100 protein-coding genes, 1 tRNA gene, 1 pseudogene and 1 riboswitch (2 of these 103 only partly in view) are annotated in these 115,343 nt (G+C 72.1%); of the genes and pseudogenes, 41 read left to right on the forward strand and 61 right to left on the reverse strand.

The window, feature by feature from the left end; translation table 11 throughout:
- Window positions 1-723, reverse strand: the 5' portion of a protein-coding gene (locus C892_RS0111705; protein ID WP_239647355.1) for a hypothetical protein. Its footprint begins 165 nt before the window's first position; the window shows 723 of its 888 coding nt (coding positions 1-723); the start codon lies at window positions 721-723; the stop codon falls past the left edge of the window.
- 177 nt (window positions 724-900) lie between these two features.
- Between C892_RS0111705 and C892_RS0111710 the strand changes: the two genes are divergently transcribed.
- The 6 genes from C892_RS0111710 to C892_RS0111735 all read left to right on the forward strand — a co-directional run bounded on the left by C892_RS0111710 (window position 901) and on the right by C892_RS0111735 (window position 7,249).
- Window positions 901-1,653: a hypothetical protein gene (locus C892_RS0111710; protein ID WP_017557347.1), complete on the forward strand. Its 753-nt coding sequence runs from the start codon at window positions 901-903 to the stop codon at window positions 1,651-1,653.
- A gap of 202 nt (window positions 1,654-1,855) precedes the next feature.
- A complete protein-coding gene (locus C892_RS0111715) occupies window positions 1,856-3,442 on the forward strand; it encodes a hypothetical protein (RefSeq protein WP_239647356.1) in 1,587 nt (528 codons plus the stop codon).
- The gene (locus C892_RS0111720; protein ID WP_017557349.1) at window positions 3,439-3,834 is read left to right on the forward strand and encodes a hypothetical protein; all 396 of its coding nucleotides are present in this window, start codon (window positions 3,439-3,441) and stop codon (window positions 3,832-3,834) included. The genes C892_RS0111715 and C892_RS0111720 overlap by 4 nt, the downstream gene beginning before the upstream one ends.
- A gap of 809 nt (window positions 3,835-4,643) precedes the next feature.
- Complete coding sequence (locus tag C892_RS0111725) at window positions 4,644-6,095, forward strand: hypothetical protein (RefSeq protein WP_017557350.1); 1,452 nt, start codon at window positions 4,644-4,646, stop codon at window positions 6,093-6,095.
- Between the two features lie 107 nt (window positions 6,096-6,202).
- Window positions 6,203-6,712, forward strand: coding sequence for a hypothetical protein (locus C892_RS0111730; protein ID WP_239647357.1), 510 nt, complete (start codon window positions 6,203-6,205; stop codon window positions 6,710-6,712).
- Between the two features lie 150 nt (window positions 6,713-6,862).
- Window positions 6,863-7,249, forward strand: a complete 387-nt coding sequence (locus C892_RS0111735) for a hypothetical protein (RefSeq protein ID WP_239647358.1) — start codon at window positions 6,863-6,865, stop codon at window positions 7,247-7,249.
- Window positions 7,250-7,308: 59 nt separating this feature from the next.
- Here C892_RS0111735 and C892_RS0111740 read toward each other — a convergent pair whose 3' ends face one another.
- The 6 genes from C892_RS0111740 to C892_RS0111765 form a co-directional block, all read right to left on the reverse strand.
- Entirely contained in the window at window positions 7,309-7,992 is a 684-nt protein-coding gene (locus C892_RS0111740; protein WP_017557353.1) for a hypothetical protein, read from the reverse strand.
- A 23-nt stretch (window positions 7,993-8,015) separates the two neighbouring features.
- Window positions 8,016-9,437, reverse strand: a complete 1,422-nt coding sequence (locus C892_RS0111745; RefSeq protein WP_017557354.1) for a C2 family cysteine protease — start codon at window positions 9,435-9,437, stop codon at window positions 8,016-8,018.
- Window positions 9,438-9,705: 268 nt separating this feature from the next.
- A complete protein-coding gene (locus C892_RS0111750) occupies window positions 9,706-10,257 on the reverse strand; it encodes a hypothetical protein (RefSeq protein WP_017557355.1) in 552 nt (183 codons plus the stop codon).
- A gap of 613 nt (window positions 10,258-10,870) precedes the next feature.
- Window positions 10,871-11,329: a hypothetical protein gene (locus tag C892_RS0111755; RefSeq protein WP_017557356.1), complete on the reverse strand. Its 459-nt coding sequence runs from the start codon at window positions 11,327-11,329 to the stop codon at window positions 10,871-10,873.
- 151 nt (window positions 11,330-11,480) lie between these two features.
- Window positions 11,481-11,933, reverse strand: coding sequence for a hypothetical protein (locus C892_RS0111760; RefSeq protein ID WP_017557357.1), 453 nt, complete (start codon window positions 11,931-11,933; stop codon window positions 11,481-11,483).
- A gap of 43 nt (window positions 11,934-11,976) precedes the next feature.
- Complete coding sequence (locus C892_RS0111765; RefSeq protein ID WP_017557358.1) at window positions 11,977-13,296, reverse strand: C2 family cysteine protease; 1,320 nt, start codon at window positions 13,294-13,296, stop codon at window positions 11,977-11,979.
- 207 nt (window positions 13,297-13,503) lie between these two features.
- Here C892_RS0111765 and C892_RS0111770 point away from each other — a divergent pair, with 207 nt between their 5' ends.
- Window positions 13,504-13,893 (forward strand): hypothetical protein, encoded by a 390-nt coding sequence (locus tag C892_RS0111770; RefSeq protein ID WP_017557359.1) that lies wholly within the window; start codon window positions 13,504-13,506, stop codon window positions 13,891-13,893.
- 42 nt (window positions 13,894-13,935) lie between these two features.
- Here C892_RS0111770 and C892_RS0111775 read toward each other — a convergent pair whose 3' ends face one another.
- Together C892_RS0111775 and C892_RS0111780 are read right to left on the reverse strand one after the other, a co-directional pair.
- Window positions 13,936-14,424, reverse strand: a complete 489-nt coding sequence (locus C892_RS0111775) for a hypothetical protein (RefSeq protein ID WP_152513381.1) — start codon at window positions 14,422-14,424, stop codon at window positions 13,936-13,938.
- A 31-nt stretch (window positions 14,425-14,455) separates the two neighbouring features.
- Window positions 14,456-15,583: an ICP22 family protein gene (locus tag C892_RS0111780; protein ID WP_017557361.1), complete on the reverse strand. Its 1,128-nt coding sequence runs from the start codon at window positions 15,581-15,583 to the stop codon at window positions 14,456-14,458.
- A 621-nt stretch (window positions 15,584-16,204) separates the two neighbouring features.
- On the opposite strand from C892_RS0111780, the gene C892_RS0111785 reads away from it, so the two are divergent.
- The gene (locus C892_RS0111785; RefSeq protein WP_239647359.1) at window positions 16,205-17,587 is read left to right on the forward strand and encodes an alpha/beta hydrolase; all 1,383 of its coding nucleotides are present in this window, start codon (window positions 16,205-16,207) and stop codon (window positions 17,585-17,587) included.
- A gap of 70 nt (window positions 17,588-17,657) precedes the next feature.
- Window positions 17,658-18,083, forward strand: coding sequence for a hypothetical protein (locus C892_RS0111790; protein WP_017557363.1), 426 nt, complete (start codon window positions 17,658-17,660; stop codon window positions 18,081-18,083).
- 37 nt (window positions 18,084-18,120) lie between these two features.
- Here the strand turns inward: C892_RS0111790 and C892_RS0111795 are convergent, their stop codons facing one another.
- The 24 genes from C892_RS0111795 to C892_RS0111910 form a co-directional block, all read right to left on the reverse strand.
- On the reverse strand, window positions 18,121-18,636 hold the full coding sequence (locus C892_RS0111795; protein ID WP_017557364.1) for a hypothetical protein: 516 nt from the start codon (window positions 18,634-18,636) through the stop codon (window positions 18,121-18,123).
- Window positions 18,633-20,138, reverse strand: a complete 1,506-nt coding sequence (locus tag C892_RS28805) for a Hint domain-containing protein (protein WP_017557365.1) — start codon at window positions 20,136-20,138, stop codon at window positions 18,633-18,635. Before C892_RS28805 ends, C892_RS0111795 begins: the two co-directional genes overlap by 4 nt.
- 241 nt (window positions 20,139-20,379) lie before the next feature.
- Entirely contained in the window at window positions 20,380-21,027 is a 648-nt protein-coding gene (locus C892_RS0111805) for a hypothetical protein (RefSeq protein WP_017557366.1), read from the reverse strand.
- A 60-nt stretch (window positions 21,028-21,087) separates the two neighbouring features.
- Window positions 21,088-22,629: a polymorphic toxin-type HINT domain-containing protein gene (locus C892_RS0111810; RefSeq protein ID WP_152513382.1), complete on the reverse strand. Its 1,542-nt coding sequence runs from the start codon at window positions 22,627-22,629 to the stop codon at window positions 21,088-21,090.
- 855 nt (window positions 22,630-23,484) lie between these two features.
- Window positions 23,485-23,796: a hypothetical protein gene (locus C892_RS0111815; protein ID WP_017557368.1), complete on the reverse strand. Its 312-nt coding sequence runs from the start codon at window positions 23,794-23,796 to the stop codon at window positions 23,485-23,487.
- The gene (locus C892_RS0111820) at window positions 23,796-25,442 is read right to left on the reverse strand and encodes a polymorphic toxin-type HINT domain-containing protein (RefSeq protein WP_017557369.1); all 1,647 of its coding nucleotides are present in this window, start codon (window positions 25,440-25,442) and stop codon (window positions 23,796-23,798) included. Before C892_RS0111820 ends, C892_RS0111815 begins: the two co-directional genes overlap by 1 nt.
- Before the next feature lie 42 nt (window positions 25,443-25,484).
- A complete protein-coding gene (locus tag C892_RS0111825; RefSeq protein ID WP_017557370.1) occupies window positions 25,485-25,844 on the reverse strand; it encodes a hypothetical protein in 360 nt (119 codons plus the stop codon).
- A 389-nt stretch (window positions 25,845-26,233) separates the two neighbouring features.
- The gene (locus C892_RS28810; RefSeq protein ID WP_239647360.1) at window positions 26,234-26,674 is read right to left on the reverse strand and encodes an aggregation-promoting factor C-terminal-like domain-containing protein; all 441 of its coding nucleotides are present in this window, start codon (window positions 26,672-26,674) and stop codon (window positions 26,234-26,236) included.
- Between the two features lie 187 nt (window positions 26,675-26,861).
- Window positions 26,862-27,392, reverse strand: a complete 531-nt coding sequence (locus tag C892_RS0111835) for a hypothetical protein (protein WP_017557372.1) — start codon at window positions 27,390-27,392, stop codon at window positions 26,862-26,864.
- A 9-nt stretch (window positions 27,393-27,401) separates the two neighbouring features.
- Entirely contained in the window at window positions 27,402-28,466 is a 1,065-nt protein-coding gene (locus tag C892_RS32195) for an OmpA family protein (protein WP_239647361.1), read from the reverse strand.
- A 94-nt stretch (window positions 28,467-28,560) separates the two neighbouring features.
- Window positions 28,561-29,700, reverse strand: coding sequence for a VldE C-terminal domain-containing protein (locus tag C892_RS0111845; protein ID WP_017557375.1), 1,140 nt, complete (start codon window positions 29,698-29,700; stop codon window positions 28,561-28,563).
- A 112-nt stretch (window positions 29,701-29,812) separates the two neighbouring features.
- A complete protein-coding gene (locus C892_RS0111850) occupies window positions 29,813-30,106 on the reverse strand; it encodes a hypothetical protein (protein WP_239647362.1) in 294 nt (97 codons plus the stop codon).
- Between the two features lie 170 nt (window positions 30,107-30,276).
- Window positions 30,277-30,978, reverse strand: coding sequence for a response regulator (locus C892_RS0111855; protein ID WP_017557377.1), 702 nt, complete (start codon window positions 30,976-30,978; stop codon window positions 30,277-30,279).
- Between the two features lie 89 nt (window positions 30,979-31,067).
- Entirely contained in the window at window positions 31,068-32,315 is a 1,248-nt protein-coding gene (locus C892_RS0111860) for a sensor histidine kinase (protein ID WP_239647363.1), read from the reverse strand.
- A gap of 17 nt (window positions 32,316-32,332) precedes the next feature.
- Window positions 32,333-33,241: a type II secretion system F family protein gene (locus tag C892_RS0111865; protein WP_017557379.1), complete on the reverse strand. Its 909-nt coding sequence runs from the start codon at window positions 33,239-33,241 to the stop codon at window positions 32,333-32,335.
- A gap of 14 nt (window positions 33,242-33,255) precedes the next feature.
- Entirely contained in the window at window positions 33,256-34,188 is a 933-nt protein-coding gene (locus C892_RS0111870; protein ID WP_017557380.1) for a type II secretion system F family protein, read from the reverse strand.
- Window positions 34,185-35,516 (reverse strand): TadA family conjugal transfer-associated ATPase, encoded by a 1,332-nt coding sequence (locus C892_RS0111875; RefSeq protein WP_017557381.1) that lies wholly within the window; start codon window positions 35,514-35,516, stop codon window positions 34,185-34,187. The genes C892_RS0111870 and C892_RS0111875 overlap by 4 nt, the downstream gene beginning before the upstream one ends.
- 38 nt (window positions 35,517-35,554) lie before the next feature.
- Entirely contained in the window at window positions 35,555-35,947 is a 393-nt protein-coding gene (locus C892_RS0111880; protein ID WP_017557382.1) for a TadE/TadG family type IV pilus assembly protein, read from the reverse strand.
- 57 nt (window positions 35,948-36,004) lie between these two features.
- The gene (locus tag C892_RS0111885) at window positions 36,005-37,675 is read right to left on the reverse strand and encodes a CpaE/TadZ family protein (protein ID WP_017557383.1); all 1,671 of its coding nucleotides are present in this window, start codon (window positions 37,673-37,675) and stop codon (window positions 36,005-36,007) included.
- 2 nt (window positions 37,676-37,677) lie between these two features.
- Window positions 37,678-38,445 (reverse strand): Flp pilus assembly protein CpaB, encoded by a 768-nt coding sequence (gene cpaB / locus C892_RS0111890; protein WP_026124305.1) that lies wholly within the window; start codon window positions 38,443-38,445, stop codon window positions 37,678-37,680.
- A gap of 65 nt (window positions 38,446-38,510) precedes the next feature.
- The gene (locus C892_RS0111895; protein ID WP_017557385.1) at window positions 38,511-39,551 is read right to left on the reverse strand and encodes a hypothetical protein; all 1,041 of its coding nucleotides are present in this window, start codon (window positions 39,549-39,551) and stop codon (window positions 38,511-38,513) included.
- Between the two features lie 718 nt (window positions 39,552-40,269).
- Window positions 40,270-40,866: a Uma2 family endonuclease gene (locus C892_RS0111900; protein ID WP_026124306.1), complete on the reverse strand. Its 597-nt coding sequence runs from the start codon at window positions 40,864-40,866 to the stop codon at window positions 40,270-40,272.
- Window positions 40,867-40,926: 60 nt separating this feature from the next.
- The gene (locus C892_RS0111905) at window positions 40,927-41,727 is read right to left on the reverse strand and encodes a DedA family protein (protein WP_017557388.1); all 801 of its coding nucleotides are present in this window, start codon (window positions 41,725-41,727) and stop codon (window positions 40,927-40,929) included.
- A gap of 181 nt (window positions 41,728-41,908) precedes the next feature.
- Entirely contained in the window at window positions 41,909-43,630 is a 1,722-nt protein-coding gene (locus C892_RS0111910) for a hydrogenase maturation protein (RefSeq protein ID WP_017557389.1), read from the reverse strand.
- 226 nt (window positions 43,631-43,856) lie between these two features.
- On the opposite strand from C892_RS0111910, the gene C892_RS0111915 reads away from it, so the two are divergent.
- Entirely contained in the window at window positions 43,857-44,084 is a 228-nt protein-coding gene (locus C892_RS0111915; protein ID WP_017536875.1) for a hypothetical protein, read from the forward strand.
- A gap of 174 nt (window positions 44,085-44,258) precedes the next feature.
- Here C892_RS0111915 and C892_RS0111920 read toward each other — a convergent pair whose 3' ends face one another.
- The 8 genes from C892_RS0111920 to C892_RS0111955 form a co-directional block, all read right to left on the reverse strand.
- Window positions 44,259-44,576, reverse strand: a complete 318-nt coding sequence (locus C892_RS0111920; RefSeq protein WP_017536874.1) for an Rdx family protein — start codon at window positions 44,574-44,576, stop codon at window positions 44,259-44,261.
- 32 nt (window positions 44,577-44,608) lie between these two features.
- Window positions 44,609-45,700, reverse strand: a complete 1,092-nt coding sequence (locus tag C892_RS0111925; RefSeq protein ID WP_017557390.1) for a hypothetical protein — start codon at window positions 45,698-45,700, stop codon at window positions 44,609-44,611.
- Between the two features lie 587 nt (window positions 45,701-46,287).
- Window positions 46,288-46,363, reverse strand: a tRNA-His gene (locus C892_RS0111930).
- An 85-nt stretch (window positions 46,364-46,448) separates the two neighbouring features.
- The gene (gene orn / locus C892_RS0111935; protein WP_040685371.1) at window positions 46,449-47,093 is read right to left on the reverse strand and encodes an oligoribonuclease; all 645 of its coding nucleotides are present in this window, start codon (window positions 47,091-47,093) and stop codon (window positions 46,449-46,451) included.
- 158 nt (window positions 47,094-47,251) lie between these two features.
- Complete coding sequence (locus C892_RS32580; RefSeq protein ID WP_026124308.1) at window positions 47,252-49,336, reverse strand: DUF2510 domain-containing protein; 2,085 nt, start codon at window positions 49,334-49,336, stop codon at window positions 47,252-47,254.
- Between the two features lie 60 nt (window positions 49,337-49,396).
- Entirely contained in the window at window positions 49,397-50,080 is a 684-nt protein-coding gene (locus tag C892_RS0111945; protein ID WP_017557392.1) for a hypothetical protein, read from the reverse strand.
- Between the two features lie 174 nt (window positions 50,081-50,254).
- Window positions 50,255-52,048, reverse strand: a complete 1,794-nt coding sequence (locus C892_RS0111950; protein WP_017557393.1) for a substrate-binding and VWA domain-containing protein — start codon at window positions 52,046-52,048, stop codon at window positions 50,255-50,257.
- Between the two features lie 169 nt (window positions 52,049-52,217).
- Entirely contained in the window at window positions 52,218-53,939 is a 1,722-nt protein-coding gene (locus C892_RS0111955; RefSeq protein WP_017557394.1) for a substrate-binding domain-containing protein, read from the reverse strand.
- Between the two features lie 270 nt (window positions 53,940-54,209).
- On the opposite strand from C892_RS0111955, the gene C892_RS0111960 reads away from it, so the two are divergent.
- Complete coding sequence (locus C892_RS0111960; RefSeq protein ID WP_017557395.1) at window positions 54,210-54,752, forward strand: hypothetical protein; 543 nt, start codon at window positions 54,210-54,212, stop codon at window positions 54,750-54,752.
- A 77-nt stretch (window positions 54,753-54,829) separates the two neighbouring features.
- The gene (locus C892_RS0111965; RefSeq protein ID WP_017557396.1) at window positions 54,830-55,675 is read left to right on the forward strand and encodes a TrmH family RNA methyltransferase; all 846 of its coding nucleotides are present in this window, start codon (window positions 54,830-54,832) and stop codon (window positions 55,673-55,675) included.
- Here C892_RS0111965 and C892_RS0111970 read toward each other — a convergent pair.
- Window positions 55,618-56,289 (reverse strand): PadR family transcriptional regulator, encoded by a 672-nt coding sequence (locus tag C892_RS0111970; RefSeq protein WP_017536866.1) that lies wholly within the window; start codon window positions 56,287-56,289, stop codon window positions 55,618-55,620. The two genes, C892_RS0111965 and C892_RS0111970, sit on opposite strands and share 58 nt — an antisense overlap.
- Window positions 56,290-56,515: 226 nt before the next feature.
- Between C892_RS0111970 and C892_RS0111975 the strand changes: the two genes are divergently transcribed.
- The 7 genes from C892_RS0111975 to C892_RS0112010 all read left to right on the forward strand — a co-directional run bounded on the left by C892_RS0111975 (window position 56,516) and on the right by C892_RS0112010 (window position 64,407).
- Window positions 56,516-57,415 (forward strand): 2-hydroxyacid dehydrogenase, encoded by a 900-nt coding sequence (locus tag C892_RS0111975; protein ID WP_017557398.1) that lies wholly within the window; start codon window positions 56,516-56,518, stop codon window positions 57,413-57,415.
- Between the two features lie 468 nt (window positions 57,416-57,883).
- Window positions 57,884-58,222 (forward strand): Uma2 family endonuclease, encoded by a 339-nt coding sequence (locus C892_RS28825; protein WP_083934359.1) that lies wholly within the window; start codon window positions 57,884-57,886, stop codon window positions 58,220-58,222.
- Window positions 58,223-58,381: 159 nt separating this feature from the next.
- Window positions 58,382-59,557 carry a C40 family peptidase gene (locus tag C892_RS0111990; RefSeq protein ID WP_026124309.1) on the forward strand — a complete coding sequence of 392 codons (1,176 nt, stop codon included), beginning with the start codon at window positions 58,382-58,384 and terminating at the stop codon, window positions 59,555-59,557.
- Window positions 59,558-60,024: 467 nt separating this feature from the next.
- Entirely contained in the window at window positions 60,025-61,725 is a 1,701-nt protein-coding gene (locus tag C892_RS0111995; protein WP_083934360.1) for an FAD-dependent oxidoreductase, read from the forward strand.
- Between the two features lie 122 nt (window positions 61,726-61,847).
- Window positions 61,848-62,075, forward strand: a complete 228-nt coding sequence (locus tag C892_RS0112000) for a hypothetical protein (RefSeq protein ID WP_017557402.1) — start codon at window positions 61,848-61,850, stop codon at window positions 62,073-62,075.
- Window positions 62,075-63,103 (forward strand): hypothetical protein, encoded by a 1,029-nt coding sequence (locus C892_RS0112005; RefSeq protein WP_017557403.1) that lies wholly within the window; start codon window positions 62,075-62,077, stop codon window positions 63,101-63,103. Before C892_RS0112000 ends, C892_RS0112005 begins: the two co-directional genes overlap by 1 nt.
- Before the next feature lie 17 nt (window positions 63,104-63,120).
- Entirely contained in the window at window positions 63,121-64,407 is a 1,287-nt protein-coding gene (locus C892_RS0112010) for a fumarylacetoacetate hydrolase family protein (protein WP_017557404.1), read from the forward strand.
- A gap of 359 nt (window positions 64,408-64,766) precedes the next feature.
- On the opposite strand, the gene C892_RS0112015 is transcribed toward C892_RS0112010, so the two are convergent.
- Window positions 64,767-66,185, reverse strand: a complete 1,419-nt coding sequence (locus tag C892_RS0112015; protein WP_239647365.1) for a KxYKxGKxW signal peptide domain-containing protein — start codon at window positions 66,183-66,185, stop codon at window positions 64,767-64,769.
- A 257-nt stretch (window positions 66,186-66,442) separates the two neighbouring features.
- Here C892_RS0112015 and C892_RS0112020 point away from each other — a divergent pair, with 257 nt between their 5' ends.
- Complete coding sequence (locus tag C892_RS0112020; RefSeq protein ID WP_017557406.1) at window positions 66,443-67,363, forward strand: glycerophosphodiester phosphodiesterase; 921 nt, start codon at window positions 66,443-66,445, stop codon at window positions 67,361-67,363.
- A gap of 66 nt (window positions 67,364-67,429) precedes the next feature.
- Here C892_RS0112020 and C892_RS0112025 read toward each other — a convergent pair whose 3' ends face one another.
- Both C892_RS0112025 and C892_RS0112030 read right to left on the reverse strand, forming a co-directional pair.
- On the reverse strand, window positions 67,430-69,019 hold the full coding sequence (locus C892_RS0112025) for a beta-N-acetylhexosaminidase (protein ID WP_017557407.1): 1,590 nt from the start codon (window positions 69,017-69,019) through the stop codon (window positions 67,430-67,432).
- A gap of 742 nt (window positions 69,020-69,761) precedes the next feature.
- A complete protein-coding gene (locus tag C892_RS0112030; protein ID WP_017557408.1) occupies window positions 69,762-70,658 on the reverse strand; it encodes an Lrp/AsnC family transcriptional regulator in 897 nt (298 codons plus the stop codon).
- 757 nt (window positions 70,659-71,415) lie between these two features.
- Here C892_RS0112030 and C892_RS0112035 point away from each other — a divergent pair.
- The 3 genes from C892_RS0112035 to C892_RS31775 all read left to right on the forward strand — a co-directional run bounded on the left by C892_RS0112035 (window position 71,416) and on the right by C892_RS31775 (window position 74,382).
- Window positions 71,416-72,432: a DMT family transporter gene (locus tag C892_RS0112035; RefSeq protein ID WP_017557409.1), complete on the forward strand. Its 1,017-nt coding sequence runs from the start codon at window positions 71,416-71,418 to the stop codon at window positions 72,430-72,432.
- Window positions 72,374-73,684, forward strand: a complete 1,311-nt coding sequence (locus tag C892_RS0112040) for a glycosyltransferase (protein WP_017536854.1) — start codon at window positions 72,374-72,376, stop codon at window positions 73,682-73,684. Before C892_RS0112035 ends, C892_RS0112040 begins: the two co-directional genes overlap by 59 nt.
- 65 nt (window positions 73,685-73,749) lie before the next feature.
- On the forward strand, window positions 73,750-74,382 hold the full coding sequence (locus C892_RS31775) for a hypothetical protein (RefSeq protein ID WP_193374769.1): 633 nt from the start codon (window positions 73,750-73,752) through the stop codon (window positions 74,380-74,382).
- A 741-nt stretch (window positions 74,383-75,123) separates the two neighbouring features.
- Here the strand turns inward: C892_RS31775 and C892_RS0112050 are convergent.
- Window positions 75,124-76,077 (reverse strand): LysR family transcriptional regulator, encoded by a 954-nt coding sequence (locus C892_RS0112050; RefSeq protein WP_026124311.1) that lies wholly within the window; start codon window positions 76,075-76,077, stop codon window positions 75,124-75,126.
- 140 nt (window positions 76,078-76,217) lie between these two features.
- Here C892_RS0112050 and C892_RS0112055 point away from each other — a divergent pair, with 140 nt between their 5' ends.
- From C892_RS0112055 to C892_RS0112065, 3 genes are all read left to right on the forward strand, one after another.
- The gene (locus C892_RS0112055) at window positions 76,218-77,492 is read left to right on the forward strand and encodes a pyridoxal phosphate-dependent aminotransferase (protein ID WP_040685373.1); all 1,275 of its coding nucleotides are present in this window, start codon (window positions 76,218-76,220) and stop codon (window positions 77,490-77,492) included.
- Between the two features lie 298 nt (window positions 77,493-77,790).
- The gene (locus C892_RS0112060; RefSeq protein WP_017536851.1) at window positions 77,791-78,075 is read left to right on the forward strand and encodes a DUF6457 domain-containing protein; all 285 of its coding nucleotides are present in this window, start codon (window positions 77,791-77,793) and stop codon (window positions 78,073-78,075) included.
- Between the two features lie 213 nt (window positions 78,076-78,288).
- Window positions 78,289-79,698 carry an alanine/glycine:cation symporter family protein gene (locus C892_RS0112065; RefSeq protein ID WP_026124312.1) on the forward strand — a complete coding sequence of 470 codons (1,410 nt, stop codon included), beginning with the start codon at window positions 78,289-78,291 and terminating at the stop codon, window positions 79,696-79,698.
- An 84-nt stretch (window positions 79,699-79,782) separates the two neighbouring features.
- Here the strand turns inward: C892_RS0112065 and thiD are convergent, their stop codons facing one another.
- The 3 genes from thiD to C892_RS29975 form a co-directional block, all read right to left on the reverse strand.
- Window positions 79,783-80,586, reverse strand: a complete 804-nt coding sequence (thiD, locus tag C892_RS0112070) for a bifunctional hydroxymethylpyrimidine kinase/phosphomethylpyrimidine kinase (RefSeq protein WP_017557413.1) — start codon at window positions 80,584-80,586, stop codon at window positions 79,783-79,785.
- A riboswitch (TPP riboswitch) is annotated at window positions 80,575-80,683 on the reverse strand. Its footprint overlaps the gene before it by 12 nt.
- Window positions 80,684-80,735: 52 nt before the next feature.
- Window positions 80,736-81,737, reverse strand: coding sequence for a DUF368 domain-containing protein (locus C892_RS0112075; protein ID WP_017557414.1), 1,002 nt, complete (start codon window positions 81,735-81,737; stop codon window positions 80,736-80,738).
- A gap of 263 nt (window positions 81,738-82,000) precedes the next feature.
- Entirely contained in the window at window positions 82,001-83,482 is a 1,482-nt protein-coding gene (locus C892_RS29975; RefSeq protein ID WP_051060525.1) for a serine/threonine-protein kinase, read from the reverse strand.
- A 192-nt stretch (window positions 83,483-83,674) separates the two neighbouring features.
- On the opposite strand from C892_RS29975, the gene rocD reads away from it, so the two are divergent.
- On the forward strand, window positions 83,675-84,952 hold the full coding sequence (gene rocD / locus C892_RS0112085; protein WP_017536847.1) for an ornithine--oxo-acid transaminase: 1,278 nt from the start codon (window positions 83,675-83,677) through the stop codon (window positions 84,950-84,952).
- A 76-nt stretch (window positions 84,953-85,028) separates the two neighbouring features.
- Here the strand turns inward: rocD and C892_RS0112090 are convergent, their stop codons facing one another.
- Both C892_RS0112090 and C892_RS0112095 read right to left on the reverse strand, forming a co-directional pair.
- Window positions 85,029-86,141 (reverse strand): SGNH/GDSL hydrolase family protein, encoded by a 1,113-nt coding sequence (locus C892_RS0112090; protein ID WP_017557415.1) that lies wholly within the window; start codon window positions 86,139-86,141, stop codon window positions 85,029-85,031.
- A gap of 360 nt (window positions 86,142-86,501) precedes the next feature.
- Window positions 86,502-87,803, reverse strand: a complete 1,302-nt coding sequence (locus C892_RS0112095; protein ID WP_017557416.1) for an 8-amino-7-oxononanoate synthase — start codon at window positions 87,801-87,803, stop codon at window positions 86,502-86,504.
- A 351-nt stretch (window positions 87,804-88,154) separates the two neighbouring features.
- Between C892_RS0112095 and C892_RS0112100 the strand changes: the two genes are divergently transcribed.
- The 5 genes from C892_RS0112100 to C892_RS0112120 all read left to right on the forward strand — a co-directional run bounded on the left by C892_RS0112100 (window position 88,155) and on the right by C892_RS0112120 (window position 94,449).
- Window positions 88,155-89,525: an adenosylmethionine--8-amino-7-oxononanoate transaminase gene (locus C892_RS0112100; RefSeq protein WP_017557417.1), complete on the forward strand. Its 1,371-nt coding sequence runs from the start codon at window positions 88,155-88,157 to the stop codon at window positions 89,523-89,525.
- On the forward strand, window positions 89,522-90,241 hold the full coding sequence (bioD, locus tag C892_RS0112105) for a dethiobiotin synthase (RefSeq protein ID WP_017557418.1): 720 nt from the start codon (window positions 89,522-89,524) through the stop codon (window positions 90,239-90,241). Before C892_RS0112100 ends, bioD begins: the two co-directional genes overlap by 4 nt.
- A 4-nt stretch (window positions 90,242-90,245) precedes the next feature.
- Window positions 90,246-90,788 carry a Uma2 family endonuclease gene (locus C892_RS0112110; RefSeq protein ID WP_017557419.1) on the forward strand — a complete coding sequence of 181 codons (543 nt, stop codon included), beginning with the start codon at window positions 90,246-90,248 and terminating at the stop codon, window positions 90,786-90,788.
- A gap of 287 nt (window positions 90,789-91,075) precedes the next feature.
- On the forward strand, window positions 91,076-93,046 hold the full coding sequence (locus C892_RS0112115; RefSeq protein WP_026124313.1) for an acetoacetate--CoA ligase: 1,971 nt from the start codon (window positions 91,076-91,078) through the stop codon (window positions 93,044-93,046).
- 152 nt (window positions 93,047-93,198) lie between these two features.
- A complete protein-coding gene (locus C892_RS0112120; RefSeq protein WP_017557421.1) occupies window positions 93,199-94,449 on the forward strand; it encodes a heparan-alpha-glucosaminide N-acetyltransferase domain-containing protein in 1,251 nt (416 codons plus the stop codon).
- Window positions 94,450-94,914: 465 nt separating this feature from the next.
- On the opposite strand, the gene C892_RS28845 is transcribed toward C892_RS0112120, so the two are convergent.
- From C892_RS28845 to C892_RS0112145, 5 genes are all read right to left on the reverse strand, one after another.
- Window positions 94,915-96,537 (reverse strand): sensor histidine kinase, encoded by a 1,623-nt coding sequence (locus C892_RS28845; RefSeq protein ID WP_017557422.1) that lies wholly within the window; start codon window positions 96,535-96,537, stop codon window positions 94,915-94,917.
- Window position 96,538: 1 nt separating this feature from the next.
- Entirely contained in the window at window positions 96,539-97,264 is a 726-nt protein-coding gene (locus tag C892_RS0112130) for a response regulator transcription factor (RefSeq protein WP_017557423.1), read from the reverse strand.
- 106 nt (window positions 97,265-97,370) lie between these two features.
- Window positions 97,371-98,144, reverse strand: coding sequence for an enoyl-CoA hydratase-related protein (locus tag C892_RS0112135; protein WP_017557424.1), 774 nt, complete (start codon window positions 98,142-98,144; stop codon window positions 97,371-97,373).
- Between the two features lie 102 nt (window positions 98,145-98,246).
- Window positions 98,247-98,444 (reverse strand): ferredoxin, encoded by a 198-nt coding sequence (locus C892_RS0112140; RefSeq protein ID WP_017557425.1) that lies wholly within the window; start codon window positions 98,442-98,444, stop codon window positions 98,247-98,249.
- Window positions 98,441-99,655 carry a cytochrome P450 gene (locus C892_RS0112145; RefSeq protein WP_017557426.1) on the reverse strand — a complete coding sequence of 405 codons (1,215 nt, stop codon included), beginning with the start codon at window positions 99,653-99,655 and terminating at the stop codon, window positions 98,441-98,443. The genes C892_RS0112140 and C892_RS0112145 overlap by 4 nt, the downstream gene beginning before the upstream one ends.
- Window positions 99,656-99,902: 247 nt before the next feature.
- Here C892_RS0112145 and C892_RS28850 point away from each other — a divergent pair.
- Both C892_RS28850 and C892_RS0112155 read left to right on the forward strand, forming a co-directional pair.
- Window positions 99,903-100,583 (forward strand): annotated as a pseudogene (locus C892_RS28850) (helix-turn-helix domain-containing protein); the annotation flags it as partial.
- Window positions 100,584-100,800: 217 nt separating this feature from the next.
- Window positions 100,801-101,454: a hypothetical protein gene (locus C892_RS0112155; protein ID WP_017557428.1), complete on the forward strand. Its 654-nt coding sequence runs from the start codon at window positions 100,801-100,803 to the stop codon at window positions 101,452-101,454.
- Window positions 101,455-101,477: 23 nt separating this feature from the next.
- Here C892_RS0112155 and C892_RS0112160 read toward each other — a convergent pair whose 3' ends face one another.
- Window positions 101,478-102,266 carry a TetR/AcrR family transcriptional regulator gene (locus C892_RS0112160; RefSeq protein WP_017557429.1) on the reverse strand — a complete coding sequence of 263 codons (789 nt, stop codon included), beginning with the start codon at window positions 102,264-102,266 and terminating at the stop codon, window positions 101,478-101,480.
- A 208-nt stretch (window positions 102,267-102,474) separates the two neighbouring features.
- Between C892_RS0112160 and C892_RS0112165 the strand changes: the two genes are divergently transcribed.
- Window positions 102,475-104,085: an MFS transporter gene (locus C892_RS0112165; protein WP_017557430.1), complete on the forward strand. Its 1,611-nt coding sequence runs from the start codon at window positions 102,475-102,477 to the stop codon at window positions 104,083-104,085.
- 92 nt (window positions 104,086-104,177) lie between these two features.
- Here the strand turns inward: C892_RS0112165 and C892_RS0112170 are convergent, their stop codons facing one another.
- The 4 genes from C892_RS0112170 to C892_RS0112185 all read right to left on the reverse strand — a co-directional run bounded on the left by C892_RS0112170 (window position 104,178) and on the right by C892_RS0112185 (window position 107,758).
- Window positions 104,178-105,707, reverse strand: a complete 1,530-nt coding sequence (locus C892_RS0112170) for a PTS ascorbate transporter subunit IIC (RefSeq protein ID WP_017557431.1) — start codon at window positions 105,705-105,707, stop codon at window positions 104,178-104,180.
- Between the two features lie 292 nt (window positions 105,708-105,999).
- Window positions 106,000-106,272: a PTS sugar transporter subunit IIB gene (locus tag C892_RS0112175; protein ID WP_017557432.1), complete on the reverse strand. Its 273-nt coding sequence runs from the start codon at window positions 106,270-106,272 to the stop codon at window positions 106,000-106,002.
- 197 nt (window positions 106,273-106,469) lie between these two features.
- Entirely contained in the window at window positions 106,470-106,937 is a 468-nt protein-coding gene (locus tag C892_RS0112180) for a PTS sugar transporter subunit IIA (protein WP_017536816.1), read from the reverse strand.
- Window positions 106,938-107,056: 119 nt separating this feature from the next.
- A complete protein-coding gene (locus C892_RS0112185; protein WP_017536815.1) occupies window positions 107,057-107,758 on the reverse strand; it encodes a hypothetical protein in 702 nt (233 codons plus the stop codon).
- 172 nt (window positions 107,759-107,930) lie between these two features.
- On the opposite strand from C892_RS0112185, the gene deoC reads away from it, so the two are divergent.
- The 6 genes from deoC to C892_RS0112215 form a co-directional block, all read left to right on the forward strand.
- On the forward strand, window positions 107,931-108,875 hold the full coding sequence (deoC, locus tag C892_RS0112190) for a deoxyribose-phosphate aldolase (RefSeq protein ID WP_017557433.1): 945 nt from the start codon (window positions 107,931-107,933) through the stop codon (window positions 108,873-108,875).
- Between the two features lie 118 nt (window positions 108,876-108,993).
- On the forward strand, window positions 108,994-110,433 hold the full coding sequence (locus C892_RS0112195; protein ID WP_017557434.1) for an aldehyde dehydrogenase family protein: 1,440 nt from the start codon (window positions 108,994-108,996) through the stop codon (window positions 110,431-110,433).
- A complete protein-coding gene (locus tag C892_RS0112200; protein ID WP_026124314.1) occupies window positions 110,426-111,310 on the forward strand; it encodes an aldehyde dehydrogenase family protein in 885 nt (294 codons plus the stop codon). Before C892_RS0112195 ends, C892_RS0112200 begins: the two co-directional genes overlap by 8 nt.
- 91 nt (window positions 111,311-111,401) lie before the next feature.
- Entirely contained in the window at window positions 111,402-112,001 is a 600-nt protein-coding gene (locus C892_RS0112205; protein WP_017557436.1) for a GNAT family N-acetyltransferase, read from the forward strand.
- Window positions 112,002-112,346: 345 nt separating this feature from the next.
- Window positions 112,347-113,144 carry a purine-nucleoside phosphorylase gene (locus C892_RS0112210; RefSeq protein ID WP_017557437.1) on the forward strand — a complete coding sequence of 266 codons (798 nt, stop codon included), beginning with the start codon at window positions 112,347-112,349 and terminating at the stop codon, window positions 113,142-113,144.
- Between the two features lie 575 nt (window positions 113,145-113,719).
- On the forward strand, window positions 113,720-115,343 hold the 5' portion of the coding sequence (locus tag C892_RS0112215) for a phospho-sugar mutase (RefSeq protein ID WP_026124315.1). It continues 56 nt past the right edge of the window; 1,624 of the gene's 1,680 nt are visible here — the first part of the coding sequence; its start codon is at window positions 113,720-113,722; the stop codon falls past the right edge of the window.

The following is a 115,343-nucleotide window of genomic DNA, read 5'->3' on the forward strand; positions in this document are numbered from 1 at the left end:
CACAGCGAGTTCCCACTCCACTTCTTCAAGGCCGGCGTCGACGGCGTTCTTGAAGTCGTCGTTGCCCTTGTCCGCCAGGTCGCTCGTCTTCGTGGTCCCGGTGTACCTGGTGACCGGACCGTCCTCCCCGTCCTCTGCGGCCGGGTCCCCGTCCAGTTCGCCCAAGGCCACCACGTCCATGCTGGAGTTCCCGGCTGCCTGCTCCAGAGAGTCGTTGACCTCCTTGTGCATGACCCGGAAGATCTCCGCGAACGGGCCCAGCTCCTCCTCGGCGGTGTCGATCTCCTCGGTGGTGAGCCGCATCCAGTCCTTCTCCCCGACGAGCGGCTCCCCCTCCAGCATCATGTACGTCACGCCCTCGGACACCACGGTGTGGGCGGTCTCCGGTTCCTCGCCGCTCTTGTCCACGGTCGTCATCTGCGCCGACGGAGGATCGGTCAAGAGCATGGACATGGTGACGTCCTCGATGGAGGCGCCCTCCTCCTCGCCCTCCTCGGGTTCGACCGACATGGTCACCTCGACGGAGAGGGCCTCCTGCATCCGCTCCTCGACGAGCGCCGCGAGGTCCTCGGGGGCGTCCGGGAGTTCGACGTCGTCCATCGCCGCCGGCGCGACGGGAGAGGGGGCGGGCTCGGAGGGTTCCTCTTCGCCGCCGCTCTGGCAGGCGGTGGCGAGTAGTGCCGTCGCGAGGAGCACGGCGGTCCGGGGGACGGGAGTTCTCATAGTTCCTGGAGCCTAACCGAGCGATCCGAGCGGGGGGAATGCGGCCGTGTCCCATACCGGCCAGGGTCCGTCAGGTCACTCGGGAGCCCCGGACACTCGCCGCTTTCCGGACGGTGCCGTGCGTTAGACTGCGGTGCCCTTCCCCCCTGAGAGACCGTGAAAGCCGGAGTCCTGCCGATGAACGGAACCTTTCCCAAGGCCCTTCTGCTTCTGCCGGTCCTCCTGCTCACCGGCTGCGTCAGCCCGCCGGACGGCGACGAGGGGCAGGCCGCTCCCTCGTGGGACGGGACCGAGGACGGCCCCGGCCGGTTCGACGGCGTAGCGACGGACCGGGGCGAGCGGGGCGGGCCCGTCGGCGGAGACCTCGAGGTCGGCCTCGTACGTACGGAGGCCACCGCCAACGACACCATCGAGCTGCTGACGGGCGGCCGGCTCTCCGAGCCGGCCGGGGACAACGGGGCGGTCGCCGTCGACTGGACCTCGCGCCTGAGCATCACCTTCACCTCGGCGGAGCGCTCCGGAGACGACGTCGTATTCGACGGAACGGCCGCCTATCTGTACGACAAGGGCGCCTATCTCGTTCACAGCAAGGACTTCACCGTCCTGGTGCCCGATGAGGGGGAGGACCAGGAGGGGGGCGGATTCGCCTCCTACACGGCCGCCGACGGGGAGGTCCTCGCCGAGCTGACTCCGGAGGAACCGACGGCCGACTTCTCCGTCGCGATCGCCGGGGTCCCGGAGGAGGACGGTGCGCAGGTCCATGAGGACGGGCTCACCGGCCGCTACATCCGCTACGAGACCCCCGCCGAACTCTGGGGCCACACGGTCGAACCGCCGGCGGACTCCGTTCCCGGCCGCCTGTGCTACGCCGAAGGCGACGACTGGCACGGGGTGGAGCTGTTCGAACAGCCGTCCATGCCGTGCGGATGACCCGGCCGTCTCGCAGAGGCGGATGAACGCCGGGTGAGGCGCCGGTGGCGGGGCGGCGACGGTCAGTGGGCCTTTCCTGGGCCCAGAGTTGGGTTTGTGGGCTCTACTCGCCCGATGCTCTCCGGTCGTACTTTCGGCCAATGCCTCTCCTCACGAACCGACGATGCGACCCGGCAGGTGTGTCCGCCCGGGGGGCCGTTCGATGAGCGCGGCGCGCAATGCTCCACCACCACGGCGCAGGGTCCGGACGGCCCGAGACGACCGGGGGGCGTCCTTCGCCCAGTACGCCGCGCTCATCCTGTGCGTGGCGGCCATCGCGGGCAGTGTCGCCGTCGTGGCCCCTGCCAGGACCGGGGACCTGTTCAGCTCGGCCCTGTGCCGCATCAAAGAGGCCGCCGGAATGGGCGGGGAGTGCGAGGACGGCGACGACCAGGCGCAGGACGAGGACGACTGGATCGAGCCCGAGCCCGGTTTCGACTACACGCCCGCGTACTGCGTGAAGCAGGGGTCCAAGCAGACCTACGGGGGCTCGGTCACCATCGCCTTCCTCGAGTTCGGCCAGGAGTACTCCTATGCGCGCGAGGACCTGTCCAACGGCAAGATCGTCATCACCTTCCTGCCGACGTCGTCGGCGAAGGCCACCGCGGGGGCGGGCTTCGACTTCGGCGCCGGGGAGTCGGCGCACGCCGGCGCGAGCGTCTCGGCGAGCGCGGGCGTCAAGCTCGGCTCGGGGATGACCTACATCTTCGAGGACGAGGACGAGTTCGAGGAGTTCGAGGAGGAGGTCAACGAGGCCATCGCCATGGAGACCAGCAGGACCATGAACCCCACCGCCGACGGGATGCTCCGCTTCGGAGACTGGATCGGCGTGTACGACTACCCGGAGATCGAGCGCGACCCGGACGTGCGCACCACGACGGTCGGCATCGAGGCCGAGGTGGCGGGCAGCGCCGGTGCCTGGGCGGGCCCTGGAGAGAAGCGCAGGAAGGACGGCGACGGCGGGGCCTGGACGATGAACCTGGGGGCGGAGGGCTCCTTCACCGCGTCGCGGACCCGCGACCACGCGACCTGGTACACCGATCCGGACAACATCCAGAAGTCCGACACCTACAGCTGGACGGCCGAAGGCAGCCTCGGTGCGACCGCTCTGTCCGCACACGCCGACGGGTCCATCAGCTGGAACGGCGGGACCCGCATCATGCGGAACGAGGACGGCTCGATCGCCAACATCCGCTACATCGCGGGAGCGGAGGGCAAGTTCTCGTTCGGCGTGGACAAGAACGTCGGCAACAAGACGGGCAAGGGCAACGACGTCGAGAACGGCGGAAACGGCTCTGTAGGGACGGGCGAGGCCAACAGCGTCACGCAGATGGTCCAGGTGGACTTCGAGAACACCCCTGAGGAACAGGCCGCCGCAGAACAGCTGCTGGACGAGTACGGCCTGGCACCACCGCCCTACGCGACCAACGCGATGGCCAACCAACTGGACGAGGAGGACAACGGCGGCAGGGTCCTCGAGGAGCCGGGGTCCGACGCCGACCCCTGGGACGAGATCTTCTACCGGCGCGGCACCGCCTGGCAGTACGCCTCCGACAAGAAGATCGACCAGGGGGAGTTCGGCGCCCAGGTCAAACTGGGCATGCAGTTCGGCGCCTCGGTCAATTGGGAGCTGGAGGAGAAGGACACCAAGCAGGCCCTGATGCTGGAACCGCCGAACGAGGGCGGCCGCAGGTTCATCGATTACGCTGACTGCCTGTCCGACGACTACAGCGAGGAGGAGGGCCAGTGAAGGTCGCTGCCGCGCTGGGAGCCGCCGCGGGCGTGTGGCTGCTCGGGACCCTGGCCACCGCGCTCATCCCCGTCTTCGTTCCCCTGGAGATGCTCCAGGACGACATCGGCGAGTACGTCTGGTTCGCGCTCCCGCACGCGGTGATCACGGGGCTCATGGCGCTGGCCGCCGGCCTGGTCCACGGACGCGACGAGCTGCGTTCGGTGGGCGGAGCCGTGGTCGTCCTGGCGCTCCCGGCGGTTCACACGGTGGCGGGGGCCGTGCTCGGCGCGGTCGTCGGCACCGAAGCGGCGATGAACGTGGCCCAGGCGGTCTGCTCCGTCGCCGGCGCCCTGCTCGTCTACCTCCTCATGCGCCCTGCCCGGGCGCCCATGCGCCTCGCGTCACGCTGACGCCCCTTTTCGCGCCGTCCCCCGAGAGACTGGCGCCCCGTCGTCGCTCGGGGGACCGTCCGCTTCTCTGTGCGCTGAGCGCCCGGAGCCGCTCCGGCCCTCATCCGGAGCCGGGGCCGTCGGGAATTGGCAGGTTGAGGCCACCCCGGAGGGGTGGTGTACCCCATTCTGGGATGATTAGGGTCCAAGGACCCGCATAGGCCCCATCGTGTCCGCGTGGGGCGTGGGCGGCAATGCGCGTAGGGCGACGCCTGAGCCGCGTGGAGGGAGCCGGATCACTGCCTTCTGCGTCGAAACCGGTGAAGGTCGGCACGTAAGGGAGTGGGCTGTGGGTAGAGGACGACGTCGGACGATAGGCGGGGTCATTCTCGGACTGGCCATCGGGGTCGCCCTGGGGGTTTCTCTGGACAATCCGGCCCTCGGCGCGGGGCTGGCGGTGGCCTTCGCGGTCGCCTTCGGCGCCGGCTTCGGCGGCCGCGCGCGCGGCTGATCCGGAGGGCCCCCGGCGGGGCGAAATAACGGTGAATGCCGGGGGAATGGTTCCGCAGGCGAAGGTGTCCTCACCATGGAATTCCGGGTCCGGGCCTAGAACCCCTGGGCCCCCTTCTTCTTCCTCGAATGCCCACTGTGGGGCTGTTACCAGGGGCGATGCCCATTCCTCGTCCGGCGCTCCGCGCTACCCCTCCGCCTCTGGGCCCAGTTCAGGCCCACCTTTGCAAGGCATTTCTTGGGACTGATGTTCCCGGGCCTGGCCCCCTAATCTCTCTCCCGCTCGGTATTTCTCCGAGGAACGGGTGCGGGAGGTTCCGATGGGCGCGGGGATACGGGGACCGGGCGGTGATACCGGGGCGGCGGCCACCGAGTACGCGGCCCTCGTCCTGCTGGTGGCCTCCCTCGTGGGCGCGATCGCCGTCGCCGGGGTGCCCGGGCGCGTGGCGGGCCTCGCCGAGTACGGGCTGTGCCTGGTGAGCGGCGGTGACGACTGCTCCCTCCCCGCCGACGGCGACCAGGCCGACGCGCCGAACGACGAGGACTACCTGCCTCCGCGCTGCGAGGTGCTGCAGACGCAGGACAAGGCCGGTTACTCGCTCTACGTCGGCATCTTCAAGTTCGGCGAAGAGTACGCGTTCATGGAACAGCAGATGGCCGACGGCACGTACCGCATGACGCTCATGCCGCACAACGCCGAACTGGGGGTCGAGGGCAAGGCCTTCGAGGTCAGGACCGAGGGCGGCAGGAACATGCGTCTGGGGGCGGAGGCCAAGGTCGGCGCCTACCTCAAGGCCGGAGTGGGGGACACCTGGGTCTTCGGGGACCGGGCCGAGGCCGAGTCCTTCAAGGACGACATCATCGAGAACCAGACGGCCATGGACAGCATGGCGCGGAATCCGGGATCGGCCCTGTACTACGCCCTGAACCCGCCACCGGAGATCCCCGATCCCGGCATCAGCACGGCCACCCTGCGTCTGGAGGCGGGGGCCAACGCCGAGGCAGGGGCAGGGGTGAAGACGTCCACCGCGGAGCAGTACTGGGACACCGGGACCGGTCTGAACGGCAAGGTCCGCGTCGGCGGCCAGGTGGCGGTACGGACCGACACCCGGGACCCGGACGACCCCCTGACCGGAACGACGTACCAGGTGGACGGCCAGGTCGGGGTGGGGACCGAGATCGGCGGGGCGGGCGCGGAGAACCTGCACAACTGGTCCGGAGCGGTCCGGGTGATGCGCAACGAGGCCGGTGAACCCGTGGAGATCGTGTACACCACCACCGTGGACTCCTCGATCGTCGACAAGGACCGGCTCGGCAACAAGCGCAAGAACGGCAAGGGCGGGCTGAAGGACAAGGACGCCGACGCGCTCCTGCAGGAGACCCGGACCACCCTCGAACTCGACACTCCGGAGGAACGGGCGATCGCCGACCGGTACCTGGAGGAACAGGGGCTCACCGGCATGCCGGCCATGGCCTTCAGCCAGCTCTTCGGAGACGGAGACGACCTGCTGAACGCGCCTCCGGAGGACGGCGGCCCGTTCGAGCACCTGCTCTACGACAAGGCCACGGTCTCCAACACGGTGCAGGAGAAGAGCACCGACGCCTCGGCGTTCGGCGGCAAGGTCGCCCTCGGCATGGGGCTGGGGCTGAAACTGTCCACCGAATCGTCCGAGGCGCACACGGTCGAGGCCGAGTTCCTGGGAGCCCCGCGGCCCGACGGGACGCGCTCGTTCCTGGAGTTCCCCGACTGCCTTTCCGAGGAGGCCGAATGATCCGCCGAACCCTCTGGCCGCGAGTGGACCACCGTTCCCGTTCCGCCCACCCGGTGGGGCCGGCCGGACGGGCCGGCCGGCCCCACCGGGGCGGCCCGACACCGGCCGTGCCCGGTGCGGTCGCGGCGGCGGTCCTCGCCGTCGCGTGCACGCCTCAGGGGGGCACCGCCCCCGTCGTCGACGGTGTGCCGGTCGCCCTGGACCCGCCCGACGGGTGGGAGGCACAGGTCGCCGAGGACGAAGAGATGCAGGAGTCCGACCCCGTGCTCTACACGGCCGCCCCCGCCGACGGCGGGGACGCGGGCCTGTACCTCCAGGCCTTCGAGGGGCAGGTGGGCACCATCGAGGCCGGGATCGGCATCGCCCGGGCAGCCCAGGAGGTGCGCTGGGACGACTACTCCGCCCAGGAGCCCGAGGACATCGCGGTGGAGGGCGCCGAAGCCGCGCGCCGGATCGACTACACCTACACGTGCTCTGAGGAGGGCGGGGAGTGCGCCGGGGCGGCGTTCGTCCTGCACCGCGACCGCGACATGTACCTGGTGCGGGTGAGCTGGCGCGACGGACAGGAGCCTGAGGGCGGGGTCCAGGAGCTCCAAGAGTCTCTGGCCCTGCTGTGAAGCCACGGGGGCGTCCGCCCGAGCCGGCGCCTTGTGAAGGTGCGTGAGCGTGCCGGGACGGCCCCACGGACCCGGGGACGGACGACAAGAAAGGAGAACGACGTGAGGCCGCTGGGGTGGTGCGCCGCGGTCTTCGCAGGGGGACTTGCGATGACGTTGTTCGGTTACGCCCTGATCGGGGCGGTGGGCGCGCAAGGGGTGGCGATGAACCGGCCGGTGCCCTCCGAAGCGGCGTTTCCGGAAGGGAGGAGCGGAGCAGGGGCCGTATCGGTCTTCGACGTCCTCAGCGTTGCGGCCCTGATGCTGCTCACCGCCACCGTGTCGGGCCTGGGTGCCGCCGTGGCCGGTAGGAGGGCAGGGGTGCGGCCTCCGGCCGCGGCGGTGGCGGGACTGTGCGGACCGGCGGCGGCGGTCGCGGCGGTGCTGGCTCTGTTCCTCAGCGGGGCCGGTGCTCCGCCGATCGCCGCCGCCCATGCGGTGGCCGGCCTCCTCGGCTCCGTCGGGGGTGCGCTCGCAGGCGCGCGGGGGCGCCGGTGAGGACGGCGCGCGGGCGAGCGCCGGGGCCGTTCCGGTGCGCCCGTCGTCCTCGACCGTGGTCAGTCCGCGAACTTCAAGAAGACCGAGTGCGTGCGCACCTCGACGATGCCGACGGTTCGCCCGGCCACATCGATCTCGTCGCCGGCTTCGCCCTCGATCTCCTCGTCTTCGTGCCCCTCGGCCGAGACGAGCAGGCGTGCGACCCCGTCCTGGGAGGAGCCGAGCGCGAAGGTCACGCCGTCCCTGGTCGTCCTGCGGCCGGGGAGTGCGGCGAACACCGCAGGGTCGTCCATCGGATCCCCTGAGGCGGCGTCCTCCGAGGGCCGGGGCGAGGCGTCCTCCGAAGCCGTCGGTTCCGGACCGCCACCGCCGTCCCCCTCCTCCCCGTCGTCGACGGTGAGGGCCACCCCCTCCTCGGACCGGTCGCCCTCATCGACGCGGTGCACGGTGATGGTGCGGTGACCGGCCTCGACCGTGTCCCCGGCGCCGGCCTTGACCACCTCCGTGCCGTCGATGTCATCGGCCCCGATGTGCAGGGCCGCCGTCCCGTCGGAGATGCTGCCGACCCCGATGGACAGGTCGTCCTCGGTGTGCTGGGCGCCTTGGGAGATGTACAGGTAGTCCGCCGGCAGGTCGCCGTCCGGCTCCTCGGGCCCGTCCTCGGTACAGCCGACCGCGAGCGTTGCCGCGGCCGCGGCGGCCAGGAGTGCCGAGGCGGCACGGCCGAGCGTGGACGAGGCCATGGCGCTTCCTCTCCTTTCCCGGGTCATCCGAGGTCGGCCGCGTGCAAGGCGGCGAAGTTGTCGTTCACTTGGTCGATGTCCAGCACGATGTCCTCGGTCTCCGACCCCCAGGGGTTGCGCACCGTGACGGTTCCGGCCTCCCGGTCCACGTCCGACACGAAGTAGACGTGGGCGGAGACGAGCGTATCCTCCTCGTCGTCGACGAGGGCGGAGTCCTCCCCGTCGAGCGGGGTGGACAGAGTGATCGATTCACCGGACTCGAACTTGTCCGCCAGGCCGTCCATCGTGACGTCCTCCCAGGGCGGGACCCAGTCGTCGGGCGCATAGTCGGTCGCGTCGCCGCCGAACGTGGTCATGGCGGCACCGGGGTGCCAGTTCTCGAGGCGGGAGTAGTCTCCGCCGTTCATCTGTGCGTACGCCTTCTCCAGGACGGCGGGCCAGATGACCGGCGGCTCCTCGTTGGAGGAGGCGAACTCCGGGTTGCCGGCGGCGTCGAGGGGAAGGTCCGGAGTGACGGTGATCGGATCCTGGCCCGGGAACGTCACCGTGAACGTGCCGTTGACGTTCTCCTGGATCATGTCCTCGATCGCTCCGGGGTCCTGGACCGCCATCGCCCCCATGGTCGCCATCAGCCAGCAGTCGCCCAACGCACCTTGATCGACGTGCTCCCAGTCCACGGCGTCGTCGCCGGAGGCGAACAGCGAGTAGTCGTCGAGCTCGCCGTAGCTCAGCGATGAGGGCGAGTTCCCGGCGGCCGGGTCTCCGCCCACGTCGGAGAAGTCGGGTTCGACGAAGAAGTAGGCCTCGGAGTCGTCGAGCTTGCGCAGTGTGTCGAGATCAGCGGTGCGCCGGACCTCTTCCAGCCAGTCGAAGTAGTCCTGCTCGAGGGGCACCGGCCCGGTCTCGAACAGCCGGTACAGGTCCTCCTCGGACATGTCCCTGACGACGGCCCCGAACTCCTCGTGGCTCAGGTCCTGGAAGACCTCCCACGCACAGCTGGAGACCATCCAGGGGACCTCGTCTTCGGTGCTGAATCTCGACAGGCACTCGTCCAGGTCCTCGACGGCGGCGTCGACCGTGTCGGGATCGGCGTCGTCCGGGTCGGCCCCCCGCGACTCGGGAGCGGGCGGACCGGCCGGGTGCCCCGGAGGCGGCGCCGGGTCGTACTCCGAGCCGGAATCGGAGCCGGAGGAGCCGCCCTGCTGGTCGGGTGCGGCCTGGTTCCACTGCTCGGGTTCGTCTCCGTCCTGCTCAGGCGGTTGCGTTCCGTCTGCGCTGCCGGCCGGATCACCGATGCGGTCCAGCCCGGTCTGGAAGAGCCCGGCCACACGCTCGGGGACGCCCGCGCTGAAGACGGCGACGACGATCGCCGCCACGAGGAGGACGACGGCGCCGTATTCCACGAAGGAGGCGCCGCGGTCGCCGGGGTCTCGTCGGGGGAGCACAGGGACCACCTGTCGGTTCGGAAACCGCCGACACGGGGCGGTGGTGGGGGATGTGGGCTGGAGAGAACGCTAGTCACTCATGCGTGACCGTCCTAGGGCCCCGGGGCCCAAGTTCACTCTGTGACGCTCCGGCTGCGGCTTTAGGGCTCCATTGGCGACGATGGGCCCATCGACACGGACGGGCTCCTCCTCGTTACGGCCGTTGTCCTGGTCGTATCCGCTGGGTCCACGCTTCAGGCGAGCAAGGGGCACTCGCCATAGGAAGCGCTCACTTCTCGCCGATGCCGTCGATCGCGGACCGCACCCTGGACCACATGTCGGTCACCACGGGGATTCCCTTTCCATCGTCGGCCTCAGGGCCGAAGCACGGAGAGCTCGCGCTGATGGCGAGTTTGTTCTCAGCGGACGAGTTGCTGAGGGACAGACGGAACCCGTCATCGTTGCGGAACCGGACGTACATCTCGTCTGGACGCATGTCCTCCTGGAGTGTGTACCCCCGGTTCCCCCAATGGTCGACAAGAGCGTCGGCAACCTCGGCCTTCTTCTCATCGGAGCCGGTCGCCACCCGGTAGCTCTTGGAGACCTGTTGCTCATTCCTTTTGCAGGGAGCGCTCACGGCCGGCAGGAGTGCACTCTCGTCCATGGTGGAGTCTCCGGGCAGGGACCGGACCGCCGAGGCGATGTACTGCGACGTGCGCTCGTCGGCGCGCTCCTCGGTCAGCACTCCTTCGGGCGGAGGGGCTGCGAAGTAATAGACGCCGGAGGCCACCCCCGCGACCACCAAGACGGTAATGCACCCAGCGCCCCTCAACTTGCCCATCTTCGGGGATCCTCCGATCCGCTCCTTCAGGGCACCCTGCCCGCGTGCGCACGCCGCACCGCCTCGACCGCGGAGCGCGATGGACCCCTACCCCGAAAGGGGCGGGCCCACGGCACGCGGCCGGAGAGGGCGGCGCGGTCACGCCGACGGATCGCCGACGAGGAGCGGGGAAGGCGCCGGTCCCGGGGGCAGGGGGCTGTGGACGGAAGCGGTCCCTGCCGTCCGGCTTTCAGTACTCGCACTACGAGGCTAAGCAGGCTCACAAGAGGGATAGAAGGCCCAAGAGGTCCCAAATGGGGCTGCTGGATTTGGGTCCGATTGGGACCTCGTCCCCAGTTTGAGCTGCGCTCCTCCATGTCGGAGGGAGATGCGGAAGGGACGGTCCGGCGGGCGCCGCCCCCCGCTCACCGACCGATCATCGCGAATTCCGCCGCAGTGAAGCCGGAATGTGATCCGAGTCGATGGATCTCCGAGGCGAAAACGAGACCGAAGCGAAATCCGATACTTCCCGACCGGGCGGGTCCCGTGCACGAATGCCTATCCGGGGCTCGCCGGGGGATCGGAGTGCAGGGCCGGCACGGGACCGTGGGTGGCGAGCGGAAGCAGATGCGGGTCAGGTCCGCAGGGCTGCCAGCTGCCGGGCTTCAGTCGAGTACGCCCCCGGGAGGATGCGCTCCATCCCCGTGAAGAACGCCTCGGCGGCTTCGACGAGCGCCCCTGTGAACTCCGCTTCATCGACGTGGGCGCTGCGCACATCCGAATCGTCGACCCTGACGGACACGTAGAGGTGCCCCGGAGAGGTCCTCTGGAGCACGAGTTCGATCGGCTGGTCGGGGAAGTAGGTGCGAACCCGCCGCTCCGTGCGCAGGTCGGTGAGCATGGTCAGGATGTAGGACCAGAGCTGGTCGACGTAGTCCCAGAGCTCGGTGTCGAGCAGCGGGATGCCGTCGATCGTCAGAGCGATGGCGCCTTCGACGTAGTCCGGGTCCTCGACGCCTCCCTCCCACTGATCCGGAGGGACGAATGCACCTTCAGAGGACTTGAGGAACGACGCGATGGCGAACCGATTCATGCTCTTCTTCCGAGTCCGAGGGCGCCCCGAGGCCGCGGATCCCGTTCAGGGAACCGGTCCCGGTATTGCGGTTTGAGCACGGACGGGGAACCATCTTCGAAGCGCCTGGGGGGACGTGAACGCGACGTCCCCCCAGGCGCTGATGCCCGATCTACGCAGGCGGGGAGACCGTGAGCTCCACGGCGCCTGCGCCGCCTACGCCTTCGTGGTCTTCAGGGGCGTTCTCGACCTTGTCGAAGGTGATGGTGTACCCGTTGTCGAGTTCCACCGAGTCGCCCTCTGCGGCGGTGACCTTCTCCTCCTCAGCGATGTCGGGGCCGTCGACGACGGTCAGCCTCGCCTCGCCATCCGTGACCCGCGAAAGGGAAAGCGTCAGATCGCTCGAACGGTCAATGGATCCTTGAGACAGGCGGAGAGTGCGCTCCTCCCCGTCCGGTGAGGGCGAGGCTTCCATGGTGCGCAGCTCAGGGGGGCTGCTCTCGTCCAATGCGGGTTCCTCTCCGTTCTCACCGCACGCGGCGGCGAACGCCAGCAGGGCCAGCAGGGCCGCGCAGCAGACGGAGACCCGCGCGAAGGCGGCTCCGCGCGCTCCGGGGCGTCGCATCCGTCGTCTCCTGTGCTCGAACACCGTCGTTGTCACCCGTCCTCTAGTCAAGGGAGCCGACCTCGACGGTCTGCAGCTTCTCACGGAACTCGTCCATGGTCAGCGTCGCGTGCTGATGCCCCCAGGGGTTGTACAGGGTCACCTTGCCGTCCTTGATCTCCTTGACCACGTAGGCGTGGTTGCCGGCCAGCTCGTCTCCGCTCTCCAGCTCGTAGTGGGAGTTCTTCTTGTCTCCGGGCGTGGTGACGGTGACGGGCGAGCCCTCGTCCATGATCGTGGACAGCATGTCCTCTTCGACCATCCACATCGGGATCTCTCCTGCGTCCTCTCCGGTGACGGTCTCCATGGCGTCCTTGGGCCATCCGCCCTCGATCTCGCCGTAGCTGCCCTCCTTCATGGCGTAGGCCTTCTCGAGGATGGCGGGCCACAACACCCCTTCACCGCCGGGGTCGGAGAACGCGGCCGAGTTGTTGGAGTTGACGACCAGGTCGGGTGTGACCGTCACCTGCGAGCCGTCGCCGAAGGTGACGGTGTAGGTCCCGTTGGCGTTCTCCCTGATCATTCGCTTGATGGCGCCCGGGTCCTGGTCGGCGACGGCCCCGATCCCCGCGAGCCACCAGCAGTCGCCGAGGGCGCCCTGATTGAGGTCGTCGGAGCTGATCTGCCCGTCCCCCCACAGGGAGCCGTTCGGCAGCTCGCCCCATGCCAGGTCGGTGCGTCGGCCGTCCTGGGTGTTGGCGCTGTCCCCCTCGACATCGTCGAAGGTCGGGTCGATCCCGCCGCGGTCGATGCCCCGCAGGTGCCGCAGGGTCTCCAGATCGGCCTTGGTCATGACGATCTCGTGGACGCCGTCGAGGTCGAGGAGTTCCCGGATCTCGTCGTCGCCGAGGGACCACATCAGGGCCCGCAGCTCCTCGGAGGTCATCCCGGCCATCACGTCGGCGGGGTGGCGGGTGCAGTCGAAGAGGCAGAAGTTGTCCCAGAAGCCCTGGTCCAGGTACTCGCGGATCTCGTCGATCTCGTCCTGGGCCTCGTCGAAGGCCTCCTGGCCGGGGCGGCCCGAGTCGTTCGGATCGGCGGGGTCGACCTTCGTGCCGCCGCCCACATGGCCGCGCGTGTCCGGTGCGGAGCGTTCGTCGCACTCCCCGTCGGAAGTCGCGGCCTGGGACACCTGGCATACGCCGCTGCGGACCAGGTCGGCGATGCGACCGTCCAGACCGGTGGCGAAGACGGCGGCGGTGATGCCGGCGATGAGGAGAACGACGGCTCCGTACTGAGCGAAGCTCGCTCCGCGATCGCAGGTCGTCGGGAGTGGGCGGCGGAACCGCCGGAAGAAGCGGGGGAGATGGGGGATCGGTCTCATGGGGGCAGGTTCGCCTTCGCGTGGTCCTCTGGTCGGTGGGCCCGAGCGCCGTCTGGACGCCTACGCGCCTGAGCGCGGTACCGATGCGACCTTAGAGAGCCGAGACCACGGGCGTCGTGAGTCCGCGGGCCCATACCCGGGCCCAGCAGGGCTGCCGTACCATTGCAGCGCCCCTGCACTTTTCAACGCCTATCGGGAGATCCCCCCATGTTCACCATGGAGAAGGCATCGCCGGCCGGGATTCCCGTCAGCGTCGAATGGACCTACCGGCTCCTGCTCTCCTGGGGAGTCGTGGAGATCGGTTCTACGGTGCACTACGTGGCCGCGAGCGGGGGGAACGGACCGGCCCCCGTCGAGGCTTCGGCGATGCTCCTGCTCGTGGTCCCGGTGCTCGCCGCCGCCTTCACGGTGAGGCGCGGATGGGCGTCCGGATACATCGTCGCCGTCCCGGTCGCCCTCTTCCTCTTGGGCGGGGCGGTCGGAGCCGCCGTCCTGGTCGGTCGGCCGCTCGTCCTGCACTTTCTGCAAGCGGCTGTGGCGATCGCCCTTCTCGCCTTGTTGTTCAAGAAAGAAACGCGGTCCTACTGTTTCTCCTGACCGGACTCTCCAGGCGAGGCGGCCGCCTCGCCCTCAGCAGGTTCACCGTGTGTTGAGGTGTTCGGCCTCGAGGAGCACGTCGGCGGAGTCCTCGTCGGGGTAGGAGATGAACGCCCTGCGATTGACGGCGTCCCTTTCGAGATTGGCGCCCGTGCACTCCGTGTAACCGTCGACCGTCTCCTCCGGGAATTCTTCCGCGAGCCAGCCTTCCCCGTCGGGAGGGCTGGAGAGGTCGTAGGAGGAGAAGTTGTCGCCCAGCTCGCAGAAGAGGTCCGCCCCCTTCGCGGATGTGGAGAAGGTCGCGGTATAGACCAGGCCGCCGCTCTCGTTGCGCGACCGCTCGATCTCCAAATCCTGAACGTCGTCCGGGAGGGCGAGCCCGGTGAAGTCGACCAGCTCATCGGCGGTCGGTTCCCCGGTGGGCATGGGGTCGGGGTCAGGGTGCGGCGACGAGTCGTCCGAGCACGAGACCGCCAGCAGGGCGACGGTCGCGATGGCGAGCACCGGCTTCATCGTCATGGTCGTGCTCACTTCCAAGGATAGGGGGCGGGGTGCGGCCCGGTCAGGGGGTGGAGGCGCCGTCGTGAGTATAGGAGGTGCTGCCCTCCATGCCGAATTCCTGTGCAAGACCGTGACGGTGAAGCTCGGCGAGTTCCTCCTGGTCGAAAATGCCCATGGGGCCGACCTTCTTATCCGGGTCCCAGTCGTACTCCTTCTGCACGTGGACCTCGGATTCGAATCGGTACGTATAGACGTCCGAGTCGCCACTCGGAGGCTGGACCGTGATCGTGCCGGTCTGCCCGTAGTACCAGCTGCCCAGCGAGTAGTACCAGTCGAAGCTCTCATCCGAATTCGTGGCGTGAGCCTCCCAGGGAGTGGAGAAGGGGAAGGTGGTGGTCTCCTCGATCCCCATCTCGGCCGCCCGGTCAACCGCCTCCTGGGCGAGCCGGCGGCGCTGGATGTCCACGGCCGTCTGGAAGGAAGGAACCTCGTCCAGCAAGGTGTCGACGGGGACATCGACCGATTCTCCGGTGTTGCCGAGGAAGTGGAGCAGGTACTCCCTCGCGTGAGGTGCCCCCGCCAGAGCGCCTCCATGGGCGGCGGCCGTGTACTTGGCGATGTAGTGGCCGAGGCGCTGCTGCTCGAAGATGTTCCACGGGGACGGAGGGTCCTTCGAACCGTGCTCGCCGCTTCCGGCGCCCGGGTCGTTGAAAGGGGGGAGCGCGGGGGTCTCGCCTTCGGGCACGGAACCGGGGTCGCCGATCTCGCCCGGGGTGAACTCCGGGGCGTCGTCGGAATCGGCGGAGCCCTCCCCGTCCCCGCCGCTCCCGTGCGGGCTCTCGGCAGGGTAGCTCGCGACGGAGAAATACGTCCCTTCGTCGTCACCCGGGAGGTCGGCGTACTCAGGGGATGCCGGAGAGTCCGGCCCGGTCCCGTCGGCATCGGGGGTGTCCGGCGCCGAATCGGGGGAGTCGGCCCCGTCCGTGCACTCGTCGGAGGCTCCCGCGGATTCCACGCTGCACAGGGCGGACTCGTACAGGGCGGCGGTCCGCTCTGGAGCGCCGACCGCGAAGACCGCGGCCGAGACGGCCCCGACGAGGAGGACGACGGCACCGTACTCGACGAAGCTCGCCCCGCGGTCGTCGGAACCGCGGGGACACGTATCCGGTCTGCACAGGTCAGGGCGCATGACGACTTTTCAGTTCGAAGGACGGGGGAAGCGTTCGGCCCGCTGCTCGGGGGCGGGGGCGCCGACCATGGGGACAGTAGCGCGCCGGAATCGCTCCTAATAGGGCCCAGGGGCCCAAGTTGATCTTGAGCGGGCCTAATTACCGCCTATTCGGATGGCCGCCGGCACCCGGTGGTGTTCCCGACCTGGACACCTGAGAGGGTGCTGAGAGAATCGGAACTCTTGCCGGTGAAAGGCGGCGCCGATTCGCGGGTCCCGCCAGGTCGTCGGCGTTCGTTCATCCGTTCAGGCCAGGGGGCTCTGAGGCGGGGCGCCGGGCGGGATAAGGCGAGTCCTGGGGCGATGTGTTCATGATTGGGTCCGTGGGCCCTGGTGGCTGCACTCCTCTCCCCGTTAATCTGCCGGGCACCGCGGCGCTCGAGGCGCTTGAGGTGTCCCGATGGAGGAGGCCGGCCGCACCCCGAGCCGCCGCGGCTTCGAATTTCCTCCCCTTTGACCTGAGCGCCCCATGCGGAGCGCGAATCTTCGTCCCCGTGACCGAAAGAGGAATGAATGCTTCGACTCGTGCGAAGAGGAGATCGGGGCGCTTCCTTCATCGAATACGGTGCCACGGTTCTTCTGGTGGCGGGAATAATCGGCGCGGTCATTCTGGTGGACGTCCCGGGGCGTGTGGGAGGCCTGCTCACCCACGGCCTGGAGTGCGTCGCCGACCCCGGTGCGCACGCCTGTGAAGGAGCCTCCGGCGAAGGGTCCGAAGAAGCGGACGGGCCGCTCGACCGGCGTGTGGTCCCGCGGGAAGAGGGGGAGGCGTCCCCTGAGGCAGGCTCCGATTCCGAGGACGACCCCGGGCGGCCCCAGAGCGCCGACCTCCCGACCGAGGAGGAGCGACCGCAGGACGCGGACCTGCCGGCCGCCTCCGAAGAGTCCGAGGACCAGGCCCCGACCCGGGTGGAGCCGGTGGCCTTCGACTGGTTCGGAGGCGATGAGGGACCGGAACTCGCACCCGGCCCCGAGACCAAGCCCGATGGGGTGAACGATTGGTGGGAGGGCCTGAGCCAGGCGGAGCGTGACGAGGTGATGGAGGAGGAGCCCGAGCACATCCGCGACCTGGACGGCATCCCGGCCGACGTCCGCGACGAGCTCAACCGCGAGTTCCTCGACGACGAGATCGAGCGGATGCTCGAGGAGGAGGGGCTGACCGCTGACGAGGTGCTCGACTACGACCTCGCCCAGGTCCGGGACGACCCCGTCTCCGGAGCCCCCAGCCTGGAGCTCTGGGAGATGGCCAAACTGCAGAGGACCGTGGGCCAGGAGGGCTCCGACCACTACATCCTGGCCCTGGACCCCGAGGAGGGGCGGTCCATCGTGTCCTCCGGGAACCCCGACACCGCGGACAATGTCGCCACCCTGGTCCCGGGGACCGGGATCGAGTGGACGGCCATCAACGGACAGCTGGGCCGTGCGGAGAACGTCCGCAACGCGGCCGCGCGGGTCGATGAGGAGGCCGAGAACGCAGTGATCTCCTGGATCGGCTACGACAGCCCGAACGAGGCCCAGGCCCCCTGGGGCGGAAAGGCCGACGACGGCAAGGACGACCTCCAGGACTTCCAGTACGGTCTTCGGGTCACCCATGAAGGCGAGCCGTCGAACAACACGCTCATCGGGCACAGCTACGGTTCCGTGGTCGTCGGGCACGCCGCGCAGAACGCCTCGGGGGTCTACGCCGACAATCTGATCCTCGTCGGAAGCCCTGGGGTGGGCGGCCCCGTCGAGGAGCTCAACTTCGACGGCGGCGTCGAGGACATCCATATCGCGATGTCGGACGAGGACTGGATCAACAAGAGTCCGCTGAAGGGGTTCCACGACTATGACGGCTTGGACCACCCCGATGTGTCGCGGATCACGACCGGAGACGATACTGAGCATGACGCGTACTTCAACCAGGAGGACGGGCGGGACACCGTTGAGCTGCGCCAGTTCGGAGAGATCGTCGCGGGTGGATGAGACGGGCGCACGACACGCTGTCCCCGGCCCGTGGCCGGCGAGCATCCTCTGCGCCGTCGCCGCGGCGCTCGTGGCCACGGCCTGCGGCGGGCAGGACGCCGAACCGGGCAGCCCGCTGGACGTGGCGGAGGCCGGCGAGCGCGTGGCCGCGCACATCCAGGACGCGGTCGAGGCGCTGCCCGGTGAGGTGGAGCTGGAGGAGGTGGGCAACGGCCGCGTCAGCGCCGCGTGCGACACCGACCCCCTCATCACGGTGAGCGAGGCGTACTGGCTGCGGGGCCTGCCCGAAGAGGACAACGAAGAGAATGTGGACCTGCTGGTCGAGCACTGGGAGGAGGACGGGTTCACGGTGACGGACGATCTGCGCCCGGACGACGTCTTCGTGACGGCCGTCAACGACGAGGACGGGTTCACGATGTCGGTCGCGATGAGCAAGCAGGGCGGCCTGTCGATCGATGCGACGTCACCGTGTATCCACCCGTCCGGAACCGACTGACCGGGGCCGCGGCCGCCGACCGGGACCGGTCGGCGGCCTAACCGACGATCCGTTCCGCGTCCTTCGGATCCATCACGGCCATGGCCTCCAGCGTGAAACGCGCGAGGTTCTGGTAACGGCCGGGGAGGGCGTCCCGCAGCAGGAAGAACCGCACGGTCGTTCCGCTCACCAGGAAGTCCTCGTCGACCGCGGTCGCCACGACCGCGCGAAGGTCCGGCGCCTCAGGGAGTGCTCCTGCGTTCCGCAGGCACAGCGCCGCGAAGCGGAGCCCGCGCGACAGGGCCGCCTGCAGGTAGGAGGAAGGGTCCTCCACCAGGTCCTCATCGTCGATCCGGAAGTCGTTGACCTCCAGCTCGGTGTCCATCAGCCCCTCAGGGCCGGTGTCGGGCTCCTCAGAGGTCCAGTCCGGGGGTGCTCCACCGGGAGAGAGGACCCCGGTCGGACCGCGCCCCCACGGCGCGTCCGCGACCTTGCGCAGCGGCCCGGGCAACGGGTCGTCGTCGACGGGCCCCATATCCATGAGGAGCCGGTCCATGGCTTCGTTGGTGATCATGGCCGCTTCAGGTCCAAGTAGCTCAGTGCCTTGTCGACGTCGGAGTCGGAGAGGAGTTTCTCGACCTTCTTCGGGAGCTTCCTGCCGTCCTTGCTGGTCCAGGTGCCATCTTCAGGATTGTAGAAGAACTTGTCCTTCTTCTGGTCGAACCCTCGGCCCTTGAGCTGTACGTGCACGTTGGCGGAGCCGGGCTTGTCCGGGTAGGAGTTCTCGACGTCGATCCGGAACTGGCCGCCCTGGAACTTGCCGTTCTTGACGGTCTTGCTGTCGAACTGCGGTGCGTTCTTGCCCGGGGTGAGCCCGCAGCCCTTCGGCGGGGCGTTGTGGACCAGGGCCTGGGCAGGGCCGTTGCCCGCGTAGTAGGTGTGCGTCCCGGCGACGCTGAGGTTGAACACCTGCCGCTCGTCCACGCCGTAGGGGTCGGTGGCGGTGACTTCGGCCCACGCGCCGGTGGCGGTCCGCAGCCGGTCACCGGGGCGGAGGTCACCGGCGACCGTCCACTCCGCCTCGCCGGGGAGCCAGAAGGGGTGGCCGGCCGTGGCGGTCATCGAAGCCGCGGTGCCGTCCACCTCGGCGGTGACGTCCACGAGGTCCTTGGGACCGTCGCCGGTGATGGTCGAGGTGACCTCCCGCGGCCCCTCTTCGCCGGTCAAGGGATCGAAGGCCCAGACCTCGTCGCCGACGTCGATGTCCTCGATGTGGAGGGTGGCCCCGTTCGCCATGAGCACGGGCGTCCCGGCGACGAAGCTGTTGCCGGTGCTGCAGGTGGTCGCGGCGGTATCGCGCTTCTTCTTCTTGTCCTTGACCTTGCCTCTGGCCTTGTCGACGAGTTTCTGGGCGGCGTCGCGGGCCTTCTTGGCCTTGCGGAAGCGGTTCCAGAGTTTGATGATCTTGCCGGTGTTCTTGATGAGCTTGAGTCCCTTGCCCCAGGGACTCAGTCCGACGATGGTGGTCAGGCAGGCGATGATGTCGCCTTCGGTGATGCACTTCTTGGCATCGGTCCAGCCGACGATGTCAGCGACGACCTCGATCAGCGCGTCGTAGACCTCGTCGTAGCCGGCGTCCTCCAGCTGCTGCTGGGCGTCGGCCAGCTCCTCCTCGGCATCGGCCACCTCGTCGTTGGCCTCGGAGACCTCGGCCAGGAGGGCGGGGTCGAACGTGTCCTCCTCGTCCTCGGGACCGTCCTCTTCCTCACCGTCGCTCCCGGAGTCCTCGTCCGCCGAGCCGTCACCGGAGCCCTCTCCGCCGTCGTCCTGAGGACCGCCATCCTCGTCGCCGTTCCCGTCGGCCGAGTCCTCACCGCCGGTGCCCGGTCCCCCGCCGAACTGTTCGCAGTCCTGGCGTTCGGGGTCGACACGGCACAGGGCGGCGACGTACAGCTCCTGGGTGCGGGTGGGCAGCCCGAACGCGAACACGGCCACGACGATCGTCGCCACCAGGAGGATCAGGGCCCCGTACTCGACCTTGAACCCGCCGTGTTCGGCCTTCCACACCCAACGCATGTCCCGTGATCCCCCGTGGCCGCCGTCTACAGATCCGCCCATGCGCAAGAGACGCCGGAGCGGGACAGCAGACTATGAGGGGGGCTGAGCAGGGGAACAGTGTCCCCAGGCCCAAAATGCGGGGGAATGGGCCCAGATCGGCACTTTTGGCCAGAGGGGGACTGGTTCGCCTGCCCGGGGCCGCCGGGATCGGCGGCCGCGAACCTGCTGATCGCGCCCCCGGCCTGTCAGGACACCGCGTCTAGTCCGCCGGACGAACCCGGGCGCGGACGAGGCGGTAGCGGACGAAGTGCAGGTCGCCCACGGTGTCGGGGGTCCGGAAGTCGACGCGCACCTTCCCCATGAACTCTCCGGTCCGCTCGGACGACCCATGAGCATCGGCGACCGCTTCTTCTGCGAGGGAGACGTTGATCAGGGACAGGTCCGGCCCCGGGGGGAGGTCACCGGGCATGGGCAGCGGACCGCCGGGCGGACGGATCTCGATCTCGGCGACCCGGTCGGCGCTGATCCTGACCCGGAAGGGGCCCTCTTCAGGCGTCCACTGCCCGTCCCCGGATCCGAGGGCGAGCAGCGACGGGGCCTCGGTCACGGATGTGCCCAGCATGATCCCGCCGTAGGAGCCCATGTAGACCAGGTCTCCGACGGCGCGGACCGCCTTCGGGTAGGCCGAACGATCGTGCGGCGACGCCGGGACCGGGACGAACTCCGCCAACTGCGCTCCGCCCGGCGGAGGAACGTAGGAATTGGTCTCCCCGGACGCCGGGCCGGTGAGGTCCTCGCCATCGCGCCAGATGGAGCCGCACTCGCCGCACACCCACAGGCACTCCCCGGTGCGCTCGGCGCACTCCTTGCCCAGGTCGATCGTTCCGCACTCATTGCACCGCTGCATCGGCCCCCCTCGTACCGGCGGCGACCCCCGATCACCGCCGCCCTCTCACCGGCGACCGGCTCAGTCGCCCTTGTTCTTCACCGGGTAGGCGGTGACGACCTCGTTCCCCTTCTCGACGACGATCTTGACGATCTTCTCACCGTCGTCACCGATGGTGTTGTCCATGGGGATCCAGAAGGTCGTCCTGCCGTTGTTCGTCGACTTCTGGACGTCCTTCTTCTTGCGCTTGCCCCAGGCGTCGTTGAGTGTCTGCAGCGCGTTGCCGTCCTGCTTGAACTTGGTGTGCGGCTGGCCGTTCTTCATGCGCTCGATCGCCTTGGGCGAGGAGTCGGAGCTGTGTTCGAGCACATGCTGGAGCGCGTGCTGGTCGCCCTCCTTGTAGGTCCGGTCCCTGAAGATCAGCCCCTTCGGGGTCTGGAACGGGCGGCCCGGCCCGTTGAGCTCCTTGAGCTTGCAGTTGTGGACCAGCGCGGCGCCGCTTCCGGTCCACACGTAGTAGGTGTGGAAGTTCGCCACGCTCAGGTTGTTGACCTGCTGCGCACGCCGCTCGGTGCCGGCGGCGGTGACGCGCGAGACCCCTCCGTCGGGGCCGATGACCTCGTCCCCGAGATCGAGGTCCCGAGCCTCCTTCCACGCCTGCTCGTCCTCGACCCAGAAGGGGTGGCCGCCGGTGGCGGTGATCCCGCCGGCGCCGGTGATCCCCGTTCCGTCGTGGAAGCCGAGGGAGACCAGCTCCTTGTCGCCGTAGGAGCCGATGACCGCGGTCACCGGCTGGGGTGACCGCTCTCCGGTGACCGGATCGGCCGCCATCACCAGATCCCCCACCTCGACGAGCGAGATGGCCTTGGTCGTGCCGTCGGCCATCAGGACCTCGGTGCACGGCAGGAAGCTGCTGAGCTTGCAGGACGAGGTGACCTTCGAGACCAGGTCGTCGAGCTTGGCCTGGGCCGTGGACACCGCCTTCTCGGCCGCCTCCTTGGCCTTCTTGGCCTTGCGGAAGCGGTTCCACAGCTTGACGATCTTGGCGGAGTTCTTGGCGAGCTTGGCCCCCTTGCCCCAAGGGGTGAAGCCGACCACGGTCCAGAGGCAGGCCATGATGTCGCCCTTGGTGATGCAGTCCCGGGCGTCGTTGTAGCCGATGATGTCGCCGACGAGGTTCAGCAGCTCGTCGCGGACGTCGTCGTATCCGGCCTCGTCGAGGTCGCTCTGCGCCTCCTCGAGATCCGACTGTGCGTTCGCGTACTCCTCGGCCGCCACAGGGTCGTACTCGGCCAGGAGCGCGTCGGCGGGGTTGACCCAGTCCTCGTCGTCCGCCCCCGGGGAGGCACTGGGGCTCGCGCTCGGGCCGGCCGTCGCCCCGTCGGATCCGTCGGTTCCATTGGGGGACGGACTCGCCGACGCATCCGGGTCGGCGGTGCCGCCCTCGAGCTCTTCGCAATCCTCGTCACCGGAGACCTGGCAGATCGCCGAGGCGTAGAAGCGCTGGACATCGGTGGGAAGGCCGAACGCGAAGACGGCGGTCACGATCACCGCCACCAGCAGGATCAAGGCGCCGTACTCGACCTTGAATCCGCCGGCCTCCGCCCTCCACACCCAACGCACCGAGCAGCCCCTCCTCAACGACGACCGAACACGACGTCACTGACCGGGAGAAGTACGTCGGTCAGCTTTCACCAATCCGGGCGATGCCATCGGAGGGGTCTGGTCCGAGGATCTGAACAGGTACCCGGCCGAGTTCGGGTTTCCGTGGTGCTCACGTCCAGGAACCTCGGGGGAGAGGCTGCCATGGACGCACGACAATGACATTCAGCCTCGAGACGATACCGCCTCACATCCGGCCGGCCCAGGGCCCGTGGGCCCAATCCCAGGCCCAGAACCCATCCCAGGCGCCGGTAGCGGTGCACGCCCCTCCCCGTACGTGGGAAGTCGTCCGGTCAAGGAAGAACGCACTTGCCAAGCGATGCCATGAACGTTTCTCTTGGACTTCGTTCGGGTCAGATCAAAATCTTCGCCGTGCGTGATCGGTGATCATTTGTCATGAGTAGTCAGCCGAATCTGACAAGGGTGTGGAAGTTCACTGGGGGCTTCGTCCGTGTACCACGCGTACTCAATGGCGCTGAGGTGTCCATGAGTCGTCCAGAGGATGATTTCCCCAATCTGTGCTCCATGGTCTGTGATCTCGGCGTCGATCAGGGCAGGGGTAGGCCTTCCTGCGAAAGGGGTCAGTCCAGTCTGAGTCGACGGAAAGCAGTGTGTCTAGGAAGCTCTTCTCTTTTTCTGATAACGAGCGCGGGGATTCATTGGAGTTCATAAGGTTGTTTGTGCTGTTCTGTGTCGATAGAGCACCCAATACTCGGGGTCGTCGAAACTCTGCCTGCGCTCCGTCTGCTGGGCGAGGTCGAATCTCCGATAGGGGTGTGCGCGAGAGTGCTTAGGTGTCGACCGTGCACAAGTGGCTCAGTCTTTGGACCGGTAGACCATTCGGCCATAGGATCTCAGTTCGGCGGGATCCGGACGGCCGATGTTGACTTCGCTCTCAATTGCGGGGTTGATCCCATCCCGCAGAACCTCGAGTTCGAAAATAATATCTTCAATATCCTCCGCGAGCTCCTCGTTCTCCTCGTGGGCCCAGAACAGTAGTTCAATCCTGCCCTGTTCTTTGTCGGCGCGAATTGCGATTGCGACGATATTTGAAGAAATGAGGCCTAGTTGCGCCTGTACAAGGTCGAGAACAAGGCCGTTTTCCCAATCGAGGTCCTCCTGGTCCACTATCCCCCCCTTGGGTTCATTGGAACTACGCTGGGGCTCTTTGTTCCCTTGATCATGAAAACGTGCGTCGGGGCATCTCTGCGGTTCTGGCGAACATTATTGTCGTATCCGGTGACCGAATCCACCTTGATCTTGATGTGGCCGCGCTGTGTCATGCCGATGACTTTGGCGCTCCCGTTGTGGTACGCGTCCAGTACGGCCTGAGCATCGGAGTGGGAAGTGAAATATCCGCCCCCATTGTAGCCTTGTTCGCCAAGGATGTGTCGGTCCTGTTTCTGTTTGCTGATCTTCGTGTTCACCTGAGGGAGCTTGACCTTATTTCCCAAGTGATCGGTGGTGTGAGTCGGCGGGCACCCGGAGTTGTGTGCCAGGAGAGATCCTGTTCCTGACGGCACATAGTAGGTGTTCAGGTCATCGACGGTGAGGTTATGAACCTGTTGGCCGTCGAGAGTCCGTACTCGGGTACTGCTGACCTGGGTCCAGCTCCCCGACGACGTGCGCAACCAGGATCCTTCCTCCAGACCGATGGCGTCGACCCATTCGGCGCGGGCAGGTGCCCAGAAGGGGTGCTCGTCGGTGGCGGTGACCGTGGAGAGTGTGCCGTCCTCGTTCTTGACGGTGATGTCGACGAGCGTCTTCTCTCCCTCGTCGACGATGGTCGCGGTGACCGGTCGGGGCCCCTCTTCGCCGGTCAGGGGGTCGAAGGCCCACACCTCGTCGCCGACCGAGACGTCCTCGATGGGGGCGGTGGTGCCGTCGGCGAGCAGCACAGGGGTGCCCGGGACGAAGCTGTTGGAGGCGCAGGGGTCTCCGTCCTTGTCCTTGTCGCTTTCGCCCTTGCTTTCACCGTCCTGGTCGGAGTCTCCTCCCTTGCCCTGTGAGGAGTCCGGGGTTCCGGGGAGTTTGCCGCCGTCCGGGGCCTTGCTGAGGACCCGGAGCATTTTGAGGGCGATTCCGGCCCCTGCGACGAGCAGTGTGCCGAACTCCCACAGGCCATAGCCGAGGACTGCTGCCCAGTCGTCTTCTGAGAAGGCGTCCCGCAGCTCTTGGCTGACCAAGAGTCCCCACGGGTCATCGATGATCGCCTGGACGAGGTTGGGGATGGCCTCCGGGGCATCGGTGACCAGTGCCCAGAGCCCCTCGATGGCGCCGGCCATGTCCCCGGTGACGGCGGTGACCAGGGCGTCGAAGAAGCGCTCGACCGCGGGATCATCGGGATTGATCTCCCCCATGGGCTCGGGCGTGAGTTCATCGCCTGGGGCCAGGTACAGCCCGTCGTCGGGAGGGGCGTCGTCGACGACATATCCGTAGACAGGAGATCTGCCTTCCCACAGCGCGTTGTCCGTCTCGGCGCCGGCGTCGGCGCCGGGAGAGGCCGAGGGAGCAGTAGGGGAGTCGCCGGTCCCTGCAGGCGTGTCCGTTCCGCCGGCATCGTCGTCTTGGGCGAGCGGCGGCGGGTCGCCGTCCTCGCTCGCGTCGGTCTGGGCGCCGGAGACACTGTCCACGGAGTCCTGCAGCAGGGACGCGATGCGATCGGCCGTGCGCAGGTCCATGAGCACGCTGAGAATGGCGGCGACGAGGAGGATGACGGCGGCGTACTCGACGGCGTTCGCACCGCGCTCAGGATCATGGATTCGACGTAGCACCAAGGCACCTGTGGTGGGGAGGGAATCTGAGGGGGCAGCCGGTCAGGAGGACAGGAACTCTCGCGACGACTTGCGGAGCATGAGGACCAGTACCGCGGTGGGGAACAGGAGGTTGATCAGCCCTTGTGGTTCGCCGGCACCGATCCGGCCCAGCGCCGCCAGCAGGAGGAGCGACATGAAGACCACCGATGTGACCAGCAGGGGGCGGCGCCCCTGGGGCAAGCGGAGAGCCAGGGTGAGGGCGATGGCCCCGGGCACCGCGACCCAGGCGAGAACCGCGAGGGTTTCAGGACTCACGTGGCTGATGAGCAGTCCGCCGGTGATCTGCAGCGCGACGGCTGCGGCCTGGATGAACAGCAGGATGCGGGCGACCTTGAGGGATCTGGGGAGAGGGCGGCGCACGAGTGAAGGCTCCTGGCGAATGGGTATCGGGGGCTGCGTCAGGGCAACAGTGGCCCCAAGGGCTGTCGCTAACAGTCCCGACGACGCTACGGAAGGTTCACCGTGGAGGCTTGGGCCCAGGGACCCAAGTCGGACCCAAGGGGCTCCCGATGCCCCTCTGACCAGTGGGAAAACTGATGACCGCTTCCGGTCGTGTGCAGGAGCGAACCATGGGGGACACCAGCTGAACACGCCTGCGCCGCGAGGGCGACCAGTGCTCGCGGTCGGTCGAACTCGCCCTTCGCGACGTCTGCTGAACGGCCCGGCAATAGCGGGCAGAGGGAGCTCATGAAACACGTGGGGCCGGGGAGATTCCCCGGCCTCACGCCGTATACGCCACGACGGCGCCGTCAGTACCAGTTGGTGCTGGCCCCGGAGGGGCTGTTCGTGGGGTTCTGCCAGAACGCCCATGCCTCACAGGGGGTGTTGTAGCGGCCCTCGATGTAGTCGAGGCCCCACTCGATCTGGATCTCCGGACTGTCCATGAAGCCCGGAGGGACGTTGTGCACGCTGGGCAGGAGCTGAGGAATCCCCGCGGCACCGCTGCTCGGGTTCACGGCCTTGTGGTTCCAGTTGCTCTCATGGCTCCACAGCGTCTCAAGGCACTCCCACTGGCGACCGGTGAAGCCGCGCTCGGCTGCGAGCTTCTGGCCGATCTCCTTGTTGGCGCCGTTGTCGCCGGGACGTCCCCCCGTCGGGGTGCCGAAGGAGTACTCTTCAGGCTTCTTCGGCCGGTCGACCTCGGTCCAGGTCTTGCCGTCGCACTCGGGCCCCTCGACGAGACACACCATTTCGCGGACCAAGTCATTGAATCGGCCACTGGGATCCGTCTGGACGACGGCGGTGATGATGGTCGCTGCGAGCAGGCCGAGCACACCGACTTCCAAGAACTGGACAGCGCCGTGGTCATCCTTGGTTCTTCGCTGGAGAAGACGAACGACGTGCCGCGTCATGATGGTTTACCGCTCTCGGAGGGGGCTACTCGATGGGTACGTCCTTGGCGGGGGCGAAGCCAGGAACACTCAGTGACACCTTCTTCGTTTCCTTTGGAAGCATGTAAGAGTTCCAGAAAGTCGCAGGCTGTCCCTCCTCGACGTCCTCGATGGAGTTGGACGGGTAGAAATTTCCGGTGCACAGGCAGAAGCCGTCGGAATCCTGCAGGGGATGGTAGCGAACGTCTGAGTCAGCGTCTGTGACGGTCACCGAGGAGACGCTCCGGTCGTTGTACCTGTACAGGTTGTTCGAGTTGTGCTGGGCTTCGAAGACGGCGTCGCCGGTGATCGTCATCGTCCAGGTGATGGTCACGTACTCGGAATCACCGGAGCGCTGTGCCTGGTTGACCTCGATCTTCGAGCCCTCGTAATCACTGGTGTCCGAGGCCTCTGCCGTTGCGATGACGGGGAGTCCGTCCTGCTCGGCCTCGTCCGCATACGAGGACGTCGGGACCAGAGTGCACGCTGCCAGAACCGTCGCGGCCGCGACCGAAGTCTTCTTCCACTGCTTCTTCATGGTCGGTACCTACTTCTCGAAAGTGACGGTGACGCGGCGGTTCTTCTGGCGGCCTTCCTCGGTGTCGTTGTTCGCGACCGGGTCGCTCGACCCGTGTCCCGCTGTCTCGAACTTCAGGCCGCTGCGCTCCGTGTACTCTTCGAGGCGGTCTCGCACCTCCTCCGCCCGGTCCTCGGAGAGAGGATCATTGATGGAATCGTCGCCAGTATCATCCGTATATCCATCGATCCTGACCGTTTCGGCGCCGCTGGCGTCGATCTCCTCCGCCACCTCCTTCAGTGCCGCATCGGCATCCGAGGTCAGCTTCGATTCGTCCACCTCGAACAGGACATCGGACGAGAGCATGATGGAGGTCTCCTCGCCGGACTCCTCCCGGGAAGAGTCTCCGTCGAGATCATCCTGCAAGGACCTCAGGTCGAGAATGAGCGGATCGTCGACGGGGGTGTCGACGATGTCCTGGTCGACCTCTTCGGCCTCGCTGATCGGGACGGCCGGCATGTCGGGTGTCACTGTGGTGTTGACCGTCAGCTCGGTGACGTCCTCTGGCGGAGCGGGGAAGGCGACCCAGAAATCAAGGCTGTCGCCCGCTTCGATCCGACGATGATCGTCCTGCCATCTATTGCAGAGGCAGTTCGTCTCGCCTTCTCTCATTAGTGGGCGATAGCGCTGGTAGTTTTTTGTGTCGATCAAGGAGACTCCGCTCGCCGAATAGGGAGCGCCGTCCATGCGCGACGGGTAGCGAAGGATGTCGGTCCCCTTGACGTCCTCCTCGCCATTATTGACCAGTGTCATTTTGAGGAGTGCAACGTCTTCTCCGTGGCGCTCAAGCGAATCAACGTCGAGTTGTAGATCGCTGCCGAGGGTCGTCGAGGAGGCTATCGATGAAGCCAGCGGCCCGCCTTCGGGATTCGGCGATGATGAGCCACTGCCTCCGCCTTCTCCGCCTCCGCCGTCCCTGGTCCCTCCTTCGCCTCCACCGGATACGCATGATGTCGTGATCAGCGCGGCTGCCGCTAAGGGCAGTACGTGATGGAGCTTGTGCCAGCGATGATCGCCGGTGCTGCTCAGGCGCATGGTGTTGCCCTTCTTGCGCAAGGCTATGAGACCAGCTAGAGGCTAGCGGATGGGGACCGTAGGGGATAGAGGGAGGTGGAGAGGGCGGGCAGGGCTAACTCGCGACCGACACGTGGATGTGGTCCATGTGGTTCACGGTGTTTCCACCGCGTTCCGGGACCCAGCGCTTGACCTTGTCCCAGTCGCCGACCGGGTCGCGGCTGGGGTTCCAGATGTGGTGGTCCCACATGATGTACAGGATGTCGAGTTCCTTGTGGTTGTCGATCATCCACTGGGCTGCCGCGTCCGACCCCTTCTTGAGGTCGCTGCTGGGGAGATTGCCGTTGGCGGAGACCATGTAGTCGCAGGCCCTGCCGCGTGGGTGCTCACCGCCGTCTTCCTGGGAGCGGTAGCAGCCGACACCGTAGCGTTCGAAGACCGCCCCCCACTCGCCCATGATCGCTTCGTGGGTCTCGCACATCTGGCGTGTGATGTTCTGCCCGCCGACGGCGTCGCAGGGGTAGCGGCCGCTTCCGGGGCCGCCGGTGAGCTCCGAGTAGATCCACCGGCCTTCGCGGTCGACGAGTTCGACATCCGTCAGATCCTTGGCCTGGCCGTAGGTCCAGATGCGCTGATACGCGCCGCCACTGCCGGCGGCACGGCAGGCCACGTAGTTACCGATCTGCACCCCCCAGAAGTCGAGGATGGGGACGAGCTGGCACTCGGGTATCTCGACGCGAGCGATCGCTGCGGCGTTCCCGGTCGTCACCGGAATCGTCTCGCCCCGTTCCTCGGCCTCCTCGATCTCCTCCTTGTCGGGGCATTCCCGGAAGTTCCAGTGGACGCTGCCGTCGTCTTGCAATTCGCGTTGGCAAGCGTCGCCTCTGACCTCGACGCGCACGAAATTGCCGAGCCGCCCTTGGTCATCGTCACTGGCTCGGATATCGGTCAGGTCTGCGTTGTTCTTCTCTGCGTACTCCTTGGCTTCGCTCTTGCCGCTGCTCGCTTGCCAGCCGACCCCCCAGGGGAGGTTTCCGCCTGCGATCTCCTCGGCGACCCGATGCTGGATGTCGCCGGCTGCTGCAAGAGCTGCGGCGTCCGCGGCGGACTGGGCCGAGGAGCGCATGTTGTTGGCCTCTCCGAGCCGGATGAAGAGGACGGCAAGGGCGGTCAGGGAAAGCGCTAAGCCGACGAGGAGGTACAGGCTGGCCTGACCTCTCTCGTCGGCGAAACGCGACGTCTGAATGAGTCTCATCGCGAAGCATTCATATGTCGGGGGAGGGGTGGGGCCGGAGCCCCACCCCTGTCTCAGCTTCCTTGTCGTCTATCCGGCGTTCTGGGAGGCGGAGAGTGTGGACTCGGCGTGTTTAGCCCTCGCCGTCGTCGCCGTCGTCACCCTCGTCGCCTTCATCGCCCTCGTCGCCCTCGTCGCCTTCACCGCCACCACCACCGGGCTCCTGGTCGGCCTCGGACTCGACGCTGCCGACGGCGTCGTCGATCATCGTGGCGATGGTGTCGGGAACGTCCAGGGTCCAGATCGCGGCGACGATGCCGGCGACCAGAAGGATGATGGCTCCGTACTCGACGAAACCGGCACCCTTGTCGTCCTTCTTCTCCTCGCGCTTGGCGCGGATCTCGTCGAGCTTAGTGCGGAGGCTCATCATTCTGCTTCCCCTTCTTGTTCCGCCGTTTTCTCCGGCGGGGCCTTTGCCCTTGCGACGTTCATAAAGTTACGGGGTGGGGCCATCGGGAGCCTAGGGCCTGCGGGCCCAACTTCTCGGCGGTGCGGGCCCAGCGCCGGAGGGGGTCTGTGGGCCCACCGCTACGGGGCTCAGCGCGGGGCCCCGGTGTTCGGACCGACCCCGTTCCACCTGGCGATCGCCTCTGCACGCGTCGTCACACCGAGTTTTCGGAAGATGCGGTTGATGTGGTTCTTGACGGTCTTCTCGGTGAGGAAGAGTTCCTGGGAGATGACCCTGTTGTTCAGTCCGCGCGAGATGGCTTCGAGTACTTCGGCCTCGCGTTCCGTCAATCCGAGATCCGTGTGCGATGCCCGGGCCGGAGTATCCCCCGGATCGGACCGGACGGCCTGGAGCGCCGCCGTCGCCGCGACGGGCGACAGAGGGGTGCCCGTGCCATGGGCGACCTCGGTGAGCGCGCGTTCCAGTTCATCGGCGCTGAAATGCCCGTGGACGAGGTAGCCGGCGGCCCCCTTGCGAAGGGCGGTGCGGATGATGTCCGCGTCCTCGGTGTGGGTCAGCATGATGACCTTGGCCGTCTCGGCGAGGTCTTCGACCGTGCTGACGCCGTCCCGTACCGGCATCCGGACGTCCAGGAGAACGATGTCGGGACGGTGTTCGCGGGCGCGTTCCAGCGCCTCTGCTCCATTAGAGGCCTCCGCGACGACGGTGATGCCGTCGGCGGCCTCCAGCAGGGAGACCAGGCCCGTCCGGACGATGACGTTGTCGTCCACGGCGAGGACGGAGATGGTCTCCGGGGAAGAGACCGGGCTGATGGGGGAAGTGGAGGTCACGGGGACTCCTGCTGGTCATGTCGGTATACGCCAACTGAGATGCGTCAGGGAGAGCGCGGGTTCCGGTGGGGACGGAGACGAGGCCGCGGTCACGCGGACGCCTGCGGTGCGGGGGAGCGATCGTGGACGGTCGAAGCCGGGACGACCAGCCTCACCGTGGTGCCGCCCTCCTCGGGGGACTCGAACACCAGGGAGCCGCCGACACGCTCGGCACGCTCGACCATGCCCAGCAGGCCGTAGTGCCCGTTGCCCGTGCGTTCGGCACGGAGCAGCTCCTCCGGGGGCGTCTGGAACCCCAGGCCGTCGTCCGTGACGACGACGCTGTACGTGGCAGGGGTCCCGTCCCCTTGAGAGGTTTCGACGGTCACGTCGACCGCAGCGGCGCCGGAGTGGCGCTCCACATTGGTCAAGGCCTCCTTGAGGATCGCCAGGGCCTCCTGGCGCGCCTCGTGCCGAGGTTCCGTCGCGGAGGCGGGCTCACCCGAGACGTGCGCCTCGATCCCGCTCTCCTTCGACCATTCGCCGACGATCCCGCCGAGCGCTTGAGCGAAGGGGATGTCGGCGTCGTCCTCATGGTCGCGCAGGTCACTGATCAGCTCCCTGGCCTGCGCAGCCGCCGCGTCAGAGGCGGCGACGATCTGTTTGGCCACGGCCTCGGCGCGCTCGGGGTCCTTCTTCAGCCACAACGGCAGGGCCTGGGCCGCCATCGCTGTGCCGCGAAGGGTCTTGGCGACCGAATCGTGCATGTCCCGGGCGAGGCGCTCCCGTTCCTCCGCGGCTGCGGCCGCCCGTTCGGCGCTGCGTCGGGCGACCTGCTCGCTCGCGAGTTCGGTGAGCACTCTGCGGAGGAACACGCCCAGGTACGCGGTGATGGCGTAGAGAGCGGGGTGCACGATCAGTGCCTGATAGGTGAGGACCTCGATGCTGGCGTCCGGTCCGGAGACGGCCGCATAGCCCAGGAGGGCACATGCGTAGCTGAACACCTGGAAGAGGGCCACGAGCGCGGCGTGGCGCCACTCGAAGAGGATTCCGGCCACAGCGGAGGAGATGAGCGTGGTGAGGAACGCCGGCCCCGAGGGGCCGTCCAGGACCAGGATCGCGCCGGTGCCGAGAATGTCCAGGACGGACAGGATCGGATGAGAACGAAGGTAGGGGACGAACCGCTCCCAATTCCGCGCAGCGAGCCCGGACAGCAGGGCGACCGCCACGACGAGCACCAGAGTGCCGTTGGTGATGCGGTCGGCCGGGATCAGGAGGAGCGCCATGGCGCACAGCAGCATCCGCAGCTGGAGCAGTAACCTGACCAGCGCGGCCAGGCGCGGGAGCGTCGCGGGCACGACTCCGATCATGGGCCTCACCCGCCGCCGAACATGCTGAAGTCGGCGTCCAGGCCGAGGAACATGCCGCCGCCGATCACGAGGATGAGGCCGGGCAGCATCGTCGCCGCGGTGACACCGGTGACGCGGGGTGCGACCTTCTGCGCCTTGCGCCGCAGGAACTGGGCGTCATCGCGGCGGACGTCGCCGCTGATGGTCATCAGCGCCTCGGCGAGCGGGGCGCCCAGCTCCTCTGCCTGCTGAAGGGCTGTCACAAAGCGGCCCAGTGACTCGTTGTTGTTCCGCTTGCGCAGTTCTTTGAAGGCCTCGCGGCGGCTCGTCCCCAGATCCATCTGACGCAGGGCGTTCTGGAACTCGTCGGCGAGAAGGCCGGGCATCGACTCGCACACGCGCGCGAGCGCCTGGCGGAACGAGAGCCCCGAGCCGACGGTCACGGCGAGCACGTCGAGGAAGTCGGGGAGCTGTTTCTGGATCTGTTCCTGGCGCTGCGCGCGGTCGGCGATGATCCGCATCTCGGTCATGAAGGTGAAGGCCAGCACGAGCAGCGCGAACAGGGTGGAACCGCGGATCAGCAGGGCCACCGCCACTCCGCCGTACAGGATCACCTCCCCCGCCTTGCGGGAGATGTAGCGGTCGACGTTCAGGCCTTCCGGGCGGCCGGCGCTCTCGATTCGCTGGTGCAGCCGATCCAGCTGCTTGTCATTCAGCCGGGACTTGATGGCGGGTAGGAGCGGCGCTCCGATCCGCTGGGTGATCTTGTGGAGGATGAAGACGTCATCGTCCGTCGGCTTCTTCGGGGCGCCAGAGGTGAGATCGGCCGCGACCTGCGCCTTGGCCGTCAGTAGGTGCACCCCCCAGACGAACACGCACACGCATAGGGCCGCGGCGAGGGCGATCAGCAGGATCAGGGGGAGGGAGAGCGACATCGGGGGCTCCGGGACTAGAAGTCGAGCTTGGTCATGCGCAGGACGGCGATGAAGCCGATGGTGAACAGGGCCATCGTGACCAGGATGATCACGAGGCCGGCCGTGCTCTCGGCCATGTTCGAGATCGCCCCGGGCATCAGGGTGTTGATCAGGAAGTACGAACCCACGCCCATGCCGAGCATGGCGTAGGCGGTCGACGTCGATTCGCCCAGGATCGTCTTGATCTCCCGCCGGGTCTCCTTCCGGCTCTCCAAGGTCTGCGAGATGTTGCGCAGAGAGCTCACCAGGGCGCCACCGGAGCGGGAGGAGACGAGGAGCGTGCTGATCAGGACGCCGATCTCCCGGGACGGCATTCGGTCGCGCAGATCGGTGATGGCCTCCTCGAAGGGCTGTCCCAGCTGGATGGAGCGCGCGGTGTAGCGCAGCTCCGCCCCTGCCGGATCGTCGAGCTCCTCCGCGGCCATGTCGATGGCCGTGGGAAGGGCGAGCCCCGCCTGAGTGGCGTTGGAGAGCACCCGGGCCAGCTCGGGGAGCTGGGCGGTGAAGGCCTCTTTGCGCCGCTCCTCCTGGCGCTTCAGGTAGCCGAAGATCCCGGCGACCACGCCGAAGATCGCCACGATCCCGAAGATCGGAGCGAGGGCCTGCCAGAGGAACACGACCGCGACCACCGAGGCGCCGGCGACGGCGAGGACGAAGGTGGACAGTTTCATCTCCAGGCCCGCGGTGCGCAGGCGCCGTTCCAGCTTCGAACCGAACTCCGCGGTGCGCAGCAGGGCGTCCAGGCGGGCCAGCGGTGAGCGGCGACGGCGGTCCAGCTGCTCCTCGAGCGTGCCGCGCGAGGCCAGCTCCCTGCGCTCGATGGTGCCGACGCCCCACTCGCGAAAGCCCCAGACGCCGATGGCCAGGGTCAGTGCGGCCAGGAGAAGGGCCAGTACATCGAGACTCACTTCACTGCTCCAATGGGGACGGTGTGTGCGGGCTCGGTGAACACTGCGGGGACCACCTCACCGGCGTTGACGATGCGCTGGACGATGTGGTCGGGCAGGGGGAACCGGTGGAAGTGGCCGTTGACCTTGCCGTGGGCGTCCAGAGGCTGCGGGTCGAAGCGGAGGACCGGGGACAGCTGGAACTGCTCCCGGCGGCTGGAGGTGACCACGCCGATCTCTCCGACCCGGCGGGAGCCGTCCGCATAGCGCGCCAGATGGACGATGACGTCCACGGCCGCGTTGATCTGGTCCTGGATGGCCTCGAAGGGGATCTTCACTTCGCTCATCGAGGCCAGGGTGAGCAGGCGGTAGACGGCGTCGTCCGCCGAGTTGGCGTGCACGGTGGCCAGGGAACCGTCGTGGCCGGTGTTCATGGCCTGCAGCATGTCGAGGGTCTCGGCGCCGCGGACCTCACCGATGATGATCCGGTCAGGGCGCATACGGAGCGAGTTGCGGACCAGGTCGCGGATGGTGACCTGGCCCGCCCCCTCCATGTTGGGAGGGCGCGACTCGAGCCGGATCACATGCTCCTGCTGGAGCTGGAGCTCGGCGGAGTCCTCGATGGTGATGATGCGTTCGCTGTTGGGAGCGAAGGCGGACAGGGCGTTGAGGAAGGTGGTCTTCCCGCTGCCTGTACCGCCGGCGATGATCACGTTGAAATGTGCGCGCACCAGGGCTGCCAAGAGCGCCCCCGTGTGCTCGTCCAGGCTTCCTCGGGCGGCGAGCTGCTGGATGGTGAAGGGGCGGGGGAAGCGGCGGATCGTGATCGTGGCGCCGGTCAGCGAGAGCGGCGGGATGATCACGTTCACGCGCTCCCCTGAGGGCAGGCGCGCATCGACCATGGGGCTGGATTCGTCGACGCGGCGGTTGACCTGGGAGACGATGCGGTCGATCGTCTGCATCAGCTGGGCTTCGCTGGCGAAGGTGGTGTTGATGCGCTCGACCTTCCCCGCGCGCTCGACGTAGATGGTGTCCGGGCCGTTGACCATGATCTCGGTGACGCTGTCGTCGGCGAGGAGCGGCTCGAGGACACCGAGCCCGAGGGCCTCGTCGACGACGCGACGGATGAGGGCACTCCGCTCGCGGTCGGAGAGGACCGGGCCCTCCCGGGAGAGGAGATGGCCCACGACCTTCTCCAGCCGGATGCGCCGCTGCTGCATGCTGAGCTTGGCGAGGTCCTCCAGGTTGACCTCGGTCAGCAGTCGCTGGCGCCAGTGCGTCACACTATTGCGGTCGTCCAGACCCCGCGTGGGGTTCGAGGTCTCATCGAGGCGGTTGCGCAGGGCCATGCGGCGGCTACTCCGTGGTGCTGGTTCTGGCGGTCGGATCAGAGAGTGGGCATGTCGACGCGGCGTGAGAGCTCGAACCCGAGCTCGGCCGCGGGGAACATGAACGGCGGGGACGCCGTCGCCTCCACGTACCGGGCACCGTCCTGGTAGCCCGAGGTGACCTCCGCATGGGAGAGCCATCCGGGAAGCGATTCGCGCGCGGCGTCGGTGCCGGCCTGGACGCCCTGCTCCGCCGCGATGCGGGCCCCGGTCCGCGCGGCGTTGTTCAAGCGCTCCATGGCCAGGAACGACGCGAAGAGTTCCATGGCGATGACCACGATGATCAACAGCAGCGGGAAGATCCCCGCGAACTCGATGAACTGGGAACCGCGGTCGCCCCTCCTGCGGCGGGGACCGGCGTGGAGAGCGGGTCTCGACCGGAAGAGCTCCATGACCGTGCCTTTCTCGGGGTCTTCATCGGGGCTGTGGGGCGGTGCCCCAGAGTGCGATCACCGTTCGTAGACGATGCGGGACTCGCCGGAGACCTCCCAGGGGGAGGAGGCGCTCGGAAGCACGACCGGCATGGCGAGCACCGCCCGTGCGTACGACCCGTCCGAGCGGTGGTCGATCTCGACGTGGAAGGTGTCGGAGCCGTCCCACGGCGCTCGTACCCGCTTGGCGGCCTCGCCGGTGATCTTGCCGAGGTCGTCGGGGGTGACGGCGGCCTGCCGGGCGGCCTCGTTCGCTGCGTGGCCGGCGTACATGCTGGTGATGCCGTACAGGACCACCTGCCAGACCAGCAGTGCGGACAGGAGGAGGAGCGGCGTCACAGCGGCGAATTCGACGAACTGGGCTCCCTTGTCGCCCGCCTTCTGCTTCTTCTTCCGCTCCTTCTTCTCCTTCTTGGGCTTGGCGGCCTTCTCTTCTTTGCCCTTGCCGAAGAGGCCCTTCTTGCGAGGGACCTCGGGGAGCTTGTCCTTGTCGGAGCCCCCGTCCGCCGGCATCAGGTCCGGTTCGGGGGGCGTGTCCAGGATGTTCAGCTCGCCGGCGACCTTGCTGTAGGCCTTGAGGAGGTTCTGGTCGGTGATCCGGCGGGGGTCGCCGGTGTTCGAGGCCTCCTCCAGGCTGCGGAACATCGACGGGATCGGGGTGGGGACGAGGTCGACGCCGATGAGCTTGCGCGCGAAGTCGGGCTGGATCTCGTTCTGGCGGCTGTGCCGCAGCAGCAGCGCCTTGACGTTCTTCTTGTCGCGCACCTGCAGCCGTTCCCACATGGAGATCAGCCGCTGCCCGGCGCGCAGCGCCGGCAGGTCCGGGGTGGTGGTCACCAGACAGGTGTGCGCCAGCTCGCAGGCCATCGCGGTGGCGTCGGTCATGTAGGAGCCGCAGTCGGCGATCACCAGCTCATAGCGCGAGCTCAGGCTGGCGAGGATCTGCCGGGCCGCGATCTCGGTGACCTCTTCGCCGCGCTCGCCGTCGCGGGGCGCGAGCAGGATGTGCATCCCTTCGGGGTGCACGTAGAGGGTCTCGCCGAGCATCGATCCGCTGATGCTGTCGGCCGCCTGGACGAGGTCGACGATGCTCCGCCGGTGGCTCAGGTCGAGGTAGCCCGGGATGTCGCCCTTCTGCAGGTCCAGGTCGACCAGGCAGATCGAGCGGCCGGCCTGGGCCGCGGCACGCGCCAGCTGGATGGCCAGCGTCGTGGTGCCGATGCCGCCCTTGGCGCCGGTGAGCGTGATGATGGAGCCCCTGCGCCCGGAAGTGGGCACATTGGCGTTGGCCTCCTCGAAGTGCCGGCGCAGGGTCTGCGACCACTCCGCGGCCTGGCTGACCCGGGCGTCGAGCTCACCGATGGTGCAGTCCTGCACCAGGACGCCGCGTGCGCCCGCCTCCATCGCCCGTGTGAAGACCTCGGGGGCGGACTCGTCGACCATCAGGAGGATGGCCAGCTGGGGGTGGTTGCGTGCGACGTCGCGGATCAGCTCCACCGCCGGCAGCGGCCCCAGGTCCTCGTGCACGATGAGCACGTCGAGGTCCGGGATGGAGCGCAGCGTCTCGCTCACTTCGGCGTAGGAGCGGTGGACGCTGACGATCTCGCAGTCGCCGAGTTCGTCGAAGCGGACCGTCAGCGACGTCTCCAGCTCGGGGCTGGGGACGCCGATCATGATCTTGTGGCTCATGACTAGTTCGGCTCCTCTTGGCCGTCCTGCTGCTCCTCGGCGTTGTTCTGGCCCTCGGCCTCGAGGTCCTGCTGGTCGCTGCTGCAGAACTGGATGTTCCCCGGGTCGCCGGAGCCTTCGGGGCTGATGAGGCCGAGCCGGAGTGAGGCGGAGAAGGCCTCGGCGTAGGTGAGCTGCAAGGTGTCCTGCGGGTTGAGGCGGAAGGTGACCGGGACCGTCGCCGATGTCATGCCCGACTCATCGGTGCTCTGGCCGACCTGGCCGACCTCCAGGACCTCGACGTCGGTGAGGACGCGCGTGGCACAGCTGTCGCCCTCCCCGTCCGCCGGGAACGTGGCGTAGATGTCGACCCGGGACTGGCGGCTGACCTTGCCCGCGACGCCGGTCTCCGCGTTGACCATGATGGCGATCTCCCGCTCGCCCGCCTCCAGCTGCGGGGCGGGGATGACCATGCTGGTCTGGAGAAGCGATCCCTCCGCGATGTACGTGGAGGAGACGGGGGTGCGCCCAGGCTGGTCCAGCACCTGGTCCAGGTTGGAGATGAAGGTCTCCTCATCGAAGAACCGTGCGGGGACCTGGTGCTCCTCGACCATGTCCTCGGTGATCGGCTGGTAGGGGGAGATGTCCTGGGTCAGGCGCAGGGTGGTGCGGTAGGTGCCCAGATCCCGGTTGATGCCGTTCACATAGGAGACCACGGTCAGGAAGACCGCGACGGCGCCGATACCGGCGACGATCATAAGCAGGAGGCCGCGTCGCTGGCGGGGGTTCATACGCTTCTGTTCCTAGGGAGGAGGGGGCAGGGACTCGGATTCGTGCGGGCGGGTCGGTGCCGCGCTCAGGCGCTCGACGGCCCGGCCGGGGACGTGCGCGGGTAGGCCGCGTTGTCGGGAGGACGGTGCTCCTGTGCCGCCCGGGGCTGGGGGCCGCTGGGGTGGCCTCCGTCGGGAGGCACGGGTCGACCGGAGTGCGGCTGCGGTGCCGCGCCTCCGGGATGGGGCTGCTGGGGTCCGGTCGGGCCGCCTTGGCGCTGTGCTCCGACCCACGCGGGGCGGATGTGCTCCCCGGTGCTCTTGGTCGGAGGGGCGGGGACGTCCGCGCCGCGTGTGGGCGGTCGGCCGACCGGGGGCTGGTTGATACTGCCGCAGTAGGGGCACATGAGGCCGTCCACCAGCTCCCGGCACCAGACGCAGGTGGAGGGGCGGATGGCCCGGGGGGTGCTCGTGAGGGCCTGGGGGTGGGCGCTGAAGACGATGAATTCGATGTACTTGCGGACCCCCCAGTACTTGGGCCCGAGCGGCTGCTCGGGAAGCGCGTTCAGGGAGACCGCCTTGAGCGCGGGGGTGAGCTGTTCGTTGAACTCGTCAAGGCTGTAGTCGTCGGGGCGGCATACCAGGACCTGGACCGGGTCCAGGGGCCGGTTGGGCAGGTTGGGGCGGGGATCGCGCTTCTTGACCCGGCCGACGCGCTTCACCGGTGCGTTGAACGCCAGAAATGTGGTGCGGGGCAGGTAGGAGCCGATGTGCTGCTTGAACGTGATCGGAATCGTCGCCAGGTTGTTCACCCGCTTGAGCCAGGCGCCCGCGAGCACGTGTCGGCACAGCTCGTGGGCGAGGGAGGCGGTCACCCCGGCCGGCAGGTAAGGGGACATGTAGGAGAGCTGGTCGGAGACCAGGGACAGGGCGAGCGGGGAGATGTCGAGCGGGATCTGCCCGATCTCGTCGGTGAGCAGCGCGCCTCGGGCGAAGGCGATGACACGCTCGGCGCGCTCGGCGTTCCACTTGGCGTACAGCGCGGTGACCTTGCGCCCCTGCTCCAGATTGGCCCGCGCGAACTCGATGAACGCGTCCGCCTGCTCGCCTTTGTCCTCACCGGTCATGGGGAAGCGCTCGGCCTGGTGTGCCCCGAGGAGGCCAGTGCTCGGGTAGTCACCGAGGAGGGCGACAGCGCTGACGCTTCTGGAGGAACGGGTGGTCACTTCAGCGAACTCCCAATGATCAAGGGGGATGGGGACGTGCGGCGAGTCGTCGTGGTCGCGCTGTTTGGGAGGATTCCGTGGTGGGATAGCTTACTGCGCGCGTCTGACCACGCGTGTGCGCCGTGGTGCGCTGTGTACGGCCGGTCCTGCCGTCGATTCCTCCCGTCGGTCCCTCGGGTTCTGGCCGGGGGCGGTGCGGCCGCTCGGACGCGGTGCCTCTGAGCAGCAGAGGCCCCCTCGCAAGGGCTGAGACGCCGGCGATGGGGGACGGGTTCCGTCCTCGGGCGGAATCGCAGGTGAACACTGCCTGCCCCGCGGCCGTGAGGGGAGGGGGAGCCCTTGGCCGGTTCCGGCCAAGAAGGCGGTGCGCAGGAGGTATTCCTTCGGGGCCTGCGAACGGGGCCTCCCCCGCCGGCCACGGCCCGCATGTGCGGCTGAGCGGACCCCGCCGGCGACGCGGAGGCCGGTTCCCTACACGCCCGTGTTCCTCTTCGCCTCCTCCAGTCTGGCAGAGCGTCCGGCGCCCCTCCGGGGCGCCCCGACGGCTCAACGCGCGGGCGCCGACCGTTGCTCTAGGGGGTGATCCAAGAAGAGCTCCCTAGGAGCGCCGCACGTGTGTTCACCCGTCGAGGTCGCGGAAGGGGACGCTCTTCGCGAACGGGTGCTCGAGTTCGAGTGCGCCTTCGTGCGTCTCCGCCAGGAGATAGGTCCTGCTCGCCCAGTCCAGGCGGTACTCGCAAATCGCGCTCACCAGAAGGTCGTCGCCGAGGAACACGACGAGGTACACCGATATGCCTTCGTTCGCGTACTCCGCGAGCTTGTCCACGGTATCGGTCGAACCGGATCCCGGGGACATGACCTCGACCACCAGCTCGGTTCCGGCGGTCGTCACTTTGGAGCCTCGTTCGATGCAGTGATAGATCGAGACGTCAGGGCGGCGAAAGGACAGTTTCCCGTCGCGCCGCGTCCGCCTGACGAAATAGACGTCGATGTCGGTGGAGACCCTGCGGCACGGAGCCGCGGGCTTGGCCGACTCGGATGCGTTGGCCAGGCGTCGGGCGACCTCGCTGTGTTCAGGCGTGCCGCTCTGGCAGAAGATGACGTGGCCGTCGATGACCTCGATCAGCTTACGGACCTGATCTGGGAGCGCCTCGTACTGTTCCTCGGTGAGAAGGAGGGACTCCGGCGACGTGGCCCATTCCGGCAGACGGTCTATGCGTTCATCTTAGGTCCTACTCAGGGGCCGGTGGATGGGGTCGGGGAACACGGCCGCGGGTCATTCTGCGGGGGGCTGCGTCGTCTTCGTGCCGTGGTTCGCCTTTCGGGCGCCCAGGTAGGCCATTGCGACGATGATGGCCAGGCTGATCCAGAGCGCATAGCTGTCGATCGTGGTGATCAGCTCTACCCCCTGCTCGCCTGCGGCGTATCCCGCTGCCACGACCACGCCAGCCATGGATGCCGTGCCGAGGAGGTTGAAAAGGAGGAACGTTCCGAGGCGCATTCCGGTCCAGCCGGCCATGGCGAAGACCAGCGCGGTGGGGACCCCGGGCAGTACGGCCAGGAGGACCGCGGCCCTGAGGATCCACGGGTTGAAGTTGTGGGCCTTGGCGGCGAACCGCCTGGCCCTCTCCCCTTGGGCGAACATGTTCACGATGCCCTGGCCCCACTGGCGGCCGGTCCACCAGAACAGCCAGTCGAACTTGGCCATGCCGACCGTTCCCGCCAGCAGGGCGAGCCACAGCGGATACTCCCCCACCGCGGCGAACGCGGCGACCGCGCCCGTCGCCGCCTTGCTTCCGGTGACGAAGGCGAGTGCCACCGGGGCCGACGCGATCATGAACGGCCGCAGCGGCCAGAGGAGCAGGAGGAGGACCGTGATCCCGAGGAGCGTGGCGGCCAGCGCCTTGTCCGTCCGTGTCGCCTTGCCGCGCCAGGGGAGGTACGGGCGGTCGTCCGGGTCCGGAAGGTCGGCCGGAGCCGGGCCGGTGGCGCCGGTGCCGGCGGCTGTGTCCGGGGGCGGGCCCGAAGCCCCGTCCGCGGCCTCGTGAGGGCCGTTCGGAGCAGGCGAGTTCGTCATGGTCCACATCGTTCCGTGTGGCGGGCCCACTGGGTAGTCGTTCCGGTCATCGGTGCAGGGTGACAGGAATGAGCCCTGCGGTCTGACATCTGTCATGTCCTCTGCCATGGTCGCCGCCGCGGACGACCGTGAGGAGGACGGGCCCCGGCCCCCTGCAGGCCGGGGCCCGGAGACGGGAGGGTCAGACCATCACGTCGCGCATGGTCGGGGCGCGGTGGTCCGCCAGGTTGGCCGGGGTGGCGTCGGCCTTGTGCTTGTGGACGAAGGACCGTCGGGCCTCCCGGAAGCCGTTGCGGTCGTCGAAGATGTCGCGGCTCATCTCCGCCAGCTCGGCCACCCGGTAGGTCTCCAGCGGGCGGCGGCGCTCGTCCGCGTGGCGCAGGTCGTTCTTGGCCTGGAGCACGCGCTCGAAGTTGCCCCGGTCGGCCAGGCGCCGCGCGTACGCCAGCGCCGCCTCCTCGTACTCCGGGCGGGACCCGCCCAGGGCCTCGTCGGCCATGCCCAGCTCCACCGCCTGTTCGGCGCCGATGGGCAGGCACTCTCCGGTGAGCGCCGCCGCTGCAGCGTCGCCCACCCGGCGCGGCAGCACATAGGTCCAGTACTCCGAGCCGAACAGCCCCATCGTGGCGTAGTGCGGGTTGAGCACGGCCCCCTGGCGCACCAGGACCCGGTCGGCGCCCAGGGCGAGCATCACCCCGCCGGCCCCGGCCCCTCCGCCCACGGAGGCGACGGTCAGCTGGGAGGAGCAGGTGATGATCTCCCTGCACACGTCGTCGATGGCCTGGATGTTGCGCCAGGCCTCGCCCTCGGGGTCCTCGGCCGCCTCGATGGCGTTGAGGTGGATCCCGTTGGAGAAGACCTCTCCGCCGCGCAGGAGCAGCACCCGGGTGTCCTGGCGGACGGCGTGGCGCAGCCCCGCCGTCAGGCGCACGCACTGCTCGGTGGACATGGCGCCGTTGTAGAAGTCGAACGTCAGCACGCCCACCGTGCCGCTGCGGCGGTAGACGATCTCCCCATCGCCGTATCCGAGGTCGGCCGGAAGCACGCTCGGGTCGGCGTTGGGCACGCCCTCGATCAGGGAACCGAGGGCGGTGGCCGCCGGCAGCTTGATCGCGCCCGGCTCGCCGGGCGCTCCGACCTTGAGGTGGCCCACCCACAGGCCGCCGTCGCCGGTGGCCACCAGCACCCGGCCGTCGCTGCGCGCGGCCACCGTGCCGGGCTCGGCGGAGACCCGGGGCCCCTCCTCGGCGTCGAACACTCGCACCTCGGCGCCGCACAGGGTGGTGCGCACGCCCGGCGCCCCGTCGGCGGCGCGCACCTTGCGCAGGATGCGGGAGGTGGGGTCGCTCCAGTGGAAGGCCCGGTCGTCCTGGCGCATGGTGGGCCGCAGCCGACCGGTGACCTCGGGCCGCTCGTAGTCCAGCGGCTCGGGAAGGAAGTACGGGTCGGCGGCCTTGGCGACGACCTCGTGCACCAGTGCCACGGCCGCCTCGGTGACCGGTCCGTTGTACACCGAGCTCTTCTTCGGCGGCTGCTCAGGGAGGGGGAAGGTGCGCCATCCCCAGATCGGGCCGGCGTCCATCTCCTCGACGGCCTGGAGGGCGGTCACCCCCCACTCGGGTGCGCCTTCGGTGATGGCCCAGTCGAGGGAGGAGGGCCCCCGGTCGCCTGGCGGGCCGGGGTGCACGATGACCGTTCGGTGGTTCTTCCAGATCCGTTCAGGGACGCGGTCCTTGAGGAACGGACAGATGATGAGCTCCGGCCGGGCCAGCTCCACGGCCTCGACCATGGTCTCCTCGTCGATGGCGAGCTCGACGGACACGTCGTGTCCTGCGCGTCGCAGCTCGATCCAAGTGCGCTGGCTGAGGCCGTTGAAGGCCGAGCACAGCAGGAGGACTCGCACGGGGGCTCCCTTCAGGGGCGGGGAACTGGGGAGGGGCGCCGGCTCACTAGGGGCGAAGGTCACGAAATGCGTCATCTGGGCACACATTTCCGGACCGCGACCATTGTTGCGGAAGTTCCGAGGTGCCCATGCCATCACAGTCCGTGCGGGTTCGGCCACTGGGGGAGGGCGGGGCCTGTGGTACCGCGCGCTTGCGCAGCGCGGCGGTCGGGGAAAGGGTGGGGCCATGACCGACGACGAGCCGATGCTGCGCTGTCCCCTCTGCACGTTCGGCTTCGTGGAGGACTACCGGGTGCCGATGCCGCTCGACGGCTCCCGCTTCCGCATGTGCGAGGAATGCGAGGCGGTCTGGGAGGACGGCGGGGACGTTGACGCCGCGTCCGCGCAGAACCTGCTGTGGTACCTCCAGGACCGGGGGCTCCAGCCGTGGCTGGAGGACGTCCACCGGGCCTGAGCGCTTCAGGCCGGTGCGCGGAGCGCGCGCTTGAGGGGCCCGATGGACCCGAGGGAACGGCACACGCCCGGCGACAGGAAGCCGGGACCGGTGACGGCGAACGCGGGTACCGACGCGATCGCCCGGACGACGCGCGCCCCGATGACCCGTCCGCGGCTCTCGGCGCCGGAGGCCTCAGCCGGTGCGGTCGGAGTGGCCCAGGGGGCGGCCGGGGGCCACCCGGTCGCGGACGGCCTTCTTCAGGTCGGCGGCGTCGGTGAAGGCGGCGTCGCTCTTGCGCGACCAGATCGCCTCGCCGTCCAGGCGCACCTCGAACACCCCGCCGCTGCCGGGGACGAGCGCCACCTCGCCCAGGTCGGCCTCGAAGGTCGTCAGCAGCTCCTGGGCCATCCAGGACGCACGGGGCAGCCAGCGGCACTGGGTGCAGTATTCGATCTCCAGCCGGGGACGCGCGGAGGCCGCGCCCGTTCCGGCGTTCTCTCGTTCGGCCACGGCACCAGTATGGCGGCCGGTCACCGGGCCGGTCACTCCCGGGGGTCCCCCGGCGCGGTGATGGGGTGGGGCGGACGCGTCCCGTTGGGGGCCAGCGGAAGCCCCGCCGGCGGGTGCGGCCACGCGGGCGACCGGCGCGGAGCCGGGACGGGCGGTGAGGACCGCGGCGAGGGCGCTGGGGCGGGCGGCTCCGGCCGGTGGTCGGGGCAGCGGGGCGCAGGGATCTGCGCCGTCGGCGGGCGCAGGGGAAGACGGGAGCGGCAGAACGGACAGGTCGCGCCGTCCACCTGCTGTCCGCACCAGCGGCACAGGACCGTGCGGAGCGCGCCCAGGGCGCGGGCGGACGCCCGGGGGCCGGTCTCGAACGCCGCGAACTCGGTGTACCGGGACGTCCCCCAGAACTCCGCCCCCAGCGGCTGGAAAGGGCCGACGTGCGCCGTGGCGGTCCGCAGGGCGGGCAGGAGGTCGTCGTCGAAGGAGGAGACCCCGTGGACGCCCGACGAGGCCACGATCTCCAAGGGGGCGTCGGCGGACGAGGGGAGCGAGGGCAGGGACTCCCCGACCTCGCCGTGCGGGAGCCGGAACACCGCGGGGTGCGGGCAGCACAAGGCGATGAAGGTGCTGCGGGGAAGGTAGGAGGCCGCGTGCAGGGCGACGGACGTCGGCAGGGCGCTCAGCCCGGCCACACTGTGCAGACAGGCCCCGGAGAGCATGTGCCGGGGCAGCTCCTTGGCGGCGGAGGCGACGGCGCCTGGAGAGTGGACCGTTGCGAGCGCGGCCAGGCGGTCGGCCAGAACCGACAGTGCGAGCGGGGAGAGGCCGAGTGCGACACCGGTGATCTCGTCGGTCAGGGTCCGTGCGCGAGCGTGCAGCAGCGCGCGCTGTGCCGCTTCGGCCCGCCAGGCGGGATAGACGGCGACGACCGCCCGCCCCGCGTGCGTCTCTTGGAGGGCGAAGTCGATGAAGCGCCCGGACTGCTCGGAGTGCGAGCGCCCCTTGAGCGCGAAGCGCCGGGCCCGCCCGTCCTCGATGCGCCCGGTGGCGGGCGCGTCCGCGAGCAGCGCGACCGTGCAGGTCCGCGCGGCGGACGCGGCCGGGTCCAGGGCCGAGGCGGGGAGTGTCACCGGCGACTCCCTGGGGCGTGTCGACGTTCGCGGGGAGGGGCCCACTCAGGGGAATGGTAACCGAGCACGGCGTGGTACCCCCGGTCCGCTTCCGGTCTCGCGGCGGGAGGGAGAAGGGCAGGCGACCGGGGAACACCCCGGATCGTTTTCGGCTCGCTGTCGTTCCGGTATCGGCCCCGCCGCCTGGGGCGCCGTGCGGCCTTCGCTTACTGAGATTCGCGTCGGCTGCGGCAGGGCCGTCCTGCGGGGAGGCCGGACCCCGCGTGCATCGACAGTGGTGGAATCGCCACTGTCGATGGCGCGGGTTCAAGGGGTGGTTGCAACACCTGCTTGCCCAGGAGGTGCTGTGATGGCCGCCCGACCGGGACGCCCCCGCCTGCCCGCCGAATAGGAACACCGCTTCTGGAGCGCGGTGCGCCGAGGAGCCGATACCGACAGCGCCGCCGCGGCCGCAGGACAGCGGCTCTGCGGAGCCGACGGAGACAAGGCGGGCGCGCCGATTCCAGACGCCGGGCCGGGAACGACCGGGCCCCTCTGCCGCATGCAGAAGGCCCCGGCCGTCTGTCGCGACGGCCGGGGCCTTCCCGTGGGGTGAGTGAGGGGACTTGAACCCCCGACTTCTTGGACCACAACCAAGTGCTCTGCCAACTGAGCTACACCCACCATGGTTCCGCGGGCTACGCCGGTCTTGACCGGTTGTCGCCCGCGCTCTGATGAAGAGTCTAGCGGACTCCGGCGAGTGCTTCGGTCACTGGTCCCCCCGCTGCCCGGTGGCGGCGCCCTGGGGAAGGCCGGTCCCGCCGGCGGCGACATCAGCGGACACGGAGCGGACCGTGGAGGTGTCGGGCCCTGGAGGGGCGACGAAGGCGGCCGCGCGGTAGTAGCGGAGCTCCTGGATGCTCTCGGTGATGTCGGCGAGCGCGCGGTGGCCGCCGTGCTTCTCCGGGCTGTTGAAGTACACCCTCGGGTACCAGCGCCGCAGCAGCTCCTTGATGCTCGACACGTCCACCATGCGGTAGTGCAGGAAGTCGTCGATGCGGGGCATGTCACGGGCGATGAACAGCCGGTCCGTGGCGATCGAGTTGCCGCACAGCGGAGCCTTCTTCGGCTCGGGCACGAAGCGCTTGATGTACTCCAGCACCCGCTCCTCGGCCTCCTGGAGCGTCACACCGTTGTCCAGCTCGTCGATGAGCCCGGAGTCGGTGTGCATCTTGGTGACGAAGTCCCCCATGTGTTCAAGAGCCGACTGCGGCGGTTTGATGACGATGTCCAGGCCCTCGTCCAGCAGGTTCAGCTGGCCGTCGGTCACGACGCACGCCACCTCGATCAGGGCGTCGTTCTCCAGGTCCAGCCCGGTCATCTCGCAGTCGATCCACACCAGGGAGTCATTCATACCGGACAGCTTAGGCCCATTTGCGACGTGCGGTTTTCCACCGGAGGCGGTGGCGGGGCAGGGCCGGAGGGAGAAGAAGGGCGGGGACCGGTCCCGATCGGACCGGTCCCCGCGCCTGCGCTGCGAATCCCTGGCGGGCCGCTCCGCCCGACGGCCGCTCAGACCCCGAACAGCAGCCAGACGACGTCGAGCGTCCCCGAGTACTGGAGGTAGGCGCCGATGACGACCAGGACCAGCAGCACCACGACCAGGACCGTGCCGCAGCCGAAGCAGCCGCAACCGCCCTTCTTCTCCTTCTTGCGCCTGTCGGAGCGCCCCTGGGGGGCGTTGCCGCCCGGCGGCCCCTGCGGCGGGCCGTAGGGCGACGGGCCGCCGCCGTAGGGGTTGGGCTCCTGCGGCATGGGGCCGGGGGCATGGGCGTGCGGGGGCGGCATCGGGCCGCCGGGGCCCGGATGCGGTCCGTGTCCCTCGGGGCCGGGGAAGCCGGGCGGAGGCCCTGCCGGGCCCGGGTACGGCGGCTGGGGGCCGCCCGGTCCGGGGTAGGGCTGCTGCGGCCCGGACGGGGGACGGCCCTGGTCGGGGCCGGGTCCCATCGGAGCCCCCGGGTACGGCGGCGGGCCGCCGGGCGGGAACCCCTGGTCCGGACCACCGGGGCCGCCTGGAGCGCCCATCGGTCCGCCCGGCCCGCCCGGTCCGGGGAACGGGGACGGGGGCTGCTCCGGACCGCCGGGGCCGCCCGGACCTCCGGGGCCGCCCGGACCTCCGGGGCCCGGGGCGCCCATGGGGGCGCCGGGATAGGGAGGCTGAGGGCCGGAAGGGCCGGGGTAAGGCTGCTGCGGCCCAGAGGGGCCGGGGTAGGGCTGTTGAGGGCCGGAAGGGCCGGGGTAGGGCTGTTGAGGTCCGGAGGGAGGGCGGCCCTGGTCGGGGCCGGGTCCCATCGGAGCCCCCGGGTACGGCGGAGGCTGGTGGCCGACGCCCGGATGCGGTCCGGACGGGGGAAAGCCCTGATCGGGGCCTCCCGGCCCGGGGTAGGGCTGCTGCGGCCCGGACGGAGGACGGCCCTGCTCGGCCCCGTGGGCCTCCGCGCCGGGGTAGGCACCGCTCGGCCCCTGGAAGGCGGCGCCGGGCGTACCCTCGGGGCCCTGCTGCCGCCCGGCCTCCTGGGCCTGCTCGGCGAGGCGCTGCTGCTCCTCGGCTTGGCGCTTTGCCTCGGCGGCCTGTGCCTCCTGCCTCTGGCGGGCCTCTTCCTCGGCCTTCTTACGGGCCTCCTCGCGCTGCTGTCTGCGCTCTTCGGCGATCTCGGAGAAGCCCTCCTTGAGATCGCCGAAGAAGCGGTTGAAGCCGCCGCGCTTCTCCTCGCCGTCGCCGGTGCCCCCGGACTCGGCCAGCGCCGGGTCGTCCGGGTTGAATACGGCGGTCCGCGGCTCGTCGGCCTGCCCGGGCTGGAACACCGCCGTCCGGGGCTCCGCCGACCGGCCGCTGAGGTCGTCCGTGCGCTCGGTCGGGCCGTCCGTGTGCTCGGAGAGATCGTCCGTGCGCTCGGCGGCGTTCGCGAAGGGGTCGACCCGCATGGTGGAGTCCGCGGGCGGATCGTGTCCTGGTGTGGCGTGGGAGGAGGTGTAGGAGGCGGCTGCGGCGGGGTCGATGCGCATGGTCGAGCCGCCGAGGTCGGCTGTGGGTTCTTCGTCGTCCTGGCCGGGGGCCGGTGCGGACGGTGTGGCGTGGGAGGAGGTGTACGACGCCGCCGCGGCGGGGTCGATGCGCATCGTGCTGGGCTCGTCGCCGTAGGAGGGATCCTCAGGTGCCGCGGAGGAGGGGCCGCCGTACTGCGTGCCGTGATCGGAGCCGGAGGACGGCGGGATCCGCATCGTCGAGGGCTCGTCCCCGATGGGGGCGCCTCCGGCGTCGATGCCGCCGGTCGGGATGGTCGACTCGTCCGGCGCCGGGGGGAAGGACGCTCCCTGGGAACGCGGGAGGGTCGCCTCGTCGGGCGTGGAGGGGAACGACGACCCCTGAGAGGAGGGGAGCGTCTCGTCCGGAGACGCGCTCCGGCCCCCGCCGAGGTCGGCGGTCGGTTCGTCGTCTTCGCCCGCGGAGCCCGCGGCCGCACCCCCCGACGCGTCCGGCCGCAGATCCGACAGGTTGCGGACGTGCCCGGTCCACTCCTGCCCGTTCCACCACCGGAGCCGGCCGTCACCGCCGTGCGGGTCGTGGTACCAGCCTGGCTCGATCGATCCACCCATGGCGGACAGACTAAGGGGTCCGGCGACCGTGCAGGTCCGCGCAGGTGCCCCTGACGGCCTTTACCGCCTGACCGCGTACGAGGCGTCGAGGGGGTTGTCGGACCCCTCCTGCGGCGCGGGCCCGGGAAGAGGGGCCGGGCGCCCGCGCGGCCCCGACAGCCGGGCCCTGGGGCGCTCCGGGGAGAGGGAGAGGAGCCGCTGCACGTCGATCGCGCCGGGACCGTGGCCGCCGACCCCCGGCACCTGTGAGGCGCCGAAGTGGCCCGAGCGGCCCCACGCCCGTTCGGCGACGGGGTCCCGAACCGGCGTCGCCGCTGCGGGCGGCGGTCCTGGGGGCCACGCGCGCGCCACGCCCCACACGGCCAGCCAGCGCAGGATCGGATCGATGCCCTTCAACGGCCCGTCGGTGAAGGGCTCGTCGGACCGTCCCACGACGGTCACGATCACGCACGCGCGCCCTTCGTGGGCGCGGTCGGTTCCGTCCCCGAGCAGCTCTCCACTGGCCGGCGCGGTGGCCGGCAGGAGTTGGGCGACCTCGCCCGTGAGGGGGTTCCACACCAGGTGCGTGGAGCGCCCCTCGGAGTCGAGGTGTTCGGCGACGGAGCGCGCGCTGAGCGCCGCCGGATCCGACTCCGTGGTTCGCCATACCGCGCGGGGTGCGCCCCCGTGGAACGGTCCTTCAGGGGTGAAGGTGCACTCCACCCGTCCGGCGCCCGGCATCCATGCGTAGGCCACGGCCGCCACCCTCCGTCGCACACCACAACCACTTTTCTGAGTACGCGAGGCGGGGCGATTAGTCCATAGGTCCCGGCGTGGGGGGAACAGGGATCTAACGGTCACGATCATCGGGTTTCGGACCGAATTTCCGGGCCGCCCCTGGCCGAATCCGGTCACGGGCGGCCCGGCAGGCCCGGCGGGCTACGCCCCGCCCTGCCCCTCCTGGTTCTCCAGCCGCTGGGAGAAGGCCTGCAGGAAGATGTCGCCGATCTCGGCGGGGTTCTCGGTCTTGTAGGCCTCGCCCCCGGTCAGCTCGGCCACCTGCTCCATCGGCTCGAGGTCGATGCCCGGCCCGAAGGCGATGGTGAACACCGGGATCGGGTGGTGGGGGTTGGACTCCTCCTCGATGGTGGAGGCGAGCTGGTCGAGATCGATGCCGTCCGGGTCGTCGTTGTTGCCGTCGGTCAGCATCAGGATGGCGTTGACCTTGTCGGACTTGTAGGACGAGGCCATCTCCCGGTAGGCGGCCAGGTAGGTGTCGTACAGCCCGGTGTTGCCGTCGGGCACCGGCTCCATGCCGCCCAGCCGCGCGGCGACGTCCTGCTGGTGCGTGGCGCTGTCGGCGCCCTCGCCGGCCAGCTCCTGGATGGGCAGCAGCTCGCGGTGGTCCAGGTCGCCGTCCAGGCCCGTGGAGAACTCCCACAGCCCCAGCTCGGTGCTGTCGTTGAACAGCGACAGGCCCTGCTCGGCGGCGGCGGTGGTGACCTGCATGCGGCTCATCCCGGTCCCCGGGACCTCCTCCAGCATCGATCCCGACACGTCGACGATGGTCAGCAGGCGGGTGCCGAGCTTGAACTGGTTCCAGGCCTTCGTCAGGCGCTCGACGCTCTCGTTGTTCGGCGTGGGCAGGTTCTCGGGGATGTCGGCCTGGAAGCCCTGCTCCTCGGGCAGCGCCTCGCCGTCGATCGCCCCGTCCTGGGTGCGGAAGCCCTCCCGCTGGAAGCGCTTCTGCGCCGCGTCCTCCTCCAGCGCGCTGCGGAAGACCTGGGCCGCGCGGGTGGTCAGCGGGTCATCGGTCCGGGTGACGTAGGGGTAGTCGAGGGTGTAGGAGCCGGTGTCGGGGTAGCGCACGCGCGCCGGGGTGTCGGCGTGGTCGCGGTTGTAGCGGGCCGCGGCCTGCTCCGACAGGACCAGGACGGGGGCGGCGCCGTCGCCCGCGCTCTGCTCGGAGAACGCCTCGAAGGCGGCCTCCTCGGTCGGGGTGGCGCCCTCCTGCAGGGCCTGGATCGCCGCGACGAGCTGGGCCTGCCCCTCTTCGTCCTCGCCGCCGCCGATGGCGTCGGAGATCAGGGCGAGTGTGGCCAGCCCGGCGGAGCTGCGCACCGGGTCGACCAGGCGGACGTCGCTGCCGGACTCCTCCTCGGTGGGGGCCGCCGTGGGCACGAGCGTGTCCCAGGAGGCCTCGTCGTCGTCCTTCTCGGCCACCTTCTCGGGCTGGGCCAGCACGAGCGGGGAGGCGGCCACCGAGGTGCCGGTGTCGCTGACGACCCCCTCTCCGGAGTTCTCCTGCACGAAGTTGACCCAGAGCGAGGAGTCGGGGATCCACACCTGGGAGTCGGTGTCCCCCATGGTGGGGCCGCCGCCGGTGATCCCGTAGGCGACGTCGGCGGACTCGATCCCGCGCGCGCTGACCCGCACGCACTGGCCGTCGACCGCGTAGTCCTGCTCGTTGAACTGCTGGGCCACCCCCTGGACCGCGGTGGTGAGTTCGGGGCTCACGGCGACGTCGAGGGCGATGTCCTTGCCGCCGCAGCCGCTCTGGTTGAGGAAGATGTAGGTGCCGGTGAGGCCGACGGCCAGGATGATGGCGGCGGCCGACGAGAGCGCGGCGACGGCCCCGCCGCGGCGTCGGCGTCGGCGCCGGCGGCTGCGGCCCTCGGCGCCGCGCCGGTCGGCGTCTCCGTCGTCTGCGTGATTACCGCGGTGGCGTCCCAAGGTGGTCCTCGATGTGGTCTCGGGGGTAGGGCGTCGGGGTGGGGGGTTTGTGACGTGTGCCTCGGAAGGTTAGCGAAGTCCGATTCTGGGGTGAACAGTGGTCATGGGCCCGAGAGGGGATTCCGGTCAGCCCCGGTGACCCGGTTCCGGTCGTCGTTTCCGGTGCCGCTCAGGTGCCGCAGTCGGGCACGCACAGGCGCCGCGAGATCGAGCTGAGGAAGATGTCGCCGATCTCCCCGGGGTCGTCGGTCACCGAGAGGGTCCCGCTGGTCGCCTCGGCGATGGCGGCCAGCTCCTCGCGGTCGGACTGGGCGCCGAAGCCGATGATGAACATGGTGACCGGGCGCTCGGGGTCGAAGCGGTCCTGAAGCTCGGCGACGAGCTCGGAGTGCGAGATGTCGCTGGACCCCTCGTCGGACCCGGCGGTGAGCACGATGACCGAGTTGATCCGGTCCTCGTCGTAGCCGGCCTCCACCTCCCGGTAGGCGTCCAGGATGTTGTCGTAGAGCCGCGACCCGCCCCCGGCGACCTCGATGTCCTCGGCGACCTCCTGCAGCTCCTCGCGGCGGGTGGCGCCCCCCTCGCCCACGGCCTGCTCCAGCGGCCCCGGGTCGGCGGCGACGTCGCGGCCGTCGGAGCCGAACTCCTCCGACATCAGCCACAGGCCCATGTCGGTCCGGTCGGGGAACAGCGCCAGACCGGTCTCGGCGGCGGTGCGGGTCACCTCCAGGCGGCTGGGCCCGCCGTTGAGGTCGTCGGCCATCGCCGCGGAGACGTCGGCCAGCACGATGGTGCGCGAGTGCATGGACAGCCGGTTCCAGTCGTCCAGCGCGGTCAGCAGAGCGTCCCCGGTCAGGTCCTCGTGGGTCTCGGGCACATCCGGGGCGATGCCGGGTGCCTCGGCCAGCGGCCCGGAGGCGGCGCCGTCGGGGTCGCGGAAGCCCATCTCCCGCATCCGCTCGCGGTAGGCGGGCCGCTCGAGGATCCCGTAGAGGTCCCGGGCGGCCTGGCGGATGCGCGGGTCGTCGCCGGTGCTCACGAAGGGGTAGTCGAGCATCACCGTGCCCTCGGGCGGGTAGTGCGCGCGCAGCGGCGTGCCGGGGGACCCGGCGTTGTAGGAGGCCACGGCCTGCTCGGGCAGGACCGCGAGCGGTGCGGCCGCCTCGTCCGCGGAGGCGGGGAACAGGCCGGCGGGGTCGATCTCGCCGAACGCGGTGTCCAGCTGGACGTCGCGCACGAAGTCCGTCATGGCGGTGTCGGCCGCGTCCCCGGTGCCCAGCTCCCGGCGTACCGCGTGCATGGCGGCCATGCCGTCGACGCCGCGGTTGGGGTCGACCATCACCATGGGCCGGTCCGGGTCGCGCTCGCCGGGGAGCAGCAGGTCCCAGGCGGTCCCGCCGGAGGCGCGCACCCCTTCGGCGCCCTCCGGGGCCGCCAGCACCACCGGGGAGGCGGCCAGGGAGCGCGGCTCGGTCTCCACCGCCTGGGCGCCGCTCTCGGAGATCCGGGCCAGCTCCACCCAGGCCGAGGACTCGGGCACCCACACGTCCGGCCGGACGGCCGCACCGCCCGGGCCGCCGGACAGCTCGGTCATGATGCGGTGCGGTGCGGTCTCGTCGGCCTGGGCGAGTACGCAGGTGCCGTCGTAGCGCATCTCCTGGGCGTTGAACTCGTCGGCGGCCTGGCGCAGCAGCGGGGCCATGCTCAGCGTGCCGGAGATGCGCAGGTACCGCGTCTGGCCGCAGTCGGCCAAGCGCAGGGCGGCGGGCACCGCGAGGCTGGCGGCGGCGATCACGGCCAGGGCGACGGCGGTGAGGCCGAGGGGCGAGGCCAGCGCCCGGCGGGTGCGGGAGCCGGTGCGCTGTTCGAGACGGTGGCGGCCGCTGGACACGGGGGCTTCTCCGGGGGTGGGGCGTGCTTGGCGGCGACCTTACTGCCAAGTAGGGGGCCAGGAGAAGAGCGCACCCGGTCGCGGGCCGGGTGGTGCCCGGTTTGGCCGGGGTGGCTAGTATGCGTGGTCGGTGCACGACGGATTCCGGAGAAGAGAGGCGCGCGGGGGCGAGCCCCGGTGCGCGCGGGGGGTGACGGGACAGGGCGGACGAACCGCCGCCTTTGGTCGTCGCACCGGAAAGTAATCGTCTAACTACGTAGAGTGGCATTCATGTCCAAGCAGAACCCCCGGCGCCGGTCCCCCCGCGCGATCGGCCCCGCCGTGCTCGGGGCGGTATGCGCCGGCGGAGCCATCGCGTGGGTGCTCGGCGCGGTCCTGTCCCTCCTGCCCGCCCCGCCGGAGACCGGCGCCTCGGCCGCCGGAGCGCTCGACCCCGTCAGCGAGGCGACCGAGGAGGAGCCCGAGGCGCCCACCGGCCGCCTGCAGGTGCAGCTGTCGGTCGAGGAGCGCGCCTACATCCAGAGCGTCACCTGCACCGGCGACGCCTCCGAGGACCCCGGGGTCTGCGCCGACCTGGCGCTGGTCCAGGCCGAGACCGCCGACGGCGAGGGCATCGGGCTCTTCGACGAGGTCCCCGAGGGCGCCGTGTGCGAGGAGGACCACGAGTACGGGGCCGGGCGGGCCCGCATCACCGGCGAGTGGGGCGGCCAGGAGGTCGACACCGAGGTCTCCCGCACCGACTCCTGCGAAGAGGTCCGCTGGCAGCGCCTGCGCCCCCTGACCGACGCTGTGGCCGCCGAGCCCGTGCCGTGAGCCCCAGCCCGGAGGGCGGGCCGGTCCGAAGGGCGCGCCCGTCGTCCGGTCCCGGACCTGGGCGACAATGGTGGGCCATGGAAGCCATCGAGGTCACCGATCCCCGCGACCCCCGTCTGGGCGACTATGTCGGGCTGCGGGACGTCACCCTGCGCAAGAGCCTTGAAGCCGAGCACGGGCTGTTCATGGCCGAGGGCGACAAGGTCATCCGCCGCGCGCTGCGCGCGGGGTTCGCTCCGCGGTCGCTGCTGCTGACCGAGCGCCGCCGTGACGCCCTGGGGGACGTGGTCGACGGGGTCGATGCGCCGGTGTACATCGTCTCCGAAGAGGTCGCCCAAGGGCTGGTCGGCTTCCACCTGCACAGGGGCGCCCTGGGGTCGTTCCACCGGCGGCCGCTGCCCGCGGTCGGCGATGTGCTCCGAGGGGCGCGGAGCGTGGTCGTCTTAGAGGACATCGTCGACCACACCAACGTCGGCGCGATCTTCCGCAGCGCCGCCGGCCTCGGCGTCGACGCCGTCCTGCTGTCGCCCCGATGCGCCGACCCCCTGTACCGGCGATCGGTGAAGGTCTCCATGGGCTCGGTGTTCACACTGCCCTACGCCCGCATGGACGACTGGAGGCAGGGGCTGGGGGAGCTGCGCGACCGGGGGCTGCGCGTCCTCGCCCTCACGCCAGGGGAGGACTCCGCGCCGATCGACAGGGAGCTGGCCGCAGAGCCGGGGCGGCCGACCGCGCTCCTGCTGGGCACCGAGGGGGACGGCCTCTCGTCGCGGTGGCTGGACCAGGCCGATGCCCGGGTGCGCATCCCCATGGCCGGACGTGACGTCGACTCCTTCAACGTCACCGCGGCCGCGGCGATCGCCTGCTACGAGTTGGTGCGCTGTTCGGCGCCCACGGAGCCCTCTCTGCCGTCCGCGCCCTGACCGCCCCGCGGGGCGAGCACGGCGTCCAGTTCGGACAGGACCTCTTCGGCGATGTCGCGCTCGGCGGCGTAGCGCCGTTCGGCCCATGAGGTCACCAGGGTGGCGTAGCGGTGCCGCGTGTAGTCGTGCTCGGCGATCCGGTTGGACAGCTCGGCCGCCGCGCGCATCTCCTCGGAGCGGTCGCGGTGCTCGCTGACGATCTCGCGCAGCCGGTCGGGTTCGGCGTAGGCGCCCAGCCATACGCGCAGCATCGCGCCGTTGCGGGCGGTGGGGTATTCGACCGGGGTGTCGCGGATCCAGGCCGCCAGAGCCTCGCGTCCCTCGGGCGTGATCTCGTACCCCCGCTTGGCGCGGGCGTTGCGGCCCCCGGTGGTGGCGTCGGCGACCGGGACGCTGCGGTGGTGCACGTAGCCGTGCCGCTCCAGGCGCTGCAGCTCCGTGTAGATCTGGCTCATCGCCGGGACACTGTGGAAGTAGCCGAGAATGTTCTCCGCCCACTGGCGGAGCTGGTACCCGGAGAGCTCCGTCCCGAAGGAGAGCAGCCCCAGGATCGCCCAGGCGTTGACCGGGAGCGAGGGGCGGGGGACGTTGCGAGCGGTATCGGTCGTCGGCATGGCGATCACCCTACGTCACGGACCACAGGGGTGCCCTGGGGCCGAAGGGCCGCGATCCGAGGCACTGACGGCCTTGACGCCGCGGGGGCGCGAGCCGCCTGAGCGGCTGCGGCCGCCCCGGCCCCTGGTAGCGTCCCACGTCGAGCGCGGCCCCGGGGAGGGGCCGTCGCCGGGGCCGGTGCCGGCGGCTCGGCGCCCGGCCTTCGACAGGTTGCGAGGAGGAGCGATGCCCGACCGGGTCCTGGTGCCCTGGAAGGAGAACCTGTCCGCCGTGCCCGAGGGGCTCGACGGCGCCGTCTTCGACGGCCGGGGCGAGCCCGAGGGCCTGGCCGACGTGGTGTTCTTCGTGATGCCCTACGGGCGCACACAGCGGGTGGACCTCCTGGCGCGCATGCCGCGGCTGCGCGTGTGCCAGCTGCTCACCGCCGGCTACGAGAACGCCCTGCCCCACCTGCCCGACGGGGTGGAGCTGAGCAACGGGCGGGGGCTGCACGACGCCAGCACCGCCGAGCACGCGCTCGCGCTCATCCTCGCCGACCGGCGCGACCTTCCGCAGTGGGCCGCCGAGCAGCGCGCCGGCACCTGGAACCCGCACTACACGCGCTCCCTCGCGGACACGCGCGTGCTGATCGTGGGCCACGGGAGCATCGGCCGTGCCCTGGAGGCGCGCCTGGCGCCGAACGAGTGCGAGATCGTGAAGGTGGCGCGCACGGCCCGGCCCGAGGAGGGCGTCCACGGCATCGAGGACCTGCACGGGCTGCTGCCGGGCGCCGACATCGTGGTGCTGCTGACCCCGCTGACCGACCGCACGCGCGGGCTCATCGGGGCCGAGGAGCTGGGCCTGATGCGGGACGGGGCGCTGGTGGTCAACGTCGCCCGGGGGCCGGTGCTCGACACCGGGGCGCTGCTCGCGCAGGAGGGCCGGATCCGCGCCGCCCTCGACGTCACCGACCCCGAACCCCTCCCCGGGGGGCACCCCCTGTGGCAGGCGCCCAACGTGTTCGTCACGCCGCACGTGGCGGGCGGCTCGGACACCTTCTACCCCCGCGCGCGGAGGTTCGTCGACGACCAGCTCCGGCGATGGGCCGGGGGCGTTCCCCTGGCGAACGTGGTGCGGCGGCCCTGACACACCGGCGCGCCCGCGTCCCCACGCCAGGGCCGAACGGGAGGTCCGATAAGGGGTGGAGGGGCCGCTTCTACCATGCGCAACGCCGGTGCGCATGAATTCCGGCCCGGCTGTCCGCAAACGGCCGAGCACAGGATCGCGGCCCGTGAAGCGGAGGGGGCGCTCGAGCGTGACCTCGACAGCGAACAGGGGAATGCCCATGACCATGGAACTATGCGAGCGTCCTGATCGGGCCGGGGTCGACCTGCGGTCCGCCTCCGAGTACGTCGATGTTCCCGAGGGCTACAGGGTCGAGGTCCTCGGAGGGAAGATCTACGTGACGCCCGCGCCCACGCCGATTCACAACTTGACGGTCGAGCTCGTCTACGACCAGTTGCGGGACGCCCTTGAAGACGGGCGCCGCCCGCATGCGGGGTCCTCTGTGGCCCCGAGCCGGAGGCCGGGGAGCAGGAGGCGAGCGAGTACGCGATCCCGGATCTGATCGTCGTCGACCGCAAGGAGCTGGTCGAGGCGCGGTCGGTACTCCCTGCCGCAGTAGTGGACATGGCGGTCGAGGTCGTATCGCCGAGCACTCCCCGCAAAGACCGCGAGGTCCTCCCTGAGGTGTACGCGAGTTGGGGCATTCCGCTCTATCTGGTCATCGATCCCCGATGTGGCGGGATCGCCCTGTACTCCGACCTGGTCGGCGAGGAGTACCGCCTCAAGAGCGCCCACCGGTTCTCGGAACCGGTCGCCCTTCCTGCTCCGTTGGACGGCACCGTCCTGAAAACCGTGGAACTGCCCCGGTACCCCCGCCACTGGAGGTGACCGGGCCGGGGCGGTGGGTGGCCGGTTTCGGCCAAGCGGCGGGGATTCGGTTCCTCGTGTGTTCACCCGGACGCGGCTTGAAAACGGCGCTCCCGCCGCCCATGCTTGTACGCGATGTCCGCCCACCCTCCGTCAGGCGCGGGAAAGCGAGGTCGATTCGTGCGGGACCGGCTGAGAACATGCGCGGGGACCACCGTCGCATTCGCGGTTGCCTTCTCCGCGTTGGGAGCGCCCGCCTGGGCCGAGCCCGAGCCCGACGTCGCCGACCGGCCCCCCGTCGGCGCGCAGCGCGGTACCGGCCCCGAGCCGGAGCCGAGCGGCGGCGACGCCTCCCCGCCGGTGGCCGACGCCGCCGCGCTGGAGGAGGGGACCCGGGTCGCGCCCGTGGGCGAGCCGCGCAGCCGGGAGTACTTCGCCGTCACCCCCGAGCCGCTTCCCGACAAGGCCGTGCGCCGGGTGCGCGGCCTGGACGGGGTCGAGGCCGTCGAGGTCGTCGACGCGGCGCGGGTGGGCGTCGAGGGCGAGGAGACCTCGGTCATGGGCGTGGAGCCGGGGCGGTTCCGCAACTTCGCCCCGCGCCCCTCCGCCGAGTCCGACGAGATCTGGGAGGGCATCGCCGAGGGGCGCATCGCGCTCTCCGACGACGCGGGCAAGCAGCGCGGGCTGGACGTAGGCAGCGAAGTGGACATCGCCGGCGCCGACGGCGACCGGAGCGCCGAGGTGTGGACCCACGCCACCTCCGGCGTCGCGGGCATCGACGCCCTCGTCTCCCGCGACCTCGCCTCCGATCTCGGCTTCCCCGAAGGGAACGGGGTCATCGTTTCGGCCCCCGACGCCGACCTGTGGGAGCTCAAGGACCGCCTGGAGGAGGTCTTGGGCGAGGAGGCCTCGCTGCAGCTCCTCTCCGAGGACCCCGAGCCGCGGCCGTCCGGGGCGCGCGGCGAGGAGGTCCCCGGGGCCACCCTGGAGCGCGTCATCGCCAACGCCGAGGGCATGGTCGGCGTGCCCTACGTCTGGGGCGGCGAGTCCCTGGCCGAGGGCGGGTTCGACTGCTCCGGGCTGCTCCAGTGGGCCTTCGCCGAGGAGGGCATCGCCATTCCCCGCGTCACCCACGACCAGTGGTACGCCGGCGAGCACGTCGAGTGGGAGGACGCCCGCCGCGGCGACCTGATCTTCTGGCGCTCCGACCCCACGGCCCCCGACTACATCTCGCACGTGGCGATCTACCTGGGCGACGGCAGGATGCTGGAGGCCCCCCGGACCGGCCTGGACGTGCGCGTGACCGACGTGCGCATGGCCGACATGGCGGGCGTCGTCCGGGTGCACGTGGACTGAGGCCCGGGTCCTGGGAACGCGAAGGGGCGGTGCCGCGCCGGCACCGCCCCTTCTCATCTCCTGGCGCCGAGGCCAGCCGGGAGGGGAGGGCTGGACTCTGCAGGAGGGGAAGCAGGGCGCGTCACTGAGGGAGGGGGAGTCAGCGATACCGGCCCTGCGCGTGGCTTATTCGGCTATCGAACACACGGCTTCTCACCAAGCGGCGTTCGCTACTCGGTCAAGGTAAGCAGCGTAGGGGCGTTTTGGCAAGAGCCGTAACGACCTCCGCAACACCGTCATGCCACCGAAAGTAGCGGAAACCCGCGGTGCGCGCAGTAAAACGCCCGACAAGGCGGGGCAATCGCGGCGCCATGCCCCGGGCCCAGGGACAGAGGTGCACCGCGGGTTATCTTGGGTGGGGCGCGTCACATCCGATCCAAGGGTGCGGCGGGCGGCAGCCGCGGAGTTCGACCCCGGAGGGCGGACGCATGAGCAGCCGTGACCGGAGCCAGGAGCGGGGACGGGAGGGTGCGGGGCCGCAGCGGCCGCCGCGCGTGATCGTGGTCGGAGCCGGGCCCGTCGGGCTCACGGCCGCCCTGGCGCTGGCCCGCGCGCGCGTCCCGTGCACGGTCCTGGAGGCCCAGGACGAGCGCGGCGCAGCCTACTTCCGCTCCACGGGCTCCAAGGCGATCTGCTTCCAGCGCGATGTGCTCGACGTGTTCGAGCGCTTGGGGGCGGGCGCCCGCATCGTCGCCGAAGGCACCACATGGACCACCGCGCGCACCTACTACCGGGGCCGGGAGGTCCGCACCGTCACCTTCCCCTCGGGAGCCGGGGCCGGCGAAGGTCTCCTGCCGCCGTGGATCAACATCTCCCAGGCGCGCGTCGAGGAGGAGCTGCTGGCGGCGGTCGCCGCCGAACCGGGCATCGACCTGCGTTTCGGCCACCGCGTGGTGGGCCTGACCCAGGAGGGGGACGGCGGGGGCGGGGCGGACGGGGTGCGGGTCGAGGCCCTGGCCCCTGACGGGACCGCGGCGCTGCACGCCGACTACGTCGTCGGCGCCGACGGTCCGCGCAGCGCGGTGCGCGAGCTGCTGGGCGTGGGGTTCCCCGGGGAGTCGTTCGGCGACCGCTTCCTGATCTGCGACATCCGCGCCGACCTGCCCTTCCCCAACGAGCGGCGGTTCCACTTCGACCCCGAGTGGAACCCCGGGCGCCAGGTGCTCGTGCACCAGTGCCCCGACTCGACCTGGCGCATCGACTGGCAGGTGCCCGACGGGTTCGACCTGGAGGCCGAGCGCCGCGCCGGGGCGCTGGACGCGCGCATCCGCAGGATCGTCGGCGACGGCGACTACACGCTGGTGTGGTCGTCGGTGTACCGCTTCCACGAGCGCTGCGCCGAGCGCCTTCGGGTGGGCCGCGTCCTGCTCGCCGGAGACGCCGCGCACCTGTACGCCCCCTTCGGCGCGCGCGGACTGAACAGCGGGGTCCAGGACGCCGAGAACCTCGCCTGGAAGATCGCCTGCGCGCTCCGGGCGCCCGGCCCCGCCGCCGCGGACGCCCTGATGGAGACCTACCACGCCGAGCGCTGGGCGGCCGCGCAGGAGAACCTGCGCGTCACCGGGGACACCATGCGGTTCCTGGTCCCGCACACCGACGAGGACCGGCGCCGCCGCCGAGACGTGCTGGAGCGCGCACTGGAGGATCCCGAAGCCGGAGACCGGATCGACTCGGGCAGGCTCGCCGAGCCCTTCCGCTACGCGGACTCCCCGCTGACCACGCCCGCCGGGCCCGTGCCGCCCCAGGCCCGGCCGGAGGCGCCCGTGCCCGGCGACATCTGCCCCGACGCCCTGTGCACGCCCGCTGCGGGAGGCGCGCGGGAGCGGGTGCGCCTGCGGGCCCTGCTGGGCCCCGGATTCACCGTGCTCGCCGGGCGGGAGGCCGATGCGGCCGCCGCGGCCCGTGCCTGCCGGGGGCTCCCGGCGGACGTGGCGCCCGTGGCCCTGGAGCGGATCGACGTCTCAGGCACGGCGGCCGACGCGCTCGGACACCCGCCGGGAACCCTGTTCGCCGTGCGTCCCGACGCCCATCTGTGCGCCGTGCTGCCGCCGGGCGGCCCGCCCGAGCGCGTGCGGGCCGCGATCGAGCGCGCCTGCGGCGCGCGAACACCGGCCGTGCGGGGTAGGTGAACGTCAGGGAGGCGCGTACAGGCGTCTCGACGGCGGCGCCCCGGGACAGGAGGCAGAGGCGACGTAGGGCACAGGAGCCATGGAGGCTCCAGGGGGCGACGGGCCCCGGAAAGGACGGCGACATGCCCTTCTACCGAGCTGTCGGAGAGTTTCCCCGCAAGCGCCACACGGTCTTCCGGCGGCCGGACGGGTTCACGCACGGCCCCCGGCCGGGTGCGGTCGAGGAGGTGCTCGGGGCACGGGCCACCACCGGGACCCCCGTCATGGTGGACACCTTCCGGCCGCTGGAGACCGGGCCGGCCGGACGGGCCTCGGAGGGCCCCGCCTGCGCCTGGAGCCGGGCCCGCTGATGCCGGGCGTCGACCGCGCGGCCCCGCCCGGGCAGATCCTGCTGCACGGGCTGGTCGACGACGCCGGCCTGTTTCCGCCGTCGCCGCTCTCGCTCTTCCAGGCGATGCAGCGCAACAGGACCGACCGCATCCTGGCCCATCCGCTGCTCAGTCGGCGCCTGCTGTGCCCGGCCCCGCTCCTGCCCGAACTGGCCCGTCGGGTGCGCGAGGGCGGCGCGGCCGCGGCCCTGGAGGGAGCGGTCCAGGGCGAGGTCGACCGGGAGCTGGCGGAGGGTGTTCCGGTCCCGCGAGCCCCGGTCGGGGCGGGCCTTGGCGGAACGGAGCCGCAGGGGCCCACGTCGGGCCCGACAGAAGAGCGTTCGGACCCCTGGGACCCGTTGGACGTGGGCGTGGTGCTGGACGGCGACGGCCGCGGGGCGCTCGCCCATGACGCCGGGGCGCCGGGGCTGAGGGTGACCCACTTCGAGACGTGGGCGCTGCCGGAGGACGTGCGCCGGGCGGCCCTGATGGCCCGGGTCGGCGGGGTCTCCCGGATCAGGACGGTGTTCTTCGAGGTGCCGAGGGGCCACCGGCGCCTGGAGGCGATCGGGGCGCTGAGCGGGGCGCGTCCGCTCGGGGTGCGCATCCGCTGCCACGGCTCGCGCGGGTGCCCGCCGCCCGGCGTCACCGAGCTGGCCGACGTCATCGGCGAGTGCGCGTTCTGGGACGTGCCGTTCCGCCTGGCGGCGGGCCAGCACCGGGCGGTGTCGGCGCCGCCGGTCGGCGGCCGCCCCGCACGGCACGGGTACCTGAACGTGCTGCTGGCCACGGCGGCGGCCGTCGAGGGGGCGGGCGCGGGGGAGGTGCGCGAGGCGCTGCGCACCTGCGACGAGGAACTGGTCGCGGCCCGGTTCGCCGCGGTGGGGTGGAGGACCGCGGTGCGCACCCGCCGGGTGTTCGCCGGTCTCGGCGCCCGGAGCACCGGGGAGCCGCCGCACGATGCCGAGCGCTTGGGTCTGCTGGCGATGGCCGGGAAGGGGGCCGCGTGACGGAACGGGTGCGGAGTGTGCGGACGACATGGGTCTCCGGCGCCGACGAGGCCGGGTACGGGGCGGACAACCTCCCCTACGGGGTGTTCCGCGAACGCGGCGGCGGGCCCGCCAGGGTCGGGGCCAGGATCGGCGGCATGGTGGCCGATCTGGCGCCGCTCCTGGGGATGGCCGAGTTCGCTCGGCCGTCCCTGGCGCCGTTCATGGCGATGGGGCCGATCGCGTGGCGGGCGGTACGCGCCCGCGTGTCCGGGATGCTGACCGACGAGGGGGCGCGTCCCCAGGTGGAGCCGCACCTGATCCCCCTGGAGAGTGTGGAGATGACCGCGCCCGTCGCCCCGCGCGCGCACACCGGCTATCTGTGCTCGCTGGAGTACGCGCGCAACGCGGCGCGGATCCTCGCTCCCGGAGAGCGGCTGCTTCCGGGCATGTGGGGGGACCGCCCCCTCGGAGGCGGGAGCCGTCCGGCGTCGGTGGCCGAGCCCGGCGGGACGGTCCCGAGGCCGAGGGGGCGCAGGGCAGCCCGGGGCGGAGGGAACGGTGTCGTCTCAGGGCCCGACGGGCTCGGCGGCTTTGACGGCGCGGCCGACGGGCACGAGGGCGACGGCGGCGACGGGCCGAGCCTGCGCCTGGACGTGGGGGCCGAGCTGGCGTTCGTGGTGGGGGTGCCGAACACGCCGGGGAGCCCGCTGCCGGTGGGGGAGTTCGCCGAGCACGTGTTCGGGGCGGTCCTGATCGCCGGTTGGTCGGCGCGCGACCTGCCTTCGGAGGACGGCGGGCCGGAACCGCTGCCGGGCCGGGCGGTGGCCACATCGGTGGCGCCGTGGGTGGTGCAGCTGGACGCCCTGGGCGCGGCGCGCGTGCCGGCCCGGGACCGCCGGTCCCCGCTGCCCCACCTGCGCAGCGTCGCGGACTGGGCGCTGGAGGTCGCCTTCGCCCTGCGGGTGAACGGACAGACGGTCGCCCGGCCGCGGCTGAGCCGGGCGTACTGGACCCCGGACCAGATGGTGGCGCAGCTGACGGCCGACGGGACGGCGCTGAGCACCGGCGACCTGGTGTCGACCGGGACGGTGTCGGGGGCCGGCGGCGCACGGGCGGATCAGGGGGAGCGGGAGGAGCGCGGAAGCCTGCTGGAACTGGGCGGGGGAGGCGAGCACCCGGTGGTGCTGCCGGACGGAAGCGAACGGGCGTTCCTGGAGGACGGGGACCGGGTGGAGGTGACCGCGACCGCCCCGGGCCTGGGAGGAGGCTTCATCAGCCTGGGCGAGGCCGAGGGGACCGTCGTCCCGGCGGCGGAGGCTTGAGGGGCGGCGTCGCGGGCCGTGCCGGGCCCGGACGGCGCGGGCGGTGAAGACGGGCCTTCGGCGTTCCCGTCGCCCGGCGTCCGCCTCCGTTCCGTGAGCAAGGCCGGTGGGAGGTCCCGCACTGCGCTGCATCGGCCTGGGCCGCGGATGCCGCCGGGGCCGATCGCATGACCGTCGGCCGCCCCACGGAGACCGACGCGAACCTCAGGAGCGCGTCTCGGTCGTTCGGCGCGCGCCCCGGGGGCCGGCGGAGTCGGTGGGCGAGACACGGTGACGGCACGGACAGGGCGCCGCCGTGGTTCCACGGCGGCGCCCCCCGGTGCCGGCCGGTCGTGCGTGCGGCTGCGCGCACCACCCGGTCAGTCGTTCGTGCGCTGTGCGGGCAGGGTCCACGGGGCCTCGCGCCACACGCCGTCGTAGCGCGCCGCCTCGCCCTCGGAGCCCTTCTCAGCGCCGTCCTCGTACCACCACTCGTCGGCCTTCAGCCGCTCGATGCAGGCGTCGACCGCCGTCCTGCGGTCGGCGAGGCCGGCCTCGCCCCAGAACTCGGTGAACTTCCCGGCGTCCTTCGCGGTCTCCCGCAGCTCCTCGGTCAGCTCACCGCCGGTGATCTCCTCGGCCAGGCAGACCCGCACGTCCTGCGCGGTCGCCCCCTCGGGCAGGCGGATCCCCACGGTCTCGCCGTCGGTCGCGGCCTCGGCCTCGTCCGCCTGGGGCTCGGTGCCGTCGGTCTCGGTGTCACCGGTCCCGGCGCCGGCCGCCTCCTCATCCGTGGCCTCGGCTCCGTCGGCTCCGTCGGCCTCGGAGGTGTCGCTCTCGGCGCCCTCGCCATCGGCGCCCTCGGTGTCCTCGGTGCCCTGGTCGGAGGCGGGCTCCTGGCCGTCCGCGCCGTCAGCGCCGTCGGTGGCGTCGTCCGCGGCCTCCTCGGAGTCGGCAGGGTTCTCGGCGCCCCCCTCGGCGGCCCCGCCCTCCGGTGCGGCCTCCGCGCTCTCCTCGGCCTCTCCAGCGCCCTCGGCGGAGTCCTCCTCGGGTGCTTCGGCGGCGGGCTCCTCCTCCGGGGCCTCGGCGTCGGCCCCGCCCGGCTCCTCGGCGGGCTCCTCGGCGGCGGGCTCCCCCTGCGCGGGCCCCTCGTCGGCCGCGTCCTCCGCTGCAGGCTCCTCCTCTGCGGCGGACTCCTCCTCGGATTCCTCCGCCGCCTCCTCCTCGGGCGTGTCCGCCGCTTCCGAGGCCTCCGGTTCCCCGGCCGCCTGCGGGCGGACCGAGGAGGCGAACTTCGCCAGCTCCTCGGCCTCCCACTTCTCCGGCTGGAGGTAGACGCCGACCGCGACGCCCTTCTCCTGGAGGAAGAAGTAGTCGCCGGTGGACTCGGAGACGTAGGCCTCCCGCTCCCCGTCCTCGGCCTTCTCCAGCGAGGCGTCCTCGAGGTGGTCGTAGCGCTTGTCGCGCACGACCTCCAGCGAGGTCAGGTCGGAGGATCTGAGGACGGCGACCTTGCCGTAGGTGGCCTCCGGCCCCTGCACCCACGAGATGTGCGAGCTCCGGTCGCCCTTGTTGCCCGTCGCCGACTTGGCGCTGATCCCGTAGCGCTCCAGCTCCGGAGGCAGGTACCCGATCTCGAAGCCGTCGATGGCGTAGGTCGAGGCCCGCTGCTGGATCACCGGCCAGGGAAGGTCCGTGTCGTCGGCGGCGGCCGACACGCCGCCGAACAGCCCGAAGCCGGCCAAGGAGACGGTGGTCGCCCCTGCCAGGGCTATCCACCGCTTATGGGGCTTGCGCATGTTTCGACCTCTCGTTTGACTACCTTGCGTGCTAGGGATGACACCATGCGTGGTGCAAACTGTCATCACCAACAAAAGTCGCACACGAAGTAGCGAATCGGTCACAAGGAGTGCATCGTGTCGAGATTTCGCCTCGCCGCGCGCGGGGGAGTTCCCGGGGGCGGCACGGGCGCCTCGCCTCGGCGACACCCGGCGGTAACCGTCTGAGTCGAGCCTTGAACGGTCGGTGAGAACCGCTCGCGATGTGAAGGAGTGTCATGATCCGACGGCTCGGGTTCACCGCGGCCGCCCTGGCGTTCGTCCTGGTGGGCGGGGGAACAGCCGTGGCAGCTGAGGACACCGGTCTCCGCTACTCACCGCTCGGCCCCGGCGACGGCCCCGCGGCGCTGTCGGTCCTCGACGTCGCCCATCGGGGCGCCTCGGGGTACGCGCCCGAGAACACCCTCGCCGCCATCGACGCCGCCAAGGCGCGCGGCGCCACGACCGTCGAGATCGACGTCCAGCGCACCAGAGACGGTGAGCTGGTCGTCGTGCACGACACGACCCTGGAGCGCACCACGGACGCGGAAGAGGTGTTCCCCGGCCGCGACTCCTACGACGTCGGTGCGTTCACCCTCGAGGAGATCCGCCGCCTGGACGCCGGCTCCTGGTTCGACCCCGCGTTCGAGGGGGAGAAGGTGCCCACCTTCCAGGAGGCGCTGGACCGGCTCCGCAAGCACGGCCTCAACCTGCTCCTGGAGATCAAGGCCCCGGTCCTCTACCCGGGCATCGAGGCCGACATCTCCGAGACCCTGGCCCGCAACCCCGTCTGGCTCGCACCGGTGGGCAAGCGCGGCAAGCACCGCCTGGTCGTGCAGAGCTTCGACTGGGCGTCGGTGAAGCGCTCGCACGACCTGCTCCCGGTCGTCCCGCACGGGCTGCTCGGCCACGTCCCCGAAGGGGAGATCGCCGAGTACGCGGAATGGGCCGACCAGATCAACCCGAACCACAAGACCCTTACCGCCGACTACGTGGAGGCGGTGCACGACGAGGGGATGGCCGTGGTCACCTACACGGTCAATGACGCCGATGCGATGCGCACGGCGCTGGACAAGGACGTCGACGGACTGATCACCGACTACCCCGACATCGCCCGCCAGGTGATCCGGGAGCACGAGCGCTCCGAGGCCCTGGCCTGACGAGGGATCCGGCCCGACGGCCGGGCGTTGCGGCCTGCCCTCTCAGGGGGCAGGCCGCAACGTGTATCAGGCCCGTCCTTCGACGCCCGGGCGCTGCTGCCACGGGTGCGGGCCGTCCAGGGGGCGGTACTCCACGCCGATGGCGTCCAGGCGCTCCAGGTGGCCCTTGAGGCGGGGAAGGAACTCGTCGAAGGAGCGCGCGTGCGAGGACCAGGCGACCTCGGCGAAGGCCGACAGGCGCGGGAAGGCCATGTAGTCCACGGTCCTCGGCGAGTCCATGTGTTCGGTCCAGATGTTGACCTGGGCGCCCAGGACCCGGTCCGCCCCTTCCGCTTCGAGCTCGGGCGGGACCGGCTCGGCGCTGTAGACGTCGGAGAGCCGCAGCAGGGTGCCCACCGGGATCGGCTCCTCCTGCGACTCCGACTGGCGGTAGTCGAGGTAGGAGGTCGCCGTGGGGCACATGATCACGTCGTGGCCCGCGTGCGCGGCGGCGATGCCGCCCTTCGTCCCGCGCCAGGACAGGACCGTCGCCCCCTCGGCCAGACCGCCCTCCAGGATCTCGTCCCAGCCGAGCAGGCGCCTGCCCTTGGCGGCGAAGTAGGCGTCGAACTGGCGGATGAACCAGCTCTGCAGCCCCTCCTCGTCCTGGAGCCCTTCTTCGGCGATGCGCGCCTGCGCGGAAGCGCTCGCGCGCCACTGCCCCTTGGGGCACTCGTCCCCGCCCACACAGATGTACGGACCGGGGAAGAGCTCCATCACCTCGTCGAACACGTTGCGGTAGAACTCGATCGTCGCATCCGAGGTGTTGAGGACGGTCTCGATGATCCCCCACTCCCGGCCGACCTCCACCGGCCCGCCCTCGCCCAGTTCGGGGTAGGCGGCGATCGCGGCCTGGGAGTGCCCGGGCACGTCCACCTCGGGCACCACGGTGATGTGGCGCTCGGCGGCGTAGGCGACGATCTCCCGGATGTCGTCCTGGGTGTAGAAGCCGCCGTGCGGACGGCCGTCGAACGTCTTCGGGCCGCCCGCGCCCACCTGGCTCTCCCGGCGCCAGGCGCCCGTCTCCGTCAGCCGCGGATAGCGCCGGATCTCCAGGCGCCACCCCTGGTCGTCGGTCAGGTGCAGGTGCAGCACGTTCAGCTTGTGCAGGGCCATCAGGTCGATGAAGCGCAGCACGCCGTGCTTGGGCATGAAGTGCCGCGCGACGTCGAGCATGCAGCCGCGCCAGCCGAACCGGGGCCGGTCGGTGATGCGCACGTCCGGGAGCCGCCAGACCCGGTTCCCCAGGGCCGACCGGCGGTAGGCGGCGGCGGGCAGCAGCTGCCGCAGGGTCTGCGCGCCGTAGAACACCCCTGCCGGGTCGTGGCCCACCACCACGGCCCCTTCGTCGTCGACGATGAGGCGGTAGCCCTCGGGGCCGAGTCCGGCGCCCGGGTCGACGGTCAGGCGCAGCCGGGCGTCCTCGCCCCGGCCGGGCGGGAGCGGGAGCCCGGTCGCGGCGCCCAGCTCCGCGCGGAGCCAGCGCTCGGTGCCGGCGGCCTCGGGGTCGGCGTCGATCCGGGTGGCGGCGTCGAGCTCCAGGCCGTCGGCACCGCGGCCCGCAGCGCCGCCGGGCAGCGTCTCGGCGGGGAGGGGGACCAGGGGGAGTGCAGGCACGTGGGCTCCTCATCGGTCTAGACCAGTGACGGGGGCCATCGTGCCACGCGGCGGCCCGTCGCGCACGGGTGCCCGTCCCCGCCCGGCCGGACCGGAACGGCGGGGTGCGTCGGTCCGGCGACGGCGGCTGCGGGAAGGTGCCCGGGGCGGGACCGCCGTATGCGCGCGCGCCGCTCCGCGGAGGAGCACCGGTGCGGAGGGCAGGAGTGGGCCCTCCCGCGCGAGCGTCTCCCGGGAAAGGCCGAAGGCGCCGCCGGTGCCCTGTGCATTCGGTTTTCCTTCTGCTTCCGGTTTCCCGAGCCTATTGGATCCGGCCTCGTGGGAAACGGAGACGAGGGGCCCGGTCGGATGCGGACCGGCTCCGGGGGCGGCCGTCGCCGCGAGGTCGAATTGCACTTCCAGGGTCTGCTCCCAGGGGGTCCCACCGCCCCAAGGTCCGCAAGGTACTCCCTCGCGGAAATTCGATGTGTGGGCCCCGGCGAACGCCGCCGGCACACGGAAACCGGATTCGAAAAAGGAGAAGGGCGTCCACGAGCCGGGTGACGGCGGTGGAAACCGGGCCCTGCCCATGGGCCGCCGGTGCCCCACCGACGCGCCGTCGGATCACGCTACCGGACGCCCTTCCCGCCCGACCCGTCCGGATCGGGACCATGCGTCCTTGTACTGGCCGGATGAGGACGGACCCGGTGAGGCGCCGGAGCACCGCAGGCCGCGTCCGGCGGTACCGGCGCCACCCGTGTCCTCACGCACGGTCACCGTCCTTGACCTGTTCCAACCGCAGCCAGGTCTCGTGCAGCTCCACCCCGGGCAGCACCCGGAGCCGCTCGTGCACCTCGCGCACGGCCTCCGGGTCCTCCGCGGCGACCGCCCCGACCAGGTCGCTGCGGCCCAGGCAGCGGGTCAGGAACCGGGTCTCGTCCCAGGAGGCGATGGCCGCGGCGGCGTTCTCCGCGCCCGGTCCCAGGGTCAGTGCGAACCCTCCGTGGCAGCCCTGCCCCGCGGTGGCCGGGTCCAGCAGGCCCGTCACGCGCAGTGCACGCCCTTCCAGCAGCCGCATCACCCGGCTGCGCACGGCCCCCGGAGAGAGCCCCACGTAGCCGGCCAGCTCGGCGAAGGAGAGCCGGCCGTCCTTCTCCAGCAGGGCCAGCAACCGGTGGTCGACCTGGTCGGGGGAGGCCGTCGGGGGCGGGGCCGAGGCCAGGTAGGGGTCCTTGAGCACGTGGGTGAAGACCGCGGTGTCGATGCCGGACACGCCCGGGATCCGGCGCACCCGGTCCACCGCGGCGGTCAGCGGCCCCAGGTCGCGCCCGACGACCTCGGCGAGCAGCGGCGTCCGGCCGGCGGCCAGCTCCGCGCGGCGGCACTCGGGCAGCGCCGCGACCTGGGCGGCGACCGCCGCGGCGGTGGTGCCCCGGACCGAGACCGCCAGCTGGGCGCGGGCGGTCGTCCCGCGGACGGCAGGGTGCACGATGCCGACGATGCGCAGCCGCCCCGACTCCTGCATCCGCCGCACCCGCAGCCGGGTGGCGGCCCGGGAGAGGCCTACGCGCCCCGCGAGCGTCTCGAACGGCAGGCGGCCGTCCACGCCCAGCTCGCGAACGATCGCCGAATCGGTCTCGTCCAGTTCCATGCCGCCCATGGGCGCTCACCTATCCAGTGGGGGAATTTCCCCCTAATTCTGCACATTGAGCGGCCGGTACGCGGCACGGGCGGGCGGGCCCCGACTTGACAGACCGCCGATCCCCGCCCTCACTTCCCCGGAGCACCCGGCGGCCGGCGCGGCATGAACGTGTGCGAACGTGTGCGAACGGATGAGTCCGGTGCGCCCCGGGCACCGACTTTTGACTATCTGTTTCCCCTATATCTACGCCTGTTGAGGGACGCGAAGGACAGGCGGGTTATCTAGGTTCGAGGGGAGAGGGCGGTCCGGGGTCCTTCGGGAACCGGGAGCCGTCCGCCGAACCGCATTGTCCGATCCGCGAGACCGGGGGAGCCGTGCGAGGAACCGGTGGAGGCCGCGGAGGGTGCGCCGACGGGCGCGGGCCCCCGCGGGACGTACGGGCGGCGCCCGCGGCGCGCCTGCCGGGGTGGGGTGGACCGCTCCACCGGAGGTGGGGCGAGCACCACCCCGAACAGGGTGGTGGCGTTATGGCCCCGAGCGGGGGATCATCCGTAGCGTCTCCCCTGATGGATCGAGTAGGCCGCACGGCGGCCCGACGGAGGGGGGACACCGTGGCGCCTTCGGAGCCGGAGTGTGCTCACCCGGCCGCGGCCGGCCGGACCCCGCACGGACGGACCGGACGGACCGGGCCGTCGGCCGGGACCGGAGCGGGCGCGTGCGGCCCGGGAGACGACCTGGTCGGGCGGGCGCGCCGCCGGGGGGATGCGAGGCCGCGGTGCTGATCGGATCGGTCGTCATCGCCCTGGCCGGCGCCTTCTGCATGGCGCTGGGGTCGGCGCTGCAGGAGCGCGACGCGGTTCGGGCCCCGGGCAAGAGCGTGGCCCGGTTCGGCCTGCTCGTCCACCTGGCCCAGCGTCCGCGCTGGGTGCTGGGGACGGTCGCGGCCGGCGCCGGCGTCACCCTGCACCTGGTGGCGCTCAGCGGGGCGCCGCTCACCGTCATCCAGCCCATCGGGGTCACCGGCCTGCTGTTCGCGATCGTGCTGTCCATGCTCTTCACCCGGCGGCCGGTGCGCGCCGGGCAGATCGTGGCCGGGTTGGCGGTCACCGCCGGGCTGGCGGGGGTGCTCACGCTCTTCCCGCACACCGCCCGGACCCCGCAGATGACCACGGTGACCGCCCTGCTGCTGGCCGGGACCGTGGTCGCGGTCGGGATCGCGGCCTTCGCGGCCGCCCGGCACCTGCGCGCGGGGGCGCGCGGCGTGCTGCTGGCGGCGGTGGGCGGGGCCGCGCTGGGCACCACCTCGGCGATCGCGCGGGTGATCGCCGCCGGCACCGTGCAGGACCCGTCCGCGCTGATCGGCTGGCTCACGCCGATCGCCCTGGGCGTGGCCCTGTTCGGCGGCCTGATGATGCAGAACGCCTACCGAACCGGCCACTTCGCGGCCGCCTACGCGGTGCTGCTGGTCGCCGACCCCGTGGTCGGCGCCGGGCTGGGCGCGCTGCTGCTGGGCGAGGGGCTGCCGACCACCCCGCTCGCCCAGGCGGGGGCCACCGTCTCCGCCGCCGTCGCCGCGGCCGGCATCGCCGTGCTGGCCAAGGCCAGGAACCAGAACCCGGAGGCCGCGGCCCGCCGCGGCGGACCGGCGCCGGGCGGCCGCCCGGCGCACCCCTCCGGGGACGCCTCGCCGTTGTCCACCTCCGCATCTGCACAGGAGCAGCCTGATGACCGCAATGAAGGAGAGAACCCCGGGGAACGCCGGCCAGGGCAGCCGACCGAGCGGGGGGCCTGAGCGGCTCCGCGTCCTGATCGCGGCCGACACCTACCCGCCGGACGTCAACGGGGCGGCCTACTTCACCTACCGGCTGGCCACCGGGCTGGCCGGACGCGGCCACGACGTGCACGTGGTGTGCGCCTCGGCGACGGGGCGCCCGGGCATCGAGTACGAGGACGGCGTGGTGCTGCACCGGCTGCGCTCGGCCTCGGTGGTCGTGCACCCGACGATGCGCACCGCCGTGCCGCTGGGCGTCGGCGGGCACGTGGCACGGATCGTCGAGCGCCTGGCCCCGCACGTGGTGCACGCCCAGAGCCACTTCACGGTGAGCAGGGCGGCGGTCCGGCGGGCGCGCCTGTCGGGGGCGCCGGTCGTGCTCACCAACCACTTCATGCCGGACAACCTGTTCGCCCACGCGCACGTCCCCGCGGCCCTGCAGGGGGCGGCGGGAGCGCTGGCCTGGCGCGACATGGTCCGGGTGGCCTACGACGCCGACCATGTGACCACCCCGACCCGGCGCGCGGCCGACCTGTTGGCGGCCAAGGGGTTCAGCCGCCCGGTGGAGCCCGTCTCGTGCGGCATCGACCTGGAGCGGTTCCGCCCCCGGCCCGCAGAGCGCGCGGAGGTGCGCAAGCGCTTCGGCCTTGAGGACCGGGACACCATGGTGTTCGTCGGGCGCCTGGACGAGGAGAAGCGCATCGACGACCTGATCCGCGCCCTCGCGGCGCTGAAGGACCGGCGCGACCTCCAGCTGGCCCTGGCCGGGACCGGCCAGCGCCAGGCGGAGCTGGCCCGGTTGGCCGACGAGCTGGGGGTGGCCGACCGGGTGCGGTTCCTGGGGTTCGTGTCCGACGAGGAGCTGCCGCTGGTGTACGTGGCCGGGGACGTGTTCGCCATCGGGAGCGTGGCCGAGCTGCAGAGCATCGCGACCCTGGAGGCGATGGCGACGGGGCTGCCGGTGGTGGCCGCGGACGCGCTCGCCCTGCCGCACCTGGTGGACCAGGGCGGGAACGGCTTCCTCTATCCGCCCGGGGACAGCGACGCGCTGGCCGAGCGGCTGGGGGAGGTCCTGGCCTCGGACCGGCGCCAGGCGATGGGGGAGGCGTCGCGGGCGCTGGCCCTGACGCACGACCACGAGCGCTCGCTGGACCGCTTCGAGGAGATCTACCGGTCGGTGCGGCCGCGGCGGCCCGGCGCCCCCGTGGCGGACCGGGCCCTGCGCGCGGTCGCGGGGACGGGGGAGCGGCGGCGCTCTCCGGCCGCGGCGTGATGACTTTCCGTGGTTTTTGCGTCACATCCTGATGTGAAGTCCGGTTCGGCGGATACATCCAGAGTGTGTGGTTCGTTGGATCCGGTCGGACGGGGGCGGCGCACGCCGAGGGCGTGGCCGCCCGGCTCCGTAAGGCCGAATACGACGAGCAGGCCTGCCAGGAGGTCCTGGCCGACTACGACCGGGACCACCGCGACCTGGAGGAGCGGGTCGAGCGCCTGGAGGCCGAGCTGGCCGAGGCGCGCCGGCAGAAGCTGGAGGCGTTCGCGCGGTGGTGGAACTGCCGCGAGGACCGCGACCGGGCACGGCACGTGGCGCGCCGGCTGCGCCGCCGCCTGGAGCGCCTCCGCCGCCGCAACGGCTCCGTGCCGGGAGGCGCTCAGGAGGGCCCGGACGCCGGCACCGTCCCGTGGAACGGCTCCGGCTCCGAGAGCGGCGTGAACGGCCGCGCAGGAAACGGCCGCGCAGCGAACGGCTACGAGGGGAACGGCTACGAGGGGAACGGTCACCTGGCGCACGGCCACCCGGGAAACGGACACGCGGATCAGGGCCGGGCGGACGACGGTCGCGGCAGCCCGGATTCGGGGGCGATCCCGTCCCAGCGCGAGGCCGGGGCCTCTGGAGAGACCGATGAGGAGCGCCGGACCCGATCCGGCTGGAAGCGCGTCAACGGCGGGCGGAGAAGGCCTCGCGAATAGCGGGCGTCCGGGGCGGATCTGCAATTCCTCATGGGCGACTCCGGGGCCGGGGCCCATGGCCGCGTCCGCTGGATCGGTACGGCTTTCCGAGGCGGCACTGCCATCTGCTCCGGGGGCGGGTCCCTTGGAGCGAGTGAGACCGCAGCCGGAAACGGGGCCGGGGGTACGGGGCGCGGCCCTTAGGGCGGTCGGTGCCGGTCATTTCGGCCGACCGGCGTCCCGCTCGTCGGGGGACGGCCCAAGGCCGCCCACCGAGGTTGCACTGCTCCAGTTCCGGTGGACGCCATCGTCATGTCGGTTGGACGCGGCGTGGATTCTCCCCGTTAGGTTTTTCGTGGCCCTCCAACAGGGCCGCCGGCCTCCGGGGCGGGCATGACTGAGTCCCCTCTCGAGGACATGACCTGGGGGTGTCACCGGGCCTGAGAGGTGCCGTCACAGACGCTGATGAGAGGCCCGACCCTCCCGGCCAGGGCGGTACGGCCGCCACTGCCCTGGACGGGCCCGCTTTCGGAGCCCTTCCCCGGCCCCGCCCCTCGGCGGGCGGTCCCTCGGCACGCCGTCGGCGGTGGGCGGGGTGCCGTCACACCGGGGCCGTGTCCGAGTGCTGTCATTCCCGTCCGACCGGGTCAGCGCCGTCGTCACGGCTCTGTGCGGGGCCCGGGCCGCCTTCGGACGCCCGACCGACGGCGGACGCGGCCGTGGTGAAGCCGGGTGGGACGTCACCGCCGCCCCTCAGGTCCTTCAGTCCCCTGTCCCCGGGATGCGGTCGAGGGCCTCGTTCAAGTCGCGTTGGACGTCTAGCGCGGCCTTCTTCAAGGCCCGGAGCGTCACCCCGATCGCCGGGCGCCGCAGGCTCGCCGCGCGGACGGCCATGTAGACGTCCCTCGACGGCGCGTGCGCGGGGAGCCTGCGGAACGCCAGACCGGCCGTTCCCGAGCTCAGGGCCATGGCGGGGACGGCCGCGATCCCGATGCCCCGGGACACGAGGCTGAGGATCGTGCCCAGCCCCTCGAACTCCCACGCCGCCTGCGGGGCCCCGCCCAGGTCCGCGAGCAGGGTGTCGGTCCCGTAGCGCGACGGCTCGCCCTGCGGGGCGGCGATCCAGGCCTCGTCCAGCAGCCGGTCCAGCTCCACGGGCACCGCCGGGTCGGCCAGCCGGTGCCCTTCCGGGACCGCCAGCACCATCGGGTCGCGCAGCAGGTGCTCGTGCCGGAGCCTGCCCGCGCCGGTGTCGGGGCGGCGCCCCCGCCAGTCGTCGACCAGCGCGACGTCGGCCTCCGCGGCGCTCACCTGCCGCACCCCGGCCCCCTCGGTGGTCTGGCGCAGCACCAGCTGCATGCCGGTGTGCCGGCGCAGGCTCTGCGCCAGGCGCGGCGCGAACGCCACCGCCGCGGTCGGGAAGGCCGCCACCGTCACCCGGCCGGTCACCTGCCCGCGCCGCTCGTCCAGGACCGCCTCGGCCGCCTCCACCAGCGCCAGGATCTGCTCGGCCTGGTCGGCCAGGAGCCTGCCGGTCTCGGTCAGCTCCGCACTGCGGGCGGTGCGGTCCAGCAACTGGGCCCCGGCCTCCCGCTCCAAGGCCGACAATTGCTGCGAAACGGCGGAGGCCGTATATCCCAGCGCCGCGGCCGTCGCCGAGATCGTCCCCTTATCGGCGAATTCCTTCAGCAGCTGGAGCCGTCGCAGATCGAGCATAAGACCATCTTACGCTCACCATCGAAAAGAGTCGCTTGTGCTGATGGGTAGAAGTGGGCAGGCTGAAGTCGCGAGGCCGTGGGCCCCACCGGCCCCAGGCCTCCCACCAGCCGCCGGACGTATGCGGGGTCGATTTCTCCATGTCTGTTGCCGTGTCCGCCACGCTCGCCGTGAACGAAGCCCTCGAGGAGAAGCGCCGCCAGGGCGTGGCCGTCCTCCCCCTGGGCTTCGGCGAGGCCGGGCTTCCCGTCCACTCCGCGCTGAGGGACGCGTTGGCCGCGGGGGGAGGGTGCAACTCCTACGGGCCGGTCGCCGGGGAGCGGGGGCTGCGCGAGGCCGCCGCCGGCTACTGGGCCCGCCGCGGCCTGGACACCGACCCCGACATGGTCGTCGCCGGCCCCGGCAGCAAGCCGCTGCTGTACGCGCTGCTGCTGAGCATCGGCGGCGACGCAGCGATCGCCGCCCCCAGCTGGGTCAGCTACGCCGCGCAGACCCGCCTGGCCGGGCGGCGCCCGCTGTTCGTTCCCACCGAGCGCGGCCAGGGCGGCGTCCCCCAGCCCGACCTGCTCGCCGAGGCCGTGCGCACCGCCCGCGAGCAGGGCCGCGACGTGCGCGCCGTGATCGCCACCGTCCCCGACAACCCGACCGGCACCGTGGCCGGCGCCGACACGGTCCGGCGCCTGGCCGAGGTCGCCCGCGCCCTGGACCTGGTGGTCATCTCCGACGAGATCTACCGGGACCTGGTCCACGACCCGGCCACCGAGGTGCCCGGCCCCGCCGAGTTCGCCCCGGAGCGGACCGTGGTCACCACGGGCCTGAGCAAGAGCCTGGCCCTGGGCGGCTGGCGACTGGGCGTGGCCCGGCTGCCCGAGGGGCCGCTGGGGGAGCGCCTGCGCGCCGGGCTGCTGGGCGTCGCCAGTGAGATCTGGTCCAGCCCCGCAGGCCCCGTCCAGCGCGCCGGGGCGATGGCCTTCCAGGAGCCCGCAGAGCTGGTCGCCCACGTCGAGCGGAGCCGCCGCCTGCACGGCGCGGTCGCGCGCGCGGTGGCCGAGCGGTTCACCGCCGTGGGCGCGCGCGTGGCCGAACCGCGGGCCGCCTTCTACCTCTACCCCGACTTCGAGGCCCACCGGGAGCGGCTGGCCGCCGACTTCGGCGTGGTCGACGGGCCCGGCCTGAGCCGGATGCTGCTGGAGCGCTACGGCCTGGGCGCGCTGCCGGGCGTGGAGTTCGGCGAGTGCTCAGAGGCCCTGCGCCTGAGGGTGGCCACCAGCCTGCTCTACGGGGACTCCGACGCCGAGCGCTATGCGGCGCTGGCCGTGGACGACCCCACGGGCCTCCCCTGGATCCGCGCGCACCTGGACCGCTTGGAAGAGGTGCTGGCCGAGGCCGTCGAGCCCGTCGCGGCGGCCGCCTGAGGCGGGGCGCACGGAAGGGGCGCCGACGGCACGGCGGCGGGCGGACGCCGAAACGACAACCGAAGCGAACCCGGAAAGCGGGGGCGAGGAGCGGGGCCGGACATCGCGGAAGGGCCGGTCCCGCTCCTCTGCGCGGGCAACCCTAGCGGTAGGCACTCGGCGCCCTTGGGAGTGGGCCCGCCGCACGGCGCCGAGAAGGCCGGTACGGAGCCCCGCCGCGCTTCTAGCGCGCGCTCGGCGGCGGATGGCTCTAGGATCGCGAGCAGTCTTCATCGCACATTCCTCATGAGGAGCACTGATGACGCTCGTGGAGTGGGCGCGCCTGGTGTGCGCAGAACTCGACCTGCCGGAGGAGGTCGGCAAGGACGACGTCGACCGCGTGCTCGACCTCGCCCGGGACGCCGCGCACTCGGTGGCGCGGCCGGCCGCCCCGGTCACCACCTTCCTGCTGGGCATCGCCGTCGGCCGGGGCGCCGACCCGGACGAGGCCGCCCGGGCCCTGAGCCGGCTGGCGCTGGAGCAGGCCGACGGCGGCGCCGGCGCCGCCGGAGGGGCGGAGGCCGGCGGCCAGGACAGCGGATGATCCGTTGATTTCCGCTGGTCACGGGCCCTCCGCAACCGGTGTGTGGAGGGAACGTGACGTGAACGTGACGAATCGGTGTGAACCTGGCGGATTGCGGCGCCTCCTGACCCTGGAGTCCGTGCCCGCCAGGGGATCACCCCCTCGGGGCGTCCGGCGACCTCCGGGCGCACCGTGCCCCCGTCCCCCCGTCCGAGATCGATTGGGAGCCCTCACGTGGAACAGACCGTGAGCCTTTTGGAAGACCTATCGGGAATCATCTGGGGGCCGTGGGTCCTCATCCCCCTGTTGCTGATCACGGGGCTGTTCCTGACGGTCCGCCTGCGACTGCTGCAGTTCCACAAGCTCGTCCACGCCCTCTGGCTGGCCTTCGTGCGCCGCAAGGAGACCGACGGCGAAGGCGACATCTCGCACTACCAGGCGCTCAGCACCGCGCTGGCGGCCACCGTCGGCGTCGGCAACATCGCCGGAGCCGGCCTGGCCATCGGCATCGGCGGCCCCGGCGCGCTGTTCTGGATGTGGATGACCGGCCTGGTCGGCATGGCCACCAAGTACAGCGAGGCCCTGCTGGGCGTGAAGTACCGCCAGCGCGACGCCGTCGGCAAGCAGAGCGGCGGGCCGATGTTCTACCTGAAGAACGGCCTGTCCGGCGGCCTGGGCACCACGCTGGGCTTCCTGTTCGCGCTCTTCGGCGCGATCGCGGCCTTCGGCATCGGCAACGGCACCCAGGCCAACACCGTGGCCCAGCAGGTCTCGGAGAACTGGAACGTGGCCCCGTGGATCACCGGTGCGGTGATGACGGTGCTCATCGGCGTCGTCGTCATCGGCGGCATCAAGAGCATCGGCCGGGTCGCCTCGGCGGTGGTCCCGGTGATGATCCTGCTCTACATCGCCGTCACCCTGGTGGTGCTCATCGTCCACGTGGGCGACCTGCCCGCCGCGCTGGCGCTGATCGTCACCGACGCCTTCACCGGAACCGCGGCCACCGGCGGCTTCGTCGGCTCCACCGTGCTGATCGCGCTGCAGATGGGCGTGGCCCGCGGCATCTTCTCCAACGAGTCCGGTCTGGGCACCGGCGCCATCGCGGCGGCCGCGGCCAAGACCGACCAGCCCGTGCGCCAGGCGATGGTCTCGATGACCCAGACCTTCATCGACACCATCATCGTGGTCACCATGACCTGCCTGGTCATCATCGTCACCGGCGTCTGGGAGCACGGCGACGACGACGGCGCGCAGCTCACCTCGGCGGCGCTGCAGGAGGGGCTGGGCACGCTCTCGCCGGCCCTGGCGCCGATGGCCGGGTACATGCTCGCGATCGCGGTGGTGGTCTTCGCCTTCACCACCATCCTGGGCTGGTCCTACTACGGCGACCGCTGCGTCGACTACCTGGCTGGCCACCGCGTGGTGCCCTTCTACCGGGTGGTCTTCGTCCTGGTGGTCTTCGTCGGCGCCACCGCCCAGCTGGACGTGGTCTGGCTGTTCAGCGACATCGCCAACGGCCTGATGGCGCTGCCCAACCTGGTCGGGCTGCTGCTGCTCTCGCCGGTGGTGGTCGCCGAGACCCGCCGCTACTTCTCCAACCCCGAGTGGAAGAACCCGGACATCCGGGTCCCGGAGAACCGCTAGCGCCCCCGAGCGGTACCGGGGAACGGAAGAAGGGCCCGTCCGCGCAGGCGGACGGGCCCTTCTTCCGTCGGAGGGCGGGCCCGGTCACCACCAGGCGTGGAAGTGGTGGACCGGCCCCTTGCCCGCGCCCACGTCCAGCTCGTCGGCGCGCCGCAGCGCCCCGGTCAGGTAGTCCTTGGCCTCCCGCACCGCCGCCGCGCAGCCGTCCCGCTGCGGGAGCAGGGCGGCGATGGCCGACGACAGGGTGCAGCCGGTGCCGTGGGTGTTGCCGGTCGGCACCCGCGGCGCCGAGAACGCCCATGCCTGGGCCCCCGGCTCCACCAGCAGGTCGGTGCTCTGGGCGGTGTCCAGGTGGCCGCCCTTGATCAGCACCCGGCGGGCGCCCAGCTCCAGCAGGCGGCGGGCCTGGGCCTCCATGGCGGCGGTGTCGGCCGCCTCCGGCTCGCCCAGCAGCTCGGCGGCCTCGGGCAGGTTCGGGGTGATCAGGTCGGCGCGCGGCAGCAGTTCGGTGCGCACGGCCTCGATCGCGTCGGCCGCCAGCAGCCGGTCGCCGCTCTTGGCGACCATGACCGGGTCCAGGACCACGTGCGGGGGCCGGTAGGCGTCCAGCGCCCCGACCACGGCGGCGATCACGTCGGTGTCGCCCAGCATGCCGATCTTGACGGCGTCGGCCCGCACGTCCTGCAGCAGCACGTCGAGCTGGCGGGTGATGAACTCCGGGGGCACCCGGTGCACCGCCGCCACCCCGGTGGTGGTCTGCGCGACCAGGGCGGTCACCACGCTCATGCCGTACCCCCCGAGCGCGGAGAAGGCCTTGAGGTCGGCCTGGATCCCCGCGCCGCCGCTGGGGTCGGTCCCGGCGATGGACAGGATGTTGAAGGAGCTCATGGGCGTCCCTTCGCTAGTGCGAGCTAGTGCAGGTTCGACGGGTCTGATCTCAGCCGCGGGCGGAGGAGGGCTCCGCGCGGCACCCCGCGCCGGTATTCGGTTGCGGCCGGGCCGTCGACGGCGGCCCGGCAGGGCGTGCGATCAGCGTGTCACATGCGCGGTGCGGCTCCGGAGGCGGGTCGGGCGTGCCTGCCGCCGCGCGGGGCGCCGCCTCCTCCGCGGCCCTCGCCGCGCGAGTCCGCGTGCCCGTCGCCGTCCCCGCGCCGGGAGCGGGTCGCGCGCTCCAGCAGCAGCACGGCCACCACGACGGCGAAGCCGATGGCCATCAGCAGGACGGTGAACGGCACCTCCGTGGGGGCGTAGAAGGTGCGGTCCTCGTGCTGCCAGGGCCACAGCGCGCGCAGGGAGCCGGCGAGCAGGCCGGTCATGACCACCATGGCCAGGTGGTGGTGGCGGTCCAGCAGCCACTGCAGGAGCTTGACGAACAGCGCCCCGCCGATCAGGGCGCCCAGGAAGAAGGTGCCGATGTAGCCGAGGTCGCGGTCGTTGAGGGCGTTCATGGTGGGGGTGTACAGGCCGAGCGTCAGCAGGATCAGCGAACCCGACATGCCCGGCAGCACCAGGGCGGAGACCGCGACCGCGGCCGCGCACACCACGATCAGCGGGTTGGGCTCGATCTGCGAGGGCGGGAGCCCGATCAGCACGAAGGCGACCGCCGCAACGCCGAGCGCCAGCAGGTAGTCGCCGATGCGCCAGCGCTCGGGGGTGCTGGAGTAGGGCACATAGACCGAGGCCAGCACCAGGCCGAAGAACACGGCGTAGGCGAACTGCTGCTCGGACTCCACCAGCGGGGCCAGCAGCTTGGCCGCGGTCAGGGCCGCCGCCGCCATACCGATCAGCACCGCGAACACCGCGGCCCAGTCGGCCTGGCGGAACTCGGCTGCGGCGCGCGCCGTGCCGCGTCCGCGGGGCAGGTCGGAGACGGTGAGGCGGATGCCGCTGACCACGTGGCCGGCCGAGGTGATGATGGTCTCGTAGATACCGGTGATCAGGGCGACGGTGCCGCCGCTGATCCCGGGCACCACCTCGGCGGTGCCGATCAGGGCGCCGCGGACCAGGTTGAGGGCGTGGGTGCCGATTGGTTTGGCCATGTCTCGCGTTTCGTCGATGGGTCTGGGGAGGCGGGGCGCACGGCGGCGGCCTGCGGAGGGGCGGGCGTCGGGACGCCGCGCCCCGGGCGTCTCGTCTTCCCGGACGGTCCCCGGCGAAGGCCGGCCGTCACCCGTTCAGAGGCCGCAAGGACTCCGCGGGTTCGCGCGGGGCGCGGGAAACACGCCCTAGTGTAGGGATTCCCGCGCCCGGTGGAGGGCCGGTTCACCCCCGCGGAACGGGATTCCGGCCGACGGCGGTGTGATCAATCGACCGCCCGGAACGATTCGAGCGCGGTGCGGTGCTGTTCCTCGACGGCCGGCCACTCGGCGGCCGGTCCGGCGAACATGAGGATCCCGACGCCGTCGCCGGTGTCGACGAGGACCAGCGAGGCGGTCATCTGCGTTCCGGAGCCGTCGCCCTCGTAGACGCCGCGTGCGGCCTCGCCGTCGGGGTGGTCGACCTCGGTGATCTCGACGGCCCGGGTGAAGTCTCCGTCCAGCATGTCCCCTTCGATCTCTTCGAGGGTCTCCTCGGGGGTCGGGGCGACGAGGCCGCCGATCGACCGCATCCCGAGGCCGGTGTTCTCGCCGGGCGCCGTCAGCAGGAGCGTTTCCTGCGTCTCGTCACCGATCCAATGCTCGGGGGCCATCACGGTGAAGCCGTCGTGGGCGGTGTCCGTATAGCCCGGCGGCGGGTCCGTCAGGCCGCCGTAGTCGATGTCGTCCGGGTCGGAGCCGAACAGCAGGTCGGTGGCGACGTTCACCAGCATCGGTATGAGGACCAGGGTGAACACCGCGGCGATCCAGCGCTTCCAGTGCCGCCGCTTGGGCGGCCACCACCACAGGTCCGTGCTCCGTCCGGGGGGCCGGACGTCCGGGGCCGGCAGTTCCCCGGAGACGTCGAGGCGGGTGCCGGCGGCCTCCTGCCCCGCCGTCTCCCGGGCCGCACGTTCCAGTTCCCCGGCGAGCGCCTTGCCTGCCAGCCTGCGGCCGGGGTCGCGCCGCAGCATGCCGTCGAGGGCCGGGCGCAGCGGCCCCGCCCTCACCGGCGGGCCCGGGTCGCCCTCCATGGCGGCGGTGAGCCGCTGGGCGGCCCGGCCGTCGTAGGCCGGTCGGCCCTCCACCGCGTAGTACAGGGTGGCCCCGAGCGACCACACGTCGGCGAGTTCGGTGTCGTCGCCGCCGCGCAGGCGCTCCGGGGCGATGTAGCCGGGGGAGCCGGGAAGCCGCCCGCTCAGCGTGATCCGGGACTCCTCATCGGAGACGGCGATGCCGAAATCGGAGAGCACGGCCCGGCCGTCGGGCAGCAGCATGACGTTGCCGGGCTTGACGTCGCGGTGGCGTACCCCGCCCCGGTGCGCGGTCTCCAGCGCGGAGAGCAGGTCCCGGCCGATCCCGGCCGTGCGGCCCGGGGAGAGGGGGCCGTCCTCCTCCACCGTCCGGTCGAGCGACCGGCCCTCCATCAGCTCCATGACGATCCACGGCCGTCCCTGATCGAGCAGGACGTCGTGGATGGTGACGATGGAGGGGTGGCCGCTGAGCCCGGCGCAGATGCGGGCCTCGCGCAGAGAGCGGCCGACCAGTTCCTCGCGCCTGACCGGGTCCAGGCCGGGGTCCAGGCGGATCTCCTTGACGGCCACCGGGCGCCGGAGGAACTCGTCCTCGGCCCGCCACACCGTTCCCATACCGCCGCGGCCGATGCGCTCGGACAGCCGGTACCGGTCGGCGAGGAGGCGCGCGGTCATGGAAGACGACCCTAGCGACGGAATTCCGGGATGCACAGGGCGAGCGTCCCCTTCGTATCCGTATGGGCCCTTGTGCCTCCTCCGTTGCTTCTGTTCTTCTTCTGTGGGTCCCCCGGGGCGCGCGTATCGTCCGCGGGCCGCGGGGTATCCCAAGAGCGACACGATCAGCGTTGATCGGAAAGGGACACCTGGATGAGCGACACCCGCGTTCTGGGAAGCAGGCCCTCCGGAGGAGACCCCTCCGGTCCTCCTGTCTCCACCGCCGACCACATCGCCCTGGCCCAGGCCCGCTCGGCCCACAACTACGCGCCCCTTCCGGTCGTCATCGCCTCCGGCGAGGGCGCCTGGGTGACCGACGTGGAGGGGCGGCGCCACCTCGACATGCTCGCCGGATACTCGGCGATGAACTTCGGCCACGCCAACCCCGACCTGCTCGCCGCCGCCCACCACCAGCTGGACCGGGTGACGCTCACCAGCCGCGCCTTCTACAACGACCAGTTCGCGCCGTTCGTCGCCGCACTGGGGGACCTGGCGGGCAAGGAGCGCGTGCTGCCCATGAACACCGGCGCCGAGGCGGTCGAGACCGCCGTCAAGGTCGCCCGCAGGTGGGCCTACGACGTCAAGGGCGTCCCCGACGGGGAGGCCACCATCGTCGTGGCCGGCGGCAACTTCCACGGCCGGACCACCACCATCGTCTCCTTCTCCTCCGACCCCGACGCCTACGGCGGCTTCGGCCCCTACACCCCCGGGTTCCGCTCGGTGCCCTACGGCGACGCCGAGGCGGTCGCCGAGGCGGTCGACGGCACCACCGCCGCGGTCCTGGTGGAGCCGGTGCAGGGCGAGGCCGGGGTGGTGGTGCCCCCGCCGGACTACCTGCCGCGCCTGCGCGAGCTGTGCGACCGCGAGCGGGTGCTGCTCATCGCCGACGAGGTGCAGTCCGGGCTGGGCCGCACCGGAACGGTGCGGGCCTGCGAGCACACCGGCGTGGTGCCCGACGCCTACCTGTTCGGCAAGGCGCTGGGCGGGGGCGTGCTCCCGGTCTCGGCGATGGTCGCCGACGAGTCGGTGCTCGGGGTGATCCAGCCGGGCCAGCACGGCAGCACCTTCGGCGGCAACCCGATGGCGGGCGCGATGGGGCGCACCGTGGTGCGGATGCTCAACGAGGGCCCCTACCTGGAGAACGCCCGGCGGCTCGGCGAGGTGCTGCGCACCCGCCTGAAGGAGTTCGTCGGCGACGGCGCGGTGGCGGCCCGCAGCATCGGCCTGTGGGCGGGGATCGACGTGGACCCGTCGCTGGCCAGCGGCCGCCGCATGTGCGAGCTGCTGGTCGAGCGCGGCGTCCTGGTCAAGGACACCCACGGGTCGACGATCCGGCTCTCCCCGCCGCTGGTGATCTCCGAGGAGGACCTCAACTGGGGCCTCGACCAGCTGGGCGCGGTCCTGGCCGACCTCAAGGCCGGGCGGGGCTGACCCCGGGGGACCGGGTACGCGGGTCCGGGCGCGCACCGGACCCGCGTACCCGGCCCCGGCGCCTCCGTGCCGCGGGTCAGTCCAGGTCGCGGGCGAGGACCTCGGGCCCCGCGGAGTCGACGGTCCCCCTGGTGGCGTACAGGTCCCGGTCCGGGCCCTCCTCCACCTGGGTGCGGACCCTCCGGGCGAACGCCCGCTGCCCTTCGGCGGTGGGGTGGAAGCTGCTCCGGTCGACCCGGATGCCGTCGGTCAGCCCCTCCAGCACGACCCCGTTGAGCCAGGCCCCCTCCGCGCTCACCTCGTGGCCCTTGAGCGCGGTGTAGGTGTCGACGAACTCGACACTGCCGACGTCCCCCTGCTCGGCGATCTCCCGGTCCGCTTCACGCGCCGTGGCGCGCAGCCGGTCGTTGAAGCGCCGCACGGTCTCGTTCAGCCAGGCCTGGTCCTCCACGGTCAGCGTGTAGTACATGCCGGAGGGGTCCTCGGGGAACAGGCGCGGGTAGCCGACGAGCAGCAGGCGGGCGTCGGGCGCGCGGTCGCGCACCTCGGCGATGATGTCCTCCAGGGTGTCGTCGAAGGCCCGCATCCGCCGGTCGATGTCCTCCTCCTGCCCCTGGCACACGCCGCCGGAGACCAGCGGGACCCGCACCATGCAGGTGCGCAGCACCGGGGTGAAGCCCAGGTCGTTGCCGCCGATCCCCAGGCTCACCAGGGAGGTGTACTCCCCGATGGCGTCCAGCTGGGCGTCCTCCTCGCCGATCTCCTCCAGCAGCTGCGCGCCCTTGTGCTTGCTGCAGGCGACGAAGCCGAAGCCGCCGGAGAACGCGAAGGCCTCGGAGGTGCGGGCGGGGTAGGCGTTCTCCGAGCGGTAGCAGCCGTCGTCGCCGGCGCCGGAGCGGTAGTCGCCGGCGCCGTCGCCCGAGGAGTAGGAGTCGCCCAGGGCCAGGTAGTGGCCCCAGGTGGCGGCCTCGACCGGCTCCATGGCCAGCCGCCAGTCGTCCGCGGATCCCGGCTCCTCGCCGGGTGGGCCCCCGCCGGGCGCGCAGCCGGTCCCGGTCGCCGAGCACCAGGCGCCGGCCAGCCCGTCGCGGGTGACGGGCACCGCAAGGGCGAGGACGAGCAGCAGGACCATCGATCCGGCGGCGGCGGCGAGCACGGTGCCGCGGCGGCCGAGTCGGGGTGCGCGCACGGTCGGCCACCGCCTTTCGCTCGCCTCGCGGCCCTGGCTCCGATGGGCAGGGTACCCGCGGTCGCGGCGCCCGCGGAGTATCGGCGCCGCCGCTCGCGGGGGCCTGCGCCACCGGAAGGCGGGCGTACGCCGGCCGATCCCCGCCGACCAGTGCGGACACGGGGCGGGAGGTGCGCATCACACCGTGGCCGGATCCGGAAGGGGCGTCCCGCCCTGGACACCCGGGACGGCCCCCTCGCTCAGTGCGCCGCTCAGAGAGCGGCGGGCCGTCCTGTCGTCGATCGGGGGTCCCAGCTCCGCCCGGTGCGCACTCAGAGCCGGCCGCGGCCGCGGCCTTGAGGCCGGAACCCGGAACCCGGGTCACGACACCGGGGCCGGTCCGTCCGTCCCCTCGGGGCGGGTCCGGGCCACCGTGTCGATCGCGCGGTCCACCTCGGAGGCGGAGAGGTCGGCACGGGCGGTCAGGCGCAGGCGGGGGACGCCGTCGGGGACCGAGGGCGGGCGGAAGCAGCCCACGCGCACACCGTGCTCGGCGCACCGCCGCGCCCACTGCACGCACTCCTCAGGGGTGTCCGCGGCCACGGAGACCACGGCGCCGTCGGGGAGCGAGGCGCTCAGGCCGTGCCCGTTGAGCCCGCGGGAGAGCGACCGGGCGCGCTCGCGGAGCCGCTCGGTGAGTCCGGGGTCGGCGCGCAGCAGGCGCAGCGCTTCGAGGGCCGCCCCGGCGGAGGCGGGGGCGAGTCCGGTGTCGAAGATGAACGTGCGCGCCGTCTCCACCAGGTGCCGGATGACGGGCGCCGGACCGAGCACGGCCCCGCCCTGCGCGCCCAGGGACTTCGACAGCGTCACCGACACCGCGGTGTCCGGGGCGCCGCGCAGTCCGGCGGCGGTCAGGGCGCCCGCGCCGCCCGCCCCGACGACACCGAGGCCGTGGGCGTCGTCCAGCAGGAGCGCCGCCCCCGCCGCGCGGCAGGCGGCCGAGAGGCCGGAGAGGTCGGTGAGGTCCCCGTCCACGGAGAAGACGGTGTCGGAGACGACGAGGCGCCGCTCGCTCCCCGCCGGGTCCGGCCCGTCCAGAGCGCGCTCGGCCGAGGCCGGATCGGCGTGGTCGAACAGCGAGACGCGGGCGCCCGAGGCCTTGGCCAACCGGGCGGCGTCGATGAGGGAGGCATGGTTGAGGCGGTCGCACACCAGGTGGGCGCCCCGGCCCGACAGCGCCGTCACCATGGCGAGGTTGGCGGCGTATCCGGAGGAGAACACGAGCGCGGACTCGGCCCCGGTGAAGTCGGCGAGCTCTTCCTCAAGGGCCCGGTGGAGCAGGGTGTCGCCGGTGACCAGCCGCGATCCGGTCGCTCCTGCGCCCCAGCGCCGTGCCGCGCCCGCGGCGGCGTCCGTGACCCGTGGGCGGCGGGCGAGTCCGAGGTAGTCGTTGGAGGCCAGGTCGAGCACGTCGTCATCGTGGGCGCGCGGGCGCAGGACCCGGGTGAGCCCGGAGGCGGCCCGCCGCTCTGCGGCGCCGGAGAGCCAGGCGAAGGGCCCTGAGGGGGTGGAGCGCGGCCGGGCGTGCGACGCGGTGTCGCCGGTCGTCGCGGTCACGGTCGATGCCTTTCTGCCGGGGCGTTCGGTGCGCGGGGCGGTCTGCGGCGCCCGCCGGTCCGGCACCCGTGCCGACCCGGGCGGATCGCGGCCCCGCCACTCGAGCGGACACGGCCGTCTACACGATCTGCTCCTCCGTCGGGTCCCGGCGCCCCCCGCTTCCGAGGCGCCGTCTCACCGGGGTCTTCGTCGGTTCAGCGGGATGCCTCCTTCGCCCCGGGCCGACCACCCCGGGACCGCCCCCGCGGGCGGGCGGCGCTGGTCCACCGCCCGCCCGCGCCGCCTGGAAGCGGACACGGGGAGCTTCACACGGTCCGCGGGGCGCCGTCATGCGCGAGAAGGCACAAACATCGCGCGCGCAAATCTGTGCGGCGGAGCATCGCCGGGCGGCGTGCGCCCTAGGGAGGATGACCGATCATGACGTCTCCGACCCGACCGGCCTCCAGTGGCGCCGACCCCGCCGCGGCCGCAGACGCCGCAGCCCAGTGGGTCCGCGAAGTCGACCGCGACCTGCTCTGGCACCCCTATTCGTCCGTGGGGCCCGGCGCCGCCGGCGCCCCCTACGTCGTCACCGATGCCGAGGGCACGCGCCTGCGCCTCGTCGGCGACGACGGCCGCGAAAGGGAGGTCGTCGACGGCATGTCCTCCTGGTGGTCGGCGATCCACGGCTACCGCCACCCCGTCCTCGACGCCGCCGCCCGCACCCAGATCGACCGCTTCGGCCACGTCATGTTCGGCGGTCTGACCCATGAGCCCGCCGCGCGCTTGGCGGCGCTGCTGTCCGCCGCGGCCCCGGGCGACCTGCGGCACGTGTTCCTCGCCGACTCCGGGTCGGTGTCGGTCGAGGTCGCCCTCAAGATGTGCCTGCAGTACCAGCGCTCGCAGGGCAGGCCGGAACGCCGCAGGATCATGACCTGGCGCGGCGGGTACCACGGGGACACCTTCCACGCCATGTCGGTGTGCGACCCGGAGGGCGGCATGCACACGCTCTGGGGCGACGTCCTTCCCCGGCAGGTGTTCGCCGACGCCCCGCCCCAGTGCTTCGACGCCGACCCCGACCCCGATTACGTCGCCCACCTGGAGCGGACGGTCGCCGAGCACGCCGACGAGCTCGCGGCCGTCATCGTGGAGCCCGTGGTGCAGGGGGCCGGGGGCATGCGCTTCCACAGCCCCGGGTACCTGCGCGCGCTGCGCCGCATCACCCGGGAGCACGGGCTGCTCCTGGTGTTCGACGAGATCGCCACCGGGTTCGGCCGCACCGGGGCCCTGTTCGCCGCCGACCACGCCGGGGTGGTGCCCGACGTGATGTGCCTGGGCAAGGCGCTCACCGGCGGCTATCTCACGCTCGCCGCCGCCCTGTGCACGCCGGAGGTGGCGCGCGGAATCTCGGAGGGGGAGGTGCCGGTGCTCGCCCACGGGCCCACGTTCATGGGCAACCCGCTGGCGTGCGCGGTGGCGGCGGCGAGCGTGGGCCTGCTGACCGGCGGGGACTGGCGCGGCGGCGTCGCGCGGGTCGAGCGGGGCCTGCGGGAAGGGCTCGCGCCCGCCCGGGACCTGCCCGGCGTGCGCGACGTGCGCGTGCTGGGCGCCATCGGCGTCATCGAGCTGGATCGGCCCGTGGACACGGCGGCCGCCACCCGCGCCGCCGTCGCGGCCGGGTGCTGGCTGCGGCCCTTCCGCAATAACGTCTACGCCATGCCCCCCTATGTCTGCGGCGAATCCGACCTGGAGGCGATCACCGGCGGCATGCTCGCCGCCGCCGGGGCCTCCCTGGAGGCGACCCGATGACGGTGGTGCTCGTCGCCGGTACCGGGACCGGGGTGGGCAAGACCGTGTGCACGGCCGCGCTGGCCGCGCTCGGCGTGCGGTCGGGCCGCCGGGTGGCCGTGCTCAAACCGGCGCAGACCGGGGTGGCGCCGGGGGAGGCGGGAGACGCCGAGGAGGTGGCCCGCCTGGTCCCGGGGGCGACCGTGCGCGAGCTGGTCCGCTACCCCGACCCGCTCGCCCCGGCCGTCGCCGCCCGCCGGGCCGGGATGCCGGGGCTGTCCGCCGAGCGGGCGGCGCGGGCCGCCGCCGACCTGCACGGCGGCCACGACCTGGTCCTGGTCGAGGGCGCGGGCGGGCTGCTGGTGCGCTGGGACGAGGCCGGCGCGACCCTCGCCGACGTGGCGGTGCGGCTGTCGGCCCCGGTCCTGCTGGTCGCCCGGGCGGGCCTGGGCACCCTGAACGAGACCGCGCTGACCGCCGAGGCGCTGCGCCGCCGCAGGATCGAGTGCACGGGCGTGGTGATCGGCAGCTGGCCCCGGGAGCCCGGCCTCGCCGAGCGCTGCAACCTCGGGGACCTCCCGGCGGAGGCCGGGGCCCCGCTTCTGGGAGCGCTGCCCGAGGCCATGGCCGGCCTGGAGCCCGAAGAGTTCGCGGCCTGCGCGGAGAAGGCCCTGGGGCTAGCATGGGAGGCGACGGTGATCAGCCGCGAGGCCTGGTACCACGCCCTGAAGGAGTAGACGGATGACGGTCGCCGAATCCCCGGTTCCCCAGTCCAGAGCGGCCGAGCTGCTGGATCGACACGGAATCCGCTACGAGGTCGTCAACGGGGAGATCATCATTTCACCGTCACCGTCCCAGCTGCACCAGGAGATCCAGCTGGACATCCTGCTGCAGGCACGGCACAACGGCTACCCCGCGACGATGGACGCGTCCGTGGTCTTCCCCGGCACTGACGACGAGCTGCGACCGGACGTCGCCGTGTACGAGGAGGGGACGGAACTCCCCAGAACGGGGATGCGGCCCGGACACACGATTCTCCTGGCCGTCGGAGTCGTCTCTCCGGCATCGCGGATCATGGACGAGTTCGGGAAGAAGGAGAGGTACGCCGCGCTCGGCGTGCCGAGCTACATGGTCATCCGCCAGAGCGGGGACCTCTGGACCCTCCACAGCTCCCCCGAGGAGGGGAAGTACACGCAGCTCACCGAAGGGCCGATGGGCGACTTCGCGCACGTCCCCTCGCTTCCCTGGGCCGTTCGCACGCGGAGCCTCGACCGCTATATGTAGTGGCGGGGCGGGCCCGTGGCAGGTATGGCGCCCCCGTCCACGCCCGTCTTCCCTCCTGTGCGGCTCGCGCCCATGGTGTGCACGTCATCGCCCTCGCAGGCTTGAATGCCGGGGGGAAGAGGTCTCCCGCCCCAGGGAAACGCCTGCCTACCTGCGGATCACCGACCCCGGTGATGCGCGCCACGGAAACCCTGTTGTTAGATGGGCGTCACATCACGGCGGCGGCCCCACCCTGAGCGGCGGGCGCGGCCGACCGCTCGCCTGCGCGACATAGGAGGGCGCGAGCAATGACGCAGCCACAACCCCCCGTGCTCTGGACCCCCGGCAGCGACCGGCGGGAACGGGCCAACATCACCGCTTTCGCCCGGTGGGCGCGCGCGGAGCGGGGGGCGGCGGTGGACGAAGCCGACTACGACTCCCTCTGGCGCTGGTCCACCACCGACCTCGAAGGGTTCTGGTCGGCGGTCTGGGACTACTACGGCGTCCGCTCCTCGACCCCGCCCGACCAGGTCCTCGCCGAGCGCGCCATGCCCGGGGCCCGCTGGTTCCCCGGCACCCGCCTGAACTACGCCGAGCACGTCTTCGCCGACCGCGACGACGACGCGGTGGCGATCCGCCACGCCTCCGAGCTGCGCGTGCTCGGCGAGTGGACGTGGGGCGAGCTCAAGCGGCGCACCGCCGCCATCGCCGCCGGGCTGCGCCGCCTCGGCGTCGGCCCCGGCGACCGGGTCGTGGCCTACCTGCCCAACGTCGCCGAGACCGCCGCCGCGTTCTACGCCTGCGCCTCCATCGGCGCCGTCTGGTCCTCCTGCTCGCCCGACTTCGGGGTGCGCAGCGTCATCGACCGCTTCGCCCAGATCGAGCCCAAGGTGCTGCTGGCCGTCGACGGCTACCGCTACGGCGGCAAGGACTTCGACCGGGCGGACACCGTGCGCGAACTGCGCGCGCAGATGCCCACCCTGGAGCACACCGTCGTCCTGCCCTACCTGGGGGAGGAGGTGCCCGAGGACGCGCTGTCCTGGGAGGCGCTGGAACGTGCCGGCGAGGGCGCCGAGCTGGAGTTCGAACGGGTCGACTTCGACCACCCGCTGTGGGTGCTCTACTCCTCGGGCACCACGGGCCTGCCCAAGGCGATCGTGCAGGGCCACGGCGGGATCCTGCTGGAGCAGCTCAAGAACCTCAACCTGCACCTGGACGCGCACGAGGACGACCGGGTCTTCTGGTTCACCACCACCGGGTGGATGATGTGGAACTTCCTGGTGAGCGTGCTGCTCACCCGGGCCTCGATCGTCCTGTACGACGGCAGCCCCGCCCACCCCGACCTGGGGGCCCTGTGGGACCTGGCCGAACACGCCGGGGTCACCGTGTTCGGCACGAGCGCCGGGTACCTGTCCACGTGCATGAAGGCCGGGATCCACCCGGCCGAGGGGCGGGACCTCTCGGCGCTGCACGCCATCGGCTCCACCGGATCGCCGCTGAGCCCTGAAGGGTTCGACTGGTGCTACGAGGAGTTCGGCGACGGCCTGTGGCTGTTCTCCACCAGCGGCGGCACCGACATCTGCAGCTGCCTGGTGGGCGGTGTGCCCACGCTGCCGGTCTACGAGGGCGAGATCCAGGCGCGCTCCCTGGGCATGGCCGTCGCCGCCTGGGACCCCGAGGGCAAGGAACTGGTCGGCGAGGTCGGCGAGCTCGTGGTGACCGAGCCGGCGCCCTCCATGCCGCTGTACTTCTGGGGCGACGAGCAGGGGGAGCGGCTGCGCGACAGCTACTTCTCCATGTACCCGGGGGTGTGGCGGCACGGCGACTGGATCGAGATCACCGAGCGCGGCACCGCGGTCATCTACGGCCGCTCCGACTCCACCATCAACCGGGGCGGGGTGCGCATGGGCACCAGCGAGATCTACCGGGCCGTGCTGGCCCTGGACGAGGTCGTCGACGCACTCGTGGTGGACGTCCCGCAGAAGGACGGCGGCTCGCGCATCGAGCTGTTCACCGTGCTGCGCGAGGGCGCCGAGCTGGACGAGGCGCTCACCAAGGCGCTCGCGCGCCGCATCCGCGAGGACTGCTCGCCGCGGCACGTGCCCGACGCGGTGCGGGCGATCGCCGCGGTGCCGCGGACCCTGTCGGGCAAGGTGCTGGAGGTGCCGGTCAAGCGCATCCTCATGGGCGAGCGCCCCGAGAAGGTGGCCAGCCGCGACTCCCTGGCCAACCCCGAGGCGCTGGACTACTTCTCCTCGCTCGCGGGCACCGGCGACTGACCGGTCGGCTGTCGGACCGAAGGGCGGGGGAGGGGCTGTCGCACAAGGCGGCCCCCGCCCCCGCCGGGCCGGCCCCGTTCGGCCGTCCGGCGTCGCGGGCGGTTCCGCCACCGACCACCCCAGAACACCGCAATACCTCCTAGGGTGGGCGCGTGACACCGCCTAACGACCCCCGTCCCCGTGACGGGCAGGCGGCCCCCGCGGCGCGCGAGCGCATCGCCGGGGTCGACGCAGCGCGCGCCCTCGCCGTCTTCGGCATGCTCACCGTGCACCTCGGGGTCGGCTCGCTCGGCCTGGCCGGGCTCCTGGGCCAGGAGGCGGCCGACACCTTCCACGGACTGACCCGCGGCCGCTCCTCGGCCCTGTTCGCGTTCCTGGCCGGCCTGTCGCTGGCCCTGATGACCGGCAGGACGCGTCCGCTGCCCGGCCCGGACCTGCGCCGCCCCATGGCGCGCATCCTGGTGCGGGCCATCGTGCTGGCGCTGCTCGGAATGTTCCTGGACCTCCTCGACGCCCCGGTCGCGGTCATCCTGGCCTACTACGCCGGGTTCTTCGTGCTCGCCCTCCCGCTGCTGCGGCTGGGCCCGGTCGCGCTCGCGTGCACGGCGGCGGCGATCGCGGTGGCCGGCCCGCAGGCCTCGTTCGCGCTCCGGTCGGCCATGGGCGGCACGGGCTTTCGCGAGAACTCCATCGGCGGCATCACCGACCTCCTGCTCACCGGCTACTACCCGGCGTTCACCTTCATGGCGTTCGTGGCGGCGGGCATGGCGGTGGGGCGGATGGACCTGGCCGCGACCCGTGTGCGCATCGGGATGGCGTGCACCGGCGCCGGCCTGGCCCTGCTGGGGTACGGCGGGTCGTGGCTGCTGCTGTACCCCTTGGGCGGGGTGGACCGGCTCGCCTCCGACGTCGCGGCCTCGACGTGGGGTACGAGCGGCCTGGACACCGCCGCGCTGGAGCCCATGCGCGACTGGGTCGTGGAGGAGATGGGCAACATGCACGGGCAGGTCCCCACGGACTCGCCGGTGTGGCTGCTCATCGCCAGCCCGCACAGCGGAACGAGCTACGAGGCGATCGGGGCGATCGGCACCTCGCTTCTCGTCCTGACGGCCTGCCTGTTCGCGGCGGAGCGCGCGCGGGCGCTGCTCTACCCCCTGTCGGCGGCCGGCGCCATGGCGCTCACGGTGTACGCCGGGCACATCGTCGTGATGGCGATCGGCGACATGTCCTTCGAGGACGTGGCGCCGTTCCGGTGGGAGGCGTTCGTGGGCACGGCACTGGTGGCGTGCACGGCCTGGAAACTGCTGCTGGGTCGCGGCCCCCTCGAGCGGGCCCTGGGGTGGCTGGGCGACCGCGGAGCCGACCTGGTCCCCGACCGCATCGGCCAGGTACGGCAGCTCTGACGCCGGGCGGCGCCAGGGCTGTTCAAGGTGCCTCATGAGCCTCCGGCTCAGGGGCCATCCGATGCGGCCTGACGAGCGGCTGAGTCCTGGGCGGATGGGCACCCCGGCCGACCGGCCGTCGATCGCAGGTGTCCGCTGACCGAGGCGCCTCCGTTCGGTCCCGCTCAAGCCGCGTGGTCCCCGCCCGACTTGGGCGGCGAGGCGTTCGGCACGCGGCGTCGGTGCCTCCGAGGCCCGAAATCCGGCCTTGGACACCGTGTCCACGCAGTTGGCCGTCGGCACGGGACGGACCCGGCCCGACGTCTCGCGCTACCTGGCATCTCCTCAGGACGGCAGGTCAGTAGGTCAATTCGGATGAGGTGGGACGGGCTCCCCGCGAACGGTCGGGGCGGTCGGAGGTGAGGGCTGGAGGCGCGTGTTCCGGGGCCTCCGGGCCCGGCGGGCGTGGCCCGGCCGTCCCGGAGTTCACCTCAGGCCGTCGGTCGCTTGTCCGGGCGGGCCTCCGGCGGGAAGGACCACGGTGAACGTCGTCCCCTGGCCCGGGGCGGTGTCCAGGCGGACGTAGCCGCCGTGCGCCGCGACCAGGGCCGCGGTGATCGACAGGCCCAGGCCCGCGCCTCCCCGGTCGCGGGAGCGGGACTCCTCGACGCGGTAGAAGCGGTCGAAGACGTGCGCCGCGTCCTCGTCGGGGATGCCGGGACCGTCGTCGTGGACCTCGACCACGGCGAACGGGCCGGGTGCGCCCGTCGCGTGGTCCGTGTCGGGTGGGCCCGCCGCCCCGGCCCCGGCGTCCCTGGCGCTCGCGCCGGGCGTTCCCGGCAGGGGCGGCGCATCGCTCCGGCGGACCGACACCCGCACCGGGGTGCCCTCGGGCGGGTGGGCCAGAGCGTTGGCCAGCAGGTTGCCCACCACCTGGCGCATCCGCCGCCCGTCGGCCACGACCGGGACCGCCTCGGGCGCCTCCACGGCGACCGGCGTGCCGGGTGCGCGGGCCCGGGCGTCCAGGACCGCCTCCTCGGCCACGTCCCGCAGGTCCAGCTCCGCCGGGTCCAGCGGCGTTCCCCCGCCGTCGTCGCCACCGCCGACACCCTCCGTGCCGTCGAAGCGGGCCAGCACCAGCAGGTCCTCCACCAGTCCGGCCATCCGGTCCGATTCGCCCCGCACCCGGCCCATCCACCGGTCCACCGAGGGGTCCCCCCGCACCGCCCCCTGGTCGCGGCTCTGCTCGTACAGCTCGGCGAACCCGCGGATCGACGACAGCGGCGTGCGCAGCTCGTGGGAGGCGTCGGCGACGAAGCGCCGCATCCGGTCGGCGGCCCGCTCGCGCTCGCGCAGGGACGCGGACAGCTCCCCGAGCATGGTGTTGAGCGCCGTGCCGAGCCGCCCTGCCTCGCTCGCCGGGTCCTCCTCGGGCACCCGGGCGTCCAGGTCCCCCGCGGCGATCGCCTGCGCGGTCCGCTCGATCCGGCGCAGCGGGCGCAGCCGCCCCCGCACCACCCAGGCCGTGCCGCCCGCCAGCAGCACCAGCAGCGCCGCCGCCAGTCCCGCCTCGATCAGCCCCAGCCGGGTCAGCGTGCGGTCCACCCCGGACAGCGAGTGCGCGACCAGCCGGTACCCGCCAGTGCCCTCGTCCCCTTCGGCGCCGGCGGACCCGTCCCGGCCGCCGTCGGGCACGGCCAGCACCCGCCAGGAGCCGCCGTCCCCGGTGTCGGGCAGGGTGAAGGGGCGCCCCTCCCGCGCGCTCAGCGCCTCGGCGTCCAGCCCTGAGGTGTCCGGCCCGCCCTCGTCGCCCTCGGTCTGCCCGACGCTCCACCGCACCCGCCCGTCGCCGTCCAGCGACAGCTGCCGGAACTCGGTGGGCAGGGGCGGAGGGCGGTGCCCGTCCTGGTCCTGGCCGGGACCCGGGGGGCTCGGACCGGATGCCATGCCCTGGAGCCGGGTGTCGATGTCCCCCACCAGGCTCCGTTGCAGCAGCAGCACCGCGGCCAGCCCGAAGGCCACCAGCGCCGCCGTCGTCAGGAGCAGCACCCCCGCGGTGATCCGGGCGGTGAGCGTGCGCGGGCGCGGCAGGTGCCCCGGGCCGCGCACCTCAGCGCTCCCCGGCTGGCAGCCGCAGGCTGTAGCCCACGCCCCAGACGGTGTGGATCAGCGGCACCGCCCCCGCGTCGACCTTGCGCCGCAGATAGCTGATGTAGGTCTCCACGATCCTCGGGTCGCTGTGCCCGCCGCCCCACACCCGGTCCAGGACCTGGGTCTTGGTCACCACCGTCCCGGCGTTGAGCACCAGGTAGCGCAGCAGGTCGAACTCGGTGGGCGAGAGCCGGACCGGGGCGCCGCCGCGCCGGGCCTCGTGCAGGTCCTCGTCGACCTCCAGGTCGGCGAAGCGCAGCACCGCCCCCTGCTCCGCGTCCGCGCCGACGGCCCCCGTCCCGGTGCGGCGCAGCACCGCGTGCAGCCGCAGCACGACCTCTTCGAGGCTGAACGGCTTGGTGACGTAGTCGTCGGCGCCGGTGCGCAGGCCCGCGAGGCGGTCCTCCAGCGAGTCGCGGGCGGTCAGGAAGAGCACCGCAAGCCCGGGCACCGCGGCGCGCAGCTCCGTGGCCAGCGCCAGCCCGTCGCGCCCCGGGAGCATCACGTCCAGCACGGCGATGTCGGGCGTGAAGACGGGCAGCGCCGCCAGGGCCTCGTCGGCGTCGGCGGCCCCGCGCGGGGTGAAGCCGCTCAGCGACAGCGACGCGGTCAGCAGCTCCAGGATGTTCGGCTCGTCGTCCACGACGAGGACGCGTCCGGCGCTGGGGGAGTCGGTCACGGGCACGGGTGTTCCTCACGGTGGCGGTCCTGGGCCCCGGACGGGGCCGGCGGCTCACCGCGAGCCTAGGGCGGCCGGTTTGGAACGGGGTGAGAGGCGCGCTGGGGCCCGCTCACGCGGGCCATTCCGGCGGGCGCTTCTCCAGGAACGCCGCCGTGCCCTCCCGGGCCTCCGGCGTCTGGCTGGAGGCGGCCATCACCTCCACCGCGTAGGCGTAGGCGTCGCTCTCGGGCCGGTCCAGCTGGGCGTACATGGCCTGTTTGCCCAGGGCCTTGCTGCGCGGGGAGCCCCGCGTGGCCCGGTCCAGCAGGTCGCGCGCGGCCTCCTCCAGCTCGGCGTCGGGGACCGCGCGGTTGACCAGCCCCCACTCGGCGGCGGTTGCCGCGTCCACCGGGTCGCCGGTCAGCGCCATCTCCATGGCCCGCTTGCGCCCGATGTTCCGGGAGACCGCGACCATCGGGGTATGGCAGAACCAGCCGCCCTTCCCGCCGGGCGCGGCGAAGGCGGCGCTGTACCCGGCCACCGCCAGGTCGCAGGTGGCGACCAGCTGGCACCCGGCGGCGACGGCGGGCCCGTGCACCCGGGCGACCACCACCTGGGGCACGGACTGGACGGTGCGCATGAGCCGGGTGCAGGTGGTCAGGAGCCGCCGGGCGGTGTCGTGGTCGGCGGCGGCCACGTCGGCGAAGTCGTGGCCGGCGGAGAAGACCGGCCCCGCGCCGGCCAGGGTGACGCCGAGGGCGTCGGTGGCCGCGACCTCCTCGAAGGCCGCGGTGAGCTCGTCCATGAACCCCTCGGACAGGGCGTTGCGCCGTTCCGGCCGGTTCATGGTGACGGTGGCGTGCGGTCCGGAGCGTTCCACGAGGACGCGGTCGTTGCTGCCCATGTCCCGACGCTACGCCGCGGACCGCGCCGCGTCACGGGACGCGGCGCGGTCCGCCCGGCGGCCCGCCGGGGCCCCCGTCCCGGGTCCCGGCGGGCCGTCCCCTCACTCCTCGGACACGGCCAGGGCCGAGGAGGGGCACAGGCGGGCGGCCTCGCGGGCCCGCGCCCGCAGGTCGGGGGAGGGGGCGGGACCGAGCACCCGCACCAGCCCCTCCTCCTCGTCCTGGTCGAACACCTCGGGCGCGGTCAGCGCGCACATCCCCGCTCCGATGCAGCGGTCGCGGTCGGCGCTGATCCTCATCGGCCGGCCTCCTGGGGCCCCCAGGCGACCGGCAGCCGCTCGACGCCGTAGATGTCGGACCGGTCGCGCATGGGGACCTCCTCCGGCGGCACCGCCAGACGCAGGTCGGGGAAGCGCTGGAGCAGGGCCGGCAGGGCGGTCCGCATCTCGACGCGGGCGAGCTGCTGCCCCAGGCACTGGTGCACGCCGTGGCCGAAGGACAGGTGCCCGCCCGCCCTGCGCCTCAGATCCAGGCGGTCGGGGTCGTCGAAGCGCTCGGGGTCGCGGTTGGCGGCGGCGACCGACAGGGCGACCGTGGCCCCCTTCTCGATGACGTGCCCTTCCAGCTCGACGTCCTCGAGGGCGGCGCGCTGGCCGGTGTGGGCGATGCTCAGATAGCGCATCAGCTCCTCGACGCCGCCGTCCACGGCCTCGGGGTCGTCGCGCATGACGGCGAGCTGGTCGGGGTGGCTCAGCAGGGCGAAGGCGCCCAGGCCGATCATGTTGGCGGTGGTGTCCAGTCCGGCGCCGAGCAGGAGCATCGCGACGTTGACGAGTTCGCCGTCGGTGAGGTCGGAGGCGGTCAGGTCGCTCAGCACGTCGTCGGTGGGCGCGGAGCGCTTGGCCTTCACCAGCTCGGCGAGGTAGCCGTGGAACTCCCTGCCCGCCGCCTCCAGCTCCTCCGCGCTCGCGGCGGTGTCGTTGAAGGCCTCGGAGTGGCGCTGGAAGAGCGCGCGGTCCGTGGCGGGCACGCCGAGCAGTTCGCAGATCACCAGGGCCGGGATCGGCTGTGCGTAGGAGGCGACCAGGTCGGTGGGGCCGCCGGCGTGCTCCATGGCGCCCACGTGCTCGTCGACGATCTCCTCCACCCGCTCGGTGAGCAGGCGCATGCGCCGGACGGTGAACCTGCCGGTGAGCAGCCGCCGGTACCGGGTGTGCTCGGGCGGGTCGCTGTTGATGAACAGCCCCGGTGGGGCGGCCGGGAGCGGGGAGGGCATGCCGGCCCTCGGCATCGCCGGGCGCTGCAGCTCGGTCCGGGAGCTGAAACGGGGGTCCGAGGCCACGGCGCGCGCGGCCCGGTGGCCGGTGACCAGCCACCCGCGGTGCCCGTCGGGGAGGGTGAGCCGGGCCAGCGGGCGTGTCGCCGCCAGCTCCTCGGGCGGGTCGAAGGGGCGGCCCGCGGGGCGCGCCAGCGGGAGCTCGGACAGTTCCGGAACCGGGGCTGCGGTCATGGCGACTCCTCCGTCAGTCGTTCACTCTGCTTGAAACGCTATGTTGCATTTAAAGTCGAATCAATGAATAGCGAAGCCACGAACCCCGTAAGTACTGGTAATGCGCACGAATCATTGCAATGGGTCTGTGGTTGAAGGCAACGGCGGCCGCGGCGTTGTTGCAATGGGGTGCAGATGAACGCACAATGGGGGGCGCGGAGCGGCGGACCGCGTCGGCGCGGCCCGCCCGGAACGGGAGGAGGGGCCCATGCCCGGAGGGCGGCTCACGCTCCACGAGCGCCGTCAGATCGCCCGAGGGGTGGCCGGCGGACTGTCCTACGCCGAGGTCGCGCGCGGGCTGGACCGGCCGACCTCGACCGTGACCCGCGAGGTGATGCGCAACGGCGGGCCGAACGGCTACCGTCCCGAGCGCGCCCAGCGGGAGACCGACCGACGCGCCCGCCGCGGCCCCTCCGCGCAGGCCCGGGCGGAGGCCGGCGGCGGGGGCCCAGCCGCCGCCCCCGGTGACGAGGCGCTGGAGCGGGCCCAGGCCCTGATCGTCAAGGCGCTCCTGGCCAGCGGTCTGGCGAAGACCCCCGCACGCGTGCTGACCCTGCTGTTCCTGTCCGACGAGGGGGCCACGGCGGCCGAGCTGGCCGGCGGCCTCGGGGTCAGCCCCGCCTCGGTGTCCAAAGCGGTGGCCTACCTGGAGGAGCAGGAGCTGCTGCGGCGGGTGCGCGCCCCCGGTGAGCGGCGCGAGCGCTACGTCATCGACCGGCTGGCCTGGTACCGGTCGTGGGTCGCCGGCATCCGGGCGAACCTGGGGCTGGCCGAGGCGACCCGGGAAGGAGGCAGGGTCCTGGGCCCCGCGAGCCCCGCCGGCGCCCGGCTGGAGGACATCGCCTCGTTCCTCGAGGCGATCTCCGGGGACATGGTCCGTACGGCCGAGCTGTGGAAGTGGAGGCTCGTCGGGGACGACGGGACGGGCGACGGCGGCGAGGGGGCCGGCGCGGCCGCCCTGCCGTCGGCGCCGGCCGTCCCGGCGGCCGACGGCGCGGAACGCGCGTGCAGGTTCTGCGGATGCACCGCCCCCTCCGCATCGCATGATGGCCGGACGCGGACACCGTCCGAGGAGGGCGCGGGGGCGGAGGGGTAACCTCGCGCGCATGGGCGGCCGGGACGGGCAGGGGGAGGAGAACCTCCGGGCCCGCCGGATCGAGGAGCGCATGGCGCCCGTGGTGGTGGCCGCCGCCCTGGCCTCGGTGCTCGCCGTCTTCTGCGAGGTGTGGGGCGCCGGCGCGGTCGCCGCTGCGGGCCGGTGGGCCAACACCGCGGCCGGAGCGGTGCTGTGGGCCGAGTGGGCGCTGCTGCTGCTCATGGCCGACGGCAAGCGGGCGTGGCTGCGCGAGCACCGCTGGGCCACCGCGGTGGCGGCGGTCGCGGTGCCCGCGGTGGTGCTGGCGGTCGGCCCCCTCCAGCTGCTGCGGCTGGTGCGCGTGGCGGTGTCCCTGCAGGTGCTGCGGGCCTCCCGGATCCTGAAGGCGGGGCGGGTGCTGCGGCGCCGGACCGAGCCGGGGCGGCGGCGCGGATCCCTGCTGACCGGGGTGGTGGTGCTGGTCGCGGGGGCGTTCACCGCGGTGGTGCTGGCCGATCCGCAGGCGCGGAGCCGCAGGCTGGCGGAGGAGGCGGTGGAGCGGTGGGGGACGGTGCCGGTCGGAGCCGCCGCGGCCGCGGTGCTGCCGGTCGCGGCCCTCGCCGTGGCGGTGTGGGCCCGCACCCGGTCCCGTTCGGCGGAGCGCCCGGCCGGTTCCGGCCGGTGAGCGGCCACCGGGCGGCCGGGTGGTCACCTTCCCGTCTCCGCAGGTCGAAAACCTTTGGCGCCCGGTTCGGGCGGGGTGGCAGCATGGTCCGCCGTGTCCGAGGAAGACGAATCCGCCCCCGCCGTGCCGCCCGCGCCGCCGGCACCGTGCGCCTCCTCCCCGCACGGGAGGTGCCACGGTTCGGTGAGCGTGGGGACCAACGCCGTCAGGGCCCGGTCGAACATGGCGTAGAACTCGTCGGCGTCGGGGCCGCACGCCGTGGAGACCTGGGTGACCGCCGTCTTCATCACGCACCCGAAGACCGACGTCAGCAGGCGCGGGCGCAGGTCGGTGGCCGGGTCGGTGCCGCAGCGCTCGGCGACGACGGCCTCCAGGTGCGCCATGTGCCGGTTCCCGGAGTCGAAGCGGGCCGCCAGCAGCCGGGGCGACTCGTTGAGCAGCGGCAGCAGCCGCAGGTGCCCGGTCATCATGGCCGGGCCCAGTTCGGTGCGGGTGTCCTCGACCGCCCTCGCCATGGCGGTCAGCGGGTGCTCGTTCAGCGGGCGTTCGCCCACCTTGCGGAGGAAGACCTCTTCGATGTCCTCATAGACCGATAGGACGATGTCGTACTTCGACGGGAAGTAGCGGAACAGCGTCCGCTGGGAGACGTCGGCCCCGGCGGCGATCTCCTCGGTGGTCGTCGCCTCGAACCCGCGCTCGGCGAACAGGTCGAGCGCGGCCGCCACCAGGGCCTCGCGGGTCCGGGCCTTCTTGCGCTCGCGCAGGCCGGCCGGGCGGCCCGGCGCGCCGACTCCGGCGGTGATTCCCGTCACGTACTCCTCCGGTCCGGAGGCCGCCCTGCCCGGGGTCGGGCGCGGGGGCGGTCTCTCACCTCCGCTTTCGCGGCTCGGTCGGACCGAGGATACCGCCGGACGCAAAATTCGTCAGTGATTGTCATCTGTCAGCGACTGCCAATAGTGTTGCCGGGTCGCGACGGATGCGAGTGAGCCGCGGGAGGGCCCGCGGAGGAACGGGGGACCCATGACGGGGACGGCACCGCCGGAGGCGCCGCCGGAATCGCCGCCGGAGCAGCGGCGCGGCCTGCGCGGCAGCCCATGGGGCGTGCTGGTGGCCATCGCCTTCGGCGTGATGATGGTGGCCCTGGACGGCACCATCGTGGCCGTGGCCAACCCGGCGATCGGCGCCGACCTGGGCGCCTCGCTCGCCGAACTGCAGTGGGTCACCCACGGCTACCTGCTCGGGCTGGCGGTCTTCCTGATCACGGCGGGCAAGCTCGGCGACCGCTACGGCCACCGCCGCGTCTTCCTCATCGGGGTGGTGGGCTTCACGCTGACCTCGGTGGCGATCGCGCTGTCCTCGGCGGTGGTCCCGCTGGTGGCCTTCCGCATCCTGCAGGGGGTGTTCGGCGCGACCATCGCCCCCGCCGCCATGGGGCTGCTGCGCTCCAGCTTCCCGCCGGAGAAGCTGGGCCGGGCCTTCGGGGTGTTCGGCAGCCTCCTGGGCGGCGCGACCGCCGCCGGCCCCATCGTCGGCGGCATCCTGGTCTCGGCGTTCAGCTGGCACGCCGCCTTCCTCATCAACATCCCGGTGGGACTGGCCGCCCTGGGCCTGGGCCTGTGGCTGCTGGGGCCCAACCGGCCCACCGACACCTCCTCGCGCATGGACCTGGCCGGCATCGCCCTGCTGAGCGTGTCCATCTTCGCCCTGGTCTGGGCATTGGTGGAGGCCCCCGTCAAGGGGTGGGCCCACACCGAGACACTGGTCGTGCTCGGGGTCGCCCTGGTCTTCGGCGCGGCCTTCGTGCTGTGGGAGGGCCGCACCGAGGCGCCGCTGCTGCCCCTGAGCATCTTCCGCTCCGCGCCCATCTCCATCGGCGTGGTGCTGATGGTGCTCATGGCCCTGGGGCTGATGGGGTCGCTGTTCTTCATCACCTTCTACCTGCAGGGCGTCCTCGGGCTCTCGCCGCTGCAGGCGGGGCTGCAGCTGCTGCCGCTGACCGCGATGATGGCGGTCTGCGCCACCCCGGCCGGGCGCCTCATCGACACCGTCGGCACCCGCATCCCCACCGTCGGCGGGCTGGTCAGCGCCTCCGTCGCGCTGTTCATGCTCTCCCGGCTCACCCCCGACAGCGGCGTGGTCTACACCTCGGTGGGCTTCGTGCTGCTGGGTGTGGGGCTGAGCCTGGTGATGACCGGCGCCACCGCCGCGATCCTCACCAGCGCGCCGGTCTCCCTGGCGGGGGTGGCCTCGGGCATGCAGCAGGCCGCCATGCAGCTCGGCGGATCGCTGGGCACGGCGGTTCTCGGCGCGCTGCTGTCGGTGCGCGTGGCCGCCACCCTGCCCCAGCACTTCGCCGACGCAGGCCAGGAGCTGCCGGGCGGTTCCGCGCTCGTCGAACTGCAGAGCGCGGTCGCCCAGGGGAGCGCAGTGGTACCGGAGGGGGCCACCGAGGCGGCGGCCGAGGCCGTCACCCGGGCGAGCCACCTGGCGTTCATGGACGGCATGTTCCTCGCGTTCAGTGTCGCGGCGGCGGTCATGGCCGGGGCGGCTGTGCTGTCGCTGTTCATGAAGCCCGCCGCGAAGGAGGAGGGCGCGGAGCCGGGCTCGGCCGAGCCCGCCGTCCACCTGTGAGGAGCGCCGGTCGGTGCCTGAGAGCCGGTCCTGCGGGACCGGCCGGGGGATGAGGAAGGGGGCGGCCCGTCGGGCCGCCCCCGTCGTCGGTGCTACGCGGCCGCGCCGCCCCCGGCGCCGCCCCCGGCGCCGCCGCTCGTCCCGCGGCCCTTTCCGTCCTCCCGGCCGCGGCGCTCCAGCTCCGCCTTGTGCCGGGCGGCCGGGTCCCAGCCGCCGAGTACCGCCTTGCGCTGCACCAGTACCGCCGCGCCGAACAGCACCGCGGCCACCAGCAGCGCCAGGACGACCCCGGCGGCGTCGCCGGCGCGGAAGCCGTACCCGACCGCGATGCCGAACCAGCCGAAGTCGGCGTCCCCGAAGGTCGTGTTGGCCTCCCCGAACGCGCCCAGCACCCCCAGCAGCAGCGCCGGGAGCACGGTGATGACCACCCCGTTGGCGAAGGCCCCGAACACCGCGCCCCGCCGCCCGCCGGTCGCGTTGCCGTAGACCCCGGCGGCGCCGCCGGTGAAGAAGTGCGGCACCAGGCCGGGCAGGATCAGCGCCAGGCCGAACGCCGGGGCGACGGCCCAGGCCATCACGGCCAGTGTGGCCAGCCCTCCCGCGAAGCTGGACAGGAACCCCACCAGGACCGCGTTCTGGGCGAAGGGGAAGACGATGGGTGCGTCCAGGGCGGGCACCGCGCCGGGCACGATGCGCTCGGCGATCCCCTGGAAGGCCGGGACCAGCTCGCCCAGGATGGTGCGCACGCCGTAGAGGATCACCGCCACGCCGATGCCGAACTGCAGGCCCTGCATCACCGCCGCCATCACGAAGTGCCCGACGGTGGGCTCCACGCCCTCGGCCGGCGGGAACATCTCCAGCGCCGCGGCGGTGCCCTGCCGGGCCCAGTACAGCAGGGCCACCGCCACGTAGACGAGGACCATGGACAGCGCGGTGGCCACCATCGAGTCGCGCAGGAAGCGCAGCCCCTCGGGCAGCTTCATGTCCTCGGTGCTGCGGCTGCCGCGGCCCACCAGCTGGCCGGTGGCGCCCGCGGCGACATAGCCCAGGGTGCCGAAGTGGCCGATGGCGATCCTGCCGTCGCCGCCCACCGCGCGCGTCCACGGCTGGGCCAGCGCGGGCAGCGCCACCATCACCACCGCCAGCAGCACCGAGCCCAGCAGCACCGAGCCCGCCGAGGGGAGGCCGGTGGCGGCCAGCACCATGGTCAGCAGCGTGGCCATGAACAGGGTGTGGTGGCCGGTCAGGAAGACGTACCGCAGCGGGGTGAAGCGGGCCAGGACCAGGCTCAGCACGAACCCGGCGATCATGGTCCAGGCCACCTGGGCGCCGAACTCCTCCTGGGCGATGGCCACGATCGCCTCGTTGGTCGGCACCACGCCCTGGGCGCCGGTGGCACCCTGGATCATCGTGCCCAAGGGGTCCAGGGCGGCGGTGACCAGGCCCGCCCCGGCCCCGATGAGCAGGAAGCCCAGCACGGCCTTGAGGCCGCCGCCGACCACCTGCCCGGTCGACCGGCGCAGCGCGATCAGCCCGACCGCGGTGATCAGGCCGACCATGTAGGCCGGAACGCTGAGGATCTCGTTGACGACGAACCGGGCGATCGCGAGGATCGCGTCCATGGAGGGCTCCCGCCTGTCCGTTCGGGTGCTCGGTCGGTCTCCTGCACGCCGGTGGCGGCCTTACGGTGCCGGTCTCCGGGGCCGGGCCCCGCACCACCGGGCGCGCCATCGGGTTCTTCGCCTGCTCCGTGGGGCGCCCCTGTGCCCTGCCGCCGCCGCAGGGGAGCGGGCGGACGGGGGTGAGGGCTTCACCGCGCCGGGCCGCTCGACGGGGCGGCCGCGCGGCTCCCGTTGCGCGACAGAGGAGGGACAGGGGCGGTGCGCCGCCGCGGCGGGGGCTCCGCCCCGGCGCTCAGCCGACGGCCTCGGCGATGGCGCGGCGGATCTCCTCGGCGTCCACGAAGTTGGTGATCACCGTGACCGGGACGCCCACATCGCCGAGCTCGTCGGCGAGCTCGCCGGAGGTGAGCACCAGGTCGGCGGTGGCGGACGCGCCCCGGGCGGTGCCGATGTCGGCGACCTCCACCTCGGCGTCCAGCCCCAGGTCCTGAGCGGCCTTCTCTGCATTGGCCTTGAGCAGCACACTGGTGCCGATGCCCATGCCGCACACGGCGAGGATCTTCACGTGCGTCCTTTCGACGAGGCCCCGGCCGTCGTGCCGGGGAAGGAGGGGAGGGGGCGGAGCCCAGCGGAGCAGGAGCGGGTACGGGGAGCCGCCGGCGGCCGTTCCGGATCCGCGCACCCGAGCCCGGATCGCCGTCGGGGCGGAGGACCCGGCCCGCGGGGGAGGCGTCCGCCTGCTCCTGGCGGGGGAGCGGCCACCTATTCGCCCCCCTCGTACTCGGTGATCGCCTCGTGGACGGCGCTCGGCTCGCGGATCCTCATCAGCGCGCGCAGCCGCTCGGTGTCGCCCAGCATCCGCGCGAGGCGGGAGAGCGCGCCCGAGTGGCCGTCGTGGTCGACCGCGGCCAGCCCGATGACCAGCTCCACGGGGTCGTTCTGCGGGTGGCCGAAGGGCACCGGGCGGGCGAGGTGGGCCCAGGACATGCCGGTGCGCAGCACCGCCTCGCCGGGACGGGCGTGCGCCAGGGCCAGGCCCGGAGCGATGACGATGTAGGGGCCGTACTCCTCCACCGCCGCCTGCATCTGCTCGGTGTAGTCCGCGGTCACCGCGCCTCCGGCCACGAGGAGCTCGCCGGCGGCCCGGATCGCCGCGCGCCAGTCCTCGGCCGCGATCCCGGTCACGATCGCCTCGACGGGCAGCAGGGTGGACAGGGACGTGTCGGCCATGGGCCCTCCCGGCGGCGGGACGCGAGAGCGGATCGGGTCCGCGGTGCGGACCGTGTCCTACGTTACGGCGCTACCGGAGGAATGTAACGCATCACCCGGTGGGGTGTCCTGTCCCGAAGCTAGTCTTCTGCGTCGTGTGACCGGTTGATCCGGGACGCGGTGCGGTCCCGGTGGGACAGGCCGTCGCTGGTGGTCCGGGTCGCGGCGCGGAGCAGGCGGCGGGCGTCGTCGGCGGCGGCGCGCACCCGGTCGGGCGCGGCACGGCCGGTGCGCGCCTCCTCCTCGCCGCCCTCGGGCGGCATCCCGATGTCGTCGGGCAGCCCGGCCCGGCCCACGATGCGCATCTGCACCGTCTCCTGGGAGACCGAGGGCCGGATGTCGCCGCTGGGCGTGGTCCAGTGCTTGAGCCGGTGGTGCAGCCACTCCGGGCCCTGGTAGCCCTCGCCGCGCGGCCAGGGGGCGCCGTCGGGCCGGTGGCTGAGCGCGTGCAGCAGGTCGGCCACCGACCAGCCGGCGGAGAAGAAGCGCGCCGCCTGGCGGCGCAGGTCGGCGAAGTCCACCCCGCGCAGCGAGCCGTCGCGGCGGCGGATCAGCTCGCAGGCCCGGTGCACGTCCCGCGGGGTGTGCATGGGCAGGGTGAGCGGGTCGGGGCCGGTGGAGGGGGCCAGCAGGTCGTCGTCGACGGTGACGACCACTTCGCCCTCGCGCCGGTTCTCCCAGATGCCGATGCGCTCGCGCGGCCAGCCCTGGGACTCGGCGAGCGCCGCCGCGAGCCGCTTCAGGTCGAAGCCGTCCTGCGAGACGATCCGGAACTCGGCCATGTCCCCCTCCGGGTGCGGGTGCCGGCCCGGTGCCGGCGTCCGTGCCGCCCGTCCAGGGTACGGGGCGCCGGGCCGGGCGCGAGCGGGGCCGCCGCGCCCGCGCGTTAGGGTGGCCCCAGGCGAGGGCCGGGCGACGTCCGGCCGACCACGACGACCGCTCACGAGGTGGACCGTGCCCCAGACCGCCAGTGCCGCCGAGCAGGCCCCGACCAACCGGGCCCTGCGCGAGTTCCTGCACGGGCTGCCCGGCGTGGACGAGGTCGGCGCCCGCGAGCGGGCCGCCGGCCTGGCCACCCGCTCCGTCAAGACCACCGCCAAGGCCGCCGCCCTCGACCTGGCCGTGCGCATGGTCGACCTGACCACCCTGGAGGGCGCCGACACCCCCGGCAAGGTGCGCGCGCTGGCCGCCAAGGCGCGCCGCCCCGACCCCGACGACCCCTCCGCCCCGTCGGCGGCCGCCGTGTGCGTCTACTCCGACCTGGTGGGCGTCGCCGTCGAGGCGCTGCGCGGCAGCGGGGTGGGGGTGGCCTCGGTCGCCACCGCCTTCCCCTCCGGCCGCGCCCCGCTGGAGGCCAAGCTGGCCGACACCCGGCGGGCGGTGGCCGACGGCGCCACCGAGATCGACATGGTCATCGACCGCGGCGCCTTCCTCTCCGGCGACTACCGCAAGGTCCACGAGGAGATCACCGCGGTCAAGCAGGCCTGCGGCGGCGCCCACCTCAAGGTGATCCTGGAGACGGGCGAACTCGCCACCCTGGACAACGTGCGGCGCGCCTCCTGGCTGGCGATGGGGGCCGGCGCCGACTTCATCAAGACCTCCACCGGCAAGGTGGCCCCCGCCGCCACGCCCCCGGTGGTGCTGGTGATGCTGGAGGCGGTGCGCGACCACCGGGCGGCCACCGGCAGGACGGTGGGCGTCAAACCGGCCGGCGGCATCCGCACCGCCAAGGACGCCGTGCGCAACCTGGTGATGGTGCAGGAGGTGGCCGGGCCGCGCTGGCTCGACCCGGCACTGTTCCGCATCGGCGCCTCCAGCCTCCTCAACGACCTGCTGATGCAGCGCTCCAAGCTGCGCACCGGCGCCTACGCCGGGCCCGACTACTTCACCATCGACTGACGGGGCACCGATGAGCGGGACGAGCGGTACGGACACGGACGGCGGCCGCGCCGGGGACGGCGCGGCGGAGCCGGCCCAGGACCAGAACAGGGCCAGGGCCGAGAGGAAGGGTTCGCGGTTGGACGGACAGCCCCTGGAGTATGCGCCCGCCCCCGAGTCGCGCTCGGTGGTGCGGCTGCGCGAGGCCTACGACCCGTTCATCGACGGGGAGTTCGTGCCGGCCGAGACCGGTGAGCACCTCACCACCGCCAACCCCGCCGACGAGGAGCCGCTGGCGCAGGTGGCCCTGTGCGGGGAGGCCGACGTGGACCGGGCGGTGGCGGCCGCCCGCCGCGCCTTCGACGCCGTGTGGCGGGAGCTGCCCGGGGCCGAGCGCGGCAAGTACCTCTTCCGCATCGCCCGCATCCTCCAGGAGCGCTCCCGCGAGATCGCGGTGCTGGAGACCCTGGACAACGGCAAGCCGGTCAAGGAGACGCGCGACTTCGACGTGCCCACGGCCGCCGCGCACTTCTTCTACCACGCCGGGTGGGCCGACAAGCTCGCCTACGCCGGCATGGGCCCCGACCCGCGGCCGGTGGGCGTGTGCGCCCAGGTGGTGCCGTGGAACTTCCCGCTGCTCATGCTCGCCTGGAAGATCGCCCCCGCGCTCGCGGCCGGCAACACCGTCGTGCTCAAGCCGGCCGAGACCACCCCGCTGACCGCGCTGCTGTTCGCCGAGGTCTGCCAGGAGGCCGGCCTGCCGCCCGGGGTGGTCAACATCGTCACCGGCGACGGCGGGACCGGACGGACGCTGGTGGAGCACCCCGGGGCCGACAAGGTCGCCTTCACCGGCTCCACCGAGGTGGGCCGCGGCATCGCCCGGGCGCTGGCCGGGAGCGGCAAGCGGCTCACCCTGGAGCTGGGCGGCAAGGGCGCCAACATCGTCTACGACGACGCCGCCCTGGACCAGGCCGTGGAGGGCGTGGTCAACGGGGTCTTCTTCAACCAGGGCCACGTGTGCTGCGCCGGGTCGCGGCTGCTGGTGCAGGAATCGGTCGCCGAGGAGCTCCTGGAGCGGCTGCGGGCCCGCATGGCGCTGCTGCGCCTGGGCGACCCGCTGGACAAGAACACCGACATCGGCGCGGTCAACTCCGCGGCGCAGCTGGAGCGGATCCGGGACCTGGCCGAGACCGGCCGGGCCGAGGGCGCCCACGCCTGGTCGCCGCCGTGCCCGCTGCCCGAGCGCGGCCACTGGTTCCCGCCCACGGTCTTCACCGGCGTCACCCAGGCCCACCGGGTCGCCCGCGAGGAGGTCTTCGGGCCGGTGCTGAGCGTGCTGACCTTCCGCACGCCGGAGGAGGCGGTGGCCAAGGCCAACAACACCCCCTACGGGCTCTCCGCCGGGGTGTGGACCGAGAAGGGGTCGCGGATGCTGTGGACCGCCGAGCGGCTGCGCGCCGGGGTGGTCTGGTCCAACACCTTCAACAAGTTCGACCCGGCCAGCCCGTTCGGCGGGTACAAGGAGTCCGGCTACGGCCGGGAGGGCGGGCGCCACGGACTGGAGGCCTACCTTGTCTGAGGAGCGGTACGACGGGGCGTGGCCGCGCGTCGCCGTGCGCAAGACCCACAAGCTGTACATCGGCGGGGCGTTCCCGCGATCGGAGTCGGGGAGGTCCTACCCCGTGGCGTCGGCGGACGGAGAGCACCTGGCCAACGCGGGCATGGCCTCGCGCAAGGACGCCCGGGACGCGGTGGCCGCGGCCCGCAAGGCCTTCCCGGGGTGGGCGGGGCGCACCGCCTACAACCGGGGGCAGGTCCTCTACCGGGTCGCGGAGATGATGGAGGGCCGCCGGGCCCAGTTCGCCGCCGAGCTGGCGGCGGCCACCGGGGCGGAGCGCGCCGAGGCCGAGCAGGAGGTGTCGGCCGCGATCGACCGGTGGGTCTACTACGCCGGGTGGACCGACAAGGCCGCCCAGGTGCTCGGCGGGACCAACCCGGTGTCGGGGCCGTTCGACAACCGTTCGGCGCCCGAGCCGACCGGGGTGGTGGCGGTGCTCGCCCCGCAGGACGCGCCGCTGCTGGGGCTGGTGTCGGTGCTGGCGCCGGTGGTCGCCATGGGGAACACGGCGGTGCTGGCGGCATCGGAGAGCGCTCCGCTGCCGGCGGTGGCGCTGGCCGAGGTGTTCGCCACCTCGGACCTGCCCGGCGGGGTGGCCAACGTGCTCACTGGCCGCACCGCCGAGCTCGCCCCGCCGCTGGCCGCGCACGCCGACGTCAACGCCCTCGACCTGGCCGGGGCGGGGGAGCTCGCCGCCGACCTGGAGGAGGCCGCGGCGCAGACCCTCAAGCGGGTGCTGCGGCCGGACCCGGCCGTCGTGTGGTCGGCCGACCCGGGGCTGAGCCGGATCCGGCCGTTCCTGGAGACCAAGACCGTGTGGCACCCGGTCGGCATCTGAGCCGACGGGGCCATCCGAGTCATCCGGGCCCGCCGCGGGCGGCCCCGCGCGTGCAGGGCCGCCGACGTCGAGCAGACCGGGAGGGGACGCGATGGACGGCGCTCCGGCCGGACCGCCGGTGTCCGTGGAGCTGCTGCGGCTCGACGGGCCGGCGCCAGGGGAGGGCGAGGGCGCGCACGGAGCGCGGGAGCCGCAGGACGCGCGTGCGGCCCGGGCCCGCGCCGACGCCCTGGGGCTGCGCCTGGCCCCGGGCCAGGGCAGGTTCGTCGACCCGCCGGTGGCCACCCTGCCCAAGGCCGACGCCGACCCCGGACAGGTGCCGTTCGCGGTGCTGGTCGACGGGGAGACGGCGGGGTTCGGCATCCTCGACCGGTCGGTGCCCGCGGGGACGGGCATCGTCCCCGGCGACGGGGCGAGCATCACCTCTGCGCCGGAGCGGGCGCTGATGCTGCGCTCGTTCCTCATCGCGGTCCGGTGGCAGGGCGAGGGTGTGGGGCGCCGGTCCTGCCGACTGCTGCCCCGGGCGGCCCGCGAGGTCGCCCCGGAGGCCGATGAGCTGCTGCTGACGGTGAACACGGCCAACCCCGCGGCCTACAGGGCGTACACGGCGGGCGGCTTCACCGACACGGGCCGCGTCTACCTGGGCGGAGACGCGGGACCGCAGCACGTGCTGTCGATGCCGCTGGCCTGAAGGGACCCCGCCGCACTGCGCCGCACTGCGCCGCACTGGCCGCACTGGCCGCACTGCGCCGCACAGCGGCCGCACCTCGCCGAGCGGCGCCGACTGTCCGTCGTCTCCGCCGAGAGCGGCAGGACGCGCCTCATGGCGGGCGGCCCCGCGGCCGCGAGGACCCGGGGTAGGCGCCTGCGGCGCCCCCGCCCGGGAACGGGCGCCGCGACACACAGTGGCGCCATGCGCGGGCACCGTTGCCAACGGAGGCCGTGGGGGGAAGGATGCTGCAAGCGGCACCCGCGTGCCCGCCCGTCCGCCCGGACGGCCGCCAGGACCCGGACCACCGTGAGGAGTACGCGACCCGTGAGCACCGATCCGATCGCCAGAGCACGTGAGGCCGCGGACGATCTGCGCGAGCGCACCGGCACCGATTCCTTCCGCGCCGCCGTCGTGCTGGGCTCGGGCTGGGGAGAGGCCGTCGACGCGCTGGGGGAGACCGCGGCCGAGCTCCCCGTCACCGAGCTGCCGGGCTTCCCGCCGCCCGCGGTGACCGGGCACGCGGGCACGGTGCGCTCGGTGCGGTGCGGAGGAGGCGAGGTGCTCGCCTTCCTGGGGCGCACCCACCTGTACGAGGGGCACGGCACCGACGCGGTCGCGCACGCGGTGCGCACGGCGGTGCAGGCGGGGGCACGGACGGTGGTGCTCACCAACGCGGCCGGGGGCCTGCGCTCCGACGTGGCGGTGGGCAGTCCGGTGCTGATCTCCGACCACATCAACCTTACGGCCCGCTCGCCCTTGACCGGCGCGGAGTTCGTCGACCTGACCACCCTGTACGACCCGCGCCTGCGCGCGCTGGCCCGCGAGGTCGAGCCGTCGCTGCCGGAGGGGGTCTACGCGGCCATGCCCGGGCCGCACTTCGAGACCCCGGCCGAGATCCGCATGCTGCGCGCCCTCGGGGCGGACCTGGTGGGCATGTCCACCGCCCTGGAAGCGATCGCCGCCCGCGCGCTGGGGGCGTCGGTGCTCGGGATCTCGCTGGTCACGAACATCGCCGCAGGCCTGTCGGACGAGCCGTTGGACCATAAGGAGGTCCTGGACACCGGCCGAGAGGCCGCGGCGGGCCTCGGCGACCTGCTGGCCGGGGTCCTGGCCAAGCTCTAGCCGTCCACGCTTGAGCCGGTCGGCGTCGAGCCGGGCAGAGGGGCAGAGGGGGAGAGAGGCGAGGCCGTGCCGCCCTCGGCGCCTGTCGGCGCGCTTTCCCCGAGCCTGCTTGCCGGGCGCCGGGGCTCCGAGGGGCTTGGGCGGCGACGGCACGGAAGGTACCCCGCTCCGGGCCGCTCGCCGGGCGGCGCGCCGCTGAGGTGCCGGGTGGAGAGCGGCGACGAAGAGGAGGGGCGGCGCCCCGGGACCGCCGGTCGGCCGCCGGGCCTCCCGCGGTCCAGGTCACGTCCCGCAATGTGGTGGTGGAACTTCGTTCGGCTCGGAGGGGGTGTCCGCTGGAGTGGTGGAGCTTTCGGCCGCGTTCTTCTGAGCGGTGCGACCGCTGCAGCGCGCCCCCTCCTTCGTTGTTGATCTCGGGAAAGTCGGGGTAATACCGGTGAGTATTACCCCGACTTTCCCGAGATCAACGGGGGTGCCGGGCCGGGGAGCGGAACCCGGGTCCCGTGAGGGGGTGCCGAGTAGGCTGTCGGACGCCCGGGCGACCGGGGCGCACCCCTCGCGAGGAAGGCTTTCGCATGGCGGAGACACTTGTTGACCTGCGCGAACGTGCCCGTGTGTGGCTGTGTCACGATCCGGACCCCCGCACGCGCGCCGAGCTGGAGGCGCTGCTGGACTCCGGGGACGACGCCGCCCTCGCCGACCGGTTCGGGGCCCGGCTGGAGTTCGGGACCGCCGGGCTGCGCGGTGAGCTCGGGGCCGGCCCCAACCGGATGAACACCGCGGTGGCCATGCGGGCGGCCGCCGGGGTGGCCGCGTGGGCCGGCCGGTCCGGCCCCGGCGCCCTCGTCCCCGTCGGCTACGACGCCCGCCACCGCTCCGCCGACTTCGCCCGCGCCACCGCCGAGGTGCTCGCCGGGGCCGGGTGCCGCCCCGTCCTGCTGCCCGGCCCGCTGCCCACCCCCGTACTGGCCTTCGCCGTGCGGCGGCTGCGCGCCGCCGCCGGGGTGATGGTCACCGCCAGCCACAACCCGGCCCGCGACAGCGGCTACAAGGTCTACCAGGGCACCGCCGGGGGCGCCGTCCCCGGCGAGGCGGGGGCGCAGATCAACGCGCCGTCGGACGCCGAGATCTCCGACGCCATCGACCGGGCCCCCCATGCCGACGAGCTGCCCCGCGGGACCGGCATCGCCTCCGCCCCCGAGGGCCTCGTCTCCGACTATGCCGCGGCCCTGGCCGAGCTGCCCATCGGCGGCGCCCGCGACGTGCGCGTGTGCCACACGCCGCTGCACGGCGTCGGGGGAGCGGTGCTGCGCGCGGCCTTCGCCGAGGCCGGCTTCCCCGCCCCGTACCCCGTCGCCGAGCAGGACGAGCCCGACCCGGACTTCCCCACCGCGCCCTTCCCCAACCCCGAGGAGCCGGGGGTGATGGACCCGGCCATGGCCGAGGGGGAGCGCGTCGGCGCCGACGTCGTCATCGCCAACGATCCCGACGCTGACCGGCTGGCCGTGGGCGTGCCCGGGCCGGGCGGACGGGTCCTCACCGGTGACGAGGTCGGCGGCCTGCTCGCCGAGCACGTGCTCCGCCTGACCTCAGGCGCCGACCGGGTGGTGGCCACCACCGTCGTCTCGGCCGGCCTGCTGCCCAAGATCGCCGCCGCGCACGGCGTGCGCGGCGCCGAGACGCTCACCGGCTTCAAATGGCTGGTGCGGGCGGGCGGTCCCGGCGACCGGAACGTGTTCAGCTACGAGGAGGCCCTGGGGTACTGCATCGGCGGCGACGCCGGCCGCCCGGTCCTGGACAAGGACGGCATCGGCGCCGCGCTGGTGCTGGCCGGTGTGGCGGCCGAGGCCAGGCGCAACGGGCGGACGCTGCTGGACCTGCTGGACGACCAGGCGCGGGCCTACGGCCTGCACCGCACGGCCCAGGTGTCGCTGCGCACCGACGACGCCGACCGGATCACCGGAGCCATGGCGCGGCTGCGCGCTCACCCCCCGCGGGCCTTCGGGCCGCTGGGGGTCGAGGGGGTGGAGGACTTCGCCCGGGGGACGGGGGGACTGCCGCCGACGGACGCCCTGCGCTTCCGCCTGGGCGGCGGCGCGCGCGGGCGGGTGACGCTGCGCCCCTCGGGGACCGAGCCCAAGCTCAAGGCCTACCTGGAGGTCGTGCTCCCGGTGGTGGGCGGCATCGCCGACGTCCGGC

This window comes from Nocardiopsis baichengensis YIM 90130 (assembly GCF_000341205.1).
Classification (GTDB): domain Bacteria; phylum Actinomycetota; class Actinomycetes; order Streptosporangiales; family Streptosporangiaceae; genus Nocardiopsis_A; species Nocardiopsis_A halophila.

Excerpts from the sequence above, each read along its gene's own strand:
- C892_RS0111960 (WP_017557395.1), top strand. The coding sequence starts at position 54,210 with ATGTCCAAGCAGAACCCCCGGCGCCGGTCCCCCCGCGCGATCGGCCCC.
- C892_RS0112180 (WP_017536816.1), bottom strand. The coding sequence starts at position 106,937 with ATGGCCGACACGTCCCTGTCCACCCTGCTGCCCGTCGAGGCGATCGTG.
- C892_RS0111760 (WP_017557357.1), bottom strand. The coding sequence starts at position 11,933 with ATGCGACGCCCCGGAGCGCGCGGAGCCGCCTTCGCGCGGGTCTCCGTC.
- C892_RS0111850 (WP_239647362.1), bottom strand. The coding sequence starts at position 30,106 with ATGAGCCTCCGCACTAAGCTCGACGAGATCCGCGCCAAGCGCGAGGAG.
- C892_RS0112115 (WP_026124313.1), top strand. The coding sequence starts at position 91,076 with ATGACGCAGCCACAACCCCCCGTGCTCTGGACCCCCGGCAGCGACCGG.
- C892_RS0111780 (WP_017557361.1), bottom strand. The coding sequence starts at position 15,583 with ATGCGCCCTGACCTGTGCAGACCGGATACGTGTCCCCGCGGTTCCGAC.
- C892_RS0111865 (WP_017557379.1), bottom strand. The coding sequence starts at position 33,241 with ATGTCGCTCTCCCTCCCCCTGATCCTGCTGATCGCCCTCGCCGCGGCC.
- rocD (WP_017536847.1), top strand. The coding sequence starts at position 83,675 with ATGAGCGACACCCGCGTTCTGGGAAGCAGGCCCTCCGGAGGAGACCCC.
- C892_RS0112205 (WP_017557436.1), top strand. The coding sequence starts at position 111,402 with ATGGACGGCGCTCCGGCCGGACCGCCGGTGTCCGTGGAGCTGCTGCGG.
- C892_RS0111725 (WP_017557350.1), top strand. The coding sequence starts at position 4,644 with ATGGGCGCGGGGATACGGGGACCGGGCGGTGATACCGGGGCGGCGGCC.
- C892_RS0111995 (WP_083934360.1), top strand. The coding sequence starts at position 60,025 with ATGAGCAGCCGTGACCGGAGCCAGGAGCGGGGACGGGAGGGTGCGGGG.
- C892_RS0111740 (WP_017557353.1), bottom strand. The coding sequence starts at position 7,992 with ATGGCCTCGTCCACGCTCGGCCGTGCCGCCTCGGCACTCCTGGCCGCC.
- C892_RS32580 (WP_026124308.1), bottom strand. The coding sequence starts at position 49,336 with ATGGGTGGATCGATCGAGCCAGGCTGGTACCACGACCCGCACGGCGGT.
- C892_RS0111805 (WP_017557366.1), bottom strand. The coding sequence starts at position 21,027 with ATGCAGCGGTGCAATGAGTGCGGAACGATCGACCTGGGCAAGGAGTGC.
- C892_RS28805 (WP_017557365.1), bottom strand. The coding sequence starts at position 20,138 with ATGCGTTGGGTGTGGAAGGCCGAACACGGCGGGTTCAAGGTCGAGTAC.
- C892_RS0112135 (WP_017557424.1), bottom strand. The coding sequence starts at position 98,144 with ATGGGCAGCAACGACCGCGTCCTCGTGGAACGCTCCGGACCGCACGCC.
- C892_RS0111845 (WP_017557375.1), bottom strand. The coding sequence starts at position 29,700 with ATGAGACTCATTCAGACGTCGCGTTTCGCCGACGAGAGAGGTCAGGCC.
- C892_RS0111895 (WP_017557385.1), bottom strand. The coding sequence starts at position 39,551 with ATGACCGGTGAGGACAAAGGCGAGCAGGCGGACGCGTTCATCGAGTTC.
- C892_RS0112140 (WP_017557425.1), bottom strand. The coding sequence starts at position 98,444 with ATGAGGATCAGCGCCGACCGCGACCGCTGCATCGGAGCGGGGATGTGC.
- C892_RS28810 (WP_239647360.1), bottom strand. The coding sequence starts at position 26,674 with ATGGTGTGTCTCGTCGAGGGGCCCGAGTGCGACGGCAAGACCTGGACC.
- C892_RS0111765 (WP_017557358.1), bottom strand. The coding sequence starts at position 13,296 with ATGAGACCGATCCCCCATCTCCCCCGCTTCTTCCGGCGGTTCCGCCGC.
- C892_RS0112100 (WP_017557417.1), top strand. The coding sequence starts at position 88,155 with ATGACGTCTCCGACCCGACCGGCCTCCAGTGGCGCCGACCCCGCCGCG.
- C892_RS0111755 (WP_017557356.1), bottom strand. The coding sequence starts at position 11,329 with ATGAATCGGTTCGCCATCGCGTCGTTCCTCAAGTCCTCTGAAGGTGCA.
- C892_RS0111915 (WP_017536875.1), top strand. The coding sequence starts at position 43,857 with ATGACCGACGACGAGCCGATGCTGCGCTGTCCCCTCTGCACGTTCGGC.
- C892_RS0112165 (WP_017557430.1), top strand. The coding sequence starts at position 102,475 with ATGACGGGGACGGCACCGCCGGAGGCGCCGCCGGAATCGCCGCCGGAG.
- C892_RS29975 (WP_051060525.1), bottom strand. The coding sequence starts at position 83,482 with ATGACCGCGCGCCTCCTCGCCGACCGGTACCGGCTGTCCGAGCGCATC.
- C892_RS0111965 (WP_017557396.1), top strand. The coding sequence starts at position 54,830 with ATGGAAGCCATCGAGGTCACCGATCCCCGCGACCCCCGTCTGGGCGAC.
- C892_RS0112005 (WP_017557403.1), top strand. The coding sequence starts at position 62,075 with ATGCCGGGCGTCGACCGCGCGGCCCCGCCCGGGCAGATCCTGCTGCAC.
- C892_RS0112055 (WP_040685373.1), top strand. The coding sequence starts at position 76,218 with ATGTCTGTTGCCGTGTCCGCCACGCTCGCCGTGAACGAAGCCCTCGAG.
- bioD (WP_017557418.1), top strand. The coding sequence starts at position 89,522 with ATGACGGTGGTGCTCGTCGCCGGTACCGGGACCGGGGTGGGCAAGACC.
- C892_RS0111795 (WP_017557364.1), bottom strand. The coding sequence starts at position 18,636 with ATGATCACCAACGAAGCCATGGACCGGCTCCTCATGGATATGGGGCCC.
- C892_RS0111970 (WP_017536866.1), bottom strand. The coding sequence starts at position 56,289 with ATGCCGACGACCGATACCGCTCGCAACGTCCCCCGCCCCTCGCTCCCG.
- C892_RS0111905 (WP_017557388.1), bottom strand. The coding sequence starts at position 41,727 with ATGACGAACTCGCCTGCTCCGAACGGCCCTCACGAGGCCGCGGACGGG.
- C892_RS0111710 (WP_017557347.1), top strand. The coding sequence starts at position 901 with ATGAACGGAACCTTTCCCAAGGCCCTTCTGCTTCTGCCGGTCCTCCTG.
- C892_RS0112110 (WP_017557419.1), top strand. The coding sequence starts at position 90,246 with ATGACGGTCGCCGAATCCCCGGTTCCCCAGTCCAGAGCGGCCGAGCTG.
- C892_RS0111715 (WP_239647356.1), top strand. The coding sequence starts at position 1,856 with ATGAGCGCGGCGCGCAATGCTCCACCACCACGGCGCAGGGTCCGGACG.
- C892_RS0112040 (WP_017536854.1), top strand. The coding sequence starts at position 72,374 with ATGAAGGAGAGAACCCCGGGGAACGCCGGCCAGGGCAGCCGACCGAGC.
- C892_RS0112155 (WP_017557428.1), top strand. The coding sequence starts at position 100,801 with ATGGGCGGCCGGGACGGGCAGGGGGAGGAGAACCTCCGGGCCCGCCGG.
- C892_RS0111880 (WP_017557382.1), bottom strand. The coding sequence starts at position 35,947 with ATGGAGCTCTTCCGGTCGAGACCCGCTCTCCACGCCGGTCCCCGCCGC.
- C892_RS0111735 (WP_239647358.1), top strand. The coding sequence starts at position 6,863 with ATGACGTTGTTCGGTTACGCCCTGATCGGGGCGGTGGGCGCGCAAGGG.
- C892_RS0112145 (WP_017557426.1), bottom strand. The coding sequence starts at position 99,655 with ATGACCGCAGCCCCGGTTCCGGAACTGTCCGAGCTCCCGCTGGCGCGC.
- C892_RS0111885 (WP_017557383.1), bottom strand. The coding sequence starts at position 37,675 with ATGAGCCACAAGATCATGATCGGCGTCCCCAGCCCCGAGCTGGAGACG.
- C892_RS0111750 (WP_017557355.1), bottom strand. The coding sequence starts at position 10,257 with ATGGGCAAGTTGAGGGGCGCTGGGTGCATTACCGTCTTGGTGGTCGCG.
- thiD (WP_017557413.1), bottom strand. The coding sequence starts at position 80,586 with ATGAGCTCCTTCAACATCCTGTCCATCGCCGGGACCGACCCCAGCGGC.
- C892_RS0111835 (WP_017557372.1), bottom strand. The coding sequence starts at position 27,392 with ATGAAGAAGCAGTGGAAGAAGACTTCGGTCGCGGCCGCGACGGTTCTG.
- C892_RS0111875 (WP_017557381.1), bottom strand. The coding sequence starts at position 35,516 with ATGGCCCTGCGCAACCGCCTCGATGAGACCTCGAACCCCACGCGGGGT.
- C892_RS0112050 (WP_026124311.1), bottom strand. The coding sequence starts at position 76,077 with ATGCTCGATCTGCGACGGCTCCAGCTGCTGAAGGAATTCGCCGATAAG.
- cpaB (WP_026124305.1), bottom strand. The coding sequence starts at position 38,445 with ATGAACCCCCGCCAGCGACGCGGCCTCCTGCTTATGATCGTCGCCGGT.
- C892_RS0112170 (WP_017557431.1), bottom strand. The coding sequence starts at position 105,707 with ATGGACGCGATCCTCGCGATCGCCCGGTTCGTCGTCAACGAGATCCTC.
- C892_RS0112020 (WP_017557406.1), top strand. The coding sequence starts at position 66,443 with ATGATCCGACGGCTCGGGTTCACCGCGGCCGCCCTGGCGTTCGTCCTG.
- C892_RS0112000 (WP_017557402.1), top strand. The coding sequence starts at position 61,848 with ATGCCCTTCTACCGAGCTGTCGGAGAGTTTCCCCGCAAGCGCCACACG.
- C892_RS0111975 (WP_017557398.1), top strand. The coding sequence starts at position 56,516 with ATGCCCGACCGGGTCCTGGTGCCCTGGAAGGAGAACCTGTCCGCCGTG.
- C892_RS0112015 (WP_239647365.1), bottom strand. The coding sequence starts at position 66,185 with ATGCGCAAGCCCCATAAGCGGTGGATAGCCCTGGCAGGGGCGACCACC.
- orn (WP_040685371.1), bottom strand. The coding sequence starts at position 47,093 with ATGAATGACTCCCTGGTGTGGATCGACTGCGAGATGACCGGGCTGGAC.
- C892_RS0112185 (WP_017536815.1), bottom strand. The coding sequence starts at position 107,758 with ATGGCCGAGTTCCGGATCGTCTCGCAGGACGGCTTCGACCTGAAGCGG.
- C892_RS0111770 (WP_017557359.1), top strand. The coding sequence starts at position 13,504 with ATGTTCACCATGGAGAAGGCATCGCCGGCCGGGATTCCCGTCAGCGTC.
- C892_RS0112060 (WP_017536851.1), top strand. The coding sequence starts at position 77,791 with ATGACGCTCGTGGAGTGGGCGCGCCTGGTGTGCGCAGAACTCGACCTG.
- C892_RS32195 (WP_239647361.1), bottom strand. The coding sequence starts at position 28,466 with ATGCGCCTGAGCAGCACCGGCGATCATCGCTGGCACAAGCTCCATCAC.
- C892_RS0112030 (WP_017557408.1), bottom strand. The coding sequence starts at position 70,658 with ATGGGCGGCATGGAACTGGACGAGACCGATTCGGCGATCGTTCGCGAG.
- C892_RS0112075 (WP_017557414.1), bottom strand. The coding sequence starts at position 81,737 with ATGGCCAAACCAATCGGCACCCACGCCCTCAACCTGGTCCGCGGCGCC.